This is a genomic window from Pseudoalteromonas sp. SR44-5, assembly GCF_014163675.1.
GTDB lineage: Bacteria > Pseudomonadota > Gammaproteobacteria > Enterobacterales > Alteromonadaceae > Pseudoalteromonas > Pseudoalteromonas rhizosphaerae.
In genome coordinates this window covers 1-110,831 of sequence record NZ_JACJDT010000014.1, presented here as the reverse complement: position 1 = coordinate 110,831, position 110,831 = coordinate 1, and the positions used below count along the sequence as shown (strand labels likewise).

The window sequence follows — 110,831 nt, the reverse complement described above, 5'->3', positions numbered from 1 at the left end:
TCCGTGGAGGCCAGTAATGCGATTATCGAAGGCGAGTACACAGTCAATGTCAGTGTGACAGACTCCGCAGGCAATACCGGCACCGATAGCGAAACTGGGGTGATAGATACAACCGCGCCAAGCGTTACCATCGATGCACCGGCATTGACGAATGATAATACGCCAGTGGTGACAGGCACATCGGATCTAGCCAGCAGTGACATTGCGATTACCTTTACGGATGCTAATGGCAGCCATACCGTGACAGTGCAAACCAATGCCAGTGGTAATTGGAGTGCCGAGGCCACGCAACCGCTGGTTGATGGTGCATACACAGTGACTGCCAGTATCACCGACGATGCAGGCAATACAGCCAGCGCCAGTGACAACGGCGTGGTGGATACCATCGCCCCAGAACTGAGAATTATACCTTCCTTCTTACTTGGCAATTTAGTATCGCTATCAGGTGATTCAGACTTACCAGCGGGAAGCACCATCACTATCACGGAACATTTAGTGGGAGGGTTAATTGGTGCAAGTTATACGGCAACTACAGATACTGATGGTAATTGGCAATTACTTAACTTAACGGTGCCATTACTTGACCTTGCCTATGTTACTGCCAGCGCAACTGATGCAGCAGGAAATATTAGTACGGTCAGCACACTCGATTTTGATAACGTAGCACCTGATTTAACGGTCAGTGTTGACGCGTTGAGCAACGACACAACGCCAGTTATTTCAGGTGATACGGATATGGGTCAAGGCACTGTGATTAATTTGACAGTGGTTGATAGTGATAATGTCAGCCAAACATTTACCGCAGTGGTACAGGCTGATCAAACCTGGTCAGTATCTGTGCCGCAAGCTATTGCACAGGGAACCTATACCGTTACTGCCTCTGTGCGCGATGGGGTTGGTAATTTGACTACTGAGCAAACGACTGGAGTGATTGATAGTGTGGCGCCAAGTTTATTTATCGATAATTTAGCGCCAACAGCAAATACTGCCCCAACAATAACTGGCAGCAGTAATGAAATAGGCGGAGATGTATCGGTCACAATTGCAGGACAAACGTTGCAAGCGACAGTGGCAAGTAATGGCACTTGGCAAGTAACGCTACCAAGTGCATTGACTGATGGTGATTACACGGTTGATGTAACGATCACCGATGATGCAGGTAATCAACAAACGGCATCTGCGACACTGACCATAGATAGCACGACACCAGTGCTTACAATCACAGCCCTTGGAGTGGGCAACGATGCGACGCCAACAATTTCTGGTACGTCAACAGAGCCGCAGGGAACTGAAGTGGCTATCGTGTTGGTTGATGCAAACGGTGACACTCAGCAATTTACAGCACTAGTGCAAGCCGATGGCAGTTATTCAGCAACTCCAACCGCTGATATTGCTGATGGTGACTACATTGTTACGGCTACTATTACTGATGCCGCTAACAATATAGGCACAGTTCAAGGTAATGGCACGGTTGATACATTAGATCCTAGTTTAACCTTGAACGGACTAGGCACATTTAATGATAGTACACCGATGATTTCAGGGAGTAGTGATGAAATAGGCGCCACGGTAACAGTGAATGTCAATGATGACTCAAACAGTTATCAACTAACTGCTGTTGTACAAGCAGATGGCAGCTGGTCAGTTCAAGTTATTGATGCATTAAACGATGGCGCAATTACTATTACGGCTAATGTGAGTGACACTGCTGGCAATCAAGCATCGGCTTCAAGTAACGCAACATTGGATACTAATGCGCCGACTATCTCGATTGCGAGTTTACAAGCAACGATGGATACAACACCAACTATCTCTGGTACCACCGATGCCAGAGATGGTACGAATGTAACGATTGAAATTATTGCCTCGGGCATTGTTGTGCAAACATTGACTACTCAAGCTTTGGCTGGGCAATGGACTATTGATGTCAGTAATGCACTTGTTGAAGGCAGCTATACTGTGAATGCAGTTGTCAGCGAGGACGGTTTAACTGGCTCGTCAAGTACTAGCCTAGCAATAGACTTAACCGCACCAACATTGGCTGTCAATTCGCCTAGTATTACAAATGATACAACACCATTAATTAGTGGCACATCAGATGCTGCGCAAGGCACTGTAGTTGAATTATTGATCACTGATAGTACTGGCACAGAGCAATCTGTGCAGGCAACAGTTAAAGCAAATGGTACATGGTCTGTAGCGCTTGGAAGTGCGCTTGCAGAAGGAAGTTATAGCATTGCTGCAACTATCACTGACATTGCTGGGAATAGCAATTTGGCTCAAACAACAGGTGAAATAGATTTAACTCCACCAACAGTGTTGATTGATCCATTAAGCAGCACCGCAGATAAAACCCCAATTGTTTCAGGGGGAGCTGTGGGGGCTGTTGCTGGCAACACCGTTGCTGTTACTTTTACTGACGCACAAGGGGCTAGTCATACCATCAATACAACACTCGCAGCAGATTTAACATGGCAAGTCGAAGCTTCCCAAGCACTTGCGGAAGGCGCTTACTCAGTCACTGCTGTGGTCACCGATACTGCGGGTAATGTAGGGCAACTAACCGCTAATGCTGTTATAGATAGTATTGACCCTGAGATCACAATTGATCAAAGTAGTTTGATATTAACACAAGACACAACGCCACTTATTAGTGGGACATCTGATGAAGCGAATGCCACTGTTGAGGTGACCTTTACTGACGCAAGTGGTACTGAACAGGTTGTAACAGTTACTACGGATGCTCAAGGTGATTGGCAAGCAGCTGCAAATACCGCGTTAGCTGAAGGTGTTTATTCCGTAAAAGCAACAATCACTGATATGGCGGGTAATCAAGGAGAAGACAGTAAAACGGGCGGTGAAGTCGATATTACACCACCTGCACTTACGATTGTCCCTTCTTTCCTTCTAGGCAGTTTGGTTTCCTTATCTGGCACATCAGATTTACCTGAAGGCAGTGTTGTTACCATTACAAACCATTTAGTGGGAGGCGCTGTTGGTTTACCTTACACTGCAACGGTTGATGCGAACGGTGATTGGAGCGTATTGAATTTATCGGTATCATTACTGACACTAGCTTACGTTGAAGCCTCGGCAACCGATGCGGCTGGCAATACCACGACTATTAGTACTTTGGATTTTGATAATACGGCGCCTGAACTAACGTTATCTACCCCTGCATTGACGATGGATAGCACCCCAACTATTAGCGGAACCACTGATTTAGGTGAGGGAGCGCAAGTAACATTGGTGGTAACTGGTCAAGGAGTTGCAACACAAACCTTTAGCGCGACAGTGCAAGCGAATGGCAGTTGGTCAGTTAATGTACCGCAAGACTTAGGTGATGGACAATATACGGTTCAAGCGAGTGTGCGCGATGGAGTCGGCAACCTAACTGAGCAGACGGCCAGTGGTGTAATTGATACTACCGCGCCAACACTCACTATAAATCCTTTATCAATTACCAGTGATGCGACTCCAACGATTAGCGGTACAAGTAATGAGTTAGGAGCAACGGTAACCGTAACCATTGATGGCCAAACACTAACAACTTTAGTAAATGGATCTGGCTTATGGCAAGTCACTACAACGACTCTTACTGATGGCGATTATAATATTAATGCGACTGTGAGTGACAGTGCAGGTAACAGTATCAATCAAACAGCGAACCTAAGTATAGATACAGAAGCACCAGAGTTAACTATAGCGCCATTATCATTATCTAATGATAGTACGCCAACCATAAGTGGTAATTCAAATGAGCCACAAGGAAGCACAGTTTCTATTACTGTGGTGGATAGTAATGGTAATACTCAAAATTTAATTGCTACTATAGATAGTAATGGTAATTGGCAAGCCACGGCAGCAGCTTTACCTGATGGCACATTCACAGCAACAGCGTCAGTGACAGATAGTGCGGCCCTGACTACAACAGCTTCAACAACAGCTGTGATCGATACCAGTGCGCCAACTATTTCGGTTGATTCTATAGGGACTATAAATGTAGCCACCCCTCAACTCAGTGGTTTAACTAATGAGCCTGCAGGTACGCAATTGAGCGTCACAGTTACCGATAATAATTCCAGTTATACTTATACGACGCAAGTACAAGCCGATGGCAGTTGGTCAATTAATGTTACAGATTCACTGGTTGACGGCACTATCACAGTCGCTGCAAGTATTACTGATTTAGCGGGTAATTCAACAACCTCAACGTCGGTAACTGGATTATTGAATACCAGTGCACCAAGCATTGCAATTGTTGCTCCTGCAGATACCAATGACACAACTCCCAATTTCAGTGGCAGTAGTGACGCTGTCGATGGCAGTGCAGTCGTTGTTACAGTAACGGATAGCGCGGCCCAGACACAAACTTATAATACAACAGTAGTCGATGGTTTGTGGATTGTCTTAGTTACTCAAGCTCTTAGCGAAGGTATTTATACTGTTACAGCGACAGTCACTGAAGCAGGGCTAACAGCAGATGCTAGTGTTAGCGGTTTAGTTGATATTACTGCACCGGTATTGACTATTAATGAGCCTGGTACTAGTGGCGATGCAACACCTGTAATATCGGGTAGCACTGATGCGGGAGTCGGTTCAATAGTTACCATAGTACTAGTTGATAGCTTAGGTACTACAGATACAGTTACTGCTATGGTACAAGCTGGGGGAGTATGGAGTGTTGCATCAAATCAAATACTGGCTGAAGGGAGTGTCGCAATTACCGCCTCGGTTAATGATAGTGCAGGTAATCAAGGTAGCAATACCGCGACACTAATATTAGATTTAACGGGTCCTGTTATTGCTATTGATGTAATCAGTGACACAAATGATTTAACACCTCAGATCACCGGCACAGTAACTGGTGCACCTGGAAATAGCCAAGTTACTGTATTGTTTACTGATGCGGCAGGTAACACGCAAACGGTTACAACCACAACTGCGAGTAACGGTAATTGGTTAATTGAACCAAATACAGCACTTGCAGCGGGTAGTTATACTGTGGATGTGACCGTGCAGGATGAATACGGTAATGCCACCACGGTACAAGAATCAGGTGTTATTGATACGGTTGCTCCGACTATTGCCATTACGAGTGGGCTGATATTAACCAATGATGCGACACCTGAAATCAGCGGCACATCGAGTGAAGCAGGGCGCACAGTCACGCTGATATTTGATAATGGTATAGCGCAAACATCAGTAACAACTACTACGCAAGGCGATGGTAGTTGGAGTATTTCACCAAACGATATTCTGCTTGATGGCAGTTATACCGTCAGTGCAACAGTGTCAGATATTGCTGGGAATACCACTGCTACCTCTGCGATGACAGGTCTTGAGATAGATACTATCCCGCCATCACTTACGAACATAGATACAAATAGTATATTGTTAGGCCTAGTTGTGACAGGTTTTGATGGTGAAACTGATGCTGAAGATGGAGCTATTGTAAGGCTTGATAATGCGCTGGCACTCGGGATCACCTTATTAAGTGATGGTGGGGCTGTTGTAAATAATGGCACATGGAATATCGGCATTGTTGATGTAAATTTGGCCGATTTACTTGGCGCAGGCTTAAGCGATGCTCGCTTTAGCATTACAGATTCAATCGGTAATATAAGAGTGGTTGATATTAATGGTCAGGACCTTGAGATAAATGGAGTGGATGTTAGTTCTGCAGGTGTTGAACCTAGCGCTGAATTCAGTGGCAGTGATAATAGTACTGAATTATTATCATCAAACGATGATAGTATTGATTTAAGTAAAATTAGCAGTGTTGCTCCGGTATCTGAATTAACACCACAACTGAGTCAATTAACAGTTGCAGATCTTCTTGCAGAGAGTGAACAAAATAACTTGCTCGCACTCGATCCTGTGAGTGAGAGTAATAGTCTGGTGTTTACAGCACAGCAGAAAGCTACTGCGGAGCCTGCTCTTGATGTGCAAAATCAATCAGAGGAAATGATTAAGAAATTAATCGAAAGCGGCAATAATCAAATTGATAGTTAATTATTGTTAAGCAAAAGATATAAGGCGCGGGTTGTCCCGCGCTTAATCACTTTCGAGATAATTTTAAATAGGGAAAGAAAAATAATAAAGGGAATTTTGTAAAACTAAAAGTAGGAGTCAAATTATGCTTTTAAGTTATGGACGATCTTACTGTTACCATGAACAACACTACCATCTTGGTCATATGTTGTAGAGGTTGGCACACCAATCAAAATGTCTTTTAATTGTTTTACTGTTAATTGTGCATGGTGGGCTGCATGAGCATTAACGTCATTCTTCTTTTTACATGACTCTAATAGCTTATGCACATCACTCGTTAAGCTTGTTACTTCGTCAGATTCAACGTCATTACCTGCAAATAAGGCTTTGAGTTCTTTATCTAACGTTTGAATTTGACTTAAAAAGGTAAGTTTTTGTTTCGCGATATCTTTAAGGCCCTCGCCACGACGGGAGGCTATAGCGGTTAATTCATCTTCTAAGATATCAGCAAGGGATGTTAAGCAATTTAGCTGCATAACAAGTTTAGAACTGATCAAACTGGTGTGATCAGCCATACACATCAAACTCAAATGCAGCGATATTTTTAGCTAGCTTTTCAGCATCGATTTGATATTTACCTTCAGTAATTGCTTTTTTTAGCTCAGCCACTTTGTTGCTATCAAAACCAGAAGATTGCTGTGCTTTATCTTGCAAAGATTTTAATTGTTGCGCTTGTGGCGTTAAGCTTACTGAGTCAGCAGTCGCTTTTGGCGTAGTTGCTTGCGCAGTATTAGCATTATTATTTTGTAAATCAATTTTTTGCTGTTTAGCATTGGTCAACACATTAGCCTGTTGCTGACCTTTATTTACTTGGCTTACCATGATTTTAACCTATACATTATCCAACACATGCCTTGTTATCGGCAACCATGTTAGAAACTTTAGCACAAATACGAAAATTTAAATAATTACCTGCACAGACTCAACACCATCAACGCGGGCATTTAAAACTTTCCCTGACTTTGCATTTTTAACCTTTACCTGCTCTCCTAAAGTACCATCTTCTAGGGCTAAACCGGAAGTTTTTATTTTCAATCCTCGAATTATTGCAAAAATAGTGACATTATCGCCTTTGCAGACCATACAGATTTGATTTAATGCAACAGGGTAACCACTGCGGATATTACGTTTGCTGCGGCTACCAATCAGCAGCTCTTGATTTTGTAAATACTGCGCTCTTACGAAATGTTTTGGTTTCATAATCAAACGTAAATGATGAGCTTCAATAACCTCCCCGCGACTTAAATTTTCAGTGGCTATAATCACAGGGGTGAGTTCAATCATACGTACATGAACATATTGACTCCAACCATTGAGGTCATCACATTTTATTTGTACGGTTATTTGGCGATTAAATGGCGGCTCAGTAGGAATATTAAATGCAAGGTCGCTGTTGCAGCCACGATCAGGTATCCGACTATCCAATGTTAGAGCATTGAGTTCCTTATCATCGGCGGTATTAGGGTCTAATTGATCATAGACATGGGATACAGCAAGTTCTTGCAATTGTTCTTTGCTATATGTTTGTGCATACAGTGGAGTAACTAGGCATAAGCTAGCAAGAAAATAAAAAACACTGTATCTTCGGCTTTTTTTTAACAAACTCATAATGTTTCGACTATGCTTATGGTTGAAAACAGGGTATAAATATTTAGCGTCAATAAACAGACGCTCCCGTGTAGTTATGTAGCTTTACAGAAAGAAAGCAATTATTGTTCCGTTCTTATTCGCTTTCTTCAGGAGATTGAAATGGCAGGCATTTTAGACTCAGTTAACCAACGTACTCAATTGGTTGGGCAAAACCGTCTTGAATTATTATTATTCAAGCTAAGAGGGCGGCAGCGCTTTGGTATTAATGTGTTTAAAGTGAGAGAAGTACTGCAATGCCCTCCTTTAACAAACATGCCGAAGTCGAATGCCTATGTAAGAGGTGTCGCACATATACGTGGGCAAACTATTTCTGTTATTGATTTATCAATGGCTGTAGGTGGCCCTGCGATCGAGAATATTAAAGATAGTTTTATTATCATTGCTGAATATAACCGCTCCGTACAAGGTTTTTTGGTTGGCGGCGTTGAGCGAATTGTAAATATGAATTGGGAAAAAATAATGCCGCCACCGTCTGGGGCTGGCAGATATTCGTATTTAACAGCAGTGACAGAAATTGAAAATGAGTTAGTCGAAATTCTTGATGTAGAAAAAATATTAAATGAAATTTGCCCGGTAAATACTGAAGTCAGTGCAGCAATAGCTAATGATGGTGAAATTCAAAAAGACTTAGGTGAGCGCATCGTATTTATTGCCGATGACTCTGCCGTTGCTCGTAATCAAGTCAAACGTGCTCTAGAGCCGTTAGGCGTGCAGACTGAGCTTGCTAAAAACGGGAAAGAAGCATTAATTCGCCTCCGGGAAATTGCTGCACTTGACTGTAAGCATGATATTACCGAGCGAGTTGGTTTATTGATCTCTGATGTTGAAATGCCAGAAATGGACGGTTATACCCTCACGGCTGAAATAAAAGCAGATCCAAAGTTAGCCCCATTACATGTTATTCTGCATACATCACTCAGTGGTGTGTTCAATCAAGCGATGATTGAAAAAGTGGGGGCTGATGACTTTATTGCTAAGTTCAATCCGGATGAGTTAGCTACAGCAGTGAAAAAATGGGTTCATTGTGACTAATTTGAAAAGGCGGTGTTACTTTGGAAAATAAGCATTTACAACAAAGCGAGTACGATCAGTTTCGTTCTTTTTTAGAGCAACAATGTGGCATTGTTTTGGGTGATAATAAGCTTTATTTAGTCAAAAGCAGGCTTGCTCCGCTAATGGTTCGTTTCAATGTTGAGTCATTGTCACAATTGGTCAGTAAAACACTGAGTCCGCATGAGCGGCAGTTACGTGCCGCAGTTGTTGATGCTATGACGACCAATGAAACTTTATGGTTTCGGGATCAATACCCGTTTGAACTATTACAAAGTAAGTTATTCCCAGAGCATAAAGAGTTGCGTCGACCGTTGAAAATTTGGTCAGCGGCAAGTTCCTCAGGACAAGAGCCATATTCTATTGCCATGTCGGTCGCTGAGTTTCAAGCTAAGCAGCCGGGTGTATTAAAAATGGGCGCGCAGATCATCGGCACCGATATTTCTAATACTATGTTAGATATGTGTAAACATGCAGAATATGACTCTCTTGCTTTAGCTAGAGGGCTGTCGGTAGAGCGCAGGAAGAAGTTCTTCAAAGATAGCGGCAATGGGATGGCGCAAGTTAACGACTCAATAAAAAAATTAGTGAGTTTTCGACACCTTAATTTATTAGATTCATACGCACTAATGGGCAAATTTGATATTATTTTTTGCCGTAATGTGCTGATTTATTTTGCACCTGAGGTGAAAGCCAAAATTATTGCTCAGTTTGCTCAAGCACTTAACCCTAAGGGGTATTTATTTTTAGGTGCTTCAGAGTCTATGTCAGGGTTAAGTAACGAGTTTGATATGGTACGCTGTAATCCTGGTATTATTTATCAAAAGAAATAACTTACCAGCGTAAATAACGCGCTAAAACGTAAGTAACTCAAATCTCATCGGTAGTAAAGCCGAATCTAGAATACGATAAAACGATGTGCCTCCACATCGTTTTTCTTTTTAAATCAAAAATTAAACACTTCATAAAATACTAATCTAGTTGGCTCACCTTTTGCATTAATCATCTTAAGTCAATTTTTTGGAGATGGTTATGGCTATCAGTTTTGATAAAGCATTTGGGGTTCATCCTCATGCAATGTTGATCCGTTCGCAACGTGCTGAGTTATTAGCAACCAATATCGCTAATGCTGATACGCCGGGCTATAAAGCGAAGGATATCGACTTTGCCTCAGCATTGAAAGCGGCAAAAAGCCACCAGCAAGGCGGCAATAACATGGTAACAACTAACCCGAATCACATTGCCGGTGGTAGTCGTTATGTCGGTAATAGTGAAATGTTTCGTTCGCCAAATCAAGCAGATACAGGTGATGGTAACTCGGTTGATATACAAGTGGAACGAAACTTGTATACAAAGAACTCATTAGAGTATCAGGCAAGCCTGCAATTTATGAGTAGTAAAATTAAAGGCCTTAAAAAAGCCCTCGGTAGTCAAGGAGCCTAAGCATGAGTTTATATAACGTTTTTGATATTTCAGGTAGTGGTATGAGTGCGCAAAATGTGCGTTTGAACACCACCGCAAGTAATATTTCCAATGCCAATAGCATTAGCTCAAGCCAAGACAAAACTTACCGGGCGCGTCACCCTGTTTTTGCAGCTGAACTGATGAAAGCATCAGAATCAACTGGTAATACGCAGGGATCGTCTGTTGGCGTTAAAGTACTAGGCATTGTAGAGAGTAATAAACCACTGCAAATTGAATATAACCCAAATCACCCCAGTGCGGATGAAAATGGTTATATCTACAAACCTAACGTTAATGTCGTTGAAGAAATGGCTAATATGATTTCCGCCTCACGCTCTTATCAAACCAATGTGCAAGTTGCTGATGCAGCGAAGCAAATGTTAAGTAAAACACTGTTGCTTGGGCAGCGGTAATTGAGGGTTAGATTATGAGTAACGACATAAATACTGCATCATCAAGCTATATAGATTCGCTTCGTTGGCCGAGTAAACAAGAGGCTGACGAAAAGACTGGTGAAAAGAAAAGTGATGCATTAACGCAAGAGGATTTCTTTTCATTATTAACGCAGCAACTGTCGTTTCAAGATCCCAGTAAACCTGCGGACAACGACCAAATGATTGCACAAATGACGAACTTTACCATGGCAGAAGGTATCTCAAATTTAAATTCAAAGTTTGAGTCTTTGGCTGCTTCAATGACCTCTAATTCAGCGTTGCAAGCATCAACTCTGGTAGGTAAAAAAGCTTTAGTTGAATCAGATACATTAGATCTTAACAGCAGTGGTGATGTCTCGGGCATGATTGCTGTTGAAAGTCCCGTTAAAGATTTAAGGCTCAGTATTACAGATGCTTCCGGACAACTAGTGAGAGTAATTGAGTTAGGTGATAAACCTGCTGGTGGCTTACGTTTTAACTGGGATGGAAAAAATGAAGCCGGTGAGAGCCTTCCGCCAGGAGAATACAATATCAAAGCAGAGGGCAGCATGGGCGAAGAATTTACTAGTTTACCCATGGCCTCTTATAAAAATATTGATAGCGTCAATATTAATGGCGCTAACGGTATTATTATTAACACTAAAGAAGGGGCAGTTAAGCTGTCTGATGTCGCAGAAATTGCGTGATAAATTTTATTTATTTTTTAGCCTATTGGCTAAATTTTATAGGTTAGAGGTGAATTATGAGTTTTAATATTGCATTAACTGGCATTGCTGCCGCACAAAAAGATTTGGATGTTACTGCTAATAACATCGCTAATGTAAATACTTACGGTTTTAAAGAATCGAGAGCTGAGTTTGCCGATGTTTATTCATCATCAGTTTTTTCTTCGGGTAAAACTAAAAATGGTGATGGTGTACAAACAGCATCTGTAGCACAGCAATTTCACCAAGGTTCAACATTAGGCACTAAAAATTCACTCGATCTTGCTATAGGAGGTGAAGGATACTTTGCTCTTAGCAATGAGTTAGGCTCACAAGATAAAACATTTACTCGTGCAGGGGCGTTTAAATTAGATAAAGATAACTTTATCGTTGACGCACAAGGTAATTACTTACAAGGCTTTCCTGTTGATGAAGTTAGTGGAGATGCAACATCAGTAAGTTTAACCTCCTCTGGGGCGATTCAAATTCCTGATTCGTCAGGTTCCCCGCGCGCTACCACAAGTGTATATTCGTCATTTAGATTGGATTCGACCAAAGATACACCGACTATTACACCATTTGATCCAACTCAATCAGGGTCATATACTCACTCTACCTCAACCAATGTTTATGATTCGCTAGGTGAGCCGCATACTATGCAATTGTATTTTGTGAAAACAGATGCAGCTGTTACAGGTAATGCTAATGAGTGGCAAACCTATGCAACGTTAGACGGTCAAGCATTCAACCCAGATGGTAGCTCGCAAGGCGCTACTGGACCATTTAACCCAATTTCAACATTTCAGTTTGATGCGAACGGCTTACCACTTAACACCAATGGTACCGCAAATACAGGCAATACATTTAACCCTGTTGTGTTAGATAGCACTAATTTGACAGGGTTTTTAGGCAATGGTGCTAGCTTTCCTAATAATGTAACTATCAACTGGCGCGATGAAGCAGGTACCTCTGCAAAAATCCCGACTCAGCATGCAGGCAAGTTTGAAAATAAAGTATTATCTCAAGATGGTGCTGCTGTGGGACGGTTGGCAAATATAGACATTGGTGTTGATGGAAAAATTGTTGCTTCTTATAGTAATGGCGACTCTAATTATTTAGGACAAGTTGCGTTAGTCCGTTTTCCCAATTCACAGGGGTTACAACAAGTAGGCAATACGTCATGGAAGAAAAGTTTAACTTCAGGTGACCCTGTAGCGGGTGAAGCAAATTCAGGCGCATTTGGTAAGATTAGCTCATCAGCATTAGAGCAATCAAACGTGAACTTAACCAATGAGCTTGTTGATTTGATCAGCGCACAGCGTAACTTCCAAGCTAACTCGCGTGCACTCGAAGTGAATTCAACACTACAGCAAGCTATTTTGCAGATCCGTTAATCTCGTTTTAATATTTTTTACAATCCGACACCTAGGCTGCTATTTATTAGCAGCCTTTTTTATTTGTGCTTGATTATATTTTGTAATTTATTACGTCATTTTATTGTGGCACTTATCTTGCATTTGCCATGTTATAGATTTTTAACGTGAGTCGATGTTATGGACAAGATGGTCTACATTGCAGCGTCTGGAGCTAAGCAAAGTTTGCGGGGCCTAGAGCTTAAAGCAAATAATTTAGCAAATGCCAATACCACAGGCTTTAAAGCTGACTTCGCGCAAGCGCGCTCAATGCAAGCTTTTGGTGAAGGCTTACCGACACGTGTTTTTACTATGCAGGAACGGCCAGGCTCTAATATGACTTCCGGCGGTATTGTTGAAACTGGACGTGATCTTGATATTGCTATGAGCGATAAAGGGTGGCTTACAGTGCAAGATGCTTCAGGTAATGAGGCATATACTAAAGTTGGCACGTTGAATATCACTCCTGATGGCGCTTTGATCACCAGTCACGGGCGTCAAGTTATTGGCGAAGGTGGACCGATTATTTTGCCATTGCCAGTGGAGAAAGTCGAATTTAGTGACGATGGTTCAATCCAAGTTCGCCCGCAAGGTGCGCCGGCTAACTTTTTAGAAGTTGTTGACCGTTTGAAGGTAATTAAGGCAAATAATTCTGAGCTTGAAAAAGGCAATGATGGCTTATTTCGACCAAAACCCGAATTACTGGAAAATGGTATATGTGGATTTTGTGACATCTCTAATGATGTGAAAGTAATGAGTGGCACTTTGGAAATGTCAAATGTGAATCCGGTACATGAGATGGTGGATATGATAAGCCATCAACGCCAATTTGAATTACAAGTTAAGTTAATGAAAACGGCTGAAGAAATTGACGAACGTCAAACTCAATTGCTGCGTATTGTTTAACTTTATTGAGAGGACATTAATATGAATCCTGCATTGTGGATAAGTAAAACGGGGCTTGATGCTCAACAAACCGATATTTCGGTTATCTCAAATAATTTAGCCAATGCCAGTACTGTTGGTTATAAGAAAAGTCGTGCTGTATTTGAAGATTTGCTTTATCAAAATATTAATCAGCCAGGGGGGCGTTCATCACAAGATACAGAGATGCCTTCTGGTCTGATGCTTGGTGCTGGTACCAAAGTAGTTGCTAATCAGAAGAACTTTTCTCAAGGTAACATGTTAACCACTGAAAACTCATTGGATTGGATGATATCAGGGCCCGGTTTTTTTGAAGTTTTACAGCCCGATGGCAATATCGCCTATTCTCGAAATGGTCAATTTACCACGGATGAAGATGGTCGTATTGTTACTGCTGGTGCAGGTTTTCCTGTGCAGCCAGAAATGAATGTACCGGATGATGCGAAGTCAATTACCGTATCACAAGATGGTGAGGTATCGGTGAAAATAGAAGGACAACCTGAGAATGTGGTGATTGGTCAGTTAACGATCAGTGACTTTATCAATCCATCAGGTCTAGAGCCTGTAGGCCAAAATTTATATACCGAAACGGCCGTCAGTGGCGCACCTGTACAAGGTAACCCTGGTCTAGAAGGATTAGGCACTGTTGTCCAAGGCGCACTTGAAACCTCTAACGTAAATGTAACCGAAGAGTTAGTTAACCTAATTGAAACTCAACGTATCTATGAAATGAATTCAAAGGTGATTTCAGCGGTTGACGAAATGATGAGTTACATCAGTCAGCAACTTTAACTAATTCGGAGCAAAGTTATGCGTAATTTATCTATAATCTTAACGGGTGCATTTATATTGAGTGGTTGTATGACGACTCAAAACCACAGCGTGGTTCAAGATGATCCATACTATGCTCCTATGTACCCAGAGCCTGCTGCAGCGCAAGTTGTACCGACAGGCTCATTGTTTGATAGCAATTTATCAAACGATTTATATTCAGATAAAAAAGCGTTACGCACCGGAGATATTATTACAGTTAAACTGCAAGAATCGACGCAATCATCTAAAGCAGCTAAAACTGAAACGGATAAACAAAGTGATGCCAGCTTAGATCCTGTCATTGGGTTAGGCGGACTACCGGTTAATATTGGTGGCGATAGTATTCAGTTTGGTGTGGGCAGCGGTGCTAAATTCAAAGGTGATACTAAGTCAAATCAATCTAATAGTTTATTTGGTGATATTTCCGTAAATGTTATGCGGGTATTACCTAATGGTAATTTAGTGATCCGTGGTGAAAAATGGCTGACTTTAAACTCCGGCGAAGAATTTATTCGTTTGGAAGGTCTTGTTCGCCCGCAAGATGTTACTGCAGATAATACTGTGACCTCTAACAGAATCGCAAATGCGCGTATTCAGTATTCTGGTAAAGGGCAAATGCAAGAGACTCAAACGGCAGGATGGTTAACTCGATTCTTCACTAGCTCTCTGTTCCCTTTTTAAAGGATGTTGATATGAATAGCTTGAAAGCGTTGCTGTGTATATGTTTATTAGCTTGGCATTCTATTGCTAGCGCTGAACGTATCAAGGATGTCTCAATGGTTGAAGGTGTTCGCTCAAACCAGTTAGTTGGTTATGGTCTGGTAGTAGGTTTACCTGGCACCGGTGAGCAAAGTCGTTTTACTGAACAAAGTTTTAAAGCCATGCTAAATAGTTTTGGTATTACCATGGCATCGAATTTAAAACCCAAAATCAAAAATGTAGCAGCGGTTGCTGTGCATGCAGAATTACCTGCATTTAGAAAGCCAGGGCAGACAATCGATATTACTGTATCGTCAATTGGTAGTGCGGGTAGCTTACGTGGTGGAACATTACTACAAACCTTTTTGAAAGGGGTTGATGGAAATACTTATGCTATCGCGCAAGGTAGTCTAATTGTTGGCGGGTTAGGTGTCGAAGGAGCTGATGGTAGTAAGATCGTAATGAACACGCCCACGGTAGGACGTATTCCAAATGGCGCAACGGTTGAACGGGCAATTAAAAGTCCTTTTATGCAAGGTGATTACATAACTTTTAATTTAAATCGTCCTGATTTCACTACTGCTAAACGTTTGGAGCAAACCATTAATGAGCTTATCGGCCCAGACAGTGCACATGCCCTTGATGCCGCTTCAATTCGTGTTATTGCCCCGCGTGATGCGTCGCAGCGTGTTGCTTATTTGTCTACGCTTGAAAACTTAGAGTTTAAACCTGCCGATACTTCGGCAAAAATTATTGTAAATTCACGCACTGGCACCATAGTGATCGGCAAAAACGTGCGGTTACAAGCGGCGGCAATTACCCATGGTGGTCTTACCGTTACGATCGCAGAACAGCAAAATGTATCGCAGCCTAACGCATTAAGTGAGGGGGAAACTGCCGTTACTAATCAAAGTATTATTGATGTTAACGAAGATGATTCTCGGGCCTTTGTATTTAACCCCGGTGTTAGCCTTGACGATTTAGTGCGCGCAATTAACGAAGTTGGAGCAGCGCCTGGTGACTTAATGGCGATACTAGAAGCATTAAAAGAAGCGGGTGCCATTAGCGGTCAACTCGTGGTTATTTAAACCATATTGACCCCCTAAGTTTGCGTTAACTTGCATTTAGGGGGCCTTGACTTGCATAATTAATCAACGCTTTTATACTTTCGCAAACTCGCAAACTCGCATTGGCTTAATTATTGCATTGTTAATACTATTATTAATCACTGTGTCAAATTGCTGATGGATACTAATCATCTCGATAAACAAAACTTCTTTGATTTAGGCAATCTCAATACATTACGTCAAGATGCCTTAAAAAGTGGTGCCTCGCCTGAAGCATCAAAAGAAGCGCTAAAAAAAGCAGCGGCACAATTTGAATCTATTTTTACGCAAATGCTTTTAAAAAGTATGCGTAAAGCAAACGAAGCGTTTGAAGACGAAGACAGCCCTTTTAACTCCAGTGGAGTAAAGTTTTTTGAAGAAATGCATGATCAACAGTTATCGGTTGATTTATCTTCAAAAGGTTCATTGGGCTTAGCCGATCTCATAGTGCAACAACTCTCTCCTGACGGGAAAAAATTTACCCCTAGTTCAGTGCTGCGCACCGTCGATGATTTTACCAGTGATCAACGTGCAACCAGCAAGAATGCTGATAAGGCGGCTGACACTCAGGCTGTCAATAGCAGCTCATCAACAGCGCAAAAACCTCAGTTTGAAAATGCAGAAGATTTTATCAGTAGTGTTTGGGAACATGCCAAAACAGCTGCTGAGAAAATTGGTTTGAACCCCGCTGTGATGGTTGCACAAGCAGCTCTTGAGACTGGCTGGGGGAAACATATCATTAATAAAAGTGATGGTAATAGCAGCTTTAATTTATTCAATATTAAATCAGATAAAAGCTGGCAAGGTGAGAAAGCCAACAAAATGACGCTTGAATTTGAGCAAGGCACACCAGTTAAAAAACAAGCTAGTTTTCGTGCATATGATTCTATTAAAGAGAGTGTGAATGACTTTGTGCAGTTTTTGATAGAAAACCCACGTTACCAAGAAGCGCTACAAAATACCGCAAAACCGGCTGCCTTTTTAGATTCATTACAAAAAGCTGGTTATGCCACTGACCCCAATTACGCTGACAAAATTAAGCAAGTGCTAAACCACACAGAGCTTAAGACATTGGCGACATCATTGGTTCGCCAAGGAGTAAATTAACATGTCGTTTAACTTATTTGACATTGCAAGCTCAGGAGTTCGAGCTAGCTCTGAGTTACTGCAAACCACCAGTAAGAACATTACCAATGTTAATACGGTAGGTTATGTACGCGAGCGTACAGAGCATATGACCATGATTGATAACCAAGTCGGTCGTGGAGAAACCTATCGTTTATTAAATGAGTTTGCACAAAAGCAACTCAATCGTGATACCTCAAATAAAACCTTTTTCGACCAATTTGTGACTGAGGCTGGCCGGGTTGATAGTTTGTTTTCTCAAGAATCCAATAGTCTATCGACTAGTATGAATTCGTTATTCAATAATGTGCAGGAAAGTTTAAATCAGCCATCATCCTCAGTTGCACGATCGCTCGTAATGACGGATGCAAAAAATTTGATTGATCAAATGGATCGCTTATCAGGCATTGTATTTAATCAAAAAAATATCGTGAATGATCAGTTAGAAATATTTTCTGATGAAGCGAATACATTAATTCAAAATATTAGCAGCTTGAATAAGCAAATAGCTACCGTAAATGGTACGCGTAACGAGGCAAACTCAAGCACCACGTACAACGAAAGAGACCTTGCTATTCGTAAGTTATCGGAATTAATTGATGTAGAGACACTTGATGGCCCCAACGGTGAAAAGCTCGTATTTATGGGCACCGGCGAATCATTAGTAATGCAAGATGGCGCATTTAATTTATTTTCGATGGCGGGCGATCCTGATCCTAATTTTAAAGAATTACATTTAGACATAGATGGCGGCAAAGCTGTGCCGCTTGATGTTGATGTGACTAAGCTTAAAGGTAAAATTGGCGGATTATTAGCATTTCGTGATGACATTTTAGTGCCAGCACAAAACCAACTTGGCCAAATGGGGCTTGCGATTGCTGATGCTTTTAATCAACAAAACCGTTTAGGAATGGACGGTAATGGCGAGCTCGGTGGTGATATTTTTACAATCCCAACGATTGGCGGTCACGCTTATCAAGCCAATACAGGCAATTCAAGCATAACGGCTACCTTAGAACCAGGTAAAGGCAGTGAAATTCCTGCCAGTGACTTTATTGTTACTTATACCAGTGGCACAACGGTAGAAATACAACCGGTCGATAATAAAGGTGAACCATTAGGCTCTCCCTCAACCGCCAATATAGTTGCTGGCGTTATTGATTCATCGACTATGACCGGTGGGGAATCTTTTGGTTTACAATTAAACGTTACAGGGACTGGTAATGTTGGCGATAAATTTGCAGTTAAACTGAATGCCGAGGCTGCATCGAGTTTAACACTGGCTACCGATAGACCAGAAGCGTTAGCGCTGGCTTCTCCAATTCGTACGGCAGATAATATAAACAATACAGGTAATGGCAATATATCAGCAGGGACTGTTACTAGTGTGACTTCGGGTGGCTTTACAGCCACGACGCCTCCGGATCTAGCAAATGGTGATATCACGATAGTGAAAACCGCTAATGCTAATGAATATACAATTACAGACAATAACGGCAGCTCGACTTTTACGATTACTCCACCTGCTAAAAATCTACTAGAGCAAGCTGGCCCTCCTTATGATAGTTACGGTTTTGATTTTGATATTGAAGGCACCACAGCGGTAGGTGATAGTTTTACACTGGAGTTTAATGAAGGTGGTTTTGACGATAACCGCAATGGCTTAATGTTAGCTGGGTTACAAAGTGGCGAGCTAGTGCGGCAAAATGTTACCACAACCGCATCGGCTGATAATCATAAAACATTTAATCAAGCCTATGCAGGGTTAGTTACTGATATTGGTGTTGTTACCAATCAAGCGAAGACCAATGGTGCTGCTTTTGAGGCATTAGCTCAACAGTCTGAAGCCTGGTATGAATCACTCTCGGGAGTTAACCTTGATGAAGAGGCTGCCAATTTATTGCGGTTTCAACAATCTTATGCGGCGTCTGCACAAGTGCTTTCAACAGCCCGTTCTATATTTGACACTTTACTTAATGCTGCGAGGTAATTATGCGTTTATCTAATAATTTGATGTATCAAAACAGTGTTAATTCGATTTTGAATAATCAGCAAAATGTCAATAAAGCACAAGAGCAAGTTAATACCCAAAAGCGAGTGCTTACAGCTTCAGATGATCCATCGGCAACAGCACGGGCGTTACTGTATACCGATCGTATACAAGCGAATGAGCAATACAGTAAAAACATTACCATGCTAACGAGTCGATTAAAGACTCAAGACAGTGTGCTTGAAAATATTAAAGGCTCACTTGAAAAAGCCTATACATTGGCAATTCAAGCAGGTAATGGTGTTTATACCGATATCGATCGTGAAGGTATTGCTGAAGAGATTAAATCTATACAAAGTAGTGTGCTTGATTTAATGAATGCTAAAACTGAAGATGGTAAGTATATATTTTCAGGCTATCAAGATAACACCCAAACCTATTCGCTTGATTCTTCAACTGGCAAATATGTTTATGGTGGCGACCAAGGCCAGCATAAAATTAAAGTAGCGGAAGGAGTTGAAATTAAATCCAGTGATAATGGGGTTGATACGTTTGAAAAGGTCAATGCCCGGTTGAATGTTGCCTCTAATGACGGCGTTGTTTCAGGAGGGATCACTAGCGCAAAAGTGTATGTACGCGAGCAAGCTCAGTTTGATGCTTTTCATAAAGCAAATTATAACGCTGATCCCGCAGCCGCGGCCGGAGCAAATACGTTTAATATTCTAACAACCCCAGGTACACCTAATACATATCAGGTTGAACAAGGTGGAAGTGTGATCAGCTCTGGCAGCTTTGAGGGATCAAAAATTAAATTTGCTGGGATGGAAATTGATATTAGCCCAGTTGCAAACGGGCAGGTAGACTTTACTTTAGAAGCGCCGAAAAAAGAAAATATTTTAAACACATTAAGCGATTTAATTGCTGGGTTAACTGACCCAACAATTAGTCAAGAAGATTATGACCAAGTATTGGCATCGGCCATGGTCCAAATCGATAACAGTAAAAATCAGGTCTCTTTAACACAGGCTGGTTTAGGTGGGCGGTTAAATACAGCTGAGAAAATCACGCAATCTAATAGTGATCTGGATGTAAATAATAAATCCTCCCGTGCAGATTTAATTGAACTTGATATGGCTGAGGCTATTACTGAACTCACGAAGCAAGAAACTGCACTGCAAGCGTCGCAGGCAACTTTTGGCCGCTTAGCTAAATTATCACTGTTCGATTACTTATAAGTAAGTTATAAGAACATCAAGAGTAAGGCAATATATTGCCTTACTCTCGTATTTTTCCAGCCTTTTAAGATCATCTCCTTACTATTTAACAGCTTAATAATTTCCTGAAGAAAAAGACCTGCACAATAATCCTTTTAGTTTTTTAATGAGCTTTATTAATTTAGTCACTATAAAATTCATTAAATTACATGAGCTTAAAAAATAATGGAAAAAAAATAAAAAAAAAGCTAAAGGATTTTTTTGCTAGACCGATAACTTAATTAACCAAGCAAAGCGTTGTAAATAACAACCACTGCTTAATCTAGTAAGTTTGAGAGTAAATGATAAGTTTACTTCTGGAGAGATATCATGGCTTTATATGTAAATACAAATGTTAGCGCGTTAAACGCACAAAGACAATTAAATAATTCTGGTAATGCACTGGATACATCATTCCAACGTTTATCATCAGGTTTTCGTATTAACAGTGCGAAAGATGATGCGGCAGGTCTACAAATTTCTGACCGTTTAACATCACAAATTAACGGTTTGAACCAAGGTAACCGTAACGCAAACGATGGTATTTCATTAGCACAAACAGCTGAGGGTGCATTAGATGAAGTAACATCAATGTTCCAACGTATCAGAACATTATCACAGCAAGCAGCAAATGGTTCAAATACTGATGAAGACCGTTTAGCGGTGCAAGAAGAGATTCGTTCATTATCTGAAGAAGTAAATCGTGTTGCAGCAGATACAACGTTTGGTGGTCAAAACCTTTTAGACGGTTCTTTCTCCGCGAATTTCCAAGTTGGCGCAGATGCTGTACAGAATATCAGCTTTAGTATGGCGTCAGTTGGCGGTACGGCTAACTCAATCGCTGGTAATAACGGTTTTACCATGTCAGGTATTGCAGGGGTTGCCAGTGCGGTAACAGGCGCAAGTTTAAGTGCTACAGCTGGAACAATTAGTTCGCAAGTAGGTTCATCAGCTGATGCTACAGGTTTTGCTGCGGTATTTACAGCAAGCGGCATAAGCGTATCTTCACAAGCGAATGCGCAAGCGGTAATGGCCGGCATGGATTCATTAATCGCGGTTGTTGATAAAAAACGCGCTGAGCTGGGTGCGGTACAAAATCGTTTTCAATCAACGATTCGTAACCAGTCAAATATTTCAGAAAACCTAAGTGCTGCAAAATCACGTATTAAAGATACAGACTTTGCGCAAGAAACTGCAAACTTAACAAAAATGCAGATTCTACAACAGGCTAGCCAAACAATTCTTAGTCAGGCTAATCAACGTCCACAGGCTGCATTAAGTCTTCTAGGATAATTGGTTGGAAATAGTCAATTAATTGACTAAGAATGTAGCGCCTTTGTTTAATGGGGTATTAACAAAGGCGCTGAAACGGATTGATAAAGCGGAGGCGCTTAAAAATCCTGTATTGTTCTAACATTTGTAAGAACATAATTGTTAAAGCACAAACTATGCCAATAGTAAGTGTTAGGCATACCCACTCTCAAACTTATCTTCAAAGGGCCTTATAGGCCCTTTTCTCGTTTTTTATAATTCAATGCAACTCTATCTATAAAGTTGGCCTAAAGATTGCTGAATACTTATTACGATTTAAATTAATCTGCAAAGTGGCAGTTTATTGCCCCCAGTCAACTTAACTTGACTGTAGTAACAGGTCACTTTGTCAAAATTCCACTCATTAAATTAAAGAGTGGCTTTAATTTGACAGATAAGAAGAGAGTTTATTATGGCTTTATTTGTAAATACGAATGTCAGCGCGCTTAATGCGCAAAGACAGCTTGAAAGAACTGGCAACGACTTAGATACTTCCTTTAAACGTTTATCATCTGGTCTGCGTATTAACAGCGCGGCGGATGATGCTGCTGGTTTACAAATATCGGATCGTTTGCAATCGCAAATCTTGGGTTTAAACCAAGGCAACCGTAATGCGAATGACGGTATCTCGCTGGCACAAACAGCTGAAGGTGCGCTTGATGAAATTACTTCTACATTTCAACGTATCCGAACACTTGCTCAGCAATCAGCAAATGGCTCTAATACAGATGAAGATAGGCTCGCTATCCAAGAAGAGATTAGACAGTTATCTGATGAGGTTAACCGAATTGCCACGGACACTACATTCGGTGGTCAAAATTTATTGGATGGCTCTTATTCTGCAAGCTTTCAGGTTGGTGCTGATGCTGTACAGACTATTGGTTTTAGTATGCAGTCTGTTGGCGATACAGCTAATTCTCTTGCTGCTAATGGTGGTTTTACTATATCAGGTGTTGCCGGTGTTGCTTCAGCCGTGGGTGGTAAAGCACTTTCAACGCTCGCAGCTAATGTAAGCTCAGTTGATGGCGCAACGGCATCAACAACATTAGATTTTTCTTCTGTATTTACAGCTGCAGGTATTAGTGTGTCATCACAAGTAAATGCACAGGCTGTGTTTGCGGGTATGGATTCTCTAATAGCGGTGGTTGATAAAAAACGCGCTGAATTAGGTGCGGTACAAAACCGTTTTCAGTCGACAATACGAAATCAAGCTAATATTTCTGAAAATTTAGCCTCTGCTAAATCAAGAATTAAAGATGCTGATTTTGCAATGGAGACAGCTAACTTAACTAAAAACCAAATTTTACAACAAGCGAGCCAAACAATATTAGGCCAAGCAAATCAAAGGCCTCAGGCTGCATTAAGCTTGTTACAGGGTTAGAATAGTATAACGTTGTTAAAAATTTATAAATAAAGCTAAAGTTTCCGTTTTATCTGACGATAACTGACTTAGAGAACTAAAAATCTAGGACTCTCAGTCTGGAGTAATAACAGGGTAGGGGTATCCCGTTGTTATTCTATTTAAAATGATAAAGCGGAGGCTATTATGGCTTTATATGTAAATACTAATGTGAGTTCATTGAACGCACAACGCCAGTTGATGAAATCTGGTAACCAGCTCGATACATCCTTTCAACGTCTATCATCAGGTTTTCGCATTAATAGTGCAAAAGATGATGCTGCAGGCATGCAAATATCTAACCGTTTAACTAGTCAAATAAATGGTTTGAATCAAGGTAACCGAAATGCTAATGATGGGATCTCACTTGCGCAGACTGCTGAAGGCGCACTTGATGAGACTACGTCAATGTTCCAGCGTATTCGTACTCTTGCTCAACAAGCTTCAAACGGTTCAAATACAGATGAAGATCGTTTAGCAGTACAAGAAGAAATTCGTTCATTATCAGAAGAAGTGAATCGTGTTGCTGCAGATACAACATTTGGTGGTCAAAATCTCCTAGATGGTTCATTCTCAGCTAACTTCCAAGTTGGTGCTGATGCTGTACAGAATATTAGCTTTAGTATGGCTTCTGTTGGTGGCACTGCAAACTCGGTTGCGGGTAATAATGGCTTTACTATGTCAGGTATTGCAGGTGTAGCAAGTGCTGTGACAGGTGCAAGCTTAAGTGCTACTGCGGGAACAATTAGTTCACAGGTTGGTGCTTCAGCTGATAATACCGACTTTGCAACTGTATTTACAGCAAGTGGTATTAGTGTATCTTCTCAAGCTAACGCACAAGCGGTAATGGCTGGTATGGATGCAATGATTGCAGTAGTTGATAAAAAGCGTGCCGAACTCGGTGCTGTGCAAAATCGTTTTCAATCAACTATTCGTAACCAATCTAACATTTCAGAAAACTTGAGTGCTGCTAAGTCACGTATTAAAGATACTGATTTCGCTGCCGAAACAGCTAATTTGACTAAATCTCAAATATTACAACAAGCAAGCCAATCTATTTTGAGTCAAGCAAACCAGCGTCCACAAGTAGCATTATCGTTACTAGGCTAGACGGTTAATTAGGTCATTATTGAGATATTGTCTCGATAATGACTTATACTTTGTTTGTATTTTGAAGGAGAGCTATTATGGCTGACTTAGGTGGAATAATTAAATCGAGTGAAAACTTCACCGCTAATTCATCTTTTACAAATAAAAATGAGTTAAACGAAGCAAGTAAAAAAGCAACTGTTGAAAAAGCTGGTACAAAAATTGCTGGTAGAGAGCCCGCACTTGTTGATAATAGTCAGCAACTTGATTCTGAAAGTGAAAGAAAAGCACTGATCGACGAAGTGAAAGAAAACTTAGAGAAATTAAATAAATATATTCCTGTGACGGCAACAAATTTAAAATTTGAATTTGATGAGCAGGGTGATCCACCAATAATTAAAGTGTTTGATAAAACAAGCGAAGAAGTTATTCGTGAAATTCCAACTGAAGAGTTTAGAGAAGTTGCTAAAGCTTTAGATGAATTTGCCGATAAACTAACTAACAAAGGTTTGTTACTAAATCAAACTGTATAATATTTTTTGGAACAGATAGTAGGAGAGAAGTATGCCACTTATAACATCCGCAGGTATTGGATCTGGGCTGGATCTCGAAAGTATCATTAAAGCATCTGTTGATGCCGAAAATGTTCCAAAAATGAATGCCTTTGCAAAAAAGGACAAGTCGTTAGAAGTTGAATTATCTTCAATCGGAGAGATCAAGTCTGCGTTATCCAAGCTACAAGACACAATAAAAAAGCTAGCAGATCCTGATAATTTTAATAAACGCATAGCCAATATTAGCCAACCTACTAGTGACGACGGCGATTTAATTGCTGTTACACCGACAAAAGATATTACGCCTGGTAATTTTAAAATTGAAGTTTTAGCACTTGCTCAAGGCAGTCGCGCGACATCAAATGCTGGTTTGTTTACGGCAACGGATGATGTGGTTACTGCTTCTGGAGGCACCTTGTCATTTGCTGCTGGAGACAAAAGCTTTGATCTAACTCTCGATGCAGGTGCGACATTAGCTGATTTGCGTGACGCAATTAATGACTCGGATGATAATTTTGGTGTAACAGCAAATATAATAAATACTGGTACAGAGTCAAAGTTGGTTCTTACTTCAAGTGTAAGTGGCGCTAATAATGACTTGGTAATCACCAATGATAATGCTGAGCTTGATAATGTATCCACTGATGCTAATGGTGGAGCTCCTAATAGCGGTGGTATTGGTATAGCAGATGAAAATAAAGCAAAAAGCGCAGTAATTAAAGTTGATGGTATTGAGATTACCAATGACACCAATACGTTTAAAGATGCTGTACAAGATATGACGATCACCGCTAAACGACAAAGCGTTGATGGAGAGACGGCAAAGTTGGCTGTTAGCTATGACCGTGAGAGCGTTACAACATTAATTGATGAATTTATTGCTAATTATAACAATGCTATAGGGCAGTTAGGTCTGCAATCGAGAGTCGGAAAACCTTTAAATAGCGATGCAACCATTCGTACTTTGAGCTCACAAATGGTCAATATGCTTTCTACAAATTTAACGGATGCAGGGCCTTTCACAAGTATTTTTGATATTGGCTTGGGTGTTGATAAGAAAGGTTATCTAGAAAAATCAACTTTAGTCCGCAGTTTAAATACAGCAATGGATGAAAATTTTGATGATATCGGAAAGGCTTTTGCTGGTGAAAATGGTGTTGCTAAACAGTTCGAATCTTTTTTAGATAATTACGTAAGTTCAAAAGGCATTTTAAAGCAAAGAGAAGATAATTTAAATACACAGGTCACTGATTTAGAAGATGATGTACTAAAGCATGAATTTAGAATGACCGAATTAGAAAGTAGGCTTAGAAAGCAATATGCGGGTTTAGATGTGTTACTGGCGCAAATGCAATCAACACAACAGTACTTAGGAGCGCAGCTTGCGAGCTTACCTGGATTTACAAGAAACAAATCATAAATTAATTTTGATTTAAAAGGGTTTTAATATGTATAACGCCAAAGTAAAAAATTATCAGAAAGAAGCACTCAAGACCCGTGTTGCCGGTGCTGATCGCTATGAAATAATTCAAATGTTAATGGCGGGTGCGATTGAAAAAATGGTGATGTCTAAAGTTGCTATTGAAAGAAAACATATGGAAGCGAAGGCCGAACATTTATCTAAAGCGACTGCTATTATTGAAGCCTTAAGGGGCTGTTTAGATTTTAAAGTTGGTGGTGAAGTGACTGATAATTTATATGCACTTTATTCTTATATGATAGATCGCTTAGTTGATGCAACAATAAAAAATGATCCTGCAATTGTTGAAGAAGTATCTAATTTATTAAAAGAAATAAAGTCTGCTTGGGATGCTATTCCTCATGACGTTCGAGAAAAAACACTTAGTGAAAATGGTATAGATGCTAATGTCGGCTAGTTTATTGTCTCAGTTAGCCCCCGATTTGTCTGTAATTAATCAATATTTAGCTGAAGGTGATATAGAGTCAGCTCAAAGCAAGTTACTATTAATTGATAGAACATTGAAAGCACTCTTTACCTCACCTGAGAACCTCAGCGAAAACGATGTGTTATTTTTATCGGATTTTTCAATCAAATTGAATACTACGGTATTAGAAATAAGCCTCAAAAAACAGCAGGCTGCAAAAGAACTTGGTATTCATATTAATACGCAAAAAAAAATAAATGTGTATAAAAATATCAAGTAGGTAACCGACATGATAAAGAATATAGATATTAATAACGAGCTTGAGCACATCTCAGAAAAACTTGAAAAAACTATAAAACATCAAGAAAGAGAGGCGATTTTTGCTACAGAAGCAAATGAGCGATTTGAAAAGAATTTTGAGTGTTTTTCTGAGTTTTTCCCTGATATAGCAATAGCAATAAAAAACTTTAAAACCAAAGATGACTTTTGCTTACATGTTACAGAGTCCGGGCATGGTAATTTTATACCAAGTGGTGGAAATACTTTACTTTATTCACAAGACCCCATTACTCAAACTGAAAAACAAATACAGGCACAAAGAGAAAGGCCCGTATTTAGTTTAACTGACTACACTGGTTATCCTGAAGATGATGACGATACCCGTATTCACTCTCGATATATGGTAAAGTTAACTCGCTTTATGAAAAAAGTCAGAGCCGAAAGTAAACCTGTAGTTCGTAACTTACCATCTTCATTTCCTTCCGCAGTTATTTTTGGTATCGGGCTAGGTTATCATGTTCCGCTTCTTTTGGAAGATACTCAATTTGACTATATATTTTTAGTTGAACCAGATTTTGAACAATTTTTTGCGAGTTTATTTTGCACTGATTGGTTTGAAATTATAAAAAAAATTGATTCCAATGGAGGGTGCTTGTTTTTTCATTTAGGTGTTGATCATAAATCATTTATAATTGACCTTGAAAAAATAGCCGAAGACATTGGTGCATTTTCCTTAGTGCGCAGTTTTTGCTATCAGCATACACCCGGTACAGAACTAAATATTTTGATTAAGCAGTGGAGTGAAGATTACTTCCGTTTTCAGTTTGGTCATGGGTTTTACAACGATGCAATAACTGGGCTTGCTCATAGTATCCATCATATTCGAAATAAAGCTGCGTTACTAACGAAGACGACCCAGGAAATAGACTTTGATACACCTATATTTATTGTTGGTAATGGTCCATCTCTGGATGAAGCTGAAGTATTTTTAAAAAATAACCATCAAAAAGGGATCGTAATCGCTGCGGGAACCGCCATAGCGTCATTATATAAGAAGGGTATCCCAGTTGACTTTCATGTGTTAGTTGAACGTCCATATTCGAACTATAAAATTTTTGGTGATATTTTCCCTGCTGATGAATACAAAAAAGTGAACTTGCTGGGCCTTAATACTTTATATCCTGATACGAATAAACGTTATAAATGGGCAGGAATAGCGGGAAAAGGTAATGAGGCGGGAACATGTTTAATGGACGTTATATCTCAAGTTCATTTGTCCCAAATTTTACCATTGATCCCTTACTGTAATCCTGTTGTTGCAAATGCAGCCCTTTCGTTTTTACTTCATATGGGATTTAGAAATATCTATCTTTTTGGTATTGATAACGGTAAACAGCCATCAGGCTCACATCACAGTAAAGATAGTATTTACAAAGTAAATAATGATGATGATTCAGAGGGGTACGGTAGTTTAGAGTTCAATGGTCGATTGATTGAAGGTAATTTGGGTGGCCATGTTGTTTCAAATGATCTCTTTCTTGTGGCTCATGCGCAGTTAGAAAAGCTTCTAAGTCTTTACAAAGTGAATAACTGCATAAATGTAGGAAACGGTGCAAAACTTCAAGGTGCTATTCCTACTGCAGCAGATAATTTAATTGATATTGAAAAAGAGATTGATAAAGAGTTGGTTATCAGCAATATCAAGAATAATTATTTTACAGTATTACCTGTTGATGATGTAGAAGATAGATTGATTGCAGTGGATAGACTTCAGGATATTTGCGAGCATCTACTCTCAATTATTGATGAAGATATTACAAGTCGTAGTATTGCTGCTAAGCAATTACAGCGTCAAGCTAGGTATGTTTACTCTTTAAGAAATACTAGCTTAGGGCATATATTTCATATAATAAAAGGCGCGCTCTTATATTATCACTGCCCGATGATTACGCTTTTGTATCAATATGAAGACGAAGTATTTTGTTTAGAAAAATATAAACAGCTAAATAAGTTATGGAAATGTTATATCCAAGAGATAATGGCTGATTATAAAATCCACTATGATGAAAAATGTGACTTAGGAAAGGAATAAAGTGACAGATTACCAAGAATCAGAGGCTTTCTACAATGAGTTATTTGATGAACTTTTCCCTATTCTTCGTTCTATAACAGGTCCAGGCTTACGACAAAGTTATAGTATTCTCTCGCGGTATATGCCGCTTAATATTTCTTCTATTGCTTCTGGTGAAAAAATATTTGATTGGACTGTACCTAAGGAGTGGCATTGTGAAGATGCTTATTTATTAGGGCCTGATGGAGAGAAAATTGCTGATATGCAGCGATTGAATATTGAGGTCGTTAATTACTCAGAATCTGTAGAAAGAGAGCTTAGCCTTGAAGAGCTTCAAAAGCACTTATATAGCCTACCTGAGCAGCCAACGGCAATCCCTTATGTTACTAGCTACTATAAAAAGCGTTGGGGTTTTTGTATCGCTCATGAAATACGTGAACAACTTAAAGAGGGAACATACAAAGCTGTAATTAAGAGTCAGTTTGTAGATGGTTCGTTGGATATCGCCCAATCAGTTTTAAATGGTGAATCAAAACAAGAAGTATTACTAAGTTCATATCTATGTCATCCATCAATGGCGAATAATGAGCTGAGCGGCCCTTTAGTTCTTTTAGGCTTATTTAATCGTATTAAAAAATGGCCAAAACGTCGTTACTCCTACCGTTTTGCATTACACCCTGAAACAATAGGTAGTTTAGGATTGCTTCATTTAATGGGGGAGCATTTTACTGCAAACATGGTTTCTGGACTGGTTATTAATTGTATGGGTGGAGAACCTGAAAAATTAGTTTTTAAACATAGTCGGAATGATAATGGTATGCTAGATAAACTTTTATATCATCTAAATCAACATGATTATAACCATGAAAACATACAATTTAGTCCTTTAAGTGGTTCTGATGAAAGGCAATATAATTCTCCCGGCTTTCAATTGCCAGTGTGCTGTGTCAGCCGTAGTTTTCATTCTGGCTACCACCAGTATCATACTTCCCTTGATACTAAAGCGTTTATGGGAATAAAACCACTGCTTGATAGTATTGATAAATTAGAGAAAATATTTTTGGCGTTTGAACAAGCTGCGACTTTTGAGAATACACTACCTTTTGGTGAACCTAACTTAGGTAGTAAAGGGTTGTATCCAACGTTAAGTTTTTTTAGTAAAGAGCGTGTAAGCCAACTCGATGAGCTTAATCACATTAAGATGTTATTAAATTATAGTGATGGAGAGCACGACTCTATTGATATTGCGGATAAATATGGATGCAGTGTTTTAGATATGGCGTCTGCAATTGACAAGCTAGAGCAACAAACACTCTTGGTCATGAAGTGAAATGGGTAATTGGCAGAATATTTATCAGCAGGGCAGGCAATTAAATAAATACCCTTATGATGCAATCGTATCATTGGTGATGCGATTAAGGCACACTAATTCAAGTTTAAGCGCATTAGAGTTAGGCTGTGGTGCTGGAAATAATATCGTTTTTATGGCTGAAGAGGGAGTTGATGTTGCTGGTATTGATATATCTTCAGTTGCTTTAGATTTTGCTCAAGAGCGTCTAACAAGGTTACAACTTAAAGCTGATTTAGTTAATGGTCATTTTACTCAGTTACCTTGGCAAGATAATTCGTTCGACTTAGTGATAGACAGAAGCGCTTTAAACTGTGTTCCTCGCTCAGATATTTTAGTTGCCCTTAGTGAATCTTACCGAGTGTTAAAACCAGGCGGTTGTATATTTTCTATTATGTATGCTGATACTCATCCTGCATTTATAAACTCAGGATATCAGCATGATGGGTTTGCGCGACAATTTTCGCCGGATTATTTCTCTGACATTGATGGCCTATTTTTTGCTTCTAAAGCAGATGTTTGCGAACTATTCAGTAAATTTGCAATAACGCAGCAATCGTATGATGTTTCTTATGATCAGAACGATAAGATCACTTCTGCACAAAGAAGTATCGTTGCATATAAATAATCTATTGCTCAAATTACGTAATCATGAGTGGTTATTATATAGCTACTACTTAGTAGTTTCTGGAGAATTATTATGCGAGATTCAGCTATCGTTGTTGGTGGTGGGGTATGTGGTTTAATGGCGGCATTACTGCTCAAACAGTCTTTTAAAAAAGTTACAATAATTGAGCAAAGTGAGCGTGTTGGGGGATTATTTCGTTCTATAAAAGATGAGTTAGGTGCATATTATGATATGGGATCACATATACCGAACGCAACGGGCATAGAAGCGCTTGATACTCTGTTATTTGGCGAGCTAGAAAATCGTGATTACTATTGGCATGTAATAGAAAAGTTGCAATCTGGTAATTACTTTGCCGATGAATGGGATTTAAACTCTCCGTTTCCAGATAGTCACAAACTGCCAAGCGAAGAGTATTATCAAGGTTGTGCTGAGCTTATTCAAGCAACCTCTTCTAGTGGCAGTTCGCTTATACTCCCTTATTGCGAAGAAACATTAGGCAAGACGTTTACCCAGCATATTATTAAACCAATTCTGTATAAGCTCTATGGTAAACATACAGATTTAAATACATTAACGGTCGCAGCAGGACTATTTGGCTTTACTCGCATTCTTGCTTTTGAGCCCGATGTTGCAAATGCACTGAAAAATATTCCTACTTTTGATGCTAAAATTGGATATCAAACGCAAGCGCATTTTCATGAAAGACAAACCAAAGACAACTCAAAAACTCCAAATTACTTTTATCCATTAGAAAATAAAGGCATTGAGTCTTGGGTTGAGTATTTAGTAACTAAAGTTAAAAGCGCTGGAGTTGAGGTTGTACTTTCTTCATCAATAGAGAAGATAGAGACTAATGGACGGCAGATCACGGGAGTAAAGCTTACTAATAAAGCAGAAATCCTTGAGTGTCAGTTGTTATTTTGGAGTGCTCCTCCGTTTATTGCCTTAAAAGCATTAGGCTTACCTTTAGTTTATAACAAGCCAGAACTGAGAACTGCTATTGTATTTCATTTGAATTTTGACTTGCCTTTACTTGATCAAAAATCGCATTATCTATGGGTGTGGGATCATCAAACGGATATATTTAGGTTGACGTTATACCCTAACCTCAGCACTAAAAGTCAGCATGCGAACTTGTCGGCAGAAATATTATGCAGGCCAGAAGAGGTGGAGCAGTATGACGTGGATGAAATTGTGAATACATTAAAGAAAATGCAAGTTGTCGGCCAAGATGCTACATGTATCAGTCATATTAAACAGGTCATACATGGCACTTTTCCTGTGCCAACTTTAGAATTTGAAAAAAATAATCAAGCTAATTTTGATACATTAAAAAACAGTGTCGATAATATAATTATTTCAGGCAGATCAGGCGGTAAACAATGGCGACAAGCTGATGTACTTGTTGCCGCATATAACGATATAAACAATTATTTATCGACAGAATAAGAGACTTCTTTTCCATTATCAAAACGATATAGTTCAGATGGGTTACAGTTAAGCAATGCAAATTGGTTATCAGCAACAAAGTCTTTTACAAAATGATAAAGTGCTTTCATCTTTATTGTATAGATAAATGATCTTCCAAGTTGGGCTTGTTTCATAATCCCTGAGTTTAATAATGCAGCTTCTAACTTGGAATAGTCTTCCCTGTAGGCATTATTTATAGGAAAGCAAAAGTGGTAAAAAGTACCGTTAGCCTCTTCTCCATTTGTGAGCGTTGTCACACCGGTAAAAGGTTTATTAAACCGGTATTTTAATCCTAACATTGCTTCTATTTGAACAATCACCGTGGCGACTCTAAGGCCAATGCCTTGCAGTACAAGCACTGTATCTTGTTCTATTAACCTACTAAACGTTGAGTTTTCTGCAAAGGCATAATATTCAGGTTTTTTGGGTAAACAGATTTTTGCCACATCAGGCCCTAAACCGCAGATTGAGAACATAGGGTGCCCTGAGCGTACTACATTTGGTTGTTGTCGAAACCACTCAGGCCAATACCCTAAGACACATTCTTGTGAGCGCAAATCTTCTTTGCGACTGCGTGGGAATTGATAATTAAAGGCTGGCATAAATATATTACCGTTATCACCAATTGCAGTTTTAAAGCTGTTTAGAAACGCCTCAGGCACTTCTTTTACTGAGTGATTTTCTATAGCGCCAAGTGTAAATAATGAAGAGTGTATAAACACACTATCATTCATGTTGATACCAACTGAATGTAATGTTGCAATAATTTGTTCTTGGCTGATACTTCTCACAAAAAGTCCTCATTGCCGAAAGCTGCTTTCACTTCGTCGTAGATAGTGTCAATTCTTTTTGAAAAAGCGGGATCTTTCCACGGCTTGCCTGACAGAATCATCCATTCATATTTAGCAATAAACTTTTTTTTCTGTGATTCATCTAAGGTATCAATAAAGCCCCCCATTTTTTCTTTGAGGCGGTCTACAAGCTCCTTCAAACACCTAAAGATAAAAACTACTTCAGGGTCACGTAATAGTGGTTTCATAGAAACTGTAAGTTCACGTTTCAACTTTATGGCTTGCTCTCTAACCAGCGTACATTTATGGTTATTATCAGGATCACGGTAAAAAAGATCCATTAAAGCGGAATACTCAAAGTCAATAACAGTACCAAACGCATCTACTATAGGGAAATAGGGATATATTCTGCAAACTAAGGGTCTGTGTCCATGAGGTTCACATAAACCACCACACTGACAAGAGAGCAAGTAGATACTGAAGCTTTTACCGTTTGAAAGCGTAAATGTGCGCTTTTTTGCTGGTGTAGTAATGTTTTTAATACCACCAATTGATTTATAGTACTCATACTCATTTTCAAGAAGAGGTAAAGATACACCGCTTTTGTCTAGGATATTAAAATGCTCTCCGTAAAAATTTTTACAGCAGTAACCACCGCATGTTTTCCAACACTCAGGAGCATTTACATATTCCGTATTATATATTTCTTGCCAGTTCACTTTGTTAGGCATTAGTAGACTCACTAAGTAGCTTTATTAGGCCACTGTAAGATGTAAATTGCACAGGGTCTGCTTCTTCAAAATCAATATCAAGATTTAAGCTGTTTTCTATTTCCATCAACATACTAATAAAATCAAGTGAATCTAAAAGACCTGAACTTATTAAACTATCCTGTTTATTCAATGATACGAGTATTTGCTCACCATGCTTTTCTATTAATTTATTATTGATAGCTTGTTCAATCGAATTTGTTAAGCTCATTATTTCTCCGTCATGGTATGTAGGGCGCTCTTATCAATTTTACCATTACTATTTAGTGGCATGGAATCGATCCATATAATCTTTTTGGGCACCATATAAAGTGGCAGCTGTTGCTTTAAGTAATCAATCAGTGTTTGCTCACTTTCTTTATCGGCTGGATTACAAATAAATAAAGTCAAACTTTGAGGTTGTTGTATTGGCGTTGCTATAGCCTGTACCAAAGGGTTTGATAAAAAATTTTGTGCTAGTGTATTTACTTCGGATAGCTCAACGCGGTATCCCTGGATTTTAACTTGGTCATCTACACGGCTAATATAGTGAAATACTCCTTGAGCATCACGCTTTACGAGATCACCACTTCGATAATGGGTAATGTTATTTGTTTTAATTAAACATTGCTGAGTTTTAATATTGTCATTTAAATACCCAGAAAATACTTGAGGCCCCGAAATCAAAAGCTCACCTTGTGCATCTAAATCAAAGCTCATGTTTTTAAGTGCTTTACCCAGGGGAATATAGCTACTATCACTATCATCATTACAATCAAATACATATCTACTGCATGCTATTGTAGCCTCAGTTGGTCCGTATAAATTAATAACCTTGCTGTTTGGTGCTGCTTTTTGCCATTGCAGAGCGAGTGTTCTAGGTAAGGGCTCACCACAAAACTGACTCACACGAAGGCTAGGATAGGCATCATTTTTAAGCATTCCTAGTTTAGCCATAATTGATGCAGTAGAAGGGACACTAAACCACACTGTAAGCCCGTGTTGTTTAATGAATTTACCTGGCGCAAATATAGCGGTTTCAGGCACTACATAAAGACAAGCACCTTGCAGCCAAGTAACAAATATATCATGCATGCTTAGATCAAACGTTGGATCAAATACTTGGCTTACCTTATCTGTATTACTGAGGGGTAAAGACTCACACATAGTATCAAGATAAGACTTAAGATTCGCAATGCTAATAGGCACACCTTTTGGTGAGCCTGTAGAACCTGAAGTAAATAAAACATAAGCGATATTGGATAGGCTGCGAGCTTGTAGTGATTTAGTTGATACAATGCTTTTATTGACTATATCGTCCAAACATACAAATACTCTATCTGGGAGTGCTTTTATTAATGCTTGGCTGATCGACAAATATTTTTTACTGTATAAAACATACTTTAAGTTGCCTTGCTTTATGATAGAAGCCAATCTAGCTATTGGCAGTTTTACCCCAAGTGGTATAAATGTTCGTGAATCTAAAGCGCAGGCAAGTACGGCGCTATAATAGTGAGTATCTCGGTAACTTAAAATTCCAACTTGCTCAGCTTCACTTATTTCGCTCGTGTTAATATTATTAGCGTAACTTGCAAGCTGTTTATAAGTAATGTATTGATTATCAACAAAAATTGCAGGAAGTTTTGCATGGCTTGCAATGCTGTTTTTAAGTTTTTCAGATAACTTCACTTTATATCCTAGTTTTTATTTATCTTAATATTAAGCAGGTTTGTTGATAGCCAGCAATTCAGTTTGAAGTTTATTATAAGCTTGTGGAGTGCCTATATCTATATATCTCAGATGGGTTTTATAGCTATAAAGACTGCCCAATAATAAAGGCACCATGTCGTGGCTAATTTCATAGAAGCTTTCCTGTTTAAAGTGTGAAAAGTATTTTTCATACACTCCTGCGGAGAATAAAAACAATGCCCCGCTTGCTAGGTTACTTGGTGGATTGGATACTTTTTCATGAAACCTTTGGATTGAAGCGTCTGAATCAAGTTCAACAATACCACATGAGGAGGGAGAAGCAGATTCAAAAAGTAAAAGCGTAGCATCACACTTTTTGGGCCTTTTTGAATGGGCTTCTACAAAATTAGTAAGGGTATCTTCGCAATAGTTATCAGCATGAATGACCATTGTGGGACTACAATGCCAAAACTCTTTATTACTAATCAAAGTGCCGCCTGTACCGAGTAACTTTTTCTCTCTAACGATTGTTATTTTATTACGGTATTCGGACTTTGACACAAACTCTTCTACTTGTTCAGCGAAATAGTGCACATTAATGAGTATGTCGCTGACACCAAGTTTATCGAGCTTTTCTAGCCAATAAGCCAATAAAGGCTTGCCTTTAATAGGCACTAAACATTTTGGAATTGTATTAGTCAAAGGTTTTAACCGAGTGCCTAACCCTGCTGCAAGCAATATTGCTTTCATATATTTTTGAATGACTCCAGTACTCGTTGCTGTAGCGTGTTGAAGGACAGTGGCTGATTTCCGAGAGTATCTACTTGGCAAGCGGCTGCAATACTTGCAATATAAAAAGCTTGCCAAGGTGTCGCACCTGAGCACAATGCCAGGCTACTGGCAGCTAAGAAGCAATCACCAGCTCCCGCAGGATCAACCGCATTACGGTTAATCGCAGGAAGCATATCATTTTCCCATTGGCCGTTTTGATCTGGTAGATGGATAAAAATACCTTCTCCTGCGAGGGTAATAACTAAAGACGTTGGATTTGCTTTTTCGCAAAGTTTTTGGGCCAATATAGGTAGACCATCATCAATATTATTCAATGCTACGCGTACTTCTTTTTCTGTTGGTGTTATTAGCATCATATCTTTATAACGGGCAATGTCACCAACTTGAGAAGATGTTTGGCTGTCTGCGACAACACGTACATTGTTTTCTTTGCATAAAGCAATGACTTTATCGACCAGAGTTTGAGGTAATAATCCATAATTAAAATCAGAAAATACCAGTAAATCGAAGTTGTTAATACTACTTTCAAGTTGCATGTATAAATCTGTTTGAATTTCTTTAGAAATTTTATGCTGTCGAACTTGATTGACCCTTAGAAGTGTTTTATTGCCAGCTCTATATCGTGATTTTAATGGTGTTGGGCGACTGCCATCATCGAAAAGTATAGTATCAATATTGTATGCGTTAATATGATTTTTTACGTAATCAGCTTTATCATCTTTGCCAAGTACCGAGAAAAGCGTAACTTGATTAGCTCCTAGCCCTTTTATATGACCTGCTGTAATTGCTGCTCCGCCTAAAAATGTATCCGTTCTATCTGGTGTCATCACTATGGTAGGATCCTCCTGAGATAAGCCTACCGCAGTACCTTGGATATATTCATCGACGATTATTTCGCCAATTACAGCAACACGGTTTTCACTAAATTGAGAAAATACCGTGTTGATTGATTGATAATTAAACTGATGCCTTGTTGCATAACTTTGGCATTTTTTATAATCAAAGTTATGACCATGGCTTATTGTTCTTGTAATATATTGTTCGGAATTAGATTCGAACTCACCAGAGCCAAAAATAAGCTTTCCTCCGTACATTTCAACAAGAGCATGCTCAGGATTGTGCCTACTTTCAAACTCTTTACCTTTCACGACAATATGAGGCTTGAGGCTCTTTACGGTTTCTGCTGGAGTTAAATCTGATAAAAATGCTTCATTCACACATTCGAGGGATTGAACCATCTCTAGGCGATGTTGTTCGTTTACCCGACTCTTTAACCCCATAGATTTGTCGCTGTTAACAGCAACAATTAGTTTATCACCACACTCTTTTGCAAAACGAAGTAAGCGAATGTGGCCAGGGTGTAAAATGTCAAAATTTCCTTGAACAAGGACTTGCTTATTCATACTTCAATATTCTCAAAAGTAATGATGGCTCTAGTAATTTCTCTTCGTTCGAGCGCCGATATTGCTTCATTGATTTGATTCAAAGAATAGCGATGGCTTATCAAAGAATTAATAGATATTTCAAGTTTTTGAATAATATCTGCAATCGATTTTAAATCTTTGTCTGGATTACAATTACCTCCCCAAGTTCCAAAAATTTGCTTTCCACAAATTAGTTGATGAGGATCTAACTTTATAAAATCGCCAGTTTTTGGATGTGAGGCAAAATAGCATTTACCGCTGTTATGTATATTATTAAAAGCGAATTCTATGGTTTCACATAGTCCAGCACTCTCAATAGCATAATCAAAGCCGTTAGGGTGTTGCTCTTTGAGTAAAGCTAGGCTTGCTTCTTCATATAAATAAGCTTCATCGGCGCCTAGTTGTAGTGCTAAGTCACATTTAGATTGTTCAATATCTACAACTATGATTTTTTTTGGTCTGAAATGTTTAAGCATTAATAGTGCACTTATGCCTATACCACCTAGTCCGATTAATATCACATTACTATTAGAGTGTGGTTGTATCTGGTTAAGAACCATACCGGCTCCTGTGGGGAGGGCGCAACCGAGTAAAACAGCTAACTCATTTGAAATACCTTCAGGGCAAATGGTTACTCTATTCTCAGATATAACAGAGTACTCTGAAAAAGTCGTAACTGGACCTGCATTGATAATTTGACCCTCTTTGCTAATTATATGTGTCCCACCGGAATCGATTCCACTGCCTTTTAGCCAACCAAGAACGACACGATTTCCTTGTTTAACCTTGGTAACACTATTGCCAACTGCTATTACTTCACCTACACCTTCATGACCCATTAAGTGGGGCAAATACTTGTCTTCTCCTCTAAGGCCTTTACTCTCCATCAGCTGGCTTCTACACAAGCCAGCCATATGCATTTTCACCAGAACTTGATTATCTTTCAAATACGGTATTTTTAAATCGAGTAGTTGAAGGGGCTGCTCTATATCTATTAATACACCTGCTTTAAAATAAGTTGGAATATTCATATTTTACCAAGGCATCTTATTTTTACTAGAAAGGAAAACACTACCTTCTCTATGACTTAGGGGTAATTCGGCAAGAGAGTTCACTTTTTTCCAATCATTTTTTTGAAGAAAAATATTTAAGCCGACTTGTAAACTGTAGTCGAAAATAGTTTTTGCATTTTTTTCGCCATTAATTTCCATCATAAAATCAATTTTTAAAGCGTCCTCCGAAGAAATTGAAGTTAATACATCTGCTTCTTGACCTTCAATATCAATTTTAATTAAGTCAAATTCTTTAGCTATATTACCTATGTTATTAACTTTAACTTCAAATTTATCTAGCTCTCCATAGGGATTACTTTTTGCGCCGCTCAAATGACTTCCAGTTAAGTTTCCACATACTCGTGTAAATTCAGCTTTGCCATCAAAACTTGCCGCGGCTTCATTTATTGGCTTAATCTTTTTACAATTATTTAATTCTAGGTTTTGTTTTAAAACGCGGAATGTTTCAGGGTCCGCTTCAAAACATGTAACTTGATAATCTAATAAGCTCAGCACTATTGAATGCAGACCGATATTAGCGCCAAGATCTAACACATTCTTATAGTTATTTTTATTTTTCAAGTAAAAGCTTAAAATGATTAGCTCATCAATACCAAACAAATGAGTCGTATTAATATTGCCCATATCGTAATACGGAAGAGAAAATGTAATATTATCCGTTAATAAAAATGTTGGTGTTGATGTCGTGTTATAAGCGCTGGCAATTACTTTTGATAGTTTTTTGTTAAGAAGCTGGTAATCACTGCTTGATTGTACGTGTGATTGTGTATTCCTAGCTAGCATAACCAGCTCTTGGTGTAAGTTTATCATTATAGATTTTCCTTCAAACTGGGTATAAGCATAGCTTTTTTTTGTTTTATGTAAGCAAGTTCAGGGCTCATATTCTCTAATGGATTGCCATACTTGATAATCGGTTCATATCTAAAGTTTGGGTTAATTACTAATTCGATAAGCTTTGGCCCTTCTTGATCCATGCGAAGGTGTAAACGTTCTACTAATAATTTTAATTGCTCATTATTTTCAACTTTTTCAGAGTCGATCCCATAAGCTTTAGCAACTTCAGAAAAATTTATGTGAGGCAAGCCATTATTACAATCAGCAGAAAAATAATTTGAGTCTAGCCAATCATCTTGGGTTTGTTTTATCATACAATGACCACTATTGTTAAATACAATAATAATGACTGGAAGTTTCAAGTGATTTAACGTTGAAAGTTCTTGGATATTCATTTGCAAACCACCATCGCCAACTATACAAAATACTTCTTTTTCTTTTGCTAGGGCAACACCAATCGATGCAGGTAAAGCATAGCCCATGGGGGTATTATTATATGAAGAAATATACTGCTGGCCTTTTTTCTCTTTACCGTAGACAAGAGTTAAAGGTAAGCAAGTACCTGTATCCACACATATATTTTGGTCATCACAGAAAGCACCACTAAACAACTCAACAGCTAAATATGGGTTTACACCACCGTAATTATATTCAGGTATGTAGTTAAACTCTTGTGTGACATCCGTAATATAATTTAGCCACACATCGTTATTTTTAAATATTTCAATTAAATCTTCACAATGCAGTGAAAAAGCATCTAAAAAAACTTGTACAGATACAGGAAATTGATAGTTGATTACTTTGCCTAATTGGGCAAATTTCTCTATTTCGTTATGGTCAATATCCACCATTGCGATTTTAGCTTCACGTGCAAAGGTATCTAATTTTGCTGTGGCTTTTGAATCTAGTCTGCACCCAATAGAAATGATAAAATCGCAATTTTGTAAAACGATATTATTCCCACGTAAAGAATGAGTTCCAAAATTCCCTAGATTTAGCTCGTCATCATGATTTGCAATCCCTTTGAGCGGCCAAGTCGATAGAAAGGGGATTTTTAGTTTTGTTGCAAGTGAAATTAACCGTTCTGCTGAGTTATGGCACCCAGCACCAAGAATAAATAAAGGTTTTTTCGCTTGTTTTAATGACACTATGAAGTTATTAAATATGTTTTCTTGAATTACTTTATGGTTTACAGTTGATTGATTAAAAGCTTCAAATGGTATTTTTTTTATATCTAATATCTCTCGCTGAAAGTCATCAGGAATATCTATTAACACAGGCCCTGGCCGGCCACTTAATGCTGCTTTTATAGCTTCAGGTAATACAGTGATAATGTCATTAGGTCTTTTTAATTGTATTGCGTACTTTGTTATTGGCTTTGCCATAGAAACAATATCGGTTTCTTGGAAACCATATTGGCGAACCCCTAATTTATGCGATTGCCTAAATGAAGCTACATTTCCAGTTATATGTAAAGTAGCTACAGAGTCAAAGTAGGAGCTTGCGATACCTGTTAATAAATTTGTAGCGCCTGGGCCTGATGTGGCTATAGTCACGCCTAGTACATGGTGTGTTTTTGCATAACTATCAGCAGCCATCGCACATGATTGCTCATGTTGCATTGCAATAGCTGAAAGCGAAGGGTGTTTTTCAATTGAGTCAATTAAATGTAAAGCAGCACCGCCTTGCAGAACAAATACATGCTTGATATCTAATTGAGCAAGGTAAGATGCAATATAATCCGTTAGTTTCATTTATGTATGCTCTTTATTGAGTCTACGCAATTTGTAGATATTTGGGTTTTCAAGAGACTCCAAAAAATCCTCATGAAAAATTTCTTTGGATGCAATGCTATAGTTTCGTCCACTAAACTTACTATTTGCATTATCAAGAAGAAAAATTAAGGAGTCGATGACCAGTTGCATAGACACAAAGTCATTTTCCTCATATCTTCTGGCTGTTTCCTTATATGCTTCCGGCACTATTTCTTTTGCGTGGAGTGTTTGTTGGTGAATAGGTGTATCTACCCAGCCAGGACCAACATTTAGAAAGATTAAATCGGGATATTCAGCAGCTAAAACTTCAGTCATTTTTATTAATGCTACTTTCGCATTTATATAAGAGTTGAACTTCGTCGGGGCGCTATTGACGCCTCCGCCAGCAAAAGTCAGGATTTTGCAGTTTGATTTCATTTTTAGAACTGCTGAACTTAACACTTGCACTATAGATAAGTAATTAATTCTATATGCATTTTCCCAATCGTCATAAGAGCAATCTGATAGAGAACCGATTGGCTCGAGTGTGCCATGAACAAAAATTATACTATCATATATTGAAAAGTTCGTTTTATGGCACCAATCGTCAACGTTTTTTTGTGAGCTAAAATCAACTTTTGTTAGTTCAGCAAAATCTAAGTTTGATTTTCGCCCTCGATAAGTACCGTGAATAATCGTATTTTGGCTTAAGCGCTCAGCAAGTGCTTGCCCAATACCACTATTTATTCCTGTAATTAATACTCGATTCATTAAAACGGGCCTTTAAACCAGTTACCAGGAACATCGTGAGGAAATTCTACATCTTCGGTCATAAATATTTCCCTATCAAGGAGTTCAGATACAGCTTTAGTAATCTCAGTTCTGGTTTTGTAGTATTTTTTTGTTAATCCAAAGCTCGTAGGTTCAGGGTAAGAGGGGAGTGCTATTCGTTTTATTGGTTTTTTTAAGGAAGTAAAGCATGCTTCATATATTTTTGCTGAAATTTCACTAGAGACAGAAAATGAGTTATGTCCTATATCAGTGCATATGCAGGTTTGAGTCTTATTGACAGAGTTATAAATAGTTTGCCAATCAATATTTGTCGGTTCAGATACCTCAATTACCTCGCAGTTAACACCTTGTTTTTTTAGGAAGTTGTGGCAGTGTATGGCTTCTAGGAGCATATAGCTATTAGCGATGATAGTGACATCTTCACCTTCTTTGATGACTCTCGTTGTTTGCATGTTTGAGTTGTAATCGACGCACGTTTCTTTGTCGATGTTTTGGTTATGCAGCCATCGATGTTCAAGGAAAATAGTTGGATTATTATCCATTATACTTTGATAAAGTAGCTGTCCTACATTATCAGTTAAGCTTGGAGTAACAACTTTAAGTCCAGGGATATGTGCAAACCATGATTGCAAGCTTTGTTGATGAGTGGGTCCTTGACCCCAACCCCTACCTATGATTAAACGTATTGTTAAAGGTACAGTCATTTGCCCATTAAACATGTAGTGCCACTTAGCGGCATTATTTACAAGTTGGTCCATGGCAAGCAAGAAAAAATCGACTCGTTGATGGGTCATTAATACACGTGTGCCAGTAATAGCTGCGCCAATCCCTACACCCGTCATTGCATTTTCAGATGTTGGCATATCAAAGACACGGTCTGAGCCAAACTTTGATTGTAAGCCTGTAGTTGTACCAAAAATAGCTTTTGGATCATTAATACCTAATCCCATACAAATCATGCTATCGTCTTCAGCCATGGCACAGTGCTGTGCTTGGTTTATTTCTTCAGCGAATGTTGTTGTTTTATTTTGCATAAAGAAACTCTTCGTTTAACTGTGGATTTGGAAAAGGGCTATTTTCAGCAAAAAGAAAAGCATCTTCTATTTCATTTTTTATTTTGATAATCATTTCGTTATGAGTTTTCTCGAAATGTTGATCTGCTGATAGTTCCGCGAATAATAATTTTAACGGATCTTTTTCAAGCCATGTTTTGACTTCACCTGCGGCTCTGTAGTTTAAGTCATCATCAAAATTAGGACCGCAATGCTCTCTGTGACGATATGTATCAAGCTCTAAGAGTGCTGGGGCATTATTCTTTCTAATATATTCAATAGCACTCTCAACGGCATGGGTTAGTGGTATTAAAAGATTTCCATCAGCGTGAAAGCTTTCAACTCCAATTGATTGCGATAAATCCGTAATGCTTCTATTAACCGGCTGGCGAACTTCTAATGGGCTATACACTGAATAGCGGTTATTCTCACATATGAATAATATAGGAAGAGATTTAACTGCTGCAAAATTTAACGACTCGTAAAAAGCGCCTTCTTCCGTTGCACCGTCACCAAAATAACTTACGGTCAAAAAATTGCTATTTTGTAGTTTTTGACTTAGCGCACTGCCAACCGCTAGTGGTATACTATTACCCACAATTGCAGTGCTAGCTATAAAACCGCAATCCAAGTCTGTTAAGTGCATAGAGCCACCTCTGCCACCTGTGCAGCCTGTCGCCTTGCCATATAATTCAGCTATCATTTTCTTTAATGATCCGCCTTTGGCTAGATAGTGGGCATGTGCTCTATGTGAACTGAAAGCCTTATCATCTTTAGATAAAAAATTAGAAACAACAACAGGTACTAGCTCTTGACCTATTGACAGATGTGTTGGGCATCTCATTTCTTGCTCAGGGTAGCGTAAGGCTATCATTTCTTCTATTTTTCGAATTCTTAATGATTCAAAATATGCATCAAGTTTTTTCATTAGGGTATAAACCAATAAAAATCGCCAGTGTAGCCTGTATCTTTGAAAAACTCTTTCCACTGATCAACATGCATCATTGTTTTGGCTGTTAGATTCCAGGCTTCCATGCGTTCTTTTTCTTGTTCATTTCTATATGCATCAACAGTAATAAATGCTTTAGCTTTAGAAACTCGCTCTATTTCTTGCAGTGCTTTTGCACAATTATTAAGATCTAAATTATGAATAGTGTTAATTGATATTACAGTATCAAAACTATTGTCTTCGAAAGGTAATTTAGTAGCGCAACCTTGTTGTAATAAGTGCTTTACTTCCTGTTTGGCATTGTCTAATGCGTAATGGGATATATCTATTCCACTTAATGTCATTGTTGGTAGCTGTTGTAAAATATCATAAAGCATAAATCCTTTTGCACAGCCTACGTCTAATAAACTGCTATTTTCTTGCAGGCCAAAGTGCGTAATAAAGTCAGGCACGACTGGCTGCCAAAATCTTGAATGATAGTTAAAACCACCATAGCCGTGCTCTCTATCACCATCAAAGAATTCCTCGTCAAATTGGCGCGCTATAGCTCTAACTGCTTCACTTTTGGCTTCTAATCTATCAGAAAGATCACGCTTAGACTTAGGGTAATTTTTTAGTAAATCTATTTCTTGTCCTATCATGATTACCTCAAGGTTTGTGAATATAGTCATGTTCTTGCTTGGCGAGTACATCTAAATTTTGCTTCATCCAATAAATTGTTCGTTCTAAGCCGTTTTCTAATGAAATAGAATCTTGCCAATTTAGCTCGGAGCGAATTTTTTTTGTGTCTAATAAATATGCTGCATCTTTTCCTAATCGATCTTCAGTCGATTGGCACACTTGTTCAAATGGGAGCTTAAGCATATTGCAGATTGTTTCAACGAGTACTCGAATAGAGATCATTTTATCTGTTGAAATATGGTAAATATCACCATTTTTACCCTTTTCGCCAATAAGTTGTGTCGCTGAAGATACATCGTCAATATGTATAAATGATCGTGTTGAATGCCCTCCGCCATGCAGCTGTAATTTTTTGCCTAGTAGGGCATATAAAATAGTACGAGGGATTATGCGATAAAGCTGTTGGCCTTCACCATAAACATTGGCAGCTCGTGTAAATACCACTGGAAAGTCATAAACATCTGCAAATGTATGTAGACTCATATCTGCAGCAGCACGGGAGACTGCATATGGTGTACTGGGTTGATAATTAGTATGCTCTGGTACTAATCCGTTACAACTACCATAAACTTCGGGAGTTGATATATGGATGTATTTTTCAAGGAAATCTAATTGTCGGAGAGAATTGTGTAACTTGATCGTTGAAACAGTGTTAGTCATAAACCAATGTTCTGGATATTGCCAGCTTTGACCAACCATACTCTGGGCTGCAAAGTTATATATTTTTTTAATTTTTTTTTGTTTAACAATATCAATAATTTTTTGCAGATGATGATTTATATCCAGTTGACTAAATTGCAATTTATCTGCATTTTTTTGCCAACTATATGGGAGTAATGCTGAATTAGGTTCTGGTGAGCGACTAACAGCAATAATTTGCTGCTCATTTTTTAGCATATGCGCACAAAATGATGCCCCTGAAAATGAATTGCTTCCTAAAACTAAAATTGATGAGTCATTCATAGTTTAGATTGCCGCCTTATTTATTTTATTCTCAAGAAGAGAAAATTGAGTTTGAATATTTTCAAATGAATCATCCATCCATGCATTTATTTGAAATTCATTATCATTAAAGTAATGATTTTTTCCAACTTCAAAGCCGTGCATGCTATTTGTTCTGTCTGATAGATTTGGAATATCATTCGAACACCATCTAAAAATGATTGAGCGAGCCCCTTCAAGATAGCTAATCGGATAAAGAGGACCACTGTCAACACCCATATTTATATACGCTTCATGGTATAAGGCGAGCCTGATACTTAAATCTACAGCTGCAAGGGGATACGTTGTAAGCGATTGATATTTTTCTTCAAGGGGCTCACTTACTTTATAAGTATCTCTAATAATTAGCGGAAAGTATTCATTGAGGTCTAGTGATAATGCAAAATCAAGCCATGCCGTTGTATTGCTATTTCTGTGCTCGGAATTTGCCCAATATTCTCTCAATGTAATTGTTATTAGCTTTTTTTTGCCCACGTTATGTCTTATGAAGTCATTAACAATAGTATAAGCTTGTTGTGGAGGTGCTAAGTTACTTAATTTAATATTTTGCTCGGCATAAGATTTTAATAATTTAAAATCTCCAGCTGCTTGTCTAGGGTTTTGAAAGTAGTTATTTGGATATATGCTAGGGTTCAAGCTTTTATAGTATACAAGGCTACTTTGCGAAATCGGCTGATCAATACCTATGCATGAGGCAAGACAATTAAACATGGGTTTAATAACCTTTTCGATACGCCATTTAGCATCAACGTTATCGTGATATACATTTAATCCTGGAGTATCGTCACTATGGCTAGGGATAATTACAAATTGAATATTTTTTTTATTTTGTTTTTTTCGTTCTATTTCAGCTAAAACGATAAAAGTAGTTACATCAAAGCAGGGCAAATTATAAGAGAGATCATAAAAAGCATATAACGTTGATTTAGTATCAATAGCAAATTGCATTTGTATACAAGGAATGAGCTTACCGCTCATGTGGTTAAAAAAAGAACATTGATTAGTGGTAATACCAATTTTATTTAAAGATTGTAAGATATCAAAGACAAATTCAGAACAAATTACTACTTGGAGCGTTTGTTTTTTTTCTAGTTTTGATAATTCTTCTAATGATTTTGCAGGCGTGCCTTTGTATGATTCGCCACCATTTGTACAAGCAAAAATATTATTGTCAGTATTATATTCTGATCGGATAAACATTTCTGTTGAGGCTGTAATTCCGTAGACAATGGTGGTCATTAATTAGCCTCACGTAATGCATTGTATAGAGCTTTCATTAAGATATGCCCGACAATAACTTGAGTATCTTCTGATATCTGCATATCTTGGACTTCGAAATGGAAAACTTGGTCAAGCATCGGCTTAACTTTACCGCCAGAAAATCCTAAAATGCCCACTGTTTTCATGCCAATGTCGAGTGCTTGTTGAGTCGCTCTAATTATATTTTCAGAGTTACCGCTACCAGATAAAACAAGTAAAATATCATTGCTATTTGCTTTAACTTTTAGCTGATGTGCAAAAATATTTTCATAACCAATGTCATTGCCTAGGCAAGTTAAAACAGAGCTGTTTGCTGGTAATGCTTCAACTTTTAATGCATTACCTTCTGGGCTAATACCAAATGTAAAGTCATTTGCAAGGTGGATTGCATTTGCTGCTGAGCCGCCATTGCCACATAAATATAAAGTGCCGTTATTTGCCTTCATAGTAAGTAAGGTATCAACAAGACTCTTAACTTGTTCACTATCTAACTGTTTTAATACATCCGTTAGGGTGTTCACATAGTTTGTTGTCAGTTTTTTCACTGAATCCTTGGCTATAGTGGTTGCAGATTGGTTGTTAGTCATAAAACTTCTCTTTGCATCCATTTAAGGTTGTAAAAATGGTCTTCATCTTTAAGTAAGTCTTGTTTGTAAGCTGTAATAATTTCGGTAATGGCTGTGTCGACATTTTTATTGGGTGTAAAACCGCTAGATAGTAACTTATCTGAATTAATACGGTAACAACGAGGGTCATTTGAAGGAGTAACCTCAATCTCGCATGCTATTTTAGCCTGTACCATTTTTGCTATATCCATAATTGAGATATTTTCAAACCCTGCATTAAAGACACCAGAGACTTTCTCTGGATTATCCAGCATATAAATATAGAGATCAGTAATATCGTCAATATGAATATTTGGTCTGACTTGATCGCCGCCAAACACTGTGATTTTTCCATTTTTTAGAGCTTGCATTGTCAGCATATTGACAGAAACATCTAAGCGCATTCGTTTAGATAAACCGCATACAGTTGCTGGGCGTACAATTTGTACCGCCATGTCGTCGGCATAACTAAGAAGTACACGCTCTGCAACCATTTTCGTTTTGTTGTATTCAGAAATAGGCTCAAGCGTTAAGTCCTCAGTTACTTGCTCTTCATCTTTAACGCCGTATACGCTACCCGATGACGCATAAATAAACTGTTTTATTCCACAGCGCTTTGCTTTATCGGCTAAGCGCATAGTTGCTAACGCACTCACTTCCCATGTTAATTTAGGGTTTAAATCACCACAGGGATCGTTTGCGATAGAAGCAAGATGAATAATAGAATCCACACCGTCTAAGTTAATCGTATCAGTGTCGCGTACGTCACCTTTAATGACTGAGAGGTTGTCATGAGAGGGCAAAAAATTACCAAACCATTGGATGTCAAACGCGATTACGCGATGGCCTAAAGCCAGTAGTTTTGGAACCAGTACAGTTCCTTTATAGCCAGTTGCACCGGTAACTAATATTGTTTTTGGATTCATTTAATATTCTCTAATTCTTTGGTAGTCATAAATATAATGTTCAATGACATACAATTATTATGCCTAACTTAAGTAGATTTTTGCTCTACATGTTTATTTATATCGGTGATGTGAGGGTTTTCCTTTAATGTTTTTATTAAATCATTATAGGAAAAATCTACTTTATTCAAAAAATGCTCATAAACAGCGGTAATTGCTTTGTAATCGTCTGGTTCATCAAGTGTTAGGCGAAAGTGGCTATAATCTTCATACGCACTGAATGTGTGAGTCGTTATAGTATTAAATTTTGCCATGCCTAACGTAACATGCTCACGATCGTCCGGTGATGTTGCTTTTAGATGGGTATTCTCTAGTAAATCAAATGAAAATGCGCAGCAGTCAAGTCCTCTAGGGTAACCACTATGAGGACCTAAATTAACCATGTCATAGGTTTGAGTCACTCTTTCATTAATCACTTTGTTACATAGCTCTTCATCAATCAGTGGACAATCACTCGTTAGCCTAACTATGGTTGTAGATGATTGAGCATTATAATGTTTAGCAGCCAGATAATAGCGGCTTAGTACGTCTTGTGTATCCCCTTGGTAGGTTTTAATATTCAGCTGTGTGCATAAATCCAAGATAGGCTGCTCAGTGCCATCATTAGTTGTTGCGACAATGATTTGATCGTGCCAGTTTGGTAAGCGTTCAAGCATAATTTGTAACACTGGTTTGCCACACAGCGGCAACATCACTTTGGCAGGCAATCTGGTTGATGTCATACGTGCTTGAATTATTATTAATACATCAGACATGGTCACTGGTAATCGTAATTATTATTGAGATAAATATAGCAAATCATTACACTCTTGCACATAACTTAAAAGTTAAAATCCTTTTGGATCAATATAGTTTATCAAATTGTAAGCTATTGTAGATAATTAGGTATGAAATTTGCTTTGATTTAATGATTTTTTGACAGTGCAATTTAAGGGGCGCAAATGGCGTTTAATTCTGAAATTACCATCGATGGTAGAAAAATTGGGCCAGGTCATCCTGTGTATATTATTGCCGAAATGTCAGCAAACCATGGTCAAAATTTAGAGCAGGCGAAAGCGTTAGTTAGAGCCGCAAAAGAGGCCGGAGCTGATGCGATAAAGTTACAAACTTACCGCGCAGATACTTTAACAATGGATTGTAAATTACCGCATTTTGAAGCAACAGGTCCATGGCAAGGACAATATTTATATGATTTATACGAAGGGGCATATATGCCATGGGATTTTCACGCCCCTTTAATTCAGCTGGCGAATGAAATCGGTATCACTATTTTTTCTTCACCATTTGATGATTCTGCAGTCGATTTATTGGAATCTTTTGATTCACCTGCATATAAAATAGCTTCGCCAGAGTTGATCGATCATGACCTCATTCGAAAAGTTGCTGCGACTGGAAAGCCGGTGATTATGTCAACAGGTGGAGCAACGCTTGCTGAGATTGACGAAGCTGTGAAAGTTGCTCACCAAGCAGGAGTAACAGATTTAGCTATATTGAAATGTACAAGTAGCTACCCAGCTCCCCCGCAAAGCATTAATTTAAAAACAATCCCTCATTTAGCAGATGTTTTTAAAGTACCAATAGGCTTATCGGATCACACATTAGGTAACCATATACCTGTCGCCTCTGTAGCTATGGGGGCGACAATTATAGAAAAGCATTTTGTGATGAGTAAAGAAGATGAAACGGCTGATAGCTTTTTTTCCATGACACCAGATGAACTTGAAGATTTAGTTCAAGGAGTTAGGCAAGTTGAGTTGGCTATTGGCAGTGTACATTTCCCTAGTGAGCCCAGTAAAGCAAGGCGTTGCCTATTTGCAGTGAGGGATATTGCTGCTGGTGAAGTTTTGAACAAAGAGAATGTGGTCAATCTAAGGCCTGGTGTAGGTGAGCTGATGCCAAAGGATTTAGGATTTATAACGGGCAGACTCGCAACGAAAGCGATTAAAAAAGGTATGCCTTTGACTTGGCATCACGTTGGAGCGATTAAATGAACTATCTAATTTACGGAGCGGGTCATTTTGGAGAATGTTTTTATAGAATTTTAGTAAAGCAAAAGCTACAAGTTAATGGGTGGATCGATCAACGTTTAGTTAGCCAGATGAAGTATAATTTACCTATTTTTGATGAGCATACAGCTGATCGTAATATGACAGTCATTGTTGCTGTAACGCCGTTAGTTAACTCTAATAGAGGGCAAATCAAAGAGCGCCTACAAGAGCTCGGTTATAATAATGTTCTTGGCTTTTTTGAGGCTGCACGAGAGTTCCCAGAAGTGTTTAAGGAATATGCACAGCTAGAGCATTTATGGATGCGCACAAGTCATCATGATATGTTGAATTTACCAAGTATTAAGTGGTTACGAGCGCGTTTGGGGGATGATAAAAGTAAAAATATATTAGATAAATTGTGTGCTTTTAGGGCATCCCTTTCTATTGATGACTACCCTGAACCGGATAGAAAAATTGAGTACTTCCCAGATGATATACCTTTCAATTTTCAATCACCAATTCGTTTTATCGATTGTGGTGCTTATACTGGGGATACAGTAGAGGCGTTTGTAGAACTTCATAAAAAAAATATTATAACACTTGAGCATATTTCCTCATTTGAACCCGATACAAATAATTATCAAACACTTACAAATACACAAAACAGGCTAAAGAAAAATAATCCTGAAATTTCTTTTCAAGCATTCCCTTCGGGGGTTTGGAAATGTGTTGATTTACTTAATTTTAATCAAGGGCAAACAAGCTCCAGCAATATTATACAAAGTGAAGTTATAAATGATTCTTCAGTATCTGTTGTTGATTTAGACTCAACTTGTCAAGCTATGGATATAAACTATATAAAAATGGACATAGAGGGGGCCGAATTAGCTGCTCTTGAAGGTGCCAAAAGTTTAATTCAAACCCAACAGCCTGTGCTAGCTATTTGTGTTTACCATAAACCGAAAGATTTATGGGAACTCCCTCAATTTATCGATCAATTGCAGCCTAATTACGATATGTATTTACGAGTACATGAACATTTAGGGTTAAGCACCGTTTTGTATTGTATTCCAAAAGGTTCTCATTAATGAAAAATCAACTTATTAACTTTTTATATCAGTTTTTTACAGACAGAGGTTGCGCTGTTGATATTGATAATATTTTAGAGCTTTCATTCAAGGATGATATAGCTTTGGATTCATTTGAGATTCTGACATTAGTAATGCAGATTGAATTGACTTTCGGTATAAAAATTGAACCTCAGGAATTGCTTGATCCAAAGACGAATTATGTGAGTGGATTTGTTGATATGGTTATGGCAAAGCAATAATTATGTTTGCAATTCGTATCACTAATAAGCAAGACAATGGCATTGGTCATTTAATGCGAATGAAACATTTGGCTTCTGCATTAAAACAGCATCAATTAGGTGTCCACATAATTCTTGATGATTTATGTCAGTTTAGCCAAACGCTGTATGCAGATTTTAAAGTGGCTGATGTTCATTGGCAAAATTATGAAGAGGACGCACTTTTAACAATTAATTATATGCATCAGAATAGTTTATCGCATTTAATAGTTGATAGTTATACTTTACCGCATGAATACGAGCAGTTGATAAAGAAATCCGGTTTTACCTTAACCGTTATTGATGATAACGAGCGACAACATACTTGCGATTTTTTGATTGATTATAAATGGGTAGGACCGAATACAAAGAGCCGTTATGAATCGCTAGTACCGACTGATTGCGTTCGTCTTTTAGGCCCGAATTATTGTATTTTAGATCCCACATATCGTACCGTTGAAAAGCACTCTTCGGAGTCAGATCTTCCCGTTCGAGTTTTATTTTCATTAGGTGGCGGTGGTGATCTTTTTATTCTAAAAAGAATCTTTGATGGATTACCAAGAGCCATTCAAGCAAATGTTCTTTTTGATATAGTGGTAGGTCCCTATGCAACGAATAAAGATACTATGTATGCTATTGGGCAAGAGTTTCCAAATATTAATATTTTAGAGAATGTAACTTGCCTGAAAGAGTATTATGAAAGAGCCTCACTTTTTGTGGGTGCATTAGGCACCTCTTTTTATGAATGTGCTGCGACTAAAACACCAGCGATTACTTTTTCTCTTGAGGATAACCAGACTAATGATATTGATATCTTGGAGTGGTTAGGTCACTACCTCCATATTAATGATGTTTCTATTGATGATTTTTTGCGATTAGGAGAGTTAATTGATATCGCTCTTAGTCAATTACCAAGATTACAATTGCTGGTAGCCAAAAGAAAAGTATCGGTTGATGGCGAGGGGGCACGGCGAATAGCTAAAGCTCTTGTCGGTGAGAAGATATCAACAAATTGTTTTGCTATTGCTGAGCAGCACTGCGAAGTAAAGACTGAATTAACAGATAATTTGGTTGTTTGCCAAGTTGATGATACCCATATAAATAGTTATTTATCGGCTAGAAACTTACCTAGCAATAGCGTGAGAATGACTGTGCAGAATGCTATTAAGCCATTGGAACATTATTTATGGTGGTTTAATCAATCACGTTTTAACTTTGTGATTACAGAGCGAGAAGGCAGTAGGCAATCTCAAAGTTTGTATATCTGGCATAATTTATATAAAGATAAGTATTTATATGGCGGCTGGTTTTCTTGTAATCAAGATCTTTCCTTGCCCATAGCTATGATCGCCTTACAATGGCAACTTGAGTTTTGTAAAGCGAGTCATCCCAATGCTATTTGGCTTGCGGTGATCCACAAAGACAACAAATTTGTAAATTTGCTAAATAGCTATATGGGATTTGTGGCAATACCAATACATTCAAAAGAATATAAAGTAACGCAACAGTTATTTCCTTTGGCCGATGAGCAGTTTAATTTTGTAATGTGGGACCCAAATGCACAATAAAAATATATACCAGCTTGTTCAATCACATACGGTTACTCAACCTGAGAAAATTGCGTGTATATATCAACAGACCCAAATTAACTACCAACAACTAATAAATAAGGTTGATTCTTTAGCTGCTGGCCTGACTCAGTTAGGAATTAAGCAAGGACATAAAGTTGCGTTATTTTGTCCAAATAACCTCGAGTTTACATATTGTTTATTAGCTGCGGCTAAACTGGGTATTGCGCTTGCGCCATTACCACTAACTCTTAAAGGACAGGCTTTATCAAAAGCGTTACAAGTAGCTGATTGCGAGTATGCTATAGCATGGATAAGTGTGGCTGAACAACTTGTTAATAATGATGTTTTAGCTACCGACAATATAATTACGATAGGTGGCAATAGTGATAACTTGATTGATTTGGTCAATGTAATGTCTGCATCCACGGCGCAATATGATGAGTTTCCAGTAGAAAATATCAATTTACCTTATATTCTTACCATGACTTCAGGTTCTACTGGTCAACCTAAGCCAATAGTATTTACTCAAGCGACTAAAATTGTTCGCGCATTTGATGCGACGGCTCAGTATTACCAATTAGATAAAAGCGATGTTGTGTTGGTTTCAACACCTTTATATCATTCACTTGCACAGCGCTCTTTACTGATGCCACTAATGTTGGGCGCAAGTGTAGTTATTTTACCCAAGTTTTCAGTTAATGCTTGGCTTGATGCAATCAATACTCATAAAATTAGTTTTTTATTTGCTGTTTCAAGTCAACTAAAGGCCTTGATCCCAGAGTTAGCAAAAGCGCAGTTAACAAGCTTGAAGTGTGTTGTATCATCTTCTGCAACGCTTGAAAGCGACGACAAAAAGTCACTGTTATTAGCCTTGAATTGCCGTTTTCATGAATGTTATGGGGCATCAGAAATGGGGGTGATCAGTGATTTTGATATAACCGAGCCGAATGTACCGATCAATAGTGTAGGTAAGCCTTTACCAAATCTGAAAATAAAAATATGTGATGCTGAACGTAATACTTTGTCTAATGGTAATATCGGTGAAATAGCTTGTCGCTCACCAACTGCGTTTGCACAATATTATAACTTACCAGAGCAAACTGCGCAGAGTTACGACAGTGATGGTTATTTTTTTACTGGTGACCTTGGTTATTTGGATGATGATAATTATCTTTATTATGTTGGTCGAACAAAAGAAGTTATTAAATCGGGCGGGATCAATGTTTACCCGAGCGATATTGAGTTGGTAACTAATTACTTACCTTGGATTGCTGAGTGTGCGGCTTTTGGAGTAAGTGATGATAAATTTGGAGAAGTCATTTTATTATCTTTTGTTTGTAATGATACTGCGCCAGTGAATGCAAAAATGCAGTTGCAAATGCATTTATTCAAAGAACTTACTGACTATCAGCAACCGCGAATTTTGTTTGAGATGAAAAGACTGCCAAAAACCGAAATGGGTAAAATCCATAAACCGAGTATCAAGCAGGCATATCTAGAGAGTTGTAATTAAGCGTATTACACGCTTTCCCAGCCAAGTGTTTGTGTCGAACGTTTGGCAGCAGCAAATAACTTTAAGCCATCTGCGGCGTGTTCTAAACCAAATACGTATGGTTGGTTATTTTTTTGCCCTAGTTGAAAACATTGTAAATCTTCAGCGATGTCGCTGTATAAGTTTGCAAATGCTTCTACAAAACCAGTGGGATGGCCTGGTTTCATGCGGTTATATCTAAATTGGTGGGCGTAGTCGCACTGACCCGCTCGGTCTAATATCTCTCGCCTACCATCATTAAAATTTAGTTCTAACTCATCGGGGTTGAGCTGTAACCATTTAGCACTTCCGGTATCTCCATACACTCTGATCTGTAAACCGTTACGATGACCAATAGCCGTTTTTGACATCCACATGCTGCCTTTGACGCCACTGGCATACTTTACTAGCATTTGTACGTCATCGACTAAATTAGCATATTGAGAGTGGTTACTAAATTCGGCTAATGTGTGAGTTGGTTCCTCACCCAATAAAAAGCTACTTAGGTGATGAAGGTGAACACCTAAATCTAAGCAAATGGTTGGTACTTCAGCATCTCGCAGACGCCACGCCTGCGGTTGTGATGTTTTTCCCGCGATATCGGGGGGGCGGCGAAAGCCTTCTTGCGGCATTTCTAAATGAATTTTTTGAATTGTTCCCAGCTTTCCTGAATTTATTAAATGCTTTAACTCACGTACCATTGCATAGCCACTGTAGTTAAAAGTAACAGCTAAAAATTGTTTCTTTGGATCATAATAAGGGCGAAGAATTGCAATTTCTCGTGGTCCACAAACCATCGCTTTTTCACAGATTACGGGTAATTTTTTTTCGAATAAATACTGTAAAACTTCTAAATGATGCGGTGTTGGAGTGAGCACTACAAAAGCATCAATGTGACCCTTTTCAGCTTCGACCATTTCTTTCCAATCTGCGTAAACACATTCTGCTGGGATCCCCCAATGAATACCTGTAGCTTGATTATTTTCTTGATTACGACAAAAGGCACCGGCAACAACTTGAAATTTATGATCCATGTGAGCTGCGCAAAAGTGTACATAGCCAACAGCTGACGTGTTACCCCCGCCAATAAAAGCAAGTTTGAAAGTCGGGTGAGTTTGTAACATAGTTGCCTCAAGGTTCATTAAATAATATGTTTATATCGTCAAAAAGGTTGAAAACTTTAATTTAAGATTTGCTGTAGAGTGTTCAGTATAAAATGCACTTCTTGCTCTTTCAACGATGGATGAAGAGGAAGGGTGATAGCACCTTGATAATATTTTTCAGCATTAGGGAAATCACCAGCCTTAAAGCCTAGAGCTTGATAGTATGGCTGTAAATGTATTGGAATATAATGAACGTGGCCAATGATCCCTACTGCTCGAAGCTGAGTTACAGCGTTTTTATGACGAGTTGCATCGCTATTATTAAGTTGAATTATGTACAAGTGATAAGCGGAATAACAGGTATCAATTTGTTGCAATGGACGAACCAAATTTAAATTAAGATGTGTATCATATATTTTAGCAAGGTGATGTCGCTGCTTAATAAATTCGTCAACTTTACTTAGTTGGCTAAGCCCTAACGCTGCGTGTAAATCAGTCATTCGATAATTAAAGCCAAGCTCGATTTGCTGATAGTACCAAGGCCCATGGCTTGCATCGGTCATTTCACTTTCATCTGATGTGATCCCATGGCTTCTTAATCTTTTTAAACGCTTTGCTAAATTATCATCATTTGTAACCGCCATACCGCCTTCAGCTGACGTGATGATTTTCACAGGATGAAAGCTGAATACGCAAATATCTGAAAACTCACAATTACCAACAGGCTTATCTAAATATTTAGCACCAATGGCGTGAGAGGCATCTTCGATAATTTTAAAATCATATTTAGTAGCGAGCTGATGAATGGCTTGCATATTACATGATTGACCCGCCAAGTGTACCGGTATTACAACTTTAGGTAAGCAGTTATTTTTTTCTGCTAGGATCAGCTTCTGCTCAAGTTCCTTAATCGACATGTTGCCGGTATCTAAGTCAATATCAACAAAGTCAATCTTAGCACCACAATAAAGTGCGCAATTACTTGATGCTACAAAAGAAATAGGAGATGTCCAGACTATATCGTTTTCTCCAACGCCTAATGCTAGGCATGCGATATGTAACGCCGATGTTGCACTATTTACTGCAATGCCATGCTTTACTTTACAGTAACTAGCAATGCCAGCTTCAAATGCGGGTACTTTAGGACCTTGCGTGAGCCAGTCAGATTGTAAGACATTGAGTACCGCATCAATATCTGCTTGGTCAATAGATTGCTTTCCATATGGGATCATAAAAGTGCCTGAATATTAAAAGCTGCTATTTCTTCTATCGTTAAGAAGTGGGGGTTACTTAAAGAACTATATTCAAATCCGATCTCAACTTTCCTACCGCACTCATTTAATGCATTTGTATCAAAATTATTGCTGCGACTACTAAATTTAATGCCAGGTGCAATCACAAAATGATCATCAAATTCGTAGGTATCAAAACACAAATCAGAAGGGCACATCACCTCATGTAATTTTTCGCCCGGGCGAATACCGATATTTTTTTGTGGCAGGTTTGGTGCCATTGCTGTTGCTAAATCAGTAATACGAATTGATGGGATCTTGGGAACAAAAATTTCTCCCCCTAACATCCTCTCAAAGTTAGTTAAAACGAAATCAACACCTTGCTGAAGGCTGATCCAAAAGCGGGTCATTTCTTCATGGGTGATAGGGATATGGTCGCGGCCTTGATCAATAAACTTTTGGAAAATAGGCACTACTGAACCGCGCGAGCAGACTACATTACCGTAGCGAACAACTGAAAATGTGGTGCGATTACCACCGGCAATATTATTAGCGGCAACAAACAATTTATCGGATGCTAATTTTGTCGCACCATATAAATTAATTGGGTTGGCTGCTTTATCAGTAGAAAGCGCAATGACTTTTTCAACATTATTGTCTAAGGCAGCATCAATGACATTTTCAGCACCATTAATGTTAGTTTTGATGCATTCCATCGGGTTATATTCTGCGGCAGGGACCTGTTTAAGAGCTGCAGCATGAATAACGTAATTTACTCCACGCATTGCACGGCGTAAGCGGTCTTTGTCGCGTACATCACCGATAAAGTAACGCATACATGGTTGATCAAAGTCTTGCTGCATTTCAAATTGTTTTAACTCATCACGAGAGAAAATAATTATTTTTTTTGGCTTGTATCGCTCAAGTAACGTTTTTACGTATTTTTTACCGAATGATCCGGTACCACCGGTAATTAAAATTGTTTTGTTATCGAACATAGTTTTACCCAAGTTATTTATCATTGGCGTAGTTATAGTAAAAAATTAAATACGCAAAAAGTGAAATTTAATACACTGCTCAGTACTTTACCTATTAACAGAGTAGGTTAGCAAGCACGATGCCAAGTTAATTTAATTAAACAATGGTACAAAGTGCAAAATTTGGCAAATTAAGCTATAATTTAACCAATCAGCGTGTCGGAGCCTGTTATGAAAATTCAATCACCAGCAACTAGTTTTTTAAACCAAACACAGCAAACCAGTAACAAGCTTGCAGAGCAACTTGCTACGGGTAAAAAAGTCAACTCTGCGGCAGATGATGCCGCGGCATTGCAAATTATAGATCGGTTAACCTCCCAGCAAGACGGTTACAGCCAAGCGGTGAATAATGCCTATGATGGTATTTCTTATTCGCAAGCGACCGAGTCAAACTTGTCGGGTGTCAACGATGCTGTCTCGCGTATTCGTGAATTATCTATTCAAGCAGGTAATGGCGCATTAAATGATAATGACCGTGCTGCTTTGCAAGAAGAAGTGGTGCAATTACAAAGTCAGATTACAGAGACGTTTGAAAATGCCAATTTTGCAGGTAAACCTTTGTTTGATGGTCAGTCGGTGTCGTTTCAAGTTGGTCCAGATGCGAATGCAAATCAAACGGTTACTCCTTCGGATGGTAGTTTTGCATCAGTAATATCAACAATTGATATTTCTACTCAAGCAGGTGCACAAGCTGCAATTGATATTAGTGACCAAGCGGCGGACGAAATTAACGCCCAGCGTGCTGAACTTGGTGCTTTTCAAAATACATTGGCTAGCACTATTAAAGGCCTGGGTACTCAGCAAGAAAATATTGCCGCGAGCCAAAGTCGAATTCAAGATACCGATTATGCTCAGGCGGTTTCACAGCAGGTATCAAATGATATTTTAGCTCAAGCGTCAATAGCACTGCGTGGCCAAGCTAACCAATCGGCTGAATCTATTTTAGGGTTATTATAACGGCTATGATAAAACAGTAATTCTTAAGTATTACTTGCAATTAGCTTAGTGTCTGTTTTTTGGCATCTATGTCAAAAAACTGCCGCTTTGTGCTTGCATCCCTGTCAAACTCGCTTACAATTTAAATTATTAATAGCTTGTAGTAACTGTGGTTCGCTAAATAATGATCTTGATTTTAGACAATAATAATAATCGTGCGATTGGTTTACATGCTGCGCTTACCTTTATTGGTGAGGCAGTGCAACTGCTTGACGATGCAAGCCTTGAACAAGAATGTGAAAAATACCAAAAGCAATCATGTATGGTGATCCTCGGTGCATTGCAAAGCTTAGATCATGAAAGCGTGATCAAGCGCCATCCAACAATACCATTTCTATTAATTGGTGAAACCCTTAAACCACTGTTGAGCATTGCCAATGTAGTTGGCCTTATCTGTGAACCTTTTAACCATGATGTAACGACTCAATTACTGCATGATTGCCAACAGTATCAACGGATGTTGCCAAATGAGCATAAACACGCAAAACCGCACAAAACCTTTGATGGCTTAGTTGGTGAAACTGAAGCGGTTAAAGATGTACGCTTTTTAATTGAACAAGTTGCTAAAACGGACGCTAATGTATTAATTTTAGGCGAATCAGGTACTGGTAAAGAAGTGGTTGCTCGTAATGTTCATTTACTATCAAAACGTAATACAGGGCCATTTGTACCCGTTAACTGTGGGGCGATACCTGCGGAGCTGTTAGAAAGTGAGTTATTTGGTCATGAAAAAGGCGCGTTCACTGGTGCTATTTCAGCGCGTAAAGGCCGCTTTGAACTTGCCCAAGGTGGGACGCTTTTTTTAGATGAAATTGGCGATATGCCGCTACAAATGCAAGTAAAGTTATTACGAGTGTTACAAGAGCGCAGCTATGAGCGGGTTGGTGGTACAAAACCAATTCAAGCCGATGTGCGGGTGATTGCTGCAACACACCGTGATCTTGAACAAATGATAGAGCAAGGAAGTTTCCGCGAAGATCTATATTATCGACTCAATGTTTTTCCTATCGAAAACCCATCTCTTGCAGAACGTGCTGATGATATTCCATTATTATTAAAAGAGTTAATGCGCCGTATTAATGAGCAAAGTGGTACTACCGCTAAGTTTACTGAGCGGGCAATTGATAGTTTAAAAGAGCACACATGGCCGGGGAATATTCGCGAGTTAGCGAACTTAGTTGAGCGTATGGTGATCATGTTGCCAGATAAAGTGGTTGATATTCCCGATCTACCAGCAAAATATCGTTATATTGAAGTTGATGCTTATGAACCACAATATCCCGAAGAGCTTATGGAGCGTGATGCTTTCAATGATATTTTCAGTACTGGTTTTAGTGATTACGACGATGAGCCAGAAGTTGAAGCAATTCAGCCATCAGCAGACCTTTTACCCGACGAAGGGATTGAGCTAAAAGATTATTTAGCTGAGCTGGAAATTAGCCTGATCACTCAGGCCTTAGAGCGTTATGATTATGTCGTAGCGCGTGCTGCGGAGATCTTGGGTGTACGCCGCACAACCTTAGTTGAAAAAATGAAAAAATATAACCTATCACGAGATTAACACGTGCTAAGTTGCTAATATTTTACTTCGCAATATCAGTAATTACAGAGTGTGGTCGTCGTTTACGGTGATAAGTTCATTGACGCGCTAAAGCACTACCTACCATTTCGGTGCTTGCAAATAGTTACTTAATTTTTACCACCGAGGCGCTGCGCGCTACACGGAGCTGAAGGGCTAGGACCCTAATCCCTTCCTCTTTGAACTCGGAGTTCTCTGTGGTGGATCAATCATTTAAAGGTCTTTTGCACAAAGAGAAGTGAATGAGATCAAATGAGCAGATAAAAATATATATAAATCTTTCGTGGCTGAAGCCTGCTTATATGTGGGTTAAGCATTTGTAGGAAATGGCTTCAGCCATTAATTCCTAGACGCTAGATTTAGGATCCTAGCGCCTAGTCACTTTTCTAGCTCTTAACACCTAGTATTTTTCAATAATCTCAGCTTTACGAAAACAATCATTACTGTGATCATTCACCATACCACAGGCCTGCATATGGGCGTACACTGTGGTTGGACCTAAAAACTTAAATCCCCGTTTTTTTAAATCTTTTGCAAATGCAGTTGAGGCCTCTGTGATTGCAGGGTAGTCACTAAGTTTATCTAACTCATTCACTAACGGCTTACCACCTACAAACTGCCATTGATAGTTACTGAAGCTGCCAAATTCTTGCTGAATTTCAATAAAACGTTTGGCGTTATTTATAGTTGCTACAATTTTTAAACGATTACGTATAATTGTTTCATCAAGCATTAATCGTTCAACATCGTGCTCGTTCATTTGTGCGACTTTTTCTACATCAAAATCCAAAAATGCACGACGATAACCATCACGTTTCTTTAAAATCGTATACCAACTTAATCCTGCTTGTGCTGATTCCAGAGTAATAAATTCAAAAAGTGTTTGGTCATCATATACTGGGATCCCCCATTCATCATCGTGATAGGCAACATAGTCATCTTTACTGGTATCGAGCCAAGGGCAGCGACATAAATTTGTTGAATTCATAGTGTCTCCTTGCTTTGCTTATTTTAGTTTGTCATTTTTTTGTCGCGTTATTTATACGCTAAGCAAATGAAATTAATCAATATAATTGTTGGTACAATTTGTGCATTTAGCTAGTTAGATCCTGTAAACGAGAATGCATTATGGCCTTAGCTAATGTCTTAAAACCACAATTTATCACAGCGACCCAGTATAACCCATGTTTACTGCAAGAAGAGTACATTGGTGAGTTAAGTGAATTACGCCAGCAAGCCAGTTGGTTAAGTCATTTAGTAGATACAATGCCTGCGGGTGTTGTGGTGCTTGATGGTCGCGGTTTGATCGCTAAAGCTAATCAAATTGCAACAGACATGCTAGGGGAGCCACTCGAAGGTGAAAAGTGGTTCAGTGTGATCCAGCGCTCGTTTCGGCCCCAACAAGATGATGGCCATGAAGTATCGCTAAAAGATGGACGCTTAATTAAGTTAGAAATAACGGCATTAGCGCCAGAGCCAGGGCAATTAATCTTAATGACTGACTTAACCGAAACGCGTCGTCTACAAACACGCGTTGCACATATGCAGCGTTTAAGTGCATTGGGTAAAATGGTGGCATCTTTGGCACATCAAGTGCGAACACCACTGTCTGCTGCGATTTTGTATGCCGCTAATTTAGGTTCAAAGCGGTTACCCGAAAGCTCGCGAGGCAATTTTCATACTAAGTTAATGTCGCGTTTAAAAGATCTCGAAACCCAAGTAAACGATATGTTGTTGTTCGCAAAAAGTGGCGATCAGCAAGTTGTTGAACATGTTTCCATGCAGCAATTATTAACTGAAGTGAAAACTGGCGCTGATGCTATGGTCGCACTTAATAATAGTGAACTTCAGGTCAGTTTACCTGAGCCTGATATCGAGATAATGGGCAATAAAACTGCGCTTGCCAGTGCCATTCAAAATCTTATTCACAATAGTATTCAAGTCGTTGGCAGTAATGCACTCGTTCAATTAAGTGCGCAGCGGGATGTGAGTGATCCCGAGCTAGTGTGTATTACTGTAAGTGATAATGGCCCTGGGGTCGATTTAAGCTTACTTGATAAATTATTTGAACCATTTTTTACTACCCGAAGCCAAGGCACAGGTTTAGGCTTAGCGGTGGTTAGTTCAGTCGCAAATGCACACCAAGGACGAGTTGCAGTAACGAACAATGCTCAAGGCGGAGCCTGCTTTAGTTTACTGTTACCTATTTGTACAAAGTCAACATCGGCGGAGGCAATATGAACAACACGATTTTAGTGGTTGAAGATGATGCAGGGCTTCGTGAAGCCTTGATTGATACGCTTGAAATGTCTGGAATAGATTGCGTTGCGGCTGACAGTGCCGAGCAAGCTATGGTGCTACTTAAAAAAGACAGCTTTTCGCTGGTCGTGAGCGATGTGCAAATGGGCGCGATGAGTGGTCTTGATTTACTGCGCAGCATTAATCTTAATTACCCTGATCTACCGGTTTTAATGATGACAGCGTATGCGACTATTGATGATGCTGTTGAGGCTATGCGGTTAGGGGCAATTGACTATATGGCCAAACCGTTTGCGCCCGAAGTGCTACTTAATATGGTAAGCCGCTATCTACCTGAGCCGGAAAAAGAAACTGACGGGCCGATTGTCGCTGATCCGAGTAGCATTCAGCTATTAGAACTTGCAAGTCGGGTTGCTAAATCGGATGCTAGTGTGATGGTGCTTGGTCCTAGTGGCTCAGGTAAAGAAGTACTCGCACGCTTTATCCATGATAAATCAGATCGCGCAGAGCAGCCATTCGTCGCAATAAACTGTGCTGCGATCCCTGAAAATATGCTCGAAGCTACATTATTTGGCTACGAGAAAGGCGCGTTTACTGGTGCGATTCAAGCTTGTCCGGGTAAATTTGAGCAAGCACAAGGTGGCACAATTTTACTTGATGAAATCACTGAGATGGATTTAGGCCTACAGGCTAAGTTACTACGCGTATTACAAGAACGCGAAGTTGAACGTTTAGGTGGTCGCAAAACTATTAAGCTAGATGTGCGTATTTTGGCTACCAGTAACCGTGATTTAAAAGAGGCTGTGGCTAAGCACCAGTTTAGAGAAGATTTATATTATCGGTTAAATGTATTTCCGTTGATGTGGCGTCCACTTTGTCAACGTCCAGGAGATATTGTCGTGTTGGCAAAGCATTTAATTGAACGTCATCTCAATAAAAGCAAAGAGCCTATCGCTGTACTTAGCGAACCGGCAGAGAAAAAATTATTAGCTCATACTTGGCCAGGTAATGTGCGTGAACTGGATAATGTGATCCAGCGTGCGTTGATATTACGCCACGGTGATATGATTGACGAAAGTGCTATTTTTATTGAAAATTTAACCCAGACTCCTCTAACTGCGGCTTTATCAGCAAGTTTAGTGCCGGTTAATTCAGCACCAGAAAACACTACTTCGGCGGTTACAAGTTCACCAACTAATGATGCTTATTATGATCTGCAAGCGCCAGCAATAAAAGCGACAGCAGAACGCAATCAGCTGCGTGAAGAATTACCAAGCTTGGATTCGGGAAGTTACAAAGATGAACTTAAAGATAAAGAGCATAGAATTATTTTAGAGACCCTAAATCGTTGTCAAGGCAAGCGTAAAGATGTAGCTGAAACATTAGGGATCAGCCCACGAACATTACGTTATAAATTGGCACAAATGCGTGATTTGGGGATCACCTTACCTGCTTAAGCCTCTATAATTTTTGTTTTCCTTCACTATTTAATTTACGCTCAGCCTTGCTGGGCGTAAACTTGTCAAAACTCTGACAACAAAAACACATCTCAAGCTATTGATATTAATTAATTTATTAGTTGGCATGCTTTGTGCTTTATTAAGTTATTAGTAAACTGCATCGTCAGAGACAATTATGAAAATTCAAAACAGCGCATTATTTCAAGAAATGCAATCTATGGCTCTCGAAGCTGGTCGTAGTAATCAAGTAAACAAATTACCGACGCAGGCGCAGCCTACTTCGAGCGCCCAATTTGGCGATTTGTTAAGTGATGCACTCAATACCGTGAATGGCCTTCAAGCTGATGCAAAACAAAAAGTCGTAGCGGTTGAAATGGGCGACCGAAATGTGTCATTAGCGGATGCGATGATCGCATCACAAAAATCATCGGTTGCCTTTGAAGCCACTGTACAAGTTCGTAACAAACTTGTAGAAGCCTATAAAGAAATCATGAACATGCCTGTTTAACTAGGTAGTGGAGAATTATTGTGGCGCAATCTAATCAATCAACAGATCTTGCTTTGGCCGGCGGCGGTATCGACCAAACTGATAATGACGATCAACAAGAACAAAAGTCAGGCTATTTAAGTGCATTAAACGGCGTTGATGTATTACGTCAGGTCACTTTAATTATTGCATTAGCGATTTGTTTAGCGATCGCTATTTTTGTGATTATTTGGGCACGTCAACCAGATATGCGTCCACTTGGAAAAATGCCAACGGAAGAGCTAATTCAAACGCTCGATTTTTTAGATGCACAAAAAATTGACTATCAACTTGATGGCAATGTGGTTTCTGTTCCTGAAAATGAATATCAAAATATTAAATTGTTAATGACCCGCGAAGGTATTGAGCAAGCGCCGAACTCGGGTACTGATATTATCATGCAAGATATGGGTTTTGGTGTTAGTCAGCGTTTAGAGCGTGAACGTTTAAAGCACGGTCGTGAACAACAACTTGCGCGCACGATCGAGGAACTACAAAATGTCACGCGTGCTAAAGTATTATTGGCAATCCCGAAAGAAAATGTTTTTGCTCGTCGTGAGAAAAAACCATCCGCAACAGTTGTATTAACTTTAAAACGTGGTCGTATGCTCGGTAGTGAAGAAGTGGACGCCATTGTTGATATTATTGGTTCAGCAGTGCAAGGTTTAGAGCCGTCACGAGTAACTGTAACAGACCAAAATGGCCGATTACTTAATTCAGGATCGCAAAGTGCGTTAGCTGCTCGCTCACGTAAAGAATACGATATTGAACGTAAACGTGAACAAGAATATCTAGATAAAATAGATGGTATCTTAATGCCAGTTATTGGCATGGGTAACTACACTGCACAAGTCGATTTAAGTATGGACTTTAGCGCGATTGAAGAAACTCAAAAACGCTACAACCCTGATTTACCAGCGGTACGCAGCGAAACCACTTTTGAAGAAAACAACATCGGCGGGTTAGCTATCGGTATTCCTGGCGCGCTGACAAATCAGCCCCCAGTGGATTCGAATATTCCTGAAGTTGCCGGTCAAGGTGGTGCAGGCTCTGGTTCATCACCCAGTCGCACTCATAAAGAGGCGACACGTAACTATGAACTTGATACTACTATTTCCCATACACGTCAGCAAAGTGGTGTTATTCGTCGAATTAGTGTGTCTGTGGCAGTCGATTATGTGGCAAAAGTGGGTGAAAATGGTGAAACGACTATGGAGCCTCGCTCAGTTGAAGCACTGTCAAATATTCGTCGTTTACTGCAAGGTGGTGTGGGTTTTGACTTACAGCGTGGTGATGCATTAGAAGTAGTGACAGTACCGTTTGTACGTGAACCGATGGACTTAGCTATTGAAGTACCACTGTGGGAACAAAACTGGTTTATGAAAGTTGTGCGTTTAGTGCTTGGCGCATTGGTTATTATAGTGCTAATCATGGCGGTGGTTAAACCTATGCTGAAACGCTTGATTTACCCAGATGATACCCTTGAAGAGTATGATGATGATGCGCTTAGTTCTGGTGTAGATATTGGTGATAACACCCTAGATATGCTAAATAAAGATTTTGATTCTGCTTCGGTTGGCTTCTCAAGTGATGGTACACTACAGTTACCAGACCTACATGGCGATGAAGACTTATTAAAAGCTGTTCGTGCCTTAGTAGCAAATGAGCCAGAACTCTCCTCACAAGTTGTGAAAGCGTGGTTAACTGAAGATGACTGATCAAGAACAAAAACAACTGCCAGCAGCGTTTGATGTTGATAAATTAGACGGTGTAGATAAAGCCGCAATTTTATTGCTAAGCTTATCCGAAGAAGATGCAGCGCAAATATTAAAGCACCTTGAACCTAAACAGGTGCAAAAAGTGGGTATGGCAATGGCGGCGATAGATGATCTATCGCAAGCCAAAATCAGTGCCGTGCACAATTTATTTATAGAACAAATACAAAGCTTTAGTACGATTGGCTTCCAATCAGAAGATTTTATCAAAAAAGCGCTTACTGCGGCACTTGGTGAAGATAAAGCGGCAAGCCTGATAGATCAAATTGTTATGGGATCTGGTGCCAAGGGTCTTGATTCATTGAAATGGATGGACTCAAAGCAAGTTGCCAATATTATTCGCAATGAGCATCCGCAAATACAAACTATCGTTTTATCGTATTTGGAGCCTGAGCAATCGGCCGAAATTTTAGCGCAGTTTCCTGAAAAAGTGCGCTTAGATTTAACCATGCGCATCGCCAACCTTGAAGAAGTTCAACCTGCGGCTTTACAAGAATTGAACGAGATCATGGAAAAACAATTTGCCGGACAAGCTGGTGCGCAAGCTGCGAAAATGGGCGGTTTGAAAGCGGCGGCTGATATTATGAACTACCTCGATACCAATATTGAAGGTCAGTTGATGGATTCAATCCGCGAGCATGACGAAGAGATGTCGCAACAAATCCAAGATTTAATGTTCGTATTTGAAAACTTAATGGATGTTGATGATCGTGGTATTCAAGCTATCTTGCGTGAAGTCCAACAAGATGTACTGATGAAAGCCATCAAAGGCACTGATGATGCATTGAAAGAGAAAATCCTCGGCAATATGTCAAAACGGGCTGCAGAGATGCTTGCTGATGATTTAGAAGCAATGGCACCTGTGCGGATCAGCGAAGTTGAAGCCGCGCAAAAAGAGATCTTATCTACGGCACGTCGTCTCGCTGATTCAGGTGAAATTATGCTTGGTGGTGGTGGTGGTGAGGAGTTCTTGTAAACCATGAGCAAACCTACTCAATATCAAGGTCGTCCTTTACGTGCCAGTGAAGCAGTTGATGAATTATTAGAAAACTGGCCAATTCCAGATGTTACGCAAGACACTCGAAAATTCGATGGTCGTTCAACGGCGTTTGGTACACCGCTGGCCGATTTATATCGTAAAGAGCTTGAAGAAAGTGAACAAGCACTAGAGCCCGAAGAGCCTGAGCTGCCTTCGTTAACGATGGCTGAGCTGGAACGAATTCGTCAAGATGCCTACGAAGAAGGCTTAAAACAAGGCCACGAGCAGGGTTATATTGATGGTTTTGAAAAAGGCGTAGGTGAGGGAAAAGAAGCCGGTTATAAAGAAGGCATTGAGCTTGGTAAAACACAAGGTCAAGAAGAAGTAAAACCACTGATTGAAGAACAGCTAACGGGTCTAAAAGCATTGTTGGATAGTTTGTCAGCGCCATTAGCTAAAGTCGATGATGACGCCGAAAAGCAACTTGTACAGTTAACCGTAATGCTAACCGAAGCGTTAGTTTATCAAGAAATTAAAACCTCCCCTGAAATTATTTTGCAAAGTTTAAAGCAGTGTATCGATGCGTTAGCCAATGAGCAGCAAAGTGTGCGTATTCATTTACACCCTGAAGACATTGAACTGGTTAAAAATAGTTATGGTGAAGCTGCACTAGCTGAAAACCATTGGCAGTTAGTTGCAGAGCCGACTTTAGATCGCGGTGGTTGCCAAGTAAAAACACCACAATCATCTATTGATATGACTATAAAAACCCGCGTCAAAGAAACGTTGGATAGTTTTTTGCATAGTAGTGGTATCTAACGCTATTTTTGGTTTGCAATGAGTTCTCAACCACGCCCATTAAGTGAACGTTTACAACAGTATCAAAAACATATTCATAGACCAACGCCTGCTGTTGCGGGAATTTTAACCCGTGTTGTAGGGTTAACATTAGAGGCGAAAGGATTACGCGCGCCAGTTGGCAGCCAATGTAAAATTGAAACCATGCATGGTTTTGTTGATGCTGAAATTGTTGGTTTTAATGACCAGACGCTTTACTTGATGCCAAATGACCATATTTCTGGCGTACTACCTGGTGCGCGAGTGATCCCACAAGTAAATGATACCGGACTGCCTGTTGGTATGTGTTTACTTGGTCGTGTTGTTGATGGCTTAGGGCGTCCGTTGGATGGGCTTGGAGCTATTAAAGCAGAGCATTACTTAAAATTTGCACAAAATTCCATTAACCCATTATCTCGACGACCAATTACGCAGCCGATGGATGTTGGCGTACGCGCTATTAATTCAGTGATAACTGTTGGCCAAGGCCAGCGCATGGGGCTATTTGCAGGCTCAGGCGTGGGTAAGTCGGTATTACTGGGTATGATGACCCGAGGCTCAGAAGCGGATGTAATAGTTGTTGGTTTAGTGGGGGAGCGTGGCCGCGAAGTAAAAGAATTTATCGAAGAAATACTCGGTGTGGAAGGGCGTAAACGTTCTGTCGTAGTTGCCGCGCCCGCCGATGCATCGCCATTAATGCGATTAAAAGGTTGTGAAAGTGCGGTAACTATCGCGGAGTACTTTCGCGATCAAGGTTTAAATGTTTTATTGCTACTGGATTCTGTAACGCGTTATGCCATGGCGCAGCGCGAAATAGCGCTTGCGGTTGGTGAACCACCGGCGACTAAAGGTTATCCGCCTTCAGTATTTGCAAAGCTACCCGCGCTGGTGGAACGTGCTGGTAATGGCGGCGAAGGGCAAGGCTCTATCACAGCGTTTTTTACTGTACTGAGTGAAGGGGATGATATGCAAGATCCGATTGCTGATGCGGCGCGAGCCATTTTAGACGGTCATATCGTGTTATCCAGAGAGCTCGCTGACAGTGGTCATTATCCTGCTATTGATATAGAAAAATCGATTTCACGGGTGATGCCACAAGTTGTCTCAGAAGCACATATGCAACAAGCGCGAGTGTTAAAACAAGTGTATTCAATGTTCCAGCAAAATAAAGATATGATTACTTTAGGTGCTTATCAAAAAGGCACCGACCAAATGCTTGATCAGGCCATTAATATGATGCCAAGAGTGAATGCATTTTTACAACAAGGCATGAAGGATGTGATCAGCTATGACGATGGCCTACAAGGGCTTGCGCAATTATTAGGACAAGCATAATGGCAACCAATAAGCTCAGTTTATTGCTGAAAATAGAAAATGATAAAGAAGAAGCTTTACGGATAAATTATTTACAAGCGCAGCAAAACTTGCAAGGCAATCAACAAAAATTGCAAGGCTTGAATAACTTTCGCTTAGAATATACTCAGCAATTACATGTAAAAGGAAAGTCCGGTTTAAGTAGCGCCGGGTTTAGTCAATATCATGCTTTCATTGCCAAAATCGAAGAAGCCATTCGTCAACAAGCGAATACAGTTAGTACTGCTAAACAAGTTGTCTCACAACGCCAAAGTTTATGGCTGAAACAGCAGATTAAGGCTAAAGCGGTTGCTAAGTTAATAGAAAAACAGCAACTTAAAGCGAATGTGATCGCACAAAAAAATGAACAAAAAATGCTTGATGAATTTTCCGCAAATCAATTTTACCAAAGACGTCGCGTTTTATAGCCTATTGCCCAAAATAGGGTTATTTATTAATTCAAATCAGCTTAGGCATATTATTTGCTTGTTTAATGTAATAAGTATTTATTCTGGCAAACTGCGGCGGCAAATTGCCACTTTTAATCTAGGTGAATTATGGCTATTAGTGATCTTTCAGTGTTTATCTCAACTGAGCAGGATGTTCAGTTAAATAAAAAAGACAGTGCCAAAGCTGCTGGTGCAGCAGATAAAGAAAGCACTGATAGTGACTTTTTTAGCCAATTACAAAGTGCCAATAATGCTGCGGAAACATCTATAAAGGTTAATTCAACGGGTGCTGAGCCTCGTTCAGCTGAAGCCGTAATTGTTGCTGAAAAAGCACAAGAAACGTCTGCTGACAACAGTGATGAAAATGCGATGTCTGGTGATGCAATGCTTGCGCAAATAACGGCGGCTAATAACATGGACACTCGGGTAAATAATACGCCAACTGTCGAAAATTCCTCATTACTTTCAAAGTTGGGGAAATACAGCGAGGAAAAAATAGACCCTACGCTTGTTAAAGTCACTGGAGCCCGTCCAATTGATGATGTTACGCCTATTATTGATACAGAGACTCCTGCTACTGATGATCCGATTGCACAATTAGTCGATAAACAGCTAAAACCATCGTTACTTACAGAAAAAAAGGTGCTGGCAGAGGCAATTGATAAACAACTTCAGCTAAAGGGGAACACTCCGCCTGATGATGCAGTTACTCCTATTATTGATGATATTCAAGTCGCAAAAGAGACATCGCAAAATAAAGCGATGGCAATGCAGCCAACAATCCAACAAGCAGTTGCGACTACAACTACGTTAAAAAGCGGGCAAGTTGACAATGACGCAGCTCAAATAATTGCTGCTGGAAATACAAGCCAAGGTAAACCACAAGACAGTGAAGTATTAGCTAAAGGTTCCGACGCTATGCTTGCTCAGCAAGGAAAACCTCAACAGAGCGCAGCACTAAGTGCAGATGCAGCAGTTACTAACGTTACTGCTAACGCTAAACAAGCAATCAAAAGTGCCACTGAAGTAGCAATGGACGCTGAAGCGGTTAAAGGTGTTGCTTCAAGCTCTCAAACTGATGTATCAGAAAAAGCAGCTGAACAGTCAAAGCGTAATAATAGTGCTGTATTAGAGCAAATCAGCAAGGTATTACTTAACTCAACGACAACTGTGCAAAAAAATGAAAATCCACTGTTGGCGAGCTTAACACCGGAGCAGCAAAAACAGCTGCAAACTCAGGTTGATGTCATTCGTCAGCAAGATCCATCACCGGCTAACATAACTGACTTAAAAAAAATGCTGGCTGAATTTGTAGCGCTTAATAGTAAAGAAGCTGCAAAACCTACCACTGCAGTTGCGACAATTAACACCGCAGAGCTAACTCAACTAAGTAAAGATATTTCGCTGTTAAGCCCTATGCAAAAACAGGCATTAAGCCAGCAATTACGAAATTTTGTGAGCAATGAGCAGCCCAAAGGGGCTTTATTAACTCAGATCAATAAGGCGATTACTGAATTAGCCCAGCCAGAGAGTACTGAAAAAAGGACTGAGTCAAAAGCTCAATTGACGGTTCAGTCAATGGCAGATAATTTAGCAAGCACTACAACTACCAATAGCAGCACCGCTAAATCAGATACAAATAAAGTATCTGCGCCACAAGATGCACTTATAAAGGCTGCAAGCAAAGAGCAAGAAGTGAAACTGGCAGTACAAGATAATGTTCTAAAAAGCGAGCAATTTGCTGAAAATATTAAAGCAGAGCAAAGCCCTGTGCGCGACAACACATTGGCACGTGTAAATCAATTGTTTGGCCAGCTCACCGGATTAACCACTGCAGTTACAACAGCCACGGCTGTAGAAGGGAGTGAGCAAAGTTATCAACAAGCTTTGGCTGATATGCAAGTAATGCATGCTCAGCAAGCGAGTCCTACATCACAGACAAGACAAATAAATATTGATCCAACTGCGTTACAAGCGTTGAATATCATGAAAAGTGATGCTGCCAAGTTACTGCAAGAACGAGTGAGTGCATTGTTAAGCATTAATAATAAAGAAGCTGAAATACGTCTTGATCCGCCAGAAATGGGCAGTATGCAAATTCGTATTCGTAGCGATGCAGAACAAGCTCACATTAACTTTGTGGTGCAAAATCAGCAAGCCAAAGAAGCCCTTGAGCAATCAATGCCGAGATTACGGGAAATGTTAGCGCAGCAGGGAATTGAACTGGGTGAAAGCAGTATCCAGCAGGGGAATAGTCAAAGTGATACTGGTGGTGACGGACAACAAAATGGTCGTGGTCAACAGGCAAATCAGCAACAAAATGAAGAGGAAACTGCATTAACTCAGCAACCAATTCGCGGCTCTGGGCAACAATCTTCATCATCAATAGATTACTATGCCTAACACCTGCTATTATATGAGGTATAAGACTATAAAAATAAATAACTTGATGGTGCGCGGTGACACTCGTAATATCGCTATTATCAAGGCATAAAGGAAAGCGGCATGGCTGAAGAAGCAAATTTAGAAATTGAAGATGGCAGTAAAAGTAAAAAAAAGCTGATTATAATTATTATTGCTGCGGTATTGGTAATTGGTGGTGCCGCTGGCTTTTTCTTGATGTCAGGCTCAGACGCTGCTCCTGAAACACTTGCAGACGAATCGGTTGCACCTGCAACTGAAACTGCAGAGGTAAGTGGCAGTGGTGCAAAGGTTGGCAGTGCTTTATATGTTGCGATGCCTCGACCTTTTATTTTTAACGTACCAGGTGCAAGTCGTGACCGTATTGTGCAAATAAAAGTGCAATTATTAGTGCGCGGTGATGTGAATGAAGAAACGGCCAAAAAGCATATTCCACTAATTGAAGGTACATTGCTTGGTGTGTTTTCAACCACCACCGCAGATGAACTGGGCACTAGCGAAGGAAAAGAAACCCTGCGAGTAGCAGCGCTTGATAAAGTACAAGCGGCGTTAATGGACGTAGAGGGAAGTAAAGTAATCGAGCGGGTGTTGTTTACCGGCTTTGTAATGCAATAAGGGGTCAGCGTGAGCGATTTATTATCCCAAGATGAAATCGATGCCCTGTTGCATGGTGTCGATGAAGTCGAAGAGGAGGATCTACAGGACGGTGATGATGGCAGCGGTAATACGCTACAATACGATTTTTCTTCACAAGATCGTATTGTTCGTGGTCGCATGCCGACTCTGGAGATTGTGAACGAACGATTTGCTCGACACATGCGAATTAGCTTGTTTAATATGATGCGCCGCACTGCTGAGGTTTCTATCAATGGCGTACAAATGATAAAGTTTGGTGAATATATCCACACTTTATTTGTTCCTACCAGTCTTAACATGGTGCGCTTTCGTCCTCTTAAAGGTACTGGATTAATCACCATGGAAGCACGGTTAGTGTTTATCTTGGTTGATAACTTTTTTGGTGGCGATGGTCGCTATCATGCGAAAATAGAAGGTCGTGAATTTACGCCTACTGAGCGCCGTATTGTACAAATGCTATTAAAAATAATCTTTGAAGATTACAAAGAAGCATGGGCGCCGGTAATGGACGTGTCTTTTGAATATCTTGATTCAGAAGTTAATCCAGCAATGGCGAATATCGTCAGCCCCACCGAAGTAGTAGTGATCAGTTCATTCCATATTGAGCTGGATGGCGGTGGCGGAGATTTCCATATCGCATTGCCGTATTCAATGCTTGAACCTATTCGTGAATTACTCGATGCTGGTGTGCAATCAGATACTGAAGATACCGATTTACGTTGGAGCAAAGCCTTACGTGATGAAATTATGGATGTTGAAGTTGAAATATCAACACAACTGCTTGAAGTTGATTTAACCTTAGCGCAAATTATGGAGCTTAAGGCTGGGGATATTATTCCTGTTGAAATGCCAGAGCACATAACGGTGTTTGTCGAAGAGCTGCCGACCTTTAGGGCGAAAATGGGTCGTTCTCGTGATAACGTTGCGCTGCAAATTAGTGAAAAAATTAGACGTCCTGAATCAGTCAAATCAGAGTTGCATGTCTTTACAAAAGGTGGCAAAAAGCTTGATTCAGATGCGGAATTAGCAGAACTAGAAGATGATCTACACCTTTCAGAAGGCGTAGATTTAGACTGGTAAGAGAATTAAAAGGTTTAATAGTATGAGTGATGACCAAGATACAATGGACGAATGGGCGGCTGCTTTAGCCGAAGCCGAAGGAACCGACAGTTCTGACGGTGCCAAAGTAACTGAACTTGACGAGTTAAGTGATACTAGACATGAAATGAGTGGCGAAGAAAAACGCAAACTCGATACAATTTTAGATATCCCGGTAACTATTTCGATGGAAGTTGGGCGTTCAAAAATCAATATTCGTAACTTACTTCAGCTTAACCAAGGTTCAGTTGTTGAACTTGATCGTGTTGCCGGTGAACCACTGGATGTATTAGTTAATGGTACATTGATAGCGCACGGTGAAGTCGTCGTAGTTAATGATAAATTTGGTATCCGCCTCACTGACGTGATCAGCCAAGTTGAACGGATCAAAAAGCTGCGATGAGCAGTTGGCTTTTTTTATCGACTGCAGCAAGCTCAGCACTGCCCGCAGCGACACCTATGGGCGACTTACTCTCAATGGTAATGTCTTTAATCATGGTGCTAGTACTGATTGTGGTACTGGCATTTTTGGTTAAAAAACTAAACCCCAATTTAGCAAATACCGACGAATTTAAAGTGGTGCGTAGTTTACCATTAAGTGCGCGAGAGCGATTAATGGTCGTCGAAATTGATAATTGTCAGCATTTATTAGGTGTAACGCCGCATAGTATTAACTACCTGCATAAATTAGAAACCCCGTTAACAGAAAAAGAGTTGCCAGCCCTAGCACAACGTTTTGGCAAGCTATTAAACCCACAAACTAACCACATTAAAAAGAATTAATAATATGACTAAGTGGCTGCTTATACTTTTTGCATTCGTTTTTATTCCCTCAGTTAACGCCGAAGGCATTGAAGCGTTAAGTATTACGACTAATCCAGATGGCTCGCAAGATTATTCTGTAACCTTGCAAGTTCTGGCTATTATGACCGCGCTGAGCTTTATACCCGCTGCGGTGATCATGATGACCTCATTTACTCGCATTATTGTAGTACTGGCTATTTTGCGCCAAGCAATTGGTTTGCAACAAACACCATCAAATCAAATACTGTTAGGTATGTCGCTATTTCTAAGTATTTTTATAATGACGCCGGTTTATCAAAAAGTGAATCAGCAAGCCATTGAGCCATATTTAAATGAGCAGGTGACCTCGATTCAAGCGCTTGAACTTGCCAAAGAGCCGATGAAGGAATTCATGCTCTCACAGGTGCGCATAAAAGATTTAGAAACCTTCGCTAAAATTGCTGGGTATGACAAGTTAGACTCACCTGAAGCGACGCCATTAATTGTATTGATCCCCGCATTTATAACCAGTGAATTACAAACTGCATTTATTATTGGTTTTATGTTTTTTATTCCATTTTTGATAGTCGATTTAGTAGTTGCGTCAGTTTTAATGGCCATGGGTATGATGATGCTCTCGCCGATGATTGTGTCTATGCCGTTTAAAATTATGTTGTTTGTACTTGTCGATGGCTGGAGTTTAGTAATGGGCACTTTAGCGAAGAGTTTTGGCTTAGGTACTTGATATGGCAATACAATACTTTGCCTACAAAGGTTAGGAGGGGACCATGGAACCGGAAATTTTTGTTGACATACTCAGCGATTCTTTGTTTTTAGTTATTAAGTTAGTCTCCGCAATTGTGGTACCAGGTTTATTAGTGGGTTTAGTGGTTGCCGTTTTTCAAGCTGCTACATCAATCAATGAACAAACATTAAGCTTTTTGCCGCGCTTATTAATTACCATCAGTGCGTTAATTGCTGGAGGGCATTGGTTAACGCAAGAGTTAATGGATTTTTTCACTCGTTTAGTGCTTATCATCCCAGAGATAGCAGGCTAGTATGGAGTTTCCTTTTTCAGTCATTATTCAGTGGCTGAGTGACTTTTTGTTACCACTAGTACGGATCAGCTCGATGATTATGATCATGGCGGGGCTGGGTGCTAAAAATGTGCCTACGCGGATCAAGATGGGTCTAGCGGTAATGATTACCTTTTTAGTTGTACCAGTACTTCCGCCTGCGACATTTAATAACTTATTCTCTTTTGAGATGATCTTGGTAGTTATTCAACAAATGTTAATCGGTGTTGCGATAGGTTTTGCTTCTGTATTGATGTTGAATACTTTTGTGTTAGCAGGGCAAATATTAGCAATGCAAACTGGTCTTGGTTTCGCCTCAGTTGTTGATCCTTCTAATGGTATGAGTGTGCCTGCTGTTGGGCAGTTTTATTTGATTCTAGCAACGCTATTATTCTTTGTATTTAATGGCCATTTAATGATGATCCAAATGGTAGTGCATAGCTTTGAAGTGCTGCCAATCGACGGTAATTGGTGGGCGGTTGATCATTATTGGGACATAGTGACGTGGGGCGGCTGGATGTTTACTACCGCCTTGGTGCTATCTTTGGCGCCTTTAACAGCTATGCTGGTGATTAATATGTCGTTTGGTGTGATGACCCGTGCAGCACCGCAGTTAAACATTTTTTCAATCGGTTTTCCGTTTACCTTGGTTGCAGGTTTAGTCATTATTTGGGCAACCTTAGGTAACTTTGTTACTCAATTTGAATTTCAATGGTTAAAAATGATTGAGTTAATGTGTACTTTAGTTGGTTGTTCCCCATAGGAGAGAGTGATGGCTGAAGATTCAGGTCAAGAAAAAACCGAAGAACCCACGGGGAAAAAAGTAAGCGACGCGAAAAAGAAAGGCCAAGTTGCGCGCTCAAAAGAGCTTGGCACCATGTTTGTACTTATTTTTTCAGCCATTTCATTACTTATGTACGGACCTGAGATTGGCAAGGGACTGTATAATATAATGGGTCGCATGCTCAGCTTGAACCGTAATGAAACGTACGATACCACTAAAATGTTTTCAGTGTGGGGAGCGGTGGCCGATGCGCTAGTATTTCCGATGGCGATGTTTGTGTTTATTATTGTGCTGGCGGGTATCATAGGTAATACCTTGTTAGGTGGTTTTAACTTTAGTTGGGAGGCGGCAGCACCTAAAGCCAGTAAAATGTCACCAGCAAAAGGTATAAAGCGGATGTTAGGTCCACAAGCGGGCGTCGAGTTGGTGAAATCGATTTTAAAGTTTGTGGTAGTAGCTGGCTTTGCTATCTTTTTGATCAACACCTTCTTTGATGAAATTCTTCATCTGAGTATTGAAAGTGCGCCGGGCAATATCATTCATGCCTTAGAGATACTCGCATGGATGTTTTTAGGACTGACCTGCACCTTAACCATTATTGCTGCGATTGATGCGCCATACCAAAGCCATAAACATCACAAAGAATTAAAAATGACTCTACAAGAAGTCAAAGATGAATATAAAAATTCTGAAGGTGATCCGCAAATTAAAGCGCGTATAAGACAAACGCAAAGACAAATGTCGCAGCGACGCATGATGCAGGATGTGCCAGATGCCGATGTAGTTGTCACCAACCCTACTCATTACTCTGTGGCATTAAAGTACGACACAGAGCGCGCTGGCGCGCCGATAGTCGTTGCCAAAGGCATTGATGAGATGGCGATGCAAATTAGGAAAATAGCCATTGGTAACGAGGTACCCATCCTTGAATCCCCCATGCTAACTCGAGCACTGTATCATACCGCCGAAGTAGGAGAGCAAATCCCTGACCAACTATTTACTGCAGTCGCACAAGTTTTAGCTTATGTATTTCAGCTTAAACGCTTTCAAAAAGGCCGTGGTAAACGCCCTACAAAATTGAATAAAACACTCCCAATTCCAGATGCCTATAAGTATTGATTTGAATAATCAGTATTCTTTTAAGCTAGTAATTAATAACTTGGAATAGTTATTGCAAATTCCGTTTAGTGTCAATTTTTTGAAATTGTAGAATTATGGAATTTAAAGCTGTATTACAACAACTTAATAAAGATAAAAAAGAGTATTTAAAAGGTGTTGGTACACCTTTGCTGGTGCTCGCTGCGTTGGGTATGGTGATTTTACCGTTACCGCCATTTTTACTCGACATTCTTTTCTCGTTTAATATAGCTTTAGCATTAGTGGTGTTGTTAGTGACAGTTTACACCATGAAGCCTGTTGAATTTGGTATGTTTCCAGCAGTGCTATTGATTGCAACGATTATGCGTTTGGCACTAAATGTTGCCAGTACCCGGGTGGTGCTGCTTGAAGGTCATAACGGTGGTGATGCCGCAGGTAAAGTTATTGAAGCTTTTGGTTCAGTGGTAATTGGTGGCAACTACGCGGTTGGTTTAGTGGTGTTTTTGATTTTGATTATCATCAACTTTGTGGTAATCACCAAAGGTGCAGGCAGGATCTCTGAAGTATCGGCACGCTTTACCTTAGATGCGATGCCAGGCAAACAAATGGCCATTGATGCTGACTTGAATGCGGGTTTTATTAGTGCAGAGCAAGCACGAGATCGCCGTGAAGAAGTCACCCGTGAAGCGGACTTTTATGGCTCTATGGATGGTGCGAGCAAGTTTGTAAAAGGTGATGCGATTGCTGGTATTGTAATACTGATCATCAATATTGTTGGCGGCTTGTTTGTTGGTATGATCCAGCATGATTTAAGCTTTGGCAACGCCATGGAAGTGTATACTTTGCTGACCATTGGTGATGGCTTAGTCGCACAATTACCATCATTACTGTTATCAATTGGCACTGCAATTGTTGTTACTCGTCAAAATGAATCGCTCAATATGGGCGATCAATTTAAGAAACAACTCGGTAACGAGAAATCATTATTTATCGCCTCGGGTATTTTAATCGTGATGGGTTTAGTACCGGGTATGCCACATTTTGCCTTTTTAAGTCTTGGTGCATTACTTGGTTACTTAGCGTATTACACCCAGCAAAATAAGCTAAAAGAAGCAGCAGCAAAAGAAGCAGAAGCTACCAATGGTGGTGCAACAGGCACTGGTGTTGCTAACAAGCAAGAGCAAAAAGAGCTAGGTTGGGATGATGTACAACAAGTTGATGTAATTGGCCTTGAAGTTGGCTATCGCTTAATTCCATTAGTTGATCAATCACAAGGTGGCGAACTATTAAACCGGATCAAAGGGGTACGTAAAAAGTTATCTCAAGAACTTGGTTTTTTAATTCCACCGGTGCATATTCGCGATAACTTAGAGTTAGACCCAAATGCATACAGAATTACCATGATGGGTGTTTCAAGTGGTGAGGGGGAGCTTAAGCACGGTGATGAGTTGGCTATTAATCCTGGCCAAGTATTTGGTCCAATAAAAGGCATTGCTACTAAAGATCCGGCCTTTGGTCTAGACGCTATTTGGATCAAACCAGATCAAAAAGATGAAGCACAATCACTCGGTTATACCGTGGTTGATGCAGCAACAGTGGTAGCAACGCATATTAGTCAGTTACTAACTAACAGCGCGGCCTTGTTACTCGGCCACGAGGAAGTGCAAAATCTATTAGATATGCTGGCAAAAAGTCATCCTCGTTTAGTTGAAGGGCTAGTGCCAGATATTTTACCACTAACAGCAATTGTTAAAGTATTACAAAATTTATTAGATGAAGGCGTTGCTATTCGCGATATGCGTTCAATTGTACAAACCCTTGTTGAGTATGGCCCTCGAAGCCAAGATCCTGATGTATTAACCGCAGCAGTGCGAATTTCACTGCGCAGATTAATTGTTCAAGACGCGGTTGGAATGTCATCAGAAATCCCTGTCATAACCTTGGCGCCTGAGTTGGAACAGATGTTGCATCAGTCACTACAAAATGCAGGCGACGAAGGTGCCGGAATAGAGCCAGGACTTGCAGAGCGACTTCAACAATCATTAAATGAAGCGCATCAAAATCAAGAAATGGCCGGTGAACCTTCGATATTGCTAACGTCAGGAATGTTACGCACTGTGTTATCTCGTTTTGTTAAGTACACCATTCCAGGATTGCGAGTGATGTCTTATCAAGAGGTACCAGACGAAAGACAGATCAAGATTGTCAGCTCAGTAGGCCAATAATCGGATTTTAAAGGGGTTGAACCATGAAAATAAAACGTTTTTTTGCTAAAGATATGCGCACCGCACTGAAAGAAGTTAAAGATGAACTCGGTGTAGATGCTGTAATCATGTCAAATAAAAAATTAGCCAATGGGGTAGAGATTGTTGCCGCCGTTGATTATGAAAAAGCAGCCCCGAAAGCACCTGCACAAGCACATGTTGCTACGGCACAAGCACAAACAAATGCTAACTTTGTTAAACCTGCGCCACAACGTTCACAGCCTGAGCCGCAAGCTGCGGTAGCTGATAGCTTACAAGCATTATTAGAGCGCCAATCACCGCGTCCACGCTCACCTGAGCTTGCATCGATGTTTAGCCAGTCAGGGATTGATACATCAACTCAGTATCAACCACAGCAAACTCGCCATGAACCACAAGCACATAATGATTTTGCTCGTCGCGATACTGCGTCGCGTCCACAAACGCAAGCACATAGCTTAGGTTTTGATGATGATCTAGAAAGTGGTTTTGATGATTTAGATACTCCGATGCCAACAAAAAGTGCAGCCAAAACAGATGAAATTACCGCTATGCGTGATGAAATGGCAGCGATGCGTCAATTACTTGAGTATCAAGTATCTGGCTTGATGCAACAAGATTTAGCGCGTCGCGACCCTACTCGCGCATGCATGATCGATCGTTTAGTCGGAATGGGTATTGACAGTGAAGTTGCAGAGCAAATGGCCTGTTTTATTCCCGATGATGTGTCACGTCAGCAAGCATGGCAAGCGCTATTGCAAATGGTTGAAAACCAAATGCATACTACAAATAATGAAATACTACGCCAAGGCGGCGTATATGCACTTGTTGGCCCTACTGGGGTTGGTAAAACTACAACCGTGGCAAAACTTGCAGCCCTTGGCGCACAAAAATATGGCGCAGATAAAGTTGCGCTTATTACCACTGATACTTACCGTATTGGCGCTTATGAACAGCTTGCTACTTATGGCCGAATCATCGGTTGTGGTGTAAAACAAGTTAAAGATGCCAATGAATTAGCAGAAGTTTTATATCATTTACGAAATAAGCGTCTAGTATTAATAGATACAGCGGGAATGAGCCAACGTGATTTACGTTTAACTGAGCAGTTAAATACACTAATGCGTAATCAACGTGTCGATATTCGCAATTATTTAGTGCTCAGTGCGACCGCACAAATTAATGTTTTACAAGAAACCGTAAGACACTTTAAGAAGGTACAATTAAGTGGCTGTATTTTCACTAAATTAGACGAATCATTAAGTTTAGGTGAGATTATTAGTATAGCGATTCAAAATCGCCTTCCAATAGGGTATCTTACTAACGGTCAGCGCGTTCCAGAGGACATTCGGGTCGCCAATGCAGAGAAATTAGTAAAAAAAGCAGAACAATTGTATTTAAAAAGAACAAAAGCACAACATTCACGACGCCAAGCAGTAGCGTCAAGCACAGTAGGGATGTATGATTAACACAGTATTAGATCAAGCAAGTGGCCTGCGTAAAATGAGTCAAAACAATAATAACGGCGTTAAAGTTATCGCTGTAACAGGTGGCAAAGGTGGCGTAGGGAAAACTAACGTCTCACTTAACACTGCGATTGCGTTGGGTCAGCTCGGAAACCGAGTGTTAGTACTGGATGCCGATTTGGGTTTAGCAAATTGTGATGTGATGTTAGGACTTAGGGTAGAGCGTAATCTATCTCATGTACTATCAGGTGAATGCGAGCTCGATGAAATTTTAGTTGAAGGGCCTGCAGGAATTAAAATAGTACCAGCGACGTCAGGCTCACAAAGTATGGTGGAACTTTCACCATCAGAACATGCTGGTTTAATTCGCGCTTTTAGTGAATTAAATACCGAATTTGATATATTAATTGTTGATACTGCTGCTGGTATCTCTGACATGGTATTAAGTTTTTCGCGCGCAGCGCAAGATGTCATGGTAGTAGTATGTGATGAACCGAGCTCAATAACTGATGCTTATGCATTAATCAAAGTATTGAGTCGTGAGCACGGTGTGTATAAATTTAAAATCGTTGCTAATATGGTGCGCAGCATGCGTGAAGGCCAGGAACTATTTGCTAAGCTCTCAAAAGTAACGGATCGCTTTTTGGATGTCTCAATGGAATTGGTGGCAACAGTCCCGTATGATGAAAATATGCGTAAAGCAACTCGTCGTCAGAAAGTGATTGTTGATTTATTTCCAAGTTCCCCAGCAGCAATAGCATTTAAAACATTAGCGACAAAAGCAGTTAAATGGCCTATACCTAATCAACCATCTGGTCATTTAGAATTTTTCATAGAAAAATTAGTAAACGGCTAACTATGACGGCATCGGTGAATAAAGCGATGGGATATCAATCGACACAAAATTTAAATGTGATTGTTGAGCGACATGCTTCCTTAGTCAAAAAAGTGGCTTGTCATTTAATCGCTCGTTTACCCGCGAGTGTGCAACTCGATGATTTGATTCAATCGGGGATGATAGGGTTAATTGAAGCATCAAAGAACTTTGATGCGACTAAAGGTGCAAGCTTTGAAACCTTTGCAGGCATTCGTATCCGTGGTGCGATGCTGGATGAAATGCGCCGAGGTGATTGGGCTCCACGCTCAGTGCACCGTAATAGCCGCAGAGTCGCTGAAGCGATTAGTGAGCTAGAAAGCAGCCTGAATCGAGAACCTAAAGACAGTGAAGTTGCTGAAAAACTTGATATTACGCTAGATGAGTACCATCATATTCTTAGTGATGTAAATTCAAGTAAAGTGTTAGGTATAGAAGACTTAGGGGTAGATGAAGATGTTATCACACCAGTGGGACATGATTTAGCACTGGACAAGCCCTTTAATAACGTTAAAAATGAACGCTTTAATCAATCATTATTAACAGCTATACAATCTTTACCTGAACGAGATGGGTTAGTATTGTCGCTGTATTATAACGATGAAATGAATTTAAAAGAGATTGGACGTATACTCGATGTAAGTGAATCGCGTGTGAGTCAGATACATGGTCAGGCGATGATTAAGCTCAAAGCAAAAATCAATGACTGGATTAATTAGTAGTAAGTAAATATAGGTTCAGACCTCACCGGAGGATGTTTTGGATAAAAACATGAAAATTCTTGTTGTTGATGATTTTTCGACGATGAGACGTATTATCAAAAATCTGTTAAGAGATTTGGGTTTTACAAATGTACAAGAAGCTGACGATGGCTCAACAGCTTTACCGATGTTGCAGAATCAAGAATTTGATTTTGTAGTTACAGATTGGAACATGCCTGGCATGCAAGGAATCGATCTCTTGCGCGCTATTAGGGCCGATGACAGCCTGAAACACATTCCTGTTTTAATGGTAACAGCAGAAGCTAAAAAAGAACAAATTGTTGCTGCTGCACAAGCTGGTGTTAACGGTTATATCGTTAAACCATTTACAGCTGCAACACTGAAAACCAAATTGGAAAAAGTGTTTGAGCGTTTAGGTTAAATAAATAGGAGAGGCTTATGTCAGCACCTGCTGCGCCTCAGATCAGTTTAGAACAAGCCCGTCAGCTTGTGGTTTACCTTGAAAACGGTGAACAAGATAAAGCTGATCAGTTAATTATTGATGCGGCGTCAAAAGAGCAATCAGAATTATTTGCCGAAGTAGGCAAACTTACGCGTCAGCTTCATGATGCGTTGAAAAATTTTGAGCTTGATACACGTTTAGCTGATTTGACCAAAGATGCACTACCCGACGCGAAGCAGCGTCTTAACTATGTTATGGAAATGACCGAAAACGCTGCTAATAAAACCATGGATGCTGTAGAAGCAAGTTTACCCATTGCCCAACAGCTTGCTGATGACATTTCAGACATTAAACCCACTTGGGATCGTTTAATGAATCGTGAAATTGAGCTAGGTGAATTTAAAAAACTTTGCCATAGCTTAGATAAGTTCATGAATAGCTCGCAAACTAAAACGGATGAGTTGCAAGGACTCATGACCAATGTGTTAATGGCACAAGATTTTCAAGATTTAACCGGTCAAGTGATCCGTCGGGTTATCGAGCTTGTTAGAGAAGTAGAAGACAGCTTGATCCACTTGTTGACAGCATTTGGCAGCCAAGATGATAGCGAAACAAAAACAATAGCACCAGTCATTGAAAAACCGCCTGCTGAAAATACACTTGCAGGCCCTGAAGGGCCAATTATTGATAAAGAATCTCGTGATGATGTTGTCTCAGGACAAGATGATGTTGATGATTTATTATCAAGCTTGGGCTTCTAAGAGGAGAAAACTGCATGAGCTTTGAAGTCGATGAAGATATTTTACAAGATTTTCTAGTAGAGGCTGGAGAAATTCTTGAGCTTTTGTCAGAACAGCTGGTGGAGCTTGAAAATAACCCAGATGATACCGAATTACTCAATGCAATTTTCCGTGGTTTTCATACGGTAAAAGGCGGCGCAGGCTTTTTAAGCATGACTGAACTAGTCGATGCTTGCCATGGTGCAGAGAACGTTTTCGATTTATTGCGTCAAGGTGTTCGTAAGGTTAATTCCGAACTGATGGACGTGATCTTGCAAGCACTCGATACTATCAACGAAATGTTTGCGACTATCCAAAGTAGAGAAAAACCAGAACCAGCAAATCCAGAATTACTCGCTGTTTTACATAAATTAGGGCTGCCGCCAACGGCTGAAGAATTAACTGGCAGTGCTGAACCTGCAGGCGATATCCCTGTTGTTGATGCTGATGATATTTTAGATGATTCTGACGATCCATTTGCGCTAGACTCATTATTTGATGGTCAAGTTGATAGCGATCAAAAAGATGTTCAAATCGATGAGATAACAGAAGATGAATTTGAGAGCCTGCTTGATGAGCTCCACGGACAAGGGCAAAGTCCTATAACGCCAACAACCACTGTCAGCAATGAATCATCAAATAGTGATATTACTGATGATGAATTTGATAATTTATTGGATGAATTGCACGGCATTGGTAGCTTCGGTCTAGTAAGTAATAAAGATACTGCAGGCACCGAAAGTGCTGCGCCTAAACCGGCCCAAGCACCTTTAGCACCGACGAAAAGTAATGGTCCAGATGAAATCAGCGATGATGAATTTGAAGCTTTACTTGATGAATTACATGGTAAAGGCAGCGCGCCACAAGCGGTCGCTGAGACTGAGCCAGCACCCGCTAAAAAAGCACCAACACCTGCACCTGTTGCCGCAGCTAAGCCAGTGCCCAAACCAGCAGTGTCTGAGCCTGTGAAAGCAGCTGAAAAATCCGCACCAGCTCCAGCGACAGCTGTTGCTAAAAAACCAGCTCCTCCACAAGCTGATACGACGGTGCGTGTTGATACAAAACGCCTAGATCAAATAATGAACATGGTTGGTGAACTGGTATTGGTTCGCAATCGTTTAGTCAGTTTAGCAACCAATACTGAAAGTGAAGCGATGGGTAAAGCCATTTCGAATCTTGATGTAGTAACCGCAGACTTGCAAGGTGCGGTAATGAAAACGCGGATGCAACCGATCAAGAAAGTGTTTGGTCGTTTTCCTCGCGTAGTCCGTGATTTAGCCCGCAGTTTGAGAAAAGACATTAACTTACTGCTCGTGGGTGAAGAAACCGATTTAGATAAAAACTTAGTTGAGGCACTGGCAGATCCTTTAGTCCACTTGGTGCGCAACTCGGTTGACCATGGTATTGAAATGCCTGATGTGCGTGAAGCGGCAGGTAAGTCAAGAACTGGGACTGTTACTTTATCAGCATCGCAAGAGGGTGATCATATTTTGCTCACCATTCGTGATGATGGTGCAGGTATGGACCCTGAAAAACTGAAAAAAATAGCAATCAATAAAGGGGTGCTTGATCACGAGCAAGCAGCTCGATTATCTGATACAGAAGCCTATAACCTTATTTTTGCACCAGGCTTTTCCACCAAAGAACAGATCTCTGATATTTCGGGTCGTGGTGTGGGTATGGATGTGGTGAAAACCAAAATTACCCAACTAAATGGTTCTGTGAGTATTCAATCTGAGCTAGGTGTAGGCACAATCCTAGAAATTAAAGTACCGTTAACGTTGGCTATTTTGCCGACATTGATGGTGGTTGTCGGTGAGCAAACATTTGCATTACCACTGGCTGGTGTTAATGAAATATTCCACCTAGATCTAACTAAAACGAATGTAGTTGATGGTCAATTAACCATTATTGTTCGTAAGAAAGCACGACCGTTGTTTTATTTAGAACATTGGTTAGTTAAAGGTGCTGACAGATCATTACGCAAAGCTCAAGGCCATGTTGTAATTGTACAAATTGGTACGCAACAAGTTGGTTTTGTAGTGGATTCATTGATTGGTCAAGAAGAAGTTGTTATTAAACCGCTTGATGCTTTACTACAAGGAACACCTGGTATGGCAGGTGCAACGATCACGTCTGACGGTGGTATAGCGCTGATCTTAGATGTTCCAAACCTGTTAAAACACTACGCAGGTTAGGCCAATTCTTATCTTATTGTGAGGGCTAAATATGGCTCTCACAGATAAAATTTAACAAGAGTATGCCAATGGCAGTTAAAGTTTTAGTTGTTGATGATTCAAGTTTCTTTCGCCGCAGAGTGAGCGAAATACTCGAGCAAGATAAGGATATCGAAGTAATTGGTTTTGCGGTAAATGGCCGAGAAGCGGTCGATAAAACAAATCAACTTCGTCCAGATGTAATCACCATGGATGTTGAAATGCCCGTGCTTGATGGCATTAGTGCTGTAAAAGAAATCATGGCAGCAAATCCAACCCCTATTCTGATGTTCTCCTCACTGACTCGTGATGGCGCAACAGCAACCTTAGACGCACTTGATGCGGGTGCTCTAGATTTTTTACCGAAAAAATTTGAAGATATTGCTCGTAATAATGAAGATGCGATTAAGTTATTACAAAATAAAGTAAAAGAAATTGGACGCAAGCGTCTTTCGCGCTTTAGTCGGCCGACAACGCCTCCTGCATCGGCACCAATACCTCCCGTTTCTGCAGGTACAACAAGTCGCCCTGCGATAACTCAACCAGATCGAAGCTTTAACCGGAGCGCTGCACCTGCGACTAATATTGCAGCTAACACTCGCGCTTCAGGAAAGAAATATCAAATAGTTGCAATAGGTACTTCAACGGGAGGACCTGTTGCACTGCAAACAATTCTGACTCAGTTGCCCGCTAATTTTCCGCACCCTATTTTGTTAATACAGCATATGCCAGCTGCGTTTACGCCAGCATTTGCCACACGTTTAAACGGCTTGTGCAAAATAAAAGTAAAAGAAGCACAACAAGGCGACCGATTAATGCCAGGCGTCGCGTATCTAGCGCCGGGCGGTCAACAAATGTTGATTGAGGGACGGGCTGGCAATCGCACTTTACGTGTTTTTGAAGACGATAGTGCCCGGATCACCTATAAACCAAGTGTTGATGTTACTTTTGCAAGTACAGCCAAATCGTTCCAAGGTGATGTATTAGCTGTGGTACTTACAGGCATGGGCGCAGATGGAAGAGACGGTGCAAGAATGCTTAAACAAGCCGGCGCTACTATTTGGGCACAAGATGAAAAAACCAGTGTGGTATATGGTATGCCACAAGCGGTTGCTAACGCAGGGTTATCATCGGCAAGCATTGCGCTTGAAGACGTTGCTAATCGGTTAGTTCGAGAGATTGGTTGTGGATAAGTTGTCGTTTCTAGGCCTGTTCGTTGCACTTTTGGCGATTGGTTATGGCTACTCACTAGAAGGCGGTGTTGTGAGTGCTTTATTTAATGGCCCGGCATTAATCATTGTGTTGGGCGGTACGTTAGGTGCTGTAATGCTACAAACACCAGCAAGTACGTTTAATAAAGCATTAAGAATAAGCCACTGGGTATTTTTCCCACCAAGTTACGATATCAACAGAGCAATTGAGCAAGTTAAAAGTTGGTCACAAAAAGCCCGCCAAGAAGGGTATTTAGCACTTGAAGAAATAGCGTTAACCCATCCGGATCCATATGTTGCCAAAGGCTTGAGTTTACTGATTGATGGCAACAGTGAGCAAAAACTCAGAGACACACTAGAAATTGATTTGTTGCTAGAAAGAGAACGGCTGCTTGAAGCCAGTCGAGTTTATGAGGCGTTGGGCGGTTACAGTCCTACCATCGGTATATTAGGCGCAGTGCTTGGTCTGATCCAAGCGATGTCATTTATCACTGAACCTGAAAAGTTAGGTGCAGGGGTTGCGACTGCTTTTCTTGCCACCATTTATGGGGTTGGCTTAGCAAATTTATTGTTTTTACCTATGGCTAACAAGCTCAAACAACAAGTAGAACAAAAGATGCTGTTTCATGAGTTATTAGCTGAAGGAATTATTGCCATGAGCCAAGGTGATAGCCCTGTCAATATTGAGCTGAAACTTGAAGCGTATCGTGTAGAGCGTCCAAGTCAGCTTCAAGAATAATTATTATGATGCGCCGTCGACTTCGTCACTCATCGACCAAAAGTCAGCATACAGAACGTTGGCTAGTGTCGTACGCTGATTACATGACTATTATGTTTGCATTCTTTGTAGTGATGTATGCGATTGCGATTAATAAAGAAGAAAGCTTCCAAATTTTATCTGATTCGCTGGAGCAGGTTTTTGACAAGTCAGCTCGTCAGTATAGTCAAGAGGGTCAAGGCGTGACGGGGACCGGTTTATTAACCGATAGAGTGACTCCTGAAAACGAACTACTGTTTGGTGAAAGTATTCAAAAGCAAGAAGCTGGCCCAGAGTTACTGGATGGACAAAGCGATACCAGTAATATAAAACAAAAACACTTAGGCAAACCTTTAGATAGCTTATTAACTAAATTACAATCAGCCTTGATCGATGAAATACGCGATGGCGAAGCAAGTTTAGAGTTGCACCAAGACTGGTTGATCATTGAATTAAGCTCAGGAATGTTATTTTCCAGTGGCAGTGCTGTGGCGCATCAACGCGCGAAAGCAGTGATAAAATTAGTAAACGATATTATTGCCCCAGTAGATAACTACGTTAGAGTGCGTGGTTATACCGATAATGAAACCATTCATAATGAAATGTTTCGTTCTAATTGGGAGCTATCTGTTGCAAGAGCGACCTCGATTTTAGTCGAACTTGATGCATTAGGTATCAACCCTGCGCGCATGGCCATTGAAGGATATGGACAGTATTCACCTTTTGCTGATAATGATACAGAGCAAGGACGTGCTGAAAATCGTAAAGTAGTCGTTGCATTATCAAAATATGGTTTGCCACCCAAGCCCATTGTTACAACCGAGCAACCAGCAACAGAAACTGAAGCAGAGCAACCAATTGAGTTGCCAAGTGATGACAACACTATTAAAGTGATCCAACTCCCACACGGTGGTATAAGAATTACAACGCGCAACGAACAAAAATAAGGTGTGATGTGAAAATTTGGACGGTAGCAAATCAAAAAGGTGGAGTAGGGAAGACGACCACGGCTGTGAGCTTAGCTGGTATATTAGCGCTGCAAGGAAAGCGAGTATTACTGATTGATACCGATCCTCATGCATCTTTAACGTATTACTTTGGCATTGATTCAGAAGATTTAGAAGTCAGTGTATATGATATATTTGCCCGTGGAAACAGCATGGCAAGTGAAGAAATATTGCAAGCTTTGTGTCCATCGAACATAGATAACTTAGATATTCTTCCTGCAACGATGGCAATCGCGACACTTGACCGCAGTATGGGTAATAAGACCGGAATGGGGCTTATCTTAAAAAAAGCTTTAGCAAAAATTAGTGAGCATTATGATTACGCTATTTTAGACTGTCCGCCAGTGTTAGGTGTATTAATGGTTAACGCATTGGCTGCAAGTGAACGCATTTTAGTGCCAGTACAAACTGAGTTTTTAGCACTCAAAGGACTAGACCGAATGATGCGGACCATGGAATTAATGCAAAGCTCGCAATCAAAGCAGTATCAATATACCATTATCCCTACAATGTATGATAAGCGCACTAATGCATCCCTTGAAGCATATAAGACATTACAGCAAACGTACCAAGAAAAAGTATGGCCAGGGGTAATACCCGTAGATACTAAGTTCCGTGATGCAAGTTTAGCTCAACAAGTACCGATTCAGTATTGTCCACGCTCAAGAGGTGTTTATGCTTATCGCGCATTACTCGATTATTTGATTGAACAAGGTTAATGAATGAGTAAGCAATTATTTGCTAATGAAAAAGTAATGACCCAGTACTTGGGGGCTTTACTGTGCGAAGACGATGAGTCAACAGACTTACACCCGGTTGCAAAATTACTCGAACAAGTTCCATCCACAGAAAGTAGCAATAAAATGCCACTCAAGGCGTCGCAGCAAACCATTGTGCAGCCAAACGCACTTGATGAGCCAAAGACTAGTATTGAGGAAGAAATACCCGCGCCCCTTGAGAAACCACAGATCCAAGCTAATATCAAAGATATAGCTAAAGTGAGTGAACAGCTAAATGTTGCTGAAGCTAAAACTCCTGTACAGCGTCAAGAAGATTATTTTGATGGTGAGTTTCAGGCGTTATTCTTTGAAGTGGCTGGGCTTACCCTCGCAGTACCATTAAAAGCATTAGGTGGTATTCATCAATTAGGTGAAGTTAATCAGCTTTTTGGTAAACCCAAGTGGTTTAAAGGAGTGATGCTAAATCGTGATGAGAATCTTAATGTAGTTGATACAGCGCTTTGGGTGATGCCAGAAAAGTATACCCAAGAGTTAGAAGACAAATTAAACTACCAATACTTAATTACTTTAGGTAATAGCCAATGGGGATTGTTGGCTGAAAAGCTGGTTAATAACATTACACTACGCAGTGAAGATGTGAAATGGCGAGCTAAAAGTGGCAAGCGGCCTTGGCTTGCAGGTGTAATTAAAGAAAAAATGTGTGCCTTAATTGATGTGCAAAGCTTAGGTCAATTATTAGAGCAAGGTTTAGATAGCCGCGACCAGTAACGATATTCGGAGTAATAACATGAGTGAACAAAGATTATTATCAAGCAGTAAAAATACCGATGGCAATGATGAAGTATTGCAGTGGGTAACTTTTAAGCTTGAATCAGAAACCTATGGTGTGAATGTGATGCAAGTGCAAGAGATTTTGCGTTATACAGAAATTGCTCCAGTACCAGGTGCTCCAAGCTATGTTTTAGGGATTATTAATTTACGTGGCAATGTTGTAACAGTAATCGATACGCGTGCACGATTTGGTTTGATGTCTGCAGAAGCAACAGACAATTCACGAGTATTAATTATTGAAGCTGAAGAGCAAGTCATTGGTATCTTAGCCGACAGTGTAGCAGAAGTGGTTTATTTGCGTAGCTCAGAAATTGATAGTGCACCAAACATTGGTACTGAAGAAAGTGCCAAGTTTATTCAAGGTGTCAGTAATCGTGATGGTGAATTATTGATTTTAGTTGATTTAAATAAATTACTAAATGACGAAGAGTGGGATGAGTTGAGCGATTTATAACGCTTACGGAAAAACTATGTTGTTATACTCGTTGCTTGGAGTCTCAATTGTACTGGTGTTAGTATGCTTGGGACTAATTTTTATTAATAATAATAAGTACGCTGCAGCATTAAAAAGCAAAATACTGCAACTGCAAGAAACTCAACAACAGCTCAGTATTTTACGCAGTGAAGTCGCAGAAATGCGCACCGGTATGCTAAGTATTGGTAAGCGATTAGTCGCTGTAGAGCAGCGAAATCAAGAGTTAGCGCAATTACAAGATGCGCAAAAATATGACGATCCTGATGCGAAAATTTATTCTCGAGCAGTGAAAATGGTTGAACTAGGTGCCGATATTGAAGAGATCATACGAGAGTGTGAACTTCCGCGTGCCGAAGCAGAACTATTAATGTCGTTACATCATCAAAAGGGCGCTAATTAGCGCCTTTTACTTTTTACGCCTGAATATTTAACTTGCCTTGAAAGTCTTGCCAGCCTGGTGGGAATTTACCCCGCAGTACATATGAAAAAGCAATCAGTTCGGCAATCACATAATACAGTTCTCTTGGGATCTCTTCGCCAAGCTCTAAATGCGATAACGTTTTAGCCAATGCTTCATCTTTGTGGATCAAAATTCCTTTTTCTTCTGCAGCTTTAATGATCTCTTCTGCGAGCTCACCAAACCCTTTACTACTGACTGTAGGAGTACGACCGGCTTCGTAAACTAAACCAATTGCAGACTTATGTTTTGGTATCTCACTCATGGCTTAAACCTTAATATTAATAATGGCATGGGATTGATAAAAAGCTTGGTGTTGCGGCGCACCTTGGCTTAGCTTCATTTCACCAACTTGTAGGCCATGAGCTGTTAATTTATGACGCAAACTCTCAAGGTGCGGATGAGCCATTGCGGTGATATCTTGGCTTGAGGCAAGTAATTGACAATCGAGTGCTTTATCCATTAATTCAGCGGTGATCTGTAATTGGCCAAGCTCAGCGTAATCAAAATTAAGTCGCACAAACCAAACATTTTTAGCTTCGAGTTTATTTTGGCTTGGTTTTTTATATTGTCCTAATGAAATTTCTGTTTGTGCGGTTTCCGGTGGCAGTCGCATCGGCAGTAAAAATTGTACTAACGGATTATTATCAGGCTGCTGATTGATGGGGGTGCTGTTAATTTGGCTAATTGCAGTTTTTATTTGGCTCAGCTCAGCCGCTAAGGCTTGTGATTGTGGCTGTAGTAATTGTTCTTGCAGTTTCTGTGGGTTAGTTGCTTTAAAGTTAGGCACTAATACTTGTAATAAAGCATCAAGTGAGCTTTGACTGTTAAAATTCAACGCACTGATATTTGCTAAGCTTGGAGCCGCTAAAATCGCCACTGCCAAATGCTCAATAGATTGGCTAAAACTATTTTGCAGGGCACTAGTTGTTAAGCTTTCTGGACGCAAAACACTGAGTATTTCTCGTTGAATGGTTAACGGTTGCAACGATTGGCTGTCAATCATGCGGCTAAAAGCTTGATTGACTAGCCGATTTAAATCGACATTATCACTTACTTTGGTCGCTGCTAGTTTATTAATTTGTGAAGCGATATGCTGTTTATCGTAGTTTGCTGCTGATTTAAAATTAGGCAGCGGCTTTTCGATAGGCGTTTTTAAAAGTGATGCCAATAATTTGGCTTCCAGTGGCAAGCTAATCTGGCTGGCTGGCAAAGCGCTGGTTATCGGTCCTTTTAATAGTGCTTCTATATGTAAGTGAGTACTTGCTTTTAGATTGTCGTTGTTTAGCTGTGCTGTTAGAGATGCTACTTTGGTATCTACTCCTGCAGCAAAAGGTGGAGTTGTTTTTAATTTTTGCTGAGCATCGGCTATAACTGTTTTGGCGACAGCGCTATTATCACTGACATTGACAGTTGTACTATTGGTTTTGCTGGGTAGAACTTGTTCGGGACTGTGTGCTAGCGCTTTAGCGATAGGTTCTTTGTTTAGCTGAGCAGGTTGAGCATTAATATCAGATGCTGCTTGTTTTGGATTAACAGTAACCTGCGGTGTTTTATTTTGCGCTACTGTAGTTTGCTCGCTGGATTGAATCGCGGCAGCTAGTTTATTTAATTGTTTGTAGTTATCGGTATCTTTGCTCAGTGGCGCCGCAGTAGTACTGTTATTTTTAACCGCATTAGGCTCTGTAATACTTGCTAAACCGGCTTTTAATCGCTGAAATAACTGTACCAGGGGAGGCGATTGATGATAATGCTTTGGCAGCGCGGTACCTTGGCTAATATCTGTCAGTAATGGTTGGGTGTTGCTTGTCGCCATTGCCACAAGGTTTATTTGCCTGAGTGATTTGGGTAGTAAGGTTTGTGCAGTTTGATCTGTTGGTGTTAGTGATTGTGCTACAGCTGATTTATTGCTGACTTGACTAAATGGTTTGCTTTCAAAATAGCGTACAGCGTCACTTATTCGGGTTTTTAAGTCAGCAAAACTGTCTTGCAACCACGAGCTTATTGGGCTGCTGCTGACCAATAAGGGGCTGCTAGGTGCGACACTTGTTTGGGTATTAAACTGGCCTGGTACATGGCTTTTTTGTAGCAATGAATTAAAAGTATGGGCTAATGAATTTTTTAACTGCAGAGCTATTTTTGGTAGCTGCGTTTTTATTATTAATTGTTCATTAAGCGCATTTAATTGTACTTTTTGAATTACCCCACCAGGCTGAGTTGAGTGTATGCTGTGATTATTTAACGGCTGCTGCAGTGCGAGCTTAATATTGCCATTATAATTATTAAAGCTCAGTATTGCGGTATTTTTATCTAGCTGTAGCTGCCCATTTGGTACCAGTTTACTGAGCCAAAGAGCAAGTTTTGCTTGGCTGATTGGCTGCTGGTGAAGTGTATCAGCAAAGCGATTAACAACACTTAAGGTAAAATTATTGCGGTTCGGGGTAATTATTGCTTTTAGATCTTGCTCATTGTGCAGTAGTTGGGCGACTTCTTTATTGATAGGAATACTGGCGTGTAACTGATTTAACAGTAATTTTGCAGCAGGCTGTAAAATAATTTGCAACGACAAAGGTTTATTCTCGACCTGAACACCACTGTTAATTAAATTTAAAACACTTTGCAGTTGGTTTGTTTGACGCAAGCTGATCTCAGCTTGCTTTGGTAAAATAGTGAGTTGTTTACCATCATTACTGAGTTGAATATCGGCACTGGCAATTTTTTGAGTGTTTGTTTCAGTGCCAGTTGTAGCTAAGCGTAATGTTTGCCAATGCTTATCAACATAGACTTCCATCTGCACAGAGCCTTTGGCGAACACGATGTTTTTAGCGCTGAGTGTTTGCTCGCTGAAAACAGGTAATTGCTGTGCAACGCCATTGTGCGACGAATGACTGACAGGAAGCGAATTCGCTAATGTTATCTGTGTAGGTTTGTTCATTATTTTAAATCAAGTTTTTGTTAATCGGTGCAAAGCATTATTCGTATTACCCTATCATTATGCTAGACTAACGCCTAATTTTGGGTATAGAGAATCATCATCTTGTTACACATTAAGTCCGTCACCTGCATCAAGCAAGAACGTTGTTTGTTTGCGGATCTTAATTTCAGCTTGAAATCAGGCCAAATCATGCAATTAGCAGGCCCAAATGGGGCTGGTAAAACATCCTTGCTGCGTATAATTGCGGGTTTTTCTGCGCCCGATGAAGGACAAGTTATGTGGCAAGGTGAATCAATTGCTAAAAATTATGATGAATTTGCCCGGCAATTGTTATTTATCGGCCATAAAACAGGGGTGAATAGCCAACTTAGTGCGATTGAAAACCTGCGATTTTGGTTACAGATTCAAGGTTACGACACTGAGCAAGATCTTTACTCATTATTAGCTAAGATTGGCTTAGTTGGTCTTGAAGATGTACCTGTGCGTACTCTATCTGCTGGTCAACAACGTCGTGTTGCGTTGATCAGACTTTGGCTTAATGATGCGAAGTTATGGGTGCTGGATGAGCCATTTACAGCCTTAGATAAAGCCGGTATCGCATTTTTGCAGCAACGCTTTTTAGCTCACCTAGCACAAGGTGGGGCGATTTTATTAACCACCCACCAAGACTTAACGACCCACTTTAATGAGTTGCAAACCGTTACTCTGGAGTACCGACACTGATGTTACGCCAGCATTCATATTGGCAGCTATTTAGTGCCGTTTGTAAAAAAGATTTACGGCTGGCATTTCGCCAGCGTGCTGAAATCGTAAACCCCATTTTGTTCTTCTTAATTGTTATTACATTATTTCCGTTAGCAATTGGTCCTGAGCCCGGTCTACTTAGCCGTATGGCACCTGGTATTATCTGGGTCGCTGCGTTACTTTCAACCATGTTAGGCTTAGATAAACTATTTCGTGATGACTATCATGATGGTAGTTTAGAGCAATTGATTGCTTCATCGTACCCGTTACCGTTGACGGTGCTTGGCAAAGTCGTTGCCCATTGGATTATTACAGGCTTGCCGTTGGTGTTGATGACGCCGCTGTTCGCCTTGTTATTAAATTTAGACAATCAAGCATTGATTGCAACGGTGCTTACCTTGCTATTGGGTACGCCATTACTTAGTTTTATCGGCGCTATTGGCGCTGGGCTTACAGTGGGATTACAAAAAGGCGGCATTTTGATGAGTTTATTGGTCTTGCCTTTATATATCCCCGTATTAATTTTTGCAACGTCTGCTATCGATACCAGCACAATGTCGCTGGATTATAGTGGTCAGCTTGCCATCCTTGGTGCGATGCTTGTCATTGCAATTATCAGCGCACCAATTGCCATATCGTCAGCATTGAAAGTGAGTGTAAGTTAATATGTGGAAGTGGTTACATCCCTACGCTAAAGCAGATCGTGCATATCAATTATGCAATACGTTACTGCCCTATTTTGCCGTGATAACGGTTGTCTTTATGATTATTGGTTGGGTCTGGGGGTTAGCCTATGCACCAGCTGACTATCAACAAAAAGACAGTTATCGCATTATTTTCATTCATGTACCGTCAGCTATTTTGTCGATGGGGGCTTATTCATCAATGGCTATTGCGGCAGTGATCGCTTTGGTATGGCAACTTCGTAATGCCGAGTTGGCGGTGATTGCCATCGCACCTGTTGGCGCATGTGTAACTGCAATTGCACTTATTACTGGCGCCGCTTGGGGTAAACCTATGTGGGGTGCGTGGTGGGTATGGGATGCACGACTTACGTCTGAGCTCATTCTATTATTTCTATATTTGGGGGTATTGTCTTTATATCATGCCTTTGAAGATAAAAAAGCAGCAGGTCGAGCTGCATCTATTTTAGCTATTGTGGGGGTAATTAACCTACCCATTATCCACTTTTCGGTTGAGTGGTGGAACACCTTGCATCAAGGTGCCACTATTACTAAGTTTGATACGAAAGCCATTGATTCAAGTATGTTTTGGCCATTAATGGTAAATATAGTCGCGTTTGCTGGTTTTGTTGGCATGGTGACTTTGATGCGTCTTAAAAATGAAATTTTACAACGTGAAAAGCATCGCCCTTGGGTGCGTCAGTTGTTAAATAGGGGCTAGTTATGCAGTTTGATTCTTTTTCTGATTTTATTGCCATGGGCGGTTACGGCTTTTATGTGTGGCTTTCTTTTGGTTCATGTGCACTGATTTTATTAGGTATTTTAGTTAGTTCTTTGAATGATACTAAGCGCATTATGGCTTCTGTGCAGCAACAAGCTGAACGAGAGGCTCGCATTAAACACGCTCAACAGGAGAATCAAGCATGAACCCAAGACGTAAGAAACGTTTGCTTGGCGTCGTCGCTATTGTATTCGGTATTGGTGCCGCCATCGGTTTAGTATTGTATGCGCTGCAAGAAAATATTAACTTATTTTATACTCCAAGTGAGTTAATTGAAGGTAAAGGCCCGAATAAAGAAAAGCCGCACATTGGTCAAAAGTTGCGTATTGGCGGTATGGTGGTCCCAGGATCAGTGATTCGAGATGAAACCAGCCTACAAGTAAGCTTTACCTTGATTGATACAGGCCCTTTAGTAACGATCAAATACCAAGGTATTTTGCCTGACTTATTTCGCGAGGGGCAAGGGATTGTTGCTCAAGGTGTGTTGATTGAACCTAATGTAATAGAAGCGTTTGAAGTATTGGCTAAGCATGATGAAGAATACATGCCTGCTGAAGTTGCGGAAGCGGTGAAGGGGATCAAACACGAAAAACCTAAATATAACTTAGAAAGTGGCAATTAAGATGATCCCAGAACTCGGTTATTTTTCCCTAACACTGGCCATGGTGCTGAGTGTTTTATTGTGTATTTTTCCTCTATGGGGCGCACATACTGGTAATTTACGGTTAATGCGTGCAGCTCCTTCATTAGCTGTTGGCCAATTTGTATTTGTATTAGTGTCATTCGCTGCCTTAATTTATGCCAGTTTAACCGATGATTTTACCGTCGCGTACGTGGCTTATCATTCTAGCAGTACCTTGCCTTGGTATTATAAAATCACTTCAACCTGGGGTGGGCACGAAGGTGCTATTTTATTGTGGCTAGTAATGCAAGCCGGTTGGACAGCAGTAGTAGCACTGCGCTCTAATTCACTGCCTTGGATACTGCGTGCTCGTGTATTAGGTGTGTTAGGCTTTTTAGGTGTTGGCTTTATGCTTTACACCCTGTGGATGTCAAATCCATTTGAATTATTACTGCCGTATTTTCCTGTCGAAGGGCGCGACCTTAATCCGCTATTACAAGATCCAGGGATGATCATCCATCCACCTTTATTATATATGGGTTATGTTGGTCTATCGGTTTCTTTTGCATTCGCAATTGCAGCGTTATTAACAGGTAAACTTGATAATACGTGGGCTAAGTGGTCACGTCCTTGGACAATGACTGCGTGGGGATTTTTAACACTAGGTATTACTATTGGAAGCTGGTGGGCATATTCCGAGCTTGGCTGGGGTGGCTGGTGGTTTTGGGATCCCGTTGAAAACGCATCGCTTATGCCTTGGTTAGTAGCTACTGCATTATTGCACTCATTATCGGCAACCGAAAAACGCGGTGTATTTAAATCATGGACCGTATTACTTGCGATTGCTGCATTTTCATTGAGTTTACTGGGCACCTTTATTGTTCGCTCTGGCATTATTGTGTCAGTGCATGCGTTTGCTACCGATCCTGATCGTGGCTTATTTATCTTAGCGTTTTTAGCGATAGTGGTTGGTGGTGCGTTAACCTTATATGCATTTAGGGTATCGCAAGTACGCAGCGAAGGTCGTTACAAACTGGTATCACGTGAAGTGGCGTTATGGCTCAATAATATATTTTTAGTGGTTGCTACATTTATTGTGTTACTGGGTACTTTATTACCTATGGTTCATAAAGAAATGGGCTTAGGCAGTATTTCAATTGGCGAACCATTCTTTAATAAAATGTTTGCCATTATTTTGGTGCCGTTTGCCATCTTAATGGGCATTGGCCCTCTGTTACGTTGGAAGCAAAATAAGTGGTCTTTTTTACAAAATAAACTACTTGTGTCAGCGTTAATGAGCATAGTGATCAGTGCTGCTTGGTTATATTCAAGTTATGCCAGCGTAGCGCCTTTAACTTTATTGGCGACCACGCTTGCGATATGGATTGTGATCACCACCGGTGTTGATTTATATGTTAAAGCTACTGTGCAAACTAACTTTAGCCAAGGTCTTAAAAGGTTAGGACTTAGTTATTGGGCTATGGTATTAGGGCATGTTGGTATTGCCTTTGTTATCGCAGGTGTCACTTTAACTTCGGCGTATTCGGTTGAACGTGATGTTTCGATGAAGCCGGGCGAAATCGTACAGTTAAATCAATATCAGTATCGTTTTGAAGGGGTATACACTATTCGTGGTGCAAACTACAGTGGTCATGCTGGAGAAGTGAGCGTCCTGAAAAATGATAAACTAGTCACTGTACTGCATGCTGAAAAGCGCCGTTACGATATTGGTATGCAATTTATGACTGAGGCTGCAATTGATGCTGGCTTTACCCGTGATTTATACCTTGCTCTGGGTGAGCAATTAAATAACGGCGGTTGGTCATTGCGCATCTATCACAAGCCATTTGTACGTTGGATGTGGATTGGTGGTGTATTGATCTCACTTGCCGGTTTTATGATTTTAGGTGACAAACGTTACCGTACTAGCAAGAAAAAAACCGATAAGTCACAGGAGAAACTGGTATGAACCGCAAGTTGTTAGCGCTGATACCTCTGCTGGCATTTGTTTTAGTGTGCGTGTTTTTATTTCAAGGTTTGTTTTCAAACCCAAGAGAAATTCAAACCGGTCGGTTAGGTCAGCCAATGCCAGCCTTTGATTTACCTGATTTAATGCAGGATTCAAAGCGTTGGCAAGATAGCCAATTAAAAGGCGATGTATATCTACTCAATGTATGGGGCACTTGGTGTCCTACCTGTTTAGCTGAATTAGATTATTTAACCCAATTGCGAGAGCAAGGCGTTAAAATTATCGGGCTTTACTATGTACAAAGTTATGATGCTGACTTTGATGGTGAATTTGATATGCCAGCGCTACGTGAAGAAGTGACGTCAATGTTAAGTCGTGCCGGTGATCCGTATCAGTTTAATATTCTTGACTTACACCGTACTCTTTCGCTTGATTTAGGTGTGTCAGGTGCACCTGAAACATTTTTAGTGGATAGCAAAGGCACCATTTTATTGCACCATACTGGCGATATAAACCCACGAGTTTGGCGTGCTAAATTTGCTCCCTTGATGCAGGAATTACAGCCATGAAATATTTTTTAATTGTTTTAATGATACTAGCCAGTGGCATAGCTATGGCAGAGCAAGATCGTTACCAATTTGATAACAACGAACAAGCGCAACGCTTTACTGAGTTAACTAAAGAATTACGTTGCCCTAAATGTCAAAATCAAAATATCGCAGATTCAGATGCTGTGGTTGCGAAAGATTTGCGCGAAAAAGTATTGGCGTTAGTCAAAGAAGGCAAATCGAAAGACGATGTGATTGAATATATGATTGACCGCTATGGCTATTTTGTTCACTACGATCCGCCAGTAACGCCAGCAACATTAGTGTTATGGGTATTACCTATTTTGATTGTGGTATTTGGCTTTGGCTTTATTATTTTTCGTCAACGTAAGGCTGCGGTTAAGCAAACATGGAGTGAGCAAGATGAGGCGTTATTAGCCAAGCTCATTGCGAAAAATGAACGTCAGGAGCAGATTTAAATGATACTAATGTGGGTTTCTTTTGCATTATTAACCTTATTAGCTGTGGCGTTTGTGGCATTACCGTTTTTGAGTAAAGAGCGGGTACAAAGTCTCACTTACAATGCTAATTCAGAGCTTATTGCCATCTACCATCAGCGCCTTGGCGAGCTGGCGAATGATTTAGCAAATCAACGTATTGATCAAGTTAACCATGATGAGTCTGTGATTGAGCTCAAACGTCGTTTACTAAATGAGTTATCGCCTGAAAAATCACTGATGAGCAGAGGCAATAACCGTATTTTTGCATTAACAGGCAGTGCATTTTTAATCGCTTTTACCGCTGTATTTTATACCGCAACTGGTTCACAACAACAGTTGCAGAACTGGCACAGCGCCATGGATAATTTAGCAGCTTATGGTGAACGAGCCGTGATGCAACAAGGCGAACCTTTAACCCAAAATGAATTACAAGCGTTTGCGTTAGGGCTACGCACTAAACTTGCGCAAAGTGGTGATGATCAAGTGGCTTGGATGCTACTCGGTCGCGTTGCAATGTCATTGAATGAATACGACATGGCGCAACAGTCATTTGATAAAGTGCTGCGCATGGATCCTGACAACATGCCTGTGCTGATCAGTTACAGCCAAGTACTATTACTTGAAGGCAGTGATGTAAATATGACGCGCGCTGCGGGTATGCTCTCTAAAGTGCTCAAAGACGATCCAACTAACCTTGATGCTATTTCATTGTTAGCGTTAATTGCTTATGAGCGTCATGATTGGTTGCAAGCAAAAGCAGCATTCGAAGTGCTTTTAAAGAGTATGGATGAGCAAGATACTCGCTATGACATGATTGCTCAGCGAATTACTGAAATTGAACAAAATATTACAGCTGAAAACACACAACTAGCACCTGCGTTGCAACCACAAGCTGAGCAGGGCAGTGGCGAGGATAATAACGCAGCTAAAATGAGTGCTATCAAAGTTACCGTTAATCTTGCGCCACAGCTTGCGGACAAGCTTCCAATCCAAGGTACCTTATTCGTATTTGCAAAAGCTGCCAATGGTCCGCCAATGCCGCTCGCAGTGGTAAAATTAACAGATTATAGTTTTCCAATTGAAGTACAGTTAAGTGATAGTAATGCTATGGTCGCAGGGTTAACGCTTTCAAGCGTTGATAAAATTATTTTAACTGCACGCATTTCAAAGGATGCATCAGTAATGCCTTCAACGGGTGAGTTGGAAGGGCGTTCAGATGTGTTAGAACGTAGCCAAACCAAGGCTTACGATTTACTTATCAATGAATTAATACCTTAAGGATAAAAGATGTTAAGACAGAGTTTAGTTTTGTTTGGGCTATTGGTGCTAGCAGGATGCGCGCAAGTGCCTGACGAAAAAATAGATGAGCGAGATCCACTACAATCATTTAACCGTCCAATGTATGATTTTAATATGGATGTACTTGATGCTTATGTTCTGCGCCCTGTTGCGGTAGGGTATGTGGCCGTAACACCAACACCGGTGCGCCGTAGTATCGTCAATTTTACTGGCAACATTAGTGCACCAACTGATGTAGTTAATGCCACGCTACAAGGTAAAGCGGGTAACGCAGGCGTGAGCTTAGCGCGGTTTTTAGTTAATTCAACTGTGGGTATTTTTGGCTTATTTGATGTTGCGACATCGCTTGGTTTGAATATTGTCGATGAAGACTTTGGTCAAACTCTGGGGGTATGGGGAATAGGCGACGGTGCTTATTTAATGCTACCGGGAATGGGACCGTCAACAGCGCGTAACCTAACGGGTGCAGTGGTTGATGGCTATGTGTTACCAAAAATTGCCTTAACCACGCCACAAACTGTATTGGTGTTTGCGTTAAAGGCTGTAGAAGCTCGGGCTTCTTTAATACCACAAGAAAGCTTATTGAATGAGTCACTCGATCCGTATATTTTTATGAAAGACATTTACTTTCAACGTCAGTTATATGAGTTGTATGATGGTAATCCACCGGTTGAAAAAGAGCCCGACGATTTTGATGAAGACTTTTTAGAAAGCCTTTAATGTGTATTTTCAGGTTAAATAAAAATGCCAGCGTCTAAGCTGGCATTGTTATTTACGGTATTATTTATTATCCTGCCAGCACTTTCATTTGTTCATTAGCCCAGTTAACGGCATCATGATACGCATCTGGCACTTTACCAGCGCCAAGACCAAGCTCATCTTTAATCGCGTTTGCACCTTGCCAATTGGCTTGTTCGTATAATTTTACTAAGCGCAGATATTGTGCCAGTAAACCTTGATCCTCTAATAATGCTAACTTTATGTCGTTGGATAATGGTAGCTTTTTCATCACGCTTTGCATATCTTCATCTAATATGGCATCCATTAATGACATCATACCGGTTAAAAAAGCCATGCCCGTATCTTTGAGTTTATTATGGTTTATAGCTAGCAACTCAGTAAAGCGTGCTCTGGTTAACGATAAGCGTATTAACTCTGCGGGTTTATCACCAGCAACTTGAGCTGCAAACAACAAGGATAAAAACTTTTTAATTTCTGCTGCACCTAGCACAATTAGTGCTTGTTTGATGGTGCTGATCTCAGCTCTGCGCTTAAATGCCGCTGAATTACTATAACGTAATAATTTATAAGAGAGGTTTACATCTCGCTCAAATACGTCGGTAATTTTCTTTAAATTGACTTCAACAGTGGATGTCTCATAAAGCAGCTCGGCAAGAGCTATCTCTGATGGCGGCAAGGTTTTACTTTGCACCATTTCTGGTTTGGAAAAGAAAAACCCCTGAAAGTAAGTAAAGCCAAGATCTAATGCTAATTGATACTTTTCGTAGGTTTCTACCTTTTCTGCTAATAATTTTATATGCGGATAAGGTTTAATTTCTTCGATTATGGTGTGGATAGTGTCAACGTCACAATTGATAAAATCTATTTTAATAATATCAATAAAAGGATAAAAATGACGCCATACAGGCTGGTGAATATAATCATCCAGCGCGAGCGTATAACCTTTTTGTTTTAAGTCTTTGACGATCGCGAGCAAGCGTTTCCCTGGTTGAATTGTTTCGAGTATTTCTACAACAATCTGATCTTTACCAAGCAGAGTTGGGTAGCCTTTTTGTAATGTTTCAAGCGTAAAGTTGATATACGCTGGTTTATTATCGGTGAGATCTTCTAAACCAAAATTGAATTGACTACCTTCAATTAGCCGAGTGGTTGCCTCGTCACCATCAATATCAGGGAATACATTATCAACGCCATCACGAAAGAGTAGCTCATACCCTACAAGTTGTTTGTTTCGATCTAAAATTGGTTGGCGTGCAGCATAAAAATACATAAACAGCGGGTCCACATCAGTTAAGCGATTACTTGGGCAATATAAGATAAAACAGCATAAATAGCATTAATTATATTTAGAATATCAATGCTATAGTATTAATTAATTGATACATCATCGATCTAATCCTAAGGTAATTAAGTATTAATTACCATGTTCTGTAGTTAAATAATTAACCATCAGATAAAAACAACTCCACCTTATATCATTACTTGGCTACCTCAGTAAGTGGAGTTATTCACCCTTTGCGTGATATAGTCAAGTTCTAGGTTGGTTTTTACACCAATAATGACTTTATATAGTATTGATTTATGAGTCATTATTAGGATTGAAAGCCAGGTTTTAACTTCAGAGTTGGAGGCGAGTTTGGAAACTGGAATGATTATTTCTTTAGCTGCGTATTTTATCGTAATGCTAGGTATTGGCTTGTACGCTTATAAGCAGTCTACCGCCGATGTGTCGGGTTATATGTTGGGTGGCAGAAGTTTATCACCAGCTGTAGCTGCACTATCTGCAGGTGCATCGGACATGAGTGGTTGGCTACTTATGGGTTTACCCGGTGCTATGTATCTATTTGGCTTAAGTAAAGTTTGGATTGCGATAGGTTTAGTACTTGGTGCTTGGGCAAACTACTTTTTAGTCGCGCCAAGGCTACGTGTCTATACTGAAAAAGCGAATGACTCGATTACCATCCCAGATTACTTTGCTAATCGTTTTGCTGATAATAAAAATATATTACGAGTCATCTCGGCAATCGTGATCATCGTTTTCTTTACACTTTATACTTCTTCAGGCGTTGTCGCTGGCGGTAAATTATTCGAAAACTCATTTCAGATGAGTTACGAAACAGGGCTTTATGTGACAACCGGAGTCGTCGTACTCTATACATTGTTTGGTGGTTTCTTAGCTGTTAGTTTGACTGACTTTGTGCAAGGTTGCATTATGTTTGTCTCGCTACTTGCTGTACCTATTGTTACTTATACGATGCTAGACCAGCCAGTGTTAGACACACTTGCTAATGCCAGCTATGACTTGCTGTTAAGCGCTCCGAAAGAGAGCGAAGTCCACTCGCTTAATATGTTAGATTGGTTTGCTGGTGGTTCAACTATCGCTATTATTTCTGCAATGGCATGGGGCTTAGGTTATTTTGGTCAACCGCATATCATAGTACGTTTTATGTCAGTACGGTCAGTGAAAGATATGCCAACTATGCGTCGTATTGGTATGTCGTGGATGACTTTATCAGCGATTGGTGCAGTGTTAACTGGACTATTTGGTGCCGCTTACATGATCGAAAATCAAATGCTGATTGACGATAAAGAAACTATATTCTTAGTATTATCTGAATTGGTTTTCCATCCACTTATTGCCGGCTTTTTACTTGCTGCTATTTTAGCTGCGATTATGAGTACTATTTCATCTCAGTTATTGGTTTGTTCAAGCTCTTTGACTGAAGACTTCTATAAAATTTATTTAAACCGTGATGCATCACAAACCGAGCTGGTTTTAGTTGGGCGAATTAGTGTACTACTCGTTGCATTATTTGCTATTTATTTGGCTTATGATCGCGATAGTTCTATTTTAGATTTAGTAAGTAATGCATGGGCTGGTTTTGGGGCTGCGTTTGGCCCGTTAGTATTACTTAGCTTGTATTGGAAGCGAATGAATCTACAAGGTGCGATCAGTGGCATGGTTGTGGGTGCAGGGACAGTGTTGATCTGGATATACGCGCCAATCACTATAAATGGTGAGAGCCTCAGCAGTATCATTTATGAAATTATACCGGGCTTTATACTTGCAACAATTGCAATCATTACAGTGAGCTTATCAACAGCGCCACCAAATAAAGAGATCACCGAATTATTTGATGAAGTTGAACGAGGGCTATAACGGGTAGTAATTTTTATAACTAAAAAAGGGCAATTAATTGCCCTTTTTTAGTTAGTTAACTTGTAATTTTTTAGCTTGCTTCTTTATCTGCGCTGGCTTTAATCGACGCTACATTTTCTTTTTTTACTTTCGCCGTAGGTGTTTTCTGTATTGCCTCTTTGCCGCCTTTAAGTACATTCATAAAGTCGTCTTTACTTTTAGCAATCTCAAGTGCGAGCGATTCGATTTGTTGTTCGCTTAGTGGCACATCAACTTTCTCAAGCATAACCTCAAGCGACTCTGCTATATCAAGCATTTTGTCATACGCGTCAGCTTCTTTTTTAGTAGTAAACGTCATACGCTCGACTCCGTTTCTCTCTACAACATATTTAACAACAACAGCCATGATTTCTCCTGCCAATTTGCTTGGTGAATAACAAGTTCACCTTGATTGATTACTGTTTTTATGTACAGTAATTGTTTATTGGTCTTTTTGCAAGTGAACATTTTTATTTTTTACTACTAGGATTTGACAAAGAGGTACAACTTTACTTTATTTAAATAGTCGCACTTTTTTAGTATGACTTTATTTGGAGGTAGTCCAAAAGTGAAGGCATTAAAATCAACTATTAATTGAGTCCACGTATGGATATCATGGAGGAGAAACATGAAGTTTTTAACTTTAATAGTGGTAGTGCTTGGCTTAGCTATTTCATTGCCTAGTAGCGCAGCTGTAACTAAAACAGAGACTGCTGAAAGTATGAAGAAAGTTCAGTTAGTCAATGTGAATCAAGCAACAGTCGAACAGCTTACTCAGCTGCCGGGTATTGGTAAATCAAAAGCGCAAGCGATAATTGATTTCCGTACCAAGCAAGGCAAGTTTAAGTCTGTTGCAGATTTAGCGCAGGTGAAAGGTATTGGCGAAAAATTAGTCGCTAAATTGGATGGCAAAGTTACATTCTAAAAATCAGCAGGGCGAATTATTCGCCCTGCTCAAATTGCTTAATAGCGTGCCTTAAATAGCGTTTAGAGAATTGAATTTCGACTGGAGTGGTTAACAACGGGTAGCTTAACCCGGCCAGAAGTAAAGCTGGAAGTAACAACCAACCTTCAACATACGCTAATGATAGAAATACTGGGATCAATAAAACCAGCTTTATAATACGCAAACTGATTTTTTGCATTGGAGTTAACATACTCACTGCAATCGCAATTATTTGCTGACGTTGACGTATTTTAAACGATTTTAATTGCGTTACTTGACTTGAAAATAATGCCATCATCACAGCGACTTTTTAATTATTAAACGACTTGCTACAACGGCCATTAGTATCAGAGTAAATGCGGCAAAAATGATCTCCATCCACGCCGGCATACTTAGCCCTGCAAATTGCCAATCGATGTTGCCACAGTCACCTGTTGCAGCAAAAAAATGTGGCATCCATTCGTGCAATGGTAATGGGAAATTAGGTTCGAATTCACAGCTAAACGCAAAAGGATCGGTGGTAGTTTGCATATCGATATGTTCGCGTGCAATTAAATAACCCCAAATACTGGCAACTGCCCATGCAGAAAATGCTGTTAGGCGGCATATTACATTCGTGGGTTTAATTGCACCGAGTAACCCAGCGGCTAATAACCCCAGCATGGCAGTACGTTGGTAAATACACATAATGCATGGCTCTAAGCCCATTTTATATTGAAAAAACAATGCGATTACTTCAAAAATAAAAGCGCTAAAAGCGAGCTGTAACCAAGCACTGCGCTGTTGGGCTAAATTTGCTAACCAAGTCATAAAATATCCAATCTATAATTTGTAGATGAATTATGACTTAGTCATTAAACTAGGCGCAAGGATAAATATGATTTGTAACAATAAAAAAGCTGCCGAAGCAGCTTTGTTTTTACTCTTTAACCTAAATATGGGTTAAGGGATTTACTGTCCAGAGTTCGGATATTTAATGCCCTGAACTTCCTATACTTTGTAAGCTTGCGCTGTGGTGTTCAATCCAACCCCATTGATAGAGTAAATCAGTTACCTCACTAAGCCCTAGATATGTAGAGCTTAAACCAACAACCGTAAGTACAATGGTATAGGGAAGTGCCATATAAACCATACGCCCGTAAGATAAACGTAATACGGGAGCAAGTGTTGATGTTAGTAAGAATAAAAATGCAGCTTGTCCATTCGGTGTGGCTACACTTGGTAAGTTAGTACCAGTATTAATTGCTACTGCTAATAAATCAAATTGGTCGCGACTAATTTGTCCTGCTTTTAAAGCCGCCGCCACTTCGTTGATGTAAACAGTGCCAACAAACACATTATCACTGACCATCGAGAGCAGGCCATTTGCGACAAAAAACATAACTAACTGTAATTGCCCTTCAAATGTCAGTACCCAAGTTATTACAGGAGTAAATAAATGTTGATCAATAATTACTGCAACGATTGAAAAAAATACACATAACAGTGCAGTAAACGGCAATGCTTCTTCAAACGCTTTTCCTAGTTGGTGTTCTTCAATTATACCAGCGGACGCAGTTGCAAAAATAATGACGGATAAGCCAATTAAGCCAACGGTAGCAAGGTGTAAAGCTAATGCAATGATCAACCATACAGCAATAAATGACTGAAACATCAGATTAACTTTATCGCGTTTAGTGCGTTTGTTATCGAGCTCTTTTGCGTGATCAGCAAGTATTTGATGAATCGGTTCTGGTAACTTTGCGCCATAACCGAAGGTTTTTGTTTTTTCGAGTAATATTGTAGTAACAATACCAGCGATGAATACAGGCATAGTAACAGGCAACATACGCAAGAAAAACTCCCCAAATTGCCAGCTTGCTCGTTCTGCAATAATAAGATTTTGTGGTTCACCCACCATAGTACAGACTCCACCAAGCGCGGTACCAATCGAAGCATGCATTAATAAGTTACGTAAAAAAGCTCGAAATTCTTCAAGTTCCTGACGATTAACTGGGCGTACTTGGTTATCATCGTTAATGTCATGTTCACTAGTGGAGTCTTTCCCTGAGGCGACTTTATGGTAAATACTGTAAAAGCCCATAGCGACAGCTATGACCACCGCCATTACTGTAAGTGCGTCTAAAAAAGCAGAAAGAAATGCTGCAGAAATAGTAAATGCTAAGGAAAGTACAGTTTTGCTGCGAACTGATACCACCAAGCGGGTGAAAATATAGAGTAATAAATCTTTCATAAAGTAGATACCTGCGACCATAAAGATCAACAGTAAGATTACATCTACATTTTGAACAATTTCATGCTCTACTTGCCCGGCAGTTGTCATGCCTATAAACAGTGCTTCAATTGCAAGTAAACCACCTGGTTGCAGTGGATAACATTTCAGCGCCATCGCGAGAGTAAAAATAAACTCTAAAACTAATGCCCAACCAGCCATATAGGGATTGATATGAAATAACACAGGGTTAATAGCTAAAAAAGCAATAATTGTGTATTTATACCACTGTGGGGCAGAGCCTAAAAAATTCTTAAAAATTGCATTGAAAACACTCTGTTGCATAGGTGTTCCTTATTATTGTACATTTAAGTATAACTGTTGTTGGTTAAGTTAATTCAGTCTA

At 39.8% G+C, this 110,831-nt stretch carries 107 protein-coding genes; 75 read left to right on the top strand and 32 right to left on the bottom strand.

Annotation, left to right across the window (positions count from 1 at the left end):
• Positions 1-54: 54 nt before the first annotated feature.
• Positions 55-6,015, top strand: coding sequence for an Ig-like domain-containing protein (locus tag H5154_RS10380; protein ID WP_310736608.1), 5,961 nt, complete (start codon positions 55-57; stop codon positions 6,013-6,015).
• A 122-nt stretch (positions 6,016-6,137) separates the two neighbouring features.
• On the opposite strand, the gene flgN is transcribed toward H5154_RS10380, so the two are convergent.
• The 3 genes from flgN to flgA all read right to left on the bottom strand — a co-directional run bounded on the left by flgN (position 6,138) and on the right by flgA (position 7,662).
• Complete coding sequence (flgN, locus tag H5154_RS10375) at positions 6,138-6,569, bottom strand: flagellar protein FlgN (protein ID WP_182718217.1); 432 nt, start codon at positions 6,567-6,569, stop codon at positions 6,138-6,140.
• A complete protein-coding gene (gene flgM / locus H5154_RS10370) occupies positions 6,562-6,876 on the bottom strand; it encodes a flagellar biosynthesis anti-sigma factor FlgM (RefSeq protein ID WP_149981594.1) in 315 nt (104 codons plus the stop codon). Before flgM ends, flgN begins: the two co-directional genes overlap by 8 nt.
• Positions 6,877-6,954: 78 nt before the next feature.
• A complete protein-coding gene (gene flgA, locus H5154_RS10365) occupies positions 6,955-7,662 on the bottom strand; it encodes a flagellar basal body P-ring formation chaperone FlgA (protein WP_182718216.1) in 708 nt (235 codons plus the stop codon).
• Between the two features lie 141 nt (positions 7,663-7,803).
• Between flgA and H5154_RS10360 the strand changes: the two genes are divergently transcribed.
• The 24 genes from H5154_RS10360 to H5154_RS10245 all read left to right on the top strand — a co-directional run bounded on the left by H5154_RS10360 (position 7,804) and on the right by H5154_RS10245 (position 32,695).
• Positions 7,804-8,736 (top strand): chemotaxis protein, encoded by a 933-nt coding sequence (locus tag H5154_RS10360; protein WP_149981591.1) that lies wholly within the window; start codon positions 7,804-7,806, stop codon positions 8,734-8,736.
• A gap of 20 nt (positions 8,737-8,756) precedes the next feature.
• Positions 8,757-9,587, top strand: coding sequence for a protein-glutamate O-methyltransferase CheR (locus H5154_RS10355; RefSeq protein ID WP_149981589.1), 831 nt, complete (start codon positions 8,757-8,759; stop codon positions 9,585-9,587).
• Positions 9,588-9,786: 199 nt separating this feature from the next.
• On the top strand, positions 9,787-10,197 hold the full coding sequence (flgB, locus tag H5154_RS10350; RefSeq protein ID WP_145239549.1) for a flagellar basal body rod protein FlgB: 411 nt from the start codon (positions 9,787-9,789) through the stop codon (positions 10,195-10,197).
• A gap of 2 nt (positions 10,198-10,199) precedes the next feature.
• Positions 10,200-10,631, top strand: coding sequence for a flagellar basal body rod protein FlgC (gene flgC, locus H5154_RS10345; protein WP_149981585.1), 432 nt, complete (start codon positions 10,200-10,202; stop codon positions 10,629-10,631).
• A gap of 14 nt (positions 10,632-10,645) precedes the next feature.
• On the top strand, positions 10,646-11,338 hold the full coding sequence (locus tag H5154_RS10340; protein WP_182718215.1) for a flagellar hook assembly protein FlgD: 693 nt from the start codon (positions 10,646-10,648) through the stop codon (positions 11,336-11,338).
• A gap of 56 nt (positions 11,339-11,394) precedes the next feature.
• The gene (gene flgE, locus H5154_RS10335; protein WP_182718214.1) at positions 11,395-12,750 is read left to right on the top strand and encodes a flagellar hook protein FlgE; all 1,356 of its coding nucleotides are present in this window, start codon (positions 11,395-11,397) and stop codon (positions 12,748-12,750) included.
• 159 nt (positions 12,751-12,909) lie between these two features.
• On the top strand, positions 12,910-13,674 hold the full coding sequence (locus H5154_RS10330) for a flagellar basal body rod protein FlgF (RefSeq protein ID WP_182718213.1): 765 nt from the start codon (positions 12,910-12,912) through the stop codon (positions 13,672-13,674).
• 21 nt (positions 13,675-13,695) lie between these two features.
• Entirely contained in the window at positions 13,696-14,484 is a 789-nt protein-coding gene (gene flgG / locus H5154_RS10325) for a flagellar basal-body rod protein FlgG (RefSeq protein WP_149981578.1), read from the top strand.
• An 18-nt stretch (positions 14,485-14,502) separates the two neighbouring features.
• Positions 14,503-15,186, top strand: a complete 684-nt coding sequence (gene flgH / locus H5154_RS10320) for a flagellar basal body L-ring protein FlgH (protein WP_182718212.1) — start codon at positions 14,503-14,505, stop codon at positions 15,184-15,186.
• 11 nt (positions 15,187-15,197) lie between these two features.
• Complete coding sequence (locus tag H5154_RS10315) at positions 15,198-16,292, top strand: flagellar basal body P-ring protein FlgI (RefSeq protein ID WP_149981574.1); 1,095 nt, start codon at positions 15,198-15,200, stop codon at positions 16,290-16,292.
• A 156-nt stretch (positions 16,293-16,448) separates the two neighbouring features.
• Positions 16,449-17,417: a flagellar assembly peptidoglycan hydrolase FlgJ gene (gene flgJ / locus H5154_RS10310; RefSeq protein ID WP_182718211.1), complete on the top strand. Its 969-nt coding sequence runs from the start codon at positions 16,449-16,451 to the stop codon at positions 17,415-17,417.
• Position 17,418: 1 nt separating this feature from the next.
• Entirely contained in the window at positions 17,419-19,425 is a 2,007-nt protein-coding gene (locus tag H5154_RS10305) for a FlgK family flagellar hook-associated protein (protein ID WP_182718210.1), read from the top strand.
• 2 nt (positions 19,426-19,427) lie between these two features.
• The gene (gene flgL, locus H5154_RS10300; RefSeq protein WP_182718209.1) at positions 19,428-20,660 is read left to right on the top strand and encodes a flagellar hook-associated protein FlgL; all 1,233 of its coding nucleotides are present in this window, start codon (positions 19,428-19,430) and stop codon (positions 20,658-20,660) included.
• Between the two features lie 348 nt (positions 20,661-21,008).
• Complete coding sequence (locus H5154_RS10295; RefSeq protein ID WP_149981565.1) at positions 21,009-21,971, top strand: flagellin; 963 nt, start codon at positions 21,009-21,011, stop codon at positions 21,969-21,971.
• 430 nt (positions 21,972-22,401) lie between these two features.
• Complete coding sequence (locus tag H5154_RS10290) at positions 22,402-23,370, top strand: flagellin (RefSeq protein ID WP_182718208.1); 969 nt, start codon at positions 22,402-22,404, stop codon at positions 23,368-23,370.
• 165 nt (positions 23,371-23,535) lie between these two features.
• Positions 23,536-24,498 carry a flagellin gene (locus H5154_RS10285; protein WP_149981562.1) on the top strand — a complete coding sequence of 321 codons (963 nt, stop codon included), beginning with the start codon at positions 23,536-23,538 and terminating at the stop codon, positions 24,496-24,498.
• 77 nt (positions 24,499-24,575) lie between these two features.
• Positions 24,576-25,010, top strand: a complete 435-nt coding sequence (locus H5154_RS10280; RefSeq protein ID WP_149981560.1) for a flagellar protein FlaG — start codon at positions 24,576-24,578, stop codon at positions 25,008-25,010.
• A gap of 31 nt (positions 25,011-25,041) precedes the next feature.
• Complete coding sequence (gene fliD, locus H5154_RS10275) at positions 25,042-26,451, top strand: flagellar filament capping protein FliD (RefSeq protein WP_182718207.1); 1,410 nt, start codon at positions 25,042-25,044, stop codon at positions 26,449-26,451.
• A 28-nt stretch (positions 26,452-26,479) separates the two neighbouring features.
• Positions 26,480-26,908, top strand: a complete 429-nt coding sequence (fliS, locus tag H5154_RS10270; protein WP_149981556.1) for a flagellar export chaperone FliS — start codon at positions 26,480-26,482, stop codon at positions 26,906-26,908.
• Positions 26,898-27,197 (top strand): hypothetical protein, encoded by a 300-nt coding sequence (locus H5154_RS10265; protein ID WP_182718206.1) that lies wholly within the window; start codon positions 26,898-26,900, stop codon positions 27,195-27,197. Before fliS ends, H5154_RS10265 begins: the two co-directional genes overlap by 11 nt.
• 9 nt (positions 27,198-27,206) lie before the next feature.
• Entirely contained in the window at positions 27,207-29,288 is a 2,082-nt protein-coding gene (locus tag H5154_RS10260; RefSeq protein WP_182718205.1) for a 6-hydroxymethylpterin diphosphokinase MptE-like protein, read from the top strand.
• 1 nt (position 29,289) lies between these two features.
• Entirely contained in the window at positions 29,290-30,597 is a 1,308-nt protein-coding gene (locus H5154_RS10255) for a DUF4910 domain-containing protein (protein WP_182718204.1), read from the top strand.
• Between the two features lies 1 nt (position 30,598).
• Positions 30,599-31,243, top strand: coding sequence for a class I SAM-dependent methyltransferase (locus H5154_RS10250; RefSeq protein ID WP_182718203.1), 645 nt, complete (start codon positions 30,599-30,601; stop codon positions 31,241-31,243).
• Positions 31,244-31,315: 72 nt separating this feature from the next.
• Positions 31,316-32,695: an NAD(P)-binding protein gene (locus H5154_RS10245; protein WP_182718202.1), complete on the top strand. Its 1,380-nt coding sequence runs from the start codon at positions 31,316-31,318 to the stop codon at positions 32,693-32,695.
• On the opposite strand, the gene H5154_RS10240 is transcribed toward H5154_RS10245, so the two are convergent.
• The 18 genes from H5154_RS10240 to H5154_RS10155 all read right to left on the bottom strand — a co-directional run bounded on the left by H5154_RS10240 (position 32,677) and on the right by H5154_RS10155 (position 49,883).
• Positions 32,677-33,507, bottom strand: coding sequence for an AAC(3) family N-acetyltransferase (locus H5154_RS10240; protein WP_182718201.1), 831 nt, complete (start codon positions 33,505-33,507; stop codon positions 32,677-32,679). The two genes, H5154_RS10245 and H5154_RS10240, sit on opposite strands and share 19 nt — an antisense overlap.
• Positions 33,504-34,238, bottom strand: a complete 735-nt coding sequence (locus H5154_RS10235) for a hypothetical protein (protein WP_058559738.1) — start codon at positions 34,236-34,238, stop codon at positions 33,504-33,506. The genes H5154_RS10240 and H5154_RS10235 overlap by 4 nt, the downstream gene beginning before the upstream one ends.
• The gene (locus tag H5154_RS10230) at positions 34,231-34,488 is read right to left on the bottom strand and encodes a hypothetical protein (RefSeq protein ID WP_182718199.1); all 258 of its coding nucleotides are present in this window, start codon (positions 34,486-34,488) and stop codon (positions 34,231-34,233) included. The genes H5154_RS10235 and H5154_RS10230 overlap by 8 nt, the downstream gene beginning before the upstream one ends.
• Positions 34,488-35,945 (bottom strand): AMP-binding protein, encoded by a 1,458-nt coding sequence (locus H5154_RS10225; protein ID WP_182718198.1) that lies wholly within the window; start codon positions 35,943-35,945, stop codon positions 34,488-34,490. Before H5154_RS10225 ends, H5154_RS10230 begins: the two co-directional genes overlap by 1 nt.
• A gap of 30 nt (positions 35,946-35,975) precedes the next feature.
• Positions 35,976-36,695: a nucleotidyltransferase family protein gene (locus H5154_RS10220; protein WP_145239477.1), complete on the bottom strand. Its 720-nt coding sequence runs from the start codon at positions 36,693-36,695 to the stop codon at positions 35,976-35,978.
• The gene (locus H5154_RS10215; RefSeq protein WP_182718197.1) at positions 36,692-38,140 is read right to left on the bottom strand and encodes a PfkB family carbohydrate kinase; all 1,449 of its coding nucleotides are present in this window, start codon (positions 38,138-38,140) and stop codon (positions 36,692-36,694) included. The genes H5154_RS10220 and H5154_RS10215 overlap by 4 nt, the downstream gene beginning before the upstream one ends.
• Positions 38,137-39,192 (bottom strand): alcohol dehydrogenase catalytic domain-containing protein, encoded by a 1,056-nt coding sequence (locus tag H5154_RS10210; RefSeq protein ID WP_182718196.1) that lies wholly within the window; start codon positions 39,190-39,192, stop codon positions 38,137-38,139. Before H5154_RS10210 ends, H5154_RS10215 begins: the two co-directional genes overlap by 4 nt.
• A gap of 3 nt (positions 39,193-39,195) precedes the next feature.
• Complete coding sequence (locus tag H5154_RS10205) at positions 39,196-40,044, bottom strand: FkbM family methyltransferase (RefSeq protein WP_145239468.1); 849 nt, start codon at positions 40,042-40,044, stop codon at positions 39,196-39,198.
• On the bottom strand, positions 40,044-41,822 hold the full coding sequence (locus H5154_RS10200) for a thiamine pyrophosphate-binding protein (protein WP_076923528.1): 1,779 nt from the start codon (positions 41,820-41,822) through the stop codon (positions 40,044-40,046). Before H5154_RS10200 ends, H5154_RS10205 begins: the two co-directional genes overlap by 1 nt.
• Positions 41,823-42,593 (bottom strand): SDR family oxidoreductase, encoded by a 771-nt coding sequence (locus H5154_RS10195; RefSeq protein ID WP_145239465.1) that lies wholly within the window; start codon positions 42,591-42,593, stop codon positions 41,823-41,825.
• Positions 42,593-43,648 carry an alpha-ketoacid dehydrogenase subunit beta gene (locus tag H5154_RS10190; RefSeq protein WP_076923526.1) on the bottom strand — a complete coding sequence of 352 codons (1,056 nt, stop codon included), beginning with the start codon at positions 43,646-43,648 and terminating at the stop codon, positions 42,593-42,595. The genes H5154_RS10195 and H5154_RS10190 overlap by 1 nt, the downstream gene beginning before the upstream one ends.
• Positions 43,638-44,594, bottom strand: coding sequence for a thiamine pyrophosphate-dependent dehydrogenase E1 component subunit alpha (locus tag H5154_RS10185; RefSeq protein WP_169019240.1), 957 nt, complete (start codon positions 44,592-44,594; stop codon positions 43,638-43,640). The genes H5154_RS10190 and H5154_RS10185 overlap by 11 nt, the downstream gene beginning before the upstream one ends.
• On the bottom strand, positions 44,594-45,286 hold the full coding sequence (locus tag H5154_RS10180) for a class I SAM-dependent methyltransferase (protein ID WP_259398486.1): 693 nt from the start codon (positions 45,284-45,286) through the stop codon (positions 44,594-44,596). The genes H5154_RS10185 and H5154_RS10180 overlap by 1 nt, the downstream gene beginning before the upstream one ends.
• Positions 45,264-46,259 carry a GDP-mannose 4,6-dehydratase gene (locus H5154_RS10175; RefSeq protein WP_182718195.1) on the bottom strand — a complete coding sequence of 332 codons (996 nt, stop codon included), beginning with the start codon at positions 46,257-46,259 and terminating at the stop codon, positions 45,264-45,266. The genes H5154_RS10180 and H5154_RS10175 overlap by 23 nt, the downstream gene beginning before the upstream one ends.
• Before the next feature lie 3 nt (positions 46,260-46,262).
• On the bottom strand, positions 46,263-47,537 hold the full coding sequence (locus H5154_RS10170) for a hypothetical protein (RefSeq protein ID WP_182718194.1): 1,275 nt from the start codon (positions 47,535-47,537) through the stop codon (positions 46,263-46,265).
• On the bottom strand, positions 47,537-48,145 hold the full coding sequence (locus tag H5154_RS10165) for an SIS domain-containing protein (protein WP_182718193.1): 609 nt from the start codon (positions 48,143-48,145) through the stop codon (positions 47,537-47,539). The genes H5154_RS10170 and H5154_RS10165 overlap by 1 nt, the downstream gene beginning before the upstream one ends.
• Positions 48,142-49,089 carry an NAD(P)-dependent oxidoreductase gene (locus H5154_RS10160; RefSeq protein ID WP_182718192.1) on the bottom strand — a complete coding sequence of 316 codons (948 nt, stop codon included), beginning with the start codon at positions 49,087-49,089 and terminating at the stop codon, positions 48,142-48,144. The genes H5154_RS10165 and H5154_RS10160 overlap by 4 nt, the downstream gene beginning before the upstream one ends.
• A gap of 68 nt (positions 49,090-49,157) precedes the next feature.
• Positions 49,158-49,883: a cytidylyltransferase domain-containing protein gene (locus H5154_RS10155; RefSeq protein WP_076923520.1), complete on the bottom strand. Its 726-nt coding sequence runs from the start codon at positions 49,881-49,883 to the stop codon at positions 49,158-49,160.
• A gap of 186 nt (positions 49,884-50,069) precedes the next feature.
• On the opposite strand from H5154_RS10155, the gene pseI reads away from it, so the two are divergent.
• From pseI to H5154_RS10130, 5 genes are read left to right on the top strand one after another with little or no spacing between them, the layout of a single operon-like run.
• Positions 50,070-51,119, top strand: a complete 1,050-nt coding sequence (pseI, locus tag H5154_RS10150) for a pseudaminic acid synthase (protein ID WP_182718191.1) — start codon at positions 50,070-50,072, stop codon at positions 51,117-51,119.
• Positions 51,116-52,204: an FkbM family methyltransferase gene (locus H5154_RS10145; protein ID WP_182718190.1), complete on the top strand. Its 1,089-nt coding sequence runs from the start codon at positions 51,116-51,118 to the stop codon at positions 52,202-52,204. Before pseI ends, H5154_RS10145 begins: the two co-directional genes overlap by 4 nt.
• Positions 52,204-52,446, top strand: a complete 243-nt coding sequence (locus H5154_RS10140; protein ID WP_076923517.1) for an acyl carrier protein — start codon at positions 52,204-52,206, stop codon at positions 52,444-52,446. Before H5154_RS10145 ends, H5154_RS10140 begins: the two co-directional genes overlap by 1 nt.
• 2 nt (positions 52,447-52,448) lie before the next feature.
• On the top strand, positions 52,449-54,032 hold the full coding sequence (locus H5154_RS10135) for a hypothetical protein (protein WP_182718189.1): 1,584 nt from the start codon (positions 52,449-52,451) through the stop codon (positions 54,030-54,032).
• The gene (locus H5154_RS10130; RefSeq protein ID WP_182718188.1) at positions 54,022-55,548 is read left to right on the top strand and encodes a class I adenylate-forming enzyme family protein; all 1,527 of its coding nucleotides are present in this window, start codon (positions 54,022-54,024) and stop codon (positions 55,546-55,548) included. Before H5154_RS10135 ends, H5154_RS10130 begins: the two co-directional genes overlap by 11 nt.
• Before the next feature lie 5 nt (positions 55,549-55,553).
• On the opposite strand, the gene H5154_RS10125 is transcribed toward H5154_RS10130, so the two are convergent.
• The 3 genes from H5154_RS10125 to pseB are packed head-to-tail and all read right to left on the bottom strand — an operon-like array spanning position 55,554 to position 58,899.
• Positions 55,554-56,690 (bottom strand): Gfo/Idh/MocA family protein, encoded by a 1,137-nt coding sequence (locus H5154_RS10125; RefSeq protein WP_182718187.1) that lies wholly within the window; start codon positions 56,688-56,690, stop codon positions 55,554-55,556.
• Between the two features lie 56 nt (positions 56,691-56,746).
• Entirely contained in the window at positions 56,747-57,901 is a 1,155-nt protein-coding gene (gene pseC, locus H5154_RS10120; RefSeq protein WP_182718186.1) for a UDP-4-amino-4,6-dideoxy-N-acetyl-beta-L-altrosamine transaminase, read from the bottom strand.
• Positions 57,898-58,899 carry a UDP-N-acetylglucosamine 4,6-dehydratase (inverting) gene (pseB, locus tag H5154_RS10115; RefSeq protein ID WP_149981506.1) on the bottom strand — a complete coding sequence of 334 codons (1,002 nt, stop codon included), beginning with the start codon at positions 58,897-58,899 and terminating at the stop codon, positions 57,898-57,900. The genes pseC and pseB overlap by 4 nt, the downstream gene beginning before the upstream one ends.
• 210 nt (positions 58,900-59,109) lie before the next feature.
• Between pseB and H5154_RS10110 the strand changes: the two genes are divergently transcribed.
• Both H5154_RS10110 and H5154_RS10105 read left to right on the top strand, forming a co-directional pair.
• Positions 59,110-59,895, top strand: coding sequence for a flagellin (locus H5154_RS10110; RefSeq protein WP_149981504.1), 786 nt, complete (start codon positions 59,110-59,112; stop codon positions 59,893-59,895).
• A 163-nt stretch (positions 59,896-60,058) separates the two neighbouring features.
• The gene (locus tag H5154_RS10105) at positions 60,059-61,495 is read left to right on the top strand and encodes a sigma-54 dependent transcriptional regulator (RefSeq protein WP_149981502.1); all 1,437 of its coding nucleotides are present in this window, start codon (positions 60,059-60,061) and stop codon (positions 61,493-61,495) included.
• A gap of 418 nt (positions 61,496-61,913) precedes the next feature.
• Here H5154_RS10105 and H5154_RS10100 read toward each other — a convergent pair whose 3' ends face one another.
• The gene (locus H5154_RS10100; RefSeq protein ID WP_145239421.1) at positions 61,914-62,501 is read right to left on the bottom strand and encodes a DNA-3-methyladenine glycosylase I; all 588 of its coding nucleotides are present in this window, start codon (positions 62,499-62,501) and stop codon (positions 61,914-61,916) included.
• Positions 62,502-62,641: 140 nt separating this feature from the next.
• Here H5154_RS10100 and H5154_RS10095 point away from each other — a divergent pair, with 140 nt between their 5' ends.
• The 31 genes from H5154_RS10095 to H5154_RS09945 all read left to right on the top strand — a co-directional run bounded on the left by H5154_RS10095 (position 62,642) and on the right by H5154_RS09945 (position 93,210).
• Positions 62,642-63,754, top strand: a complete 1,113-nt coding sequence (locus H5154_RS10095) for a PAS domain-containing sensor histidine kinase (protein WP_182718185.1) — start codon at positions 62,642-62,644, stop codon at positions 63,752-63,754.
• Entirely contained in the window at positions 63,751-65,229 is a 1,479-nt protein-coding gene (locus H5154_RS10090) for a sigma-54 dependent transcriptional regulator (RefSeq protein ID WP_182718184.1), read from the top strand. Before H5154_RS10095 ends, H5154_RS10090 begins: the two co-directional genes overlap by 4 nt.
• Before the next feature lie 178 nt (positions 65,230-65,407).
• Entirely contained in the window at positions 65,408-65,740 is a 333-nt protein-coding gene (gene fliE / locus H5154_RS10085; protein WP_145239413.1) for a flagellar hook-basal body complex protein FliE, read from the top strand.
• Positions 65,741-65,760: 20 nt separating this feature from the next.
• Positions 65,761-67,476, top strand: coding sequence for a flagellar basal-body MS-ring/collar protein FliF (gene fliF / locus H5154_RS10080; protein WP_182718183.1), 1,716 nt, complete (start codon positions 65,761-65,763; stop codon positions 67,474-67,476).
• Positions 67,469-68,509 carry a flagellar motor switch protein FliG gene (gene fliG / locus H5154_RS10075; protein ID WP_145239407.1) on the top strand — a complete coding sequence of 347 codons (1,041 nt, stop codon included), beginning with the start codon at positions 67,469-67,471 and terminating at the stop codon, positions 68,507-68,509. The genes fliF and fliG overlap by 8 nt, the downstream gene beginning before the upstream one ends.
• 3 nt (positions 68,510-68,512) lie before the next feature.
• A complete protein-coding gene (fliH, locus tag H5154_RS10070; RefSeq protein ID WP_145239404.1) occupies positions 68,513-69,331 on the top strand; it encodes a flagellar assembly protein FliH in 819 nt (272 codons plus the stop codon).
• An 18-nt stretch (positions 69,332-69,349) separates the two neighbouring features.
• Positions 69,350-70,684: a flagellar protein export ATPase FliI gene (fliI, locus tag H5154_RS10065; RefSeq protein WP_182718182.1), complete on the top strand. Its 1,335-nt coding sequence runs from the start codon at positions 69,350-69,352 to the stop codon at positions 70,682-70,684.
• Positions 70,684-71,130: a flagellar export protein FliJ gene (gene fliJ, locus H5154_RS10060; protein WP_149981493.1), complete on the top strand. Its 447-nt coding sequence runs from the start codon at positions 70,684-70,686 to the stop codon at positions 71,128-71,130. Before fliI ends, fliJ begins: the two co-directional genes overlap by 1 nt.
• Positions 71,131-71,259: 129 nt before the next feature.
• Positions 71,260-73,554: a flagellar hook-length control protein FliK gene (locus H5154_RS10055; protein ID WP_182718181.1), complete on the top strand. Its 2,295-nt coding sequence runs from the start codon at positions 71,260-71,262 to the stop codon at positions 73,552-73,554.
• 102 nt (positions 73,555-73,656) lie between these two features.
• A complete protein-coding gene (gene fliL, locus H5154_RS10050; protein ID WP_149981489.1) occupies positions 73,657-74,187 on the top strand; it encodes a flagellar basal body-associated protein FliL in 531 nt (176 codons plus the stop codon).
• Positions 74,188-74,196: 9 nt separating this feature from the next.
• Positions 74,197-75,288, top strand: a complete 1,092-nt coding sequence (gene fliM, locus H5154_RS10045; protein ID WP_149981487.1) for a flagellar motor switch protein FliM — start codon at positions 74,197-74,199, stop codon at positions 75,286-75,288.
• A gap of 22 nt (positions 75,289-75,310) precedes the next feature.
• Positions 75,311-75,709 (top strand): flagellar motor switch protein FliN, encoded by a 399-nt coding sequence (gene fliN / locus H5154_RS10040; protein ID WP_149981486.1) that lies wholly within the window; start codon positions 75,311-75,313, stop codon positions 75,707-75,709.
• Positions 75,706-76,089, top strand: a complete 384-nt coding sequence (gene fliO / locus H5154_RS10035; RefSeq protein ID WP_145239382.1) for a flagellar biosynthetic protein FliO — start codon at positions 75,706-75,708, stop codon at positions 76,087-76,089. The genes fliN and fliO overlap by 4 nt, the downstream gene beginning before the upstream one ends.
• 4 nt (positions 76,090-76,093) lie before the next feature.
• Positions 76,094-76,834, top strand: coding sequence for a flagellar type III secretion system pore protein FliP (gene fliP, locus H5154_RS10030; protein WP_182718180.1), 741 nt, complete (start codon positions 76,094-76,096; stop codon positions 76,832-76,834).
• A 43-nt stretch (positions 76,835-76,877) separates the two neighbouring features.
• Positions 76,878-77,147 carry a flagellar biosynthetic protein FliQ gene (locus H5154_RS10025; protein WP_182718179.1) on the top strand — a complete coding sequence of 90 codons (270 nt, stop codon included), beginning with the start codon at positions 76,878-76,880 and terminating at the stop codon, positions 77,145-77,147.
• 1 nt (position 77,148) lies between these two features.
• Positions 77,149-77,928 (top strand): flagellar biosynthetic protein FliR, encoded by a 780-nt coding sequence (fliR, locus tag H5154_RS10020; RefSeq protein WP_145239372.1) that lies wholly within the window; start codon positions 77,149-77,151, stop codon positions 77,926-77,928.
• A 9-nt stretch (positions 77,929-77,937) separates the two neighbouring features.
• Positions 77,938-79,068, top strand: coding sequence for a flagellar biosynthesis protein FlhB (flhB, locus tag H5154_RS10015; RefSeq protein ID WP_182718178.1), 1,131 nt, complete (start codon positions 77,938-77,940; stop codon positions 79,066-79,068).
• Between the two features lie 95 nt (positions 79,069-79,163).
• Positions 79,164-81,272, top strand: coding sequence for a flagellar biosynthesis protein FlhA (gene flhA, locus H5154_RS10010; protein WP_182718177.1), 2,109 nt, complete (start codon positions 79,164-79,166; stop codon positions 81,270-81,272).
• Between the two features lie 23 nt (positions 81,273-81,295).
• Positions 81,296-82,759 (top strand): flagellar biosynthesis protein FlhF, encoded by a 1,464-nt coding sequence (gene flhF, locus H5154_RS10005; RefSeq protein WP_182718176.1) that lies wholly within the window; start codon positions 81,296-81,298, stop codon positions 82,757-82,759.
• Complete coding sequence (locus H5154_RS10000) at positions 82,752-83,612, top strand: MinD/ParA family protein (RefSeq protein ID WP_149981477.1); 861 nt, start codon at positions 82,752-82,754, stop codon at positions 83,610-83,612. The genes flhF and H5154_RS10000 overlap by 8 nt, the downstream gene beginning before the upstream one ends.
• Positions 83,613-83,638: 26 nt before the next feature.
• Complete coding sequence (locus H5154_RS09995; RefSeq protein WP_182718221.1) at positions 83,639-84,349, top strand: RNA polymerase sigma factor FliA; 711 nt, start codon at positions 83,639-83,641, stop codon at positions 84,347-84,349.
• 40 nt (positions 84,350-84,389) lie between these two features.
• A complete protein-coding gene (cheY, locus tag H5154_RS09990) occupies positions 84,390-84,773 on the top strand; it encodes a chemotaxis response regulator CheY (RefSeq protein ID WP_016708035.1) in 384 nt (127 codons plus the stop codon).
• Between the two features lie 17 nt (positions 84,774-84,790).
• Positions 84,791-85,555 (top strand): protein phosphatase CheZ, encoded by a 765-nt coding sequence (locus tag H5154_RS09985; RefSeq protein ID WP_182718175.1) that lies wholly within the window; start codon positions 84,791-84,793, stop codon positions 85,553-85,555.
• 14 nt (positions 85,556-85,569) lie between these two features.
• Entirely contained in the window at positions 85,570-87,771 is a 2,202-nt protein-coding gene (locus H5154_RS09980) for a chemotaxis protein CheA (protein ID WP_182718174.1), read from the top strand.
• A gap of 68 nt (positions 87,772-87,839) precedes the next feature.
• Positions 87,840-88,982 (top strand): chemotaxis response regulator protein-glutamate methylesterase, encoded by a 1,143-nt coding sequence (locus tag H5154_RS09975; protein ID WP_182718173.1) that lies wholly within the window; start codon positions 87,840-87,842, stop codon positions 88,980-88,982.
• On the top strand, positions 88,975-89,739 hold the full coding sequence (locus H5154_RS09970; protein ID WP_149981471.1) for a flagellar motor protein: 765 nt from the start codon (positions 88,975-88,977) through the stop codon (positions 89,737-89,739). Before H5154_RS09975 ends, H5154_RS09970 begins: the two co-directional genes overlap by 8 nt.
• Before the next feature lie 5 nt (positions 89,740-89,744).
• A complete protein-coding gene (locus H5154_RS09965; protein ID WP_149981470.1) occupies positions 89,745-90,704 on the top strand; it encodes a flagellar motor protein MotB in 960 nt (319 codons plus the stop codon).
• An 8-nt stretch (positions 90,705-90,712) separates the two neighbouring features.
• Complete coding sequence (locus H5154_RS09960; RefSeq protein WP_149981469.1) at positions 90,713-91,483, top strand: ParA family protein; 771 nt, start codon at positions 90,713-90,715, stop codon at positions 91,481-91,483.
• A 3-nt stretch (positions 91,484-91,486) separates the two neighbouring features.
• Complete coding sequence (locus H5154_RS09955; protein ID WP_149981468.1) at positions 91,487-92,272, top strand: chemotaxis protein CheW; 786 nt, start codon at positions 91,487-91,489, stop codon at positions 92,270-92,272.
• Positions 92,273-92,291: 19 nt separating this feature from the next.
• Positions 92,292-92,789 (top strand): chemotaxis protein CheW, encoded by a 498-nt coding sequence (locus tag H5154_RS09950; protein WP_145239335.1) that lies wholly within the window; start codon positions 92,292-92,294, stop codon positions 92,787-92,789.
• A gap of 16 nt (positions 92,790-92,805) precedes the next feature.
• Entirely contained in the window at positions 92,806-93,210 is a 405-nt protein-coding gene (locus H5154_RS09945) for a DUF2802 domain-containing protein (protein WP_145239332.1), read from the top strand.
• 13 nt (positions 93,211-93,223) lie between these two features.
• Here the strand turns inward: H5154_RS09945 and H5154_RS09940 are convergent, their stop codons facing one another.
• Both H5154_RS09940 and H5154_RS23640 read right to left on the bottom strand, forming a co-directional pair.
• Positions 93,224-93,532 carry an EscU/YscU/HrcU family type III secretion system export apparatus switch protein gene (locus H5154_RS09940; protein WP_145239329.1) on the bottom strand — a complete coding sequence of 103 codons (309 nt, stop codon included), beginning with the start codon at positions 93,530-93,532 and terminating at the stop codon, positions 93,224-93,226.
• Positions 93,533-93,535: 3 nt separating this feature from the next.
• Complete coding sequence (locus H5154_RS23640; protein ID WP_259398485.1) at positions 93,536-96,202, bottom strand: flagellar hook-length control protein FliK; 2,667 nt, start codon at positions 96,200-96,202, stop codon at positions 93,536-93,538.
• A 102-nt stretch (positions 96,203-96,304) separates the two neighbouring features.
• On the opposite strand from H5154_RS23640, the gene ccmA reads away from it, so the two are divergent.
• From ccmA to H5154_RS09885, 10 genes are read left to right on the top strand one after another with little or no spacing between them, the layout of a single operon-like run.
• Entirely contained in the window at positions 96,305-96,925 is a 621-nt protein-coding gene (ccmA, locus tag H5154_RS09930; RefSeq protein WP_149981467.1) for a cytochrome c biogenesis heme-transporting ATPase CcmA, read from the top strand.
• Entirely contained in the window at positions 96,925-97,611 is a 687-nt protein-coding gene (gene ccmB, locus H5154_RS09925) for a heme exporter protein CcmB (RefSeq protein ID WP_182718172.1), read from the top strand. The genes ccmA and ccmB overlap by 1 nt, the downstream gene beginning before the upstream one ends.
• Before the next feature lies 1 nt (position 97,612).
• On the top strand, positions 97,613-98,350 hold the full coding sequence (locus H5154_RS09920) for a heme ABC transporter permease (protein ID WP_149981466.1): 738 nt from the start codon (positions 97,613-97,615) through the stop codon (positions 98,348-98,350).
• 2 nt (positions 98,351-98,352) lie between these two features.
• Positions 98,353-98,556, top strand: coding sequence for a heme exporter protein CcmD (gene ccmD, locus H5154_RS09915; protein ID WP_182718171.1), 204 nt, complete (start codon positions 98,353-98,355; stop codon positions 98,554-98,556).
• Entirely contained in the window at positions 98,553-99,032 is a 480-nt protein-coding gene (gene ccmE, locus H5154_RS09910; RefSeq protein WP_149981464.1) for a cytochrome c maturation protein CcmE, read from the top strand. The genes ccmD and ccmE overlap by 4 nt, the downstream gene beginning before the upstream one ends.
• A gap of 1 nt (position 99,033) precedes the next feature.
• Entirely contained in the window at positions 99,034-101,001 is a 1,968-nt protein-coding gene (locus H5154_RS09905) for a heme lyase CcmF/NrfE family subunit (protein ID WP_182718170.1), read from the top strand.
• Positions 100,998-101,570, top strand: a complete 573-nt coding sequence (locus tag H5154_RS09900) for a DsbE family thiol:disulfide interchange protein (RefSeq protein ID WP_182718169.1) — start codon at positions 100,998-101,000, stop codon at positions 101,568-101,570. The genes H5154_RS09905 and H5154_RS09900 overlap by 4 nt, the downstream gene beginning before the upstream one ends.
• Entirely contained in the window at positions 101,567-102,028 is a 462-nt protein-coding gene (locus H5154_RS09895; RefSeq protein WP_182718168.1) for a cytochrome c-type biogenesis protein, read from the top strand. The genes H5154_RS09900 and H5154_RS09895 overlap by 4 nt, the downstream gene beginning before the upstream one ends.
• Positions 102,029-103,327 carry a c-type cytochrome biogenesis protein CcmI gene (gene ccmI, locus H5154_RS09890; RefSeq protein ID WP_182718167.1) on the top strand — a complete coding sequence of 433 codons (1,299 nt, stop codon included), beginning with the start codon at positions 102,029-102,031 and terminating at the stop codon, positions 103,325-103,327.
• A gap of 9 nt (positions 103,328-103,336) precedes the next feature.
• The gene (locus H5154_RS09885; protein WP_182718166.1) at positions 103,337-104,068 is read left to right on the top strand and encodes a VacJ family lipoprotein; all 732 of its coding nucleotides are present in this window, start codon (positions 103,337-103,339) and stop codon (positions 104,066-104,068) included.
• A gap of 67 nt (positions 104,069-104,135) precedes the next feature.
• Here the strand turns inward: H5154_RS09885 and H5154_RS09880 are convergent, their stop codons facing one another.
• Positions 104,136-105,359 carry an EAL and HDOD domain-containing protein gene (locus H5154_RS09880; RefSeq protein ID WP_182718219.1) on the bottom strand — a complete coding sequence of 408 codons (1,224 nt, stop codon included), beginning with the start codon at positions 105,357-105,359 and terminating at the stop codon, positions 104,136-104,138.
• Positions 105,360-105,737: 378 nt separating this feature from the next.
• Here H5154_RS09880 and putP point away from each other — a divergent pair, with 378 nt between their 5' ends.
• A complete protein-coding gene (gene putP / locus H5154_RS09875) occupies positions 105,738-107,249 on the top strand; it encodes a sodium/proline symporter PutP (protein ID WP_149981458.1) in 1,512 nt (503 codons plus the stop codon).
• Between the two features lie 70 nt (positions 107,250-107,319).
• On the opposite strand, the gene H5154_RS09870 is transcribed toward putP, so the two are convergent.
• The gene (locus tag H5154_RS09870; protein WP_182718165.1) at positions 107,320-107,634 is read right to left on the bottom strand and encodes a YebG family protein; all 315 of its coding nucleotides are present in this window, start codon (positions 107,632-107,634) and stop codon (positions 107,320-107,322) included.
• Positions 107,635-107,895: 261 nt separating this feature from the next.
• Between H5154_RS09870 and H5154_RS09865 the strand changes: the two genes are divergently transcribed.
• The gene (locus tag H5154_RS09865) at positions 107,896-108,192 is read left to right on the top strand and encodes a ComEA family DNA-binding protein (protein ID WP_182718164.1); all 297 of its coding nucleotides are present in this window, start codon (positions 107,896-107,898) and stop codon (positions 108,190-108,192) included.
• Positions 108,193-108,208: 16 nt separating this feature from the next.
• On the opposite strand, the gene H5154_RS09860 is transcribed toward H5154_RS09865, so the two are convergent.
• From H5154_RS09860 to nhaB, 3 genes are all read right to left on the bottom strand, one after another.
• Entirely contained in the window at positions 108,209-108,511 is a 303-nt protein-coding gene (locus tag H5154_RS09860; protein ID WP_182718163.1) for a DUF6170 family protein, read from the bottom strand.
• Positions 108,511-109,023 carry a disulfide bond formation protein DsbB gene (gene dsbB / locus H5154_RS09855; protein WP_182718162.1) on the bottom strand — a complete coding sequence of 171 codons (513 nt, stop codon included), beginning with the start codon at positions 109,021-109,023 and terminating at the stop codon, positions 108,511-108,513. The genes H5154_RS09860 and dsbB overlap by 1 nt, the downstream gene beginning before the upstream one ends.
• A 163-nt stretch (positions 109,024-109,186) precedes the next feature.
• A complete protein-coding gene (gene nhaB, locus H5154_RS09850; protein WP_182718161.1) occupies positions 109,187-110,770 on the bottom strand; it encodes a sodium/proton antiporter NhaB in 1,584 nt (527 codons plus the stop codon).
• Positions 110,771-110,831 lie beyond the last annotated feature (61 nt).

Excerpts from the sequence above, each read along its gene's own strand:
- fliS (WP_149981556.1), top strand. The coding sequence starts at position 26,480 with ATGTATAACGCCAAAGTAAAAAATTATCAGAAAGAAGCACTCAAGACC.
- flhA (WP_182718177.1), top strand. The coding sequence starts at position 79,164 with ATGGAATTTAAAGCTGTATTACAACAACTTAATAAAGATAAAAAAGAG.
- H5154_RS10265 (WP_182718206.1), top strand. The coding sequence starts at position 26,898 with ATGTCGGCTAGTTTATTGTCTCAGTTAGCCCCCGATTTGTCTGTAATT.
- H5154_RS10135 (WP_182718189.1), top strand. The coding sequence starts at position 52,449 with ATGTTTGCAATTCGTATCACTAATAAGCAAGACAATGGCATTGGTCAT.
- H5154_RS10165 (WP_182718193.1), bottom strand. The coding sequence starts at position 48,145 with ATGACTAACAACCAATCTGCAACCACTATAGCCAAGGATTCAGTGAAA.
- H5154_RS10180 (WP_259398486.1), bottom strand. The coding sequence starts at position 45,286 with ATGACTATATTCACAAACCTTGAGGTAATCATGATAGGACAAGAAATA.
- fliN (WP_149981486.1), top strand. The coding sequence starts at position 75,311 with ATGAGTGATGACCAAGATACAATGGACGAATGGGCGGCTGCTTTAGCC.
- H5154_RS09985 (WP_182718175.1), top strand. The coding sequence starts at position 84,791 with ATGTCAGCACCTGCTGCGCCTCAGATCAGTTTAGAACAAGCCCGTCAG.
- fliE (WP_145239413.1), top strand. The coding sequence starts at position 65,408 with ATGAAAATTCAAAACAGCGCATTATTTCAAGAAATGCAATCTATGGCT.
- putP (WP_149981458.1), top strand. The coding sequence starts at position 105,738 with ATGATTATTTCTTTAGCTGCGTATTTTATCGTAATGCTAGGTATTGGC.
- H5154_RS09860 (WP_182718163.1), bottom strand. The coding sequence starts at position 108,511 with ATGATGGCATTATTTTCAAGTCAAGTAACGCAATTAAAATCGTTTAAA.
- H5154_RS10100 (WP_145239421.1), bottom strand. The coding sequence starts at position 62,501 with ATGAATTCAACAAATTTATGTCGCTGCCCTTGGCTCGATACCAGTAAA.
- H5154_RS09870 (WP_182718165.1), bottom strand. The coding sequence starts at position 107,634 with ATGGCTGTTGTTGTTAAATATGTTGTAGAGAGAAACGGAGTCGAGCGT.
- H5154_RS10190 (WP_076923526.1), bottom strand. The coding sequence starts at position 43,648 with ATGCAAAATAAAACAACAACATTCGCTGAAGAAATAAACCAAGCACAG.
- H5154_RS10130 (WP_182718188.1), top strand. The coding sequence starts at position 54,022 with ATGCACAATAAAAATATATACCAGCTTGTTCAATCACATACGGTTACT.
- flgM (WP_149981594.1), bottom strand. The coding sequence starts at position 6,876 with ATGGTAAGCCAAGTAAATAAAGGTCAGCAACAGGCTAATGTGTTGACC.
- H5154_RS10340 (WP_182718215.1), top strand. The coding sequence starts at position 10,646 with ATGAGTAACGACATAAATACTGCATCATCAAGCTATATAGATTCGCTT.
- H5154_RS10160 (WP_182718192.1), bottom strand. The coding sequence starts at position 49,089 with ATGAATCCAAAAACAATATTAGTTACCGGTGCAACTGGCTATAAAGGA.
- H5154_RS09980 (WP_182718174.1), top strand. The coding sequence starts at position 85,570 with ATGAGCTTTGAAGTCGATGAAGATATTTTACAAGATTTTCTAGTAGAG.
- H5154_RS09955 (WP_149981468.1), top strand. The coding sequence starts at position 91,487 with ATGAGTAAGCAATTATTTGCTAATGAAAAAGTAATGACCCAGTACTTG.
- ccmI (WP_182718167.1), top strand. The coding sequence starts at position 102,029 with ATGATACTAATGTGGGTTTCTTTTGCATTATTAACCTTATTAGCTGTG.
- flgJ (WP_182718211.1), top strand. The coding sequence starts at position 16,449 with ATGGATACTAATCATCTCGATAAACAAAACTTCTTTGATTTAGGCAAT.
- H5154_RS09895 (WP_182718168.1), top strand. The coding sequence starts at position 101,567 with ATGAAATATTTTTTAATTGTTTTAATGATACTAGCCAGTGGCATAGCT.
- H5154_RS10095 (WP_182718185.1), top strand. The coding sequence starts at position 62,642 with ATGGCCTTAGCTAATGTCTTAAAACCACAATTTATCACAGCGACCCAG.
- fliG (WP_145239407.1), top strand. The coding sequence starts at position 67,469 with ATGACTGATCAAGAACAAAAACAACTGCCAGCAGCGTTTGATGTTGAT.
- pseI (WP_182718191.1), top strand. The coding sequence starts at position 50,070 with ATGGCGTTTAATTCTGAAATTACCATCGATGGTAGAAAAATTGGGCCA.
- H5154_RS10235 (WP_058559738.1), bottom strand. The coding sequence starts at position 34,238 with ATGCCTAACAAAGTGAACTGGCAAGAAATATATAATACGGAATATGTA.
- H5154_RS10185 (WP_169019240.1), bottom strand. The coding sequence starts at position 44,594 with ATGAAAAAACTTGATGCATATTTTGAATCATTAAGAATTCGAAAAATA.
- flgE (WP_182718214.1), top strand. The coding sequence starts at position 11,395 with ATGAGTTTTAATATTGCATTAACTGGCATTGCTGCCGCACAAAAAGAT.
- fliP (WP_182718180.1), top strand. The coding sequence starts at position 76,094 with ATGACTAAGTGGCTGCTTATACTTTTTGCATTCGTTTTTATTCCCTCA.
- H5154_RS10155 (WP_076923520.1), bottom strand. The coding sequence starts at position 49,883 with ATGTCTGATGTATTAATAATAATTCAAGCACGTATGACATCAACCAGA.
- flhB (WP_182718178.1), top strand. The coding sequence starts at position 77,938 with ATGGCTGAAGATTCAGGTCAAGAAAAAACCGAAGAACCCACGGGGAAA.
- H5154_RS10140 (WP_076923517.1), top strand. The coding sequence starts at position 52,204 with ATGAAAAATCAACTTATTAACTTTTTATATCAGTTTTTTACAGACAGA.
- pseB (WP_149981506.1), bottom strand. The coding sequence starts at position 58,899 with ATGTTCGATAACAAAACAATTTTAATTACCGGTGGTACCGGATCATTC.
- H5154_RS09880 (WP_182718219.1), bottom strand. The coding sequence starts at position 105,359 with ATGTATTTTTATGCTGCACGCCAACCAATTTTAGATCGAAACAAACAA.
- H5154_RS10250 (WP_182718203.1), top strand. The coding sequence starts at position 30,599 with ATGGGTAATTGGCAGAATATTTATCAGCAGGGCAGGCAATTAAATAAA.
- H5154_RS10170 (WP_182718194.1), bottom strand. The coding sequence starts at position 47,537 with ATGACCACCATTGTCTACGGAATTACAGCCTCAACAGAAATGTTTATC.
- ccmD (WP_182718171.1), top strand. The coding sequence starts at position 98,353 with ATGCAGTTTGATTCTTTTTCTGATTTTATTGCCATGGGCGGTTACGGC.
- H5154_RS10195 (WP_145239465.1), bottom strand. The coding sequence starts at position 42,593 with ATGAATCGAGTATTAATTACAGGAATAAATAGTGGTATTGGGCAAGCA.
- H5154_RS09965 (WP_149981470.1), top strand. The coding sequence starts at position 89,745 with ATGATGCGCCGTCGACTTCGTCACTCATCGACCAAAAGTCAGCATACA.
- H5154_RS10110 (WP_149981504.1), top strand. The coding sequence starts at position 59,110 with ATGAAAATTCAATCACCAGCAACTAGTTTTTTAAACCAAACACAGCAA.
- H5154_RS10210 (WP_182718196.1), bottom strand. The coding sequence starts at position 39,192 with ATGAATATTCCAACTTATTTTAAAGCAGGTGTATTAATAGATATAGAG.
- fliL (WP_149981489.1), top strand. The coding sequence starts at position 73,657 with ATGGCTGAAGAAGCAAATTTAGAAATTGAAGATGGCAGTAAAAGTAAA.
- H5154_RS10305 (WP_182718210.1), top strand. The coding sequence starts at position 17,419 with ATGTCGTTTAACTTATTTGACATTGCAAGCTCAGGAGTTCGAGCTAGC.
- H5154_RS10200 (WP_076923528.1), bottom strand. The coding sequence starts at position 41,822 with ATGAAACTAACGGATTATATTGCATCTTACCTTGCTCAATTAGATATC.
- H5154_RS10000 (WP_149981477.1), top strand. The coding sequence starts at position 82,752 with ATGATTAACACAGTATTAGATCAAGCAAGTGGCCTGCGTAAAATGAGT.
- flgA (WP_182718216.1), bottom strand. The coding sequence starts at position 7,662 with ATGAGTTTGTTAAAAAAAAGCCGAAGATACAGTGTTTTTTATTTTCTT.
- H5154_RS10145 (WP_182718190.1), top strand. The coding sequence starts at position 51,116 with ATGAACTATCTAATTTACGGAGCGGGTCATTTTGGAGAATGTTTTTAT.
- fliH (WP_145239404.1), top strand. The coding sequence starts at position 68,513 with ATGAGCAAACCTACTCAATATCAAGGTCGTCCTTTACGTGCCAGTGAA.
- flgG (WP_149981578.1), top strand. The coding sequence starts at position 13,696 with ATGAATCCTGCATTGTGGATAAGTAAAACGGGGCTTGATGCTCAACAA.
- H5154_RS10205 (WP_145239468.1), bottom strand. The coding sequence starts at position 40,044 with ATGATAAACTTACACCAAGAGCTGGTTATGCTAGCTAGGAATACACAA.
- dsbB (WP_182718162.1), bottom strand. The coding sequence starts at position 109,023 with ATGACTTGGTTAGCAAATTTAGCCCAACAGCGCAGTGCTTGGTTACAG.
- H5154_RS10025 (WP_182718179.1), top strand. The coding sequence starts at position 76,878 with ATGGAACCGGAAATTTTTGTTGACATACTCAGCGATTCTTTGTTTTTA.
- fliD (WP_182718207.1), top strand. The coding sequence starts at position 25,042 with ATGCCACTTATAACATCCGCAGGTATTGGATCTGGGCTGGATCTCGAA.
- H5154_RS09995 (WP_182718221.1), top strand. The coding sequence starts at position 83,639 with ATGGGATATCAATCGACACAAAATTTAAATGTGATTGTTGAGCGACAT.
- H5154_RS10125 (WP_182718187.1), bottom strand. The coding sequence starts at position 56,690 with ATGTTACAAACTCACCCGACTTTCAAACTTGCTTTTATTGGCGGGGGT.
- H5154_RS09975 (WP_182718173.1), top strand. The coding sequence starts at position 87,840 with ATGGCAGTTAAAGTTTTAGTTGTTGATGATTCAAGTTTCTTTCGCCGC.
- H5154_RS10220 (WP_145239477.1), bottom strand. The coding sequence starts at position 36,695 with ATGAAAGCAATATTGCTTGCAGCAGGGTTAGGCACTCGGTTAAAACCT.
- H5154_RS10330 (WP_182718213.1), top strand. The coding sequence starts at position 12,910 with ATGGACAAGATGGTCTACATTGCAGCGTCTGGAGCTAAGCAAAGTTTG.
- H5154_RS09940 (WP_145239329.1), bottom strand. The coding sequence starts at position 93,532 with ATGAGTGAGATACCAAAACATAAGTCTGCAATTGGTTTAGTTTACGAA.
- fliJ (WP_149981493.1), top strand. The coding sequence starts at position 70,684 with ATGGCAACCAATAAGCTCAGTTTATTGCTGAAAATAGAAAATGATAAA.
- ccmB (WP_182718172.1), top strand. The coding sequence starts at position 96,925 with ATGTTACGCCAGCATTCATATTGGCAGCTATTTAGTGCCGTTTGTAAA.
- H5154_RS10090 (WP_182718184.1), top strand. The coding sequence starts at position 63,751 with ATGAACAACACGATTTTAGTGGTTGAAGATGATGCAGGGCTTCGTGAA.
- flgB (WP_145239549.1), top strand. The coding sequence starts at position 9,787 with ATGGCTATCAGTTTTGATAAAGCATTTGGGGTTCATCCTCATGCAATG.
- fliI (WP_182718182.1), top strand. The coding sequence starts at position 69,350 with ATGAGTTCTCAACCACGCCCATTAAGTGAACGTTTACAACAGTATCAA.
- H5154_RS10215 (WP_182718197.1), bottom strand. The coding sequence starts at position 38,140 with ATGAATAAGCAAGTCCTTGTTCAAGGAAATTTTGACATTTTACACCCT.
- flgN (WP_182718217.1), bottom strand. The coding sequence starts at position 6,569 with ATGGCTGATCACACCAGTTTGATCAGTTCTAAACTTGTTATGCAGCTA.
- H5154_RS09920 (WP_149981466.1), top strand. The coding sequence starts at position 97,613 with ATGTGGAAGTGGTTACATCCCTACGCTAAAGCAGATCGTGCATATCAA.
- H5154_RS10230 (WP_182718199.1), bottom strand. The coding sequence starts at position 34,488 with ATGAGCTTAACAAATTCGATTGAACAAGCTATCAATAATAAATTAATA.
- H5154_RS10245 (WP_182718202.1), top strand. The coding sequence starts at position 31,316 with ATGCGAGATTCAGCTATCGTTGTTGGTGGTGGGGTATGTGGTTTAATG.
- H5154_RS09885 (WP_182718166.1), top strand. The coding sequence starts at position 103,337 with ATGTTAAGACAGAGTTTAGTTTTGTTTGGGCTATTGGTGCTAGCAGGA.
- flgC (WP_149981585.1), top strand. The coding sequence starts at position 10,200 with ATGAGTTTATATAACGTTTTTGATATTTCAGGTAGTGGTATGAGTGCG.
- H5154_RS23640 (WP_259398485.1), bottom strand. The coding sequence starts at position 96,202 with ATGAACAAACCTACACAGATAACATTAGCGAATTCGCTTCCTGTCAGT.
- H5154_RS10360 (WP_149981591.1), top strand. The coding sequence starts at position 7,804 with ATGGCAGGCATTTTAGACTCAGTTAACCAACGTACTCAATTGGTTGGG.
- H5154_RS10105 (WP_149981502.1), top strand. The coding sequence starts at position 60,059 with ATGATCTTGATTTTAGACAATAATAATAATCGTGCGATTGGTTTACAT.
- H5154_RS10175 (WP_182718195.1), bottom strand. The coding sequence starts at position 46,259 with ATGAATGACTCATCAATTTTAGTTTTAGGAAGCAATTCATTTTCAGGG.
- H5154_RS10285 (WP_149981562.1), top strand. The coding sequence starts at position 23,536 with ATGGCTTTATATGTAAATACTAATGTGAGTTCATTGAACGCACAACGC.
- flgH (WP_182718212.1), top strand. The coding sequence starts at position 14,503 with ATGCGTAATTTATCTATAATCTTAACGGGTGCATTTATATTGAGTGGT.
- H5154_RS10295 (WP_149981565.1), top strand. The coding sequence starts at position 21,009 with ATGGCTTTATATGTAAATACAAATGTTAGCGCGTTAAACGCACAAAGA.
- H5154_RS10290 (WP_182718208.1), top strand. The coding sequence starts at position 22,402 with ATGGCTTTATTTGTAAATACGAATGTCAGCGCGCTTAATGCGCAAAGA.
- fliO (WP_145239382.1), top strand. The coding sequence starts at position 75,706 with ATGAGCAGTTGGCTTTTTTTATCGACTGCAGCAAGCTCAGCACTGCCC.
- fliR (WP_145239372.1), top strand. The coding sequence starts at position 77,149 with ATGGAGTTTCCTTTTTCAGTCATTATTCAGTGGCTGAGTGACTTTTTG.
- flhF (WP_182718176.1), top strand. The coding sequence starts at position 81,296 with ATGAAAATAAAACGTTTTTTTGCTAAAGATATGCGCACCGCACTGAAA.
- H5154_RS09945 (WP_145239332.1), top strand. The coding sequence starts at position 92,806 with ATGTTGTTATACTCGTTGCTTGGAGTCTCAATTGTACTGGTGTTAGTA.
- H5154_RS09905 (WP_182718170.1), top strand. The coding sequence starts at position 99,034 with ATGATCCCAGAACTCGGTTATTTTTCCCTAACACTGGCCATGGTGCTG.
- H5154_RS10315 (WP_149981574.1), top strand. The coding sequence starts at position 15,198 with ATGAATAGCTTGAAAGCGTTGCTGTGTATATGTTTATTAGCTTGGCAT.
- ccmE (WP_149981464.1), top strand. The coding sequence starts at position 98,553 with ATGAACCCAAGACGTAAGAAACGTTTGCTTGGCGTCGTCGCTATTGTA.
- H5154_RS10055 (WP_182718181.1), top strand. The coding sequence starts at position 71,260 with ATGGCTATTAGTGATCTTTCAGTGTTTATCTCAACTGAGCAGGATGTT.
- flgL (WP_182718209.1), top strand. The coding sequence starts at position 19,428 with ATGCGTTTATCTAATAATTTGATGTATCAAAACAGTGTTAATTCGATT.
- H5154_RS10260 (WP_182718205.1), top strand. The coding sequence starts at position 27,207 with ATGATAAAGAATATAGATATTAATAACGAGCTTGAGCACATCTCAGAA.
- pseC (WP_182718186.1), bottom strand. The coding sequence starts at position 57,901 with ATGATCCCATATGGAAAGCAATCTATTGACCAAGCAGATATTGATGCG.
- H5154_RS09865 (WP_182718164.1), top strand. The coding sequence starts at position 107,896 with ATGAAGTTTTTAACTTTAATAGTGGTAGTGCTTGGCTTAGCTATTTCA.
- nhaB (WP_182718161.1), bottom strand. The coding sequence starts at position 110,770 with ATGCAACAGAGTGTTTTCAATGCAATTTTTAAGAATTTTTTAGGCTCT.
- H5154_RS09900 (WP_182718169.1), top strand. The coding sequence starts at position 100,998 with ATGAACCGCAAGTTGTTAGCGCTGATACCTCTGCTGGCATTTGTTTTA.
- H5154_RS10280 (WP_149981560.1), top strand. The coding sequence starts at position 24,576 with ATGGCTGACTTAGGTGGAATAATTAAATCGAGTGAAAACTTCACCGCT.
- H5154_RS09950 (WP_145239335.1), top strand. The coding sequence starts at position 92,292 with ATGAGTGAACAAAGATTATTATCAAGCAGTAAAAATACCGATGGCAAT.